This window comes from Sphingopyxis sp. Geo48 (assembly GCF_949769155.1).
In the GTDB taxonomy this organism is placed as follows: Bacteria; Pseudomonadota; Alphaproteobacteria; order Sphingomonadales; family Sphingomonadaceae; genus Sphingopyxis.
Window position 1 is genome coordinate 726,054 of sequence record NZ_CATKPA010000002.1, and the last position, 115,343, is coordinate 841,396.

Below are 115,343 nucleotides of genomic sequence, written 5' to 3' on the forward strand. Positions count from 1 at the left end.
GGCGGCGAGGTCGTTCGCGCGGTCGAACAGGGCGTCGCGCGCATAGAGGTCGAGCGTCGCAAGACCCGCTGCGCTGGCGAGCGGATGGCCCGAATAGGTGTAGCCGTGGAACAGCTCGATGCCGCCCGCGACGCTGTCCAGCACCGCGTCGTGCAACTCGCGCTTCACCGCCACCGCGCCCATCGGAACCGCCGCGTTGGTCAGCCCCTTCGCCATCGTGATGATATCGGGCGTGACGCCCCATGCCTCCGACGCTGTCGGTGCGCCGACGCGGCCGAAGGCGGTGATGACTTCGTCGAAGATCAGGATGATGCCGGTGCGGTCGCAAATCTCGCGCAGCCGCTGGAGATAGCCGACCGGCGGGATGAGCACCCCGGTCGAGCCCGCCATCGGCTCGACGATTACCGCCGCGATCGTCTCTGCGCCGTGCAGGTCGACGAGGCGCTGCAGATCGTCAGCCAGCTCGGCGCCATGTTGGGGGAAGCCGCGCGTGAAGGCGTTGCGTCCGAGATCGTGCGTATGACGCAGATGGTCGGCGCCGGGCAGCGTCGAAAAGACGCGCCGGTTGTTGACGAGCCCGCCCACCGTGACCCCGCCAAATCCGGTGCCGTGATAGCCGCGCTCGCGCCCGATCAGCCGGGTGCGCGTCCCCTGCCCCTTCGCGCGCTGGATCGCGAGCGCGATCTTGAGCGCGGTGTCGACCGACTCCGACCCGCTGTTGGTGAAGAAGATGCGGTCGAGACCGTCGGGCATCAGCGCCGCGACACGCTGGGCGAGTTCGAACGGCAACGGATGGCCGAGCTGGAAGGTCGGCGCGAAATCGAGCGTCGATGCGGCCTTCGCGATCGCCTCGGCAATCTCGGGCCGGCAATGACCTGCGTTGCTGCACCAGAGGCCGGCGGTGCCGTCGAGAATTTCGCGCCCGTCGCTCGACCGGTAATACATGCCGCTCGCGGATACGAGCTGGCGCGGGTTCGCCTTATACGCGCGGTTGGCCGTGAACGGCATCCAGAAAGACGCCAGCTGATCGTTGTCACCCCTCATCGATCGTCTCCATGCGGAGGCAGGACATTGGCTTGTCCGCCCCAAAGTTCACCAAAGTTCAGCCTTGTGCGACCAACTTTTGCCGTCCGCTCTCGACGCGAAACAAGAGGTGCGCCAGACAGCGCGATCACGGCGCAAGGGCAGGACACCGACATTGCGCGACGCTATCGCGCCCGAATGATGTAGGACAGAAAAAAATCGCGCGGCAGGATGGCGGCTCTGGGGTGGGGAGCTGCCGTTCTCTATTTCCGTTCGTGTCGAGCGAAGTCGAGACACCCGGCAGCCTTGCGCCTAGCCCGAGGGGCATCTCGACTTCGCTCGATGCGAACGGATTAGGTTGGGCGTCACGTCCACTTCCGGTCGTCTCCAGACAGTCGCCCACTGCATGGCCGCAGAAAAATGGCCGATACCGGCCCCTCTGGCGCTTCGCCGAACTTCGCGATAGGCTGGCCTTCCACAAACGGGCCGGCTCCTCGGCCCAATCGGGGGCACATGTCAGTCAATCTGGAACAATGGATCAGCGACCATAATATCGACGAAGTCGAATGTATCGTCCCCGACATCAACGGGGTCCAGCGCGGCAAGGTTCTGCCAGCCAAGAAGTTCCTCTCCTCGGTCAAGGACAAGTCGCTCCGTATTCCGGGCAGTGTCTTCATCTGCACGATCGACGGTCACTACCCTGAGGATATCGACGATATCTGGGACAAGGACCCCGACAAGATATTGATCGCCGACCCGACCACGATCTGCGTCGCGCCAGGTTTCACCTCGCCCACCGCCTTTGTGATCGCCGACGCCTTCAACGGCGACGGGACCGAAGTCGACATCGCGCCGCGCACGATCCTGAAAAAGGTTCTCGGCCTGTACGAGGACAAGGGCTGGAAGCCGATCATCGCGCCCGAGGTCGAATTCTATCTCGTCTCGCAGAACGCCGACCCCGATTTCCCGCTGACACCACCCGTCGGCCAGTCGGGCCGCAGCGAAACCGCGAGCCAGCCTTATGGGCTGGAGGCGATGAACGAATATGAGGAGATCATCGATCACATCTACGACGATTGCGAGCTTATGGGGCTCGATATCGACACGATGATCCACGAAATGGGCGCCGCGCAGCTCGAGGTGAACTTCATCCACGGCGACCCGCTGCGCCTCGCCGACGAGGTGTTTCTGTTCAAGCGCGCCGTGCGCAACGTCGCGAAGCAGCATAATGTCTATGCGACGTTCATGGCGAACCCGATGGCGGGCCAGCCGGGCAGCGCGATGCACATCCACCAGTCGGTCGTCGACGCCGACACCGGACGCAACCTGTTCTCGACCGCCAACGGCCGCGACAGCGCGGCCTTCCGTTCCTATGTCGCCGGCCTGATCCGCTTCATGCCGCAGATTTCGCCGATGTGGGCGCCGAACGTGAACAGTTTCCGGCGGATGCGACCCGACAGCGCGGCGCCCATCAACGTGCAATGGGGCGTCGACAACCGCTCGTGCGGCTTTCGCGTGCCGGTGTCGGACAAGAACAACCGCCGGGTCGAAAACCGCCTGCCGGGCGCCGACAGCAACCCCTATCTCGCGATCGCTTCGTCGCTGGTGTGCGGCTATATCGGGATGGTCGACCGCATGGTGCCACCCAAGCCGATCACCGGCAGCGCGTACAACCGCGCGCGCACCCTGCCGCGTACGCTGGAGGCGGCGCTCGACCGGTTCAGCTCGTGCAAGAAGGTGCGTAATCTGCTGGGCGACGATTTCTTCGAAATCTTCTTCGCGGTGAAGGATTACGAGCTGTTCAACTATCAGTCGGTGGTGTCGAGCTGGGAGCGCGAACATCTGCTGATGCGGGTCTGACCCCGACCCCGATCATGACAGACCCGCTGAACCATAGCTATTACGCCGCGACGGCGAATGCGTGGCGGCCGCGCGCGTTCGATGGCGCGGATTGCGGGTGCGACGTCGCCGTCATCGGCGGCGGTTTCACCGGTGTCAGCGCGGCGATCGCCTGCGCCGAGCGCGGCTTTTCGGTCATCCTGATCGAGCGCGAGCATATCGGTTTCGGGGCGTCTGGCCGCAATGGCGGGCAGCTGATCCCGGGGCTGCGCTGGACCGCATCCGAACTGGAGGCAGAGTTCGGACGCGACCGCGCCGATGCACTGTTCGACCTCTGCTGGCGTGATAATCGCGTGAAGGCGCGGATCGAAAAGCATGGCATCTCCTGCGACCTGAAAGCGGGCCATCTTGAAGCGGCGTGGACGCCGAAGGATTTCGATGCGATGCGGCGCGAGGCCGACCATCTCGCCAACCGCTTCGATTATCGGACCGGGATCGTCGCGAAGGCAGATATGGGCGCGCATATCGCGAGCCCGCTCTATCATGGCGGGGTCCATGACCCGCAGGGCGGGCATTTCCACCCGTTGAACTATGCGATCGGCCTCGCGCAGGCGGCCGAAGCGGCCGGCGTGCGGATCTGGGAGGGCGAGCGCGCCTATCGCATCACCGACAATCCGGAGGGGCCGGGCGTGATGACCGACCACGCGCATATCGCTGCGAGCTACGTCATCGACGCGACCGATAGCTGGATCGGCGAGGTCGAACCCGACCTCGGCCGGTACACGGTGCCGATCATGAACTACAACATCGCGACCGCACCGCTCGCCAACGCCGACGAATTGCTCCCAACCGATGCCGCGGTCGCCGACAGCCGCTTCGTGCTCAACTATTTCCGCCTCTCGGCCGACAAACGCCTGATCTTCGGCGGGGGCGAGCGCTATTCGCAGACGCCGCCGCACGACATCGCCGCATTCGTGCGACCGTTCATGGCCGAGGTCTTCCCCCAAATCGCCGACGCGACGATCGCCTATGGCTGGGGCGGTGCGGTCGCGGTGACGATGAACCGGCTGCCGCACATCGGGCGGCGCGGGAATGTGTTTTTCGCGCACGGCTTCTCGGGGCACGGCGCGCTGGTCACGACAACTGCCGGCGAGCTGATCGCCGAGGCGCTGGCAGGCACGGCCGAACGCTTCGATGTGCTCGCGAACCTCCCCGCGAAGCCCTTCCCCGGCGGCAAATGGTTGCGCCGGCCGCTCGCGACCTTGGGCCTGCTCTACTATGCGCTGAAGGACAGGCTCGGGTGATCGCCGACGCCGCCATCGCGCGCATCGCCGAACGCGAGGCCGAGCGGTTTCGGCGTGCCAACCCGCTTGCTTTCGCCCACCATGCTTCCGCAACCGGCTGGTTCCAGTCGGTGCCCTTTCACTGGATGAAGGACTGGCCTAGCCCGGTGCCGATCGTCGCCGCCTCGGCGAAGGACGCGATGCTGACCAGCATCGACGGCCAGACCTACGACGACTTCTGCCTCGGCGACACCGCGAGCCTGTTCGGCCATTCGCCCCCCGCTCTTGCCGCCGCGCTGGCGAGGCAGGTAGGCCAAGGGTTGAGCTATATGCTCCCGACGGACCGCGGCGCGGCCTTGTCCGAACGGCTCGCGGCGATGTTCGGCCTGCCGCAATGGCAGGTCACGACGACCGCCAGCGAGGCCAATCGCGCCGTGATCCGCTGGTGCCGCGGGATCAGCGGGCGGCGCAAGATCCTGATCTTCGACGGCGCTTATCACGGCGCGGTCGACGATGCCTTCGTCGACCTGAAAGGCGGCGCGCCGGCGATGCGCGCCAGCCTGGTCGGACAGGTCCACGATCTGCGCGGCACCACGGCGGTGGTCGAGTTCAACGACGAAGCAGCTCTCGCGGCTGCGCTGCGCGGCGGCGACATTGCCTGCGTCCTCGCCGAACCCGTCATGACCAATGTCGGCATGGTCCGCGATGCGCCGGGATTTCTGCAGACGCTGCGCGCGCTTTGCGACGAGACCGGGACGCTGCTGGTCTTTGACGAGACGCACACGATTTCGTCAGGCTATGGCGGCCACAGCCTCACGCACGGCCCGAAGCCCGATCTGATGGTGGTTGGCAAATCGATCGGCGGAGGCGTTCCCTGTGCCGTCTATGGTTTCAGCACCGAGGTTGCCGAACGCATGGCCGAGCTCAACCGGTCGCGCTCATCCGGCCATAGCGGGATCGGCACCACATTGTCGGCCAATGCGTTGGCGATCACGGCAATGGATATCATGCTCGGAGATGTCATCACCCCGGCCGCCTACGATGCCATGCTGCGCGGCGCTGCGCGCCTTGTCGCGGGTCTCGAAGCAGAGATCGCGGGCGCCGGGCTGGACTGGCACGTCACGCAGGTTGGCGCCCGCGTCGAATTCCTGACCTGCCCTACCCCGCCGCGTAATGGCGGCGAAGCCAAGGCGGCGATGCATCCCGAACTCGAGGCGGCGATCCACCTCTTCCTTGCCAATCGCGGGATTTTGCTGGCGCCGTTCCACAATATGATGTTGGTGAGCCCGGTCACGTCGGACGACCAGATCGACCGGCTCGTCGGCACCTTCGCCGACTGCATGAGAGCGTTGAAGGAGTAGAGGGGCGATGTCGAAATCATCGGGCGTGATCGCGCCGCGTTCGGAGGCCGAGGCGTTCTTCCAGGCCAATCCCGACGTCGATTCGATCGAGATGATCTACACCGACATGGGCGGCGTTCCGCGCGGCAAGCGCCTGCGCCAGCATGAAGTGATGGCGGTTTACGATAGCGGCCGCATGTTCCCCGGCTCGATCACCGTCGTCGACATCACCGGACAGGACACCGTCGAAACGGGCCTGGTATGGGAGGATGGCGACGCCGACCGCTCGATGAAGCCGATCCCCGGCACGCTTGTTCGCACCCCGTGGGGCGGTGACACGGCCGCACAGTTCCTCGTCGATTTCTACGAACTCGACGGCACGCCGCACGATCTCGACCCGCGGCACGTCCTTGGCCGTGTGATCGACCGCTTCGCCGACGATGGATTGACTCCGGTGCTGGCGGTCGAGCTCGAATTCTACCTGCTCGATCCGCGCCGCGCGCGCGACGGCAAAGTCCGCCCTGCCCGCCCCGCCTACAGCCGCGACACGCCGCGCAATGTCGAGGTCTATGGCCTGCGCGAGCTCGACGATTTCCGTCCCTTCTTCGACGCGCTTTACGCCGCGACCGATGTGCAGGGCCTGCCGCTCGAAAGCGCGATCTCCGAATTCGCGCCCGGCCAGTTCGAGCTCACATTGCGCCACAAGCCCGACGCGCTGCGCGCCTGCGACGATGCGATCATGTATAAACGCCTCGTCAAGGCGATCGCGCAGCAACACGGGCTCGAGGCGACCTTCATGGCCAAACCCTTCGCCGAGCAGGCGGGCAGCGGGATGCACATCCATGTATCGGTCAACGACGATACCGGCTGCAACATTTTCGCGAGCGACGAGCCGGAAGGCACCCCCGCGCTCCGCCACGCGATCGGCGGCATGATCGGGACCGTCGGCGATGCCTTTGCGCTCTTCGCGCCGCACGCAAACAGCTATCGCCGGTTCAAGGCGAACAGCTATGCTCCGGTCGCGCCAACGTGGGGCGTCAACAACCGCACCGTCTCGTTCCGCATCCCTGCCGGTCCGCCGCCCAGCCGCCATGTCGAGCATCGCGCGTGCGGCGCCGACGCCAACCCTTATCTGGCGGTCGCGGCCGTCCTTGCCGGGATGCATCATGGTATGACGACCCGTACCGATCCCGGCGCGGCGGTGGTCGGCAACGGCTATGACCGCGACAACAGCGGCGACGACAAGCCGCCCTCGAACTGGTTCGCCGCGGTCGACCGTTTCGAGGCGTCGAGCCTGATGCGCGATTATCTCGGGACACGGTTCGTCGAGATGTTCAGCATCGTGAAGCGCGTCGAACAGAACAATTATTTCAGCGTCGTTCCGACACTCGATTACGACTGGTACCTGCGCAACGCATGAATGTTCCAGAATTTGTTGGTGCAGCGCAAAAAAGCCTCTTCCCAAGGTGACATTATTGAGTCAGCTTGACGTCACAAACAGGGAGGCCGTCAATGGATTTGAACGAACTGCTCGCGCAGGGCCGCAACCGTCGCTCGCTGCTTCAGGCCATGGGGGTGGCCGCCATCGGGATCAGCTTTGGCGGCCTTGCGGCGTGCAGCAAGGGCGAAGGCAAAAAGCTCTCGAACGGCGAGGAAGCCAAGCTCAACTTCTATAACTGGGACACCTATATCGGCGAGACGACGCTCGACGATTTCAAGAAATCGACGGGTGTCGAGGTCACGATGGACCTCTTCGACAGCAACGATACGCTGTTCGCGAAGTTCAAGGCAGGTAACCCCGGATACGATGTGATCGTGCCTTCGAACGACTTCGTCGAGCGCATGGTCCGCGCCGACATGCTGCAGCCGCTCGATCACGCGCAGATTCCGAACATCAAGAATGTCGACCCGAGCTTCATCAATGTCGATTACGACCCCGGCCGCAAATTCTCGCTTCCCTATACCTGGCTTGTCCTCGGCATCGGCTATCGCAAATCGAAAGTGAAGGCGAAGCCCGACAGCTGGAAGGTGCTGTTCGACAGCCCCGAATATGCCGGCCGCATCGCTTGGCTGTCGGAAGCGGGCGACATGTTCCGCCTCTACGGCAAATATCTCGGCAAGTCGGTCAACGCGCTGACCCCCGCCGACATCGAAACAATCTCGGCGATGATGATCAAGCAGAAGCCCAATGTGAAGAAATTCCACGAAGACGACGGACAGGATCTGCTGCTCAAGGGCGACGTCGATGTCGTGCTCGAATATAATGGCGATATCGCGCAGGCGATGGTCGAGGACGACGACATCGACTTCGTCGTGCCCAAGGAGGGCAGCCAGCTCAATTCGGATACGCTCTGTATTCCCAAGGGCGCGCCGCATCCGAAGAACGCGCACGCCTTCATCAACTATATGCTCGATGCCGAGGTGGGCAAGAAGATCACCGAGACGATCCTCTATCCGACCCCGAACCTCGCGGCGAAGGCGCTGATGCCCGACACGTACAAGAACAACCCGGTCATCTTCCCGCCCACCGATATCCTCGCGAAATGCGAATATGCGAAGTTCAACGAAAAGCTTCAGCCGCTCTACGAGGAAGCGTTCACGAAGGTTCGCGCGTCGTAACATCCTGAAGGGGGGCATGGGGGATGGCGGAGCAGGACTGGAAAGCAAACAAGCGGGTCTTCGCGGCGGTTTCGTTGCCGACCCTGCTCTGGACCCTGCTCTTCTTCGTCATCCCGATGGCGATCGTCTGGTTCTACAGCTTCGGCGAGAACAAGGGACTGACCGAAATCGAATTTTCGGGAACGCTCGAAAATTACAAGCGCGCGACCGAATATCTCTATCTCAGTATCTTCGGAAAGAGTTTCGCGGTCGCGGCACTGGTCACGCTGATCTGCCTGATCATCGGCTTCCCGGTTGCAATGGCGATCACCTTCGCAAGCGAGAAATGGCGGCCGTGGCTGCTGCTCGGCATCATGCTGCCCTTCTGGACCAATTTGCTGATCCGCACCTATGCGCTGATGATGCTGCTCGGGAGCCAGGGCTTCGCGAATAAGGGGCTCGAGACGCTGTGGGGCGGGGCGAGCTGGTTCAGGACGCTCGTCGGGTTGCAGCCGCTGCCGACGTGGGAGCCGGTGCAGCTCCTCTTCAACAATTTCGCCGTCGTCTTCGGGCTCGTCTATGTCCACCTGCCCTTCATGGTCCTGCCGCTTTACGCGGCGCTCGACCGGCTCGACCGCAGCCTGATCGAGGCGAGCCTCGACCTCGGCGCCGGACATTTCCGCACGATCATGCGCATCGTCGTACCGCTGGCAGCCCCCGGGATCGTCGCCGGTGTCATGATCACGCTGATCCCCGCGCTCGGCGCCTATCTGACCCCCGACCTGATGGGCGGGACCGACAGCCAGATGATCGCCAACGTCATCGAGCGCCAGTTCAAGAAGGCGAATGACTGGCCCTTCGGCGCCGCGCTCTCCTTCATCCTCATCTACGCCATGTTCATCCTGATTGCGCTGCAGGCGATGCGCAAGAAAGTGCCGGAGGTTCGCTGATGGCCCTGTTCGCCCGCACCCCGCTCGCACCGCTCGAATATAGCCGCACGCTGTGGATGCGCACGTGGGTCGGGCTGGTGATGCTGTTCCTCTATGCGCCGCTGATCGTGCTGATGATCTTCAGCTTCAACGACAGCAAGCGCAACGTCGTGTGGCGCGGCTTCACGACGAAATATTACGAGAAGGCACTCGGCAACGACGTGCTGGTCGAGGCGCTGGTCAATTCGCTGACGATCGCGGCGCTTGCGACGATCGCCAGCCTGATCCTCGGCGCGGTCGCCGCGGTCATGCTCTGGCGCTTTCGCTTCCCGCTGAAGGGCGCCGTCGACGGAACGATCTCGCTGCCGATCATCGTTCCCGAAATCTGCATGGGGGTCGCCTTCCTGATCTTCTTCGCAAAGTGGCTCGAATGGCCGACCGACCTGATCTGGCCGTTCAACCTCGGCGCGATCATCATCGCGCACATCACCTTCTGTTTCCCCTTCGTGACGATGGTTGTGCGCTCGCGCCTCGCGAGCTTCAACCGCGAGCAGGAGGAGGCCGCGAAGGATCTCGGCGCGGGCGAATGGGCGGTGTTCCGCGACGTGCTGATCCCGCATATGAAGCCGGCACTCGTCGCGGGGGCGCTGCTGTCCTTCACCCTGAGCCTCGACGATTTCGTCATCACCTATTTCACCAGCGGGCCCGACACGATCACCTTCCCGGTGAAGGTCTATTCGATGGTGCGCTTCTCCGTGACGCCCGAGGTCAATGCCGCCTCGACCCTGCTCATCATCCTCACCATCGTCCTGACCGCCGTCGCGCTGAAGCTTCAGGGCGTGAAGGCCATCGCGGAAACCCACTGACCATGACCGACGCGCCCAAGAAACCGATCATCCAGATCCAGAATGTCACCAAGCGCTTCGGCCGGGTCGCCGCGGTCGACAATGTCAGCCTCGATATCCTGGCCGGCGAATTCTTTGTCCTCCTTGGCCCCTCGGGATGCGGCAAGACGACCTTGCTGCGCATGATCGCGGGATTCGAGCTGCCGACCGAAGGCACCATCCTGATCGACGGGCAGGATATGGCCGGCATCCCGCCGAACAAGCGGCCGGTGAACATGGTGTTCCAGAGCTATGCCGTGTTTCCGCACATGAGCGTCGCCGATAATGTCGCCTATGGCCTGAAAATAGCGGGAATGAAGGGCGGCGAGGTCAGGGATCGCGTCGCCGAAGCGCTCGACCTCGTCAAACTCGGCGGGTTCGAGGACCGGATGCCCGACCAGATGTCGGGCGGCCAGCGCCAGCGCGTCGCGCTCGCCCGCAGTCTGATCATGCGGCCCAAGGTCTTGCTGCTCGACGAGCCGCTGTCGGCGCTCGACGCCAAGCTGCGCGCGCAAATGCAGTTCGAGCTCGCGGAGTTGCAGGATCAGGTCGGCATCACCTTCGTCACGGTAACGCACGATCAGGACGAGGCGCTGTCGATGGCGAGCCGGATCGCCGTGATCAACAAGGGCGAGGTGTCGCAGCTCGCGGGGCCGTCCGACCTTTACGAATATCCCGCGAACCGTTTCGTCGCCGACTTCGTCGGATCGGTGAACATCTTCGAAGGCAAGCTGACATTGGACGAGCCCGATCGCGCGGCGGTCGATTGCCCGGGGCTCGGCAAGGTCTATTTGAACCACGGCGTCACCGGGCCGCACGGCGCCGACGTCTGGGTCGCGCTGCGCCCCGAGAAAATCTATCTTCACGTCCCCGGCGAAGGCAAAGCCGTTCGCGCTGCTGCGGAAGACGCCCCCGACGAGCATAATTTCGCGCGCGGCTGCATCAAGGGCATGTCGTACCTCGGCGACATCACCCTGTACGACATATTGCTCGAATCGGGCGCGCGCCTGCGTGTCTCGCGCCCCAACCTGTCGCGCCATGACCAGGAGGATTTCACCTGGGACGACAAGGTCTCGATGCACTGGCGGGCCGATAGCCCGGTCGTGCTGCTGGGTTAGACCTCCCGCCCCCTCCAAATCTTCGTCATCCCGGACTTGGTCCGGGTTCCATGACTTCGGTGCTGCTGTGGATCCGGGATCAAGTCCGGGATGAAGAGATTAATGAGCCGCCTTCTTGCCTGGAAGGAAGTGCAGCCCGCCGACGATCAGCCCGCCGAGCAATAAGCCGAACAAGCCCGCGCCGCCGGCGTTGATCAGCCACTCCCACAGCCCCGCGACCGGGAGACCGCCGCCGATCGCATGCGCCGTGTCGTGCAGCCAGTGACCGATCCCTCCGATATGATATTCGTCGAGGCCGTGGAGCACGATCTGCCCGCCGACCCAGAGCATCGCGGCGGTCCCGATCGTCGCCAACGTCGCGAGCAGCTTGGGCATCAGGGCCACGAGCCCGCGCCCGATCGCCTGCCGCGCTTTGTTGCCCTCCTTAGCCATATGGAGGCCGATGTCGTCCATCTTCACGATCAGTCCGACGACGCCATAGACCGCTACGGTAATCAGCACCGCGACAAGCGCCAGCGTCGCGCCGCGCATGACCAGATGCTCGTCGAGCACCTCGTTGAGCGCGATCACCATGATCTCGGCCGAGAGGATGAAATCGGTGCGCACCGCGCCCTTCACCATCGTCTCTTCATGATCCTTGTCGGCGACGATCTCGGCGTCTTCGGCCAGGCTCGTCTTGTCCTCCTGCAACGAGTGGAGCACCTTCTCGGCGCCCTCGAAGCAGAGATAGGCGCCGCCGATCATCAGCAGCGGCGTGATCGCCCAAGGCACGAAGGTCGACAGCAACAGCAGCGCGGGCAGGATCAGCACCAGCTTGTTGAAGATCGATCCCTTGGTGATCCGCCAGATGATCGGCAGTTCGCGGTCGGGGGTGAAGCCGGTGACATAGCGCGGCGTTACCGCGGTATCGTCGACCACGACCCCCGCCGCCTTGACCCCCGCCTTCGACGCCGCGGCGCCGACGTCGTCGATGCTCGCGGCCGCCACCTTTGCGATGGTGGCGACGTCGTCGAGCAGGGCAAATAGGCCGGAAGGCATGGGAGAGATTTCTTCCTTTGTTAAAGCGCGCGGAGCTTCGGCATCACCTCATCCAGAGATTTGCGGATGATAGCAACCATCTCGTCGATCTGTTCGGTGGTGATGATCAGCGGCGGGCACATGACCAGGCTGTCGCGGATGCCGCGCACCATGAGGCCATTGGCGATGCAGGCGTCGCGCGCCATCGGTCCCGCCGTCCCTTCCGCGCCGCCGAAGCGCCCACGGGTTTCCTTGTCCGCAACGATCTCGACTGCGCCGAGCAGGCCGACCGAGCGCGTCTCGCCGACAAGCGGGTGGTCGTTCAGCGTCGCGAGTGCCTTCGCCAGATGCGGCCCCGTGACGCTGCCGGTGCGCTCGACCAGGCCTTCGCGCTCGATGATCTCGATATTCTTGAGCGCGACCGCCGCTGCGACCGGGTGGCCCGAGTAGGTGAAGCCGTGAACGAAATCGCCGCCGGTCTTAAGGACATCGACAACATGGCTCGCGACCGCGGTCGCCGAGATCGGCAGGTAACCAGACGACAGCCCCTTCGCCATTGGCATCAGGTCGGGCGAGAAGCCCATCGTCTCATGCCCCCACATCTTGCCCGTGCGGCCGAAGCCGCAGATCACTTCGTCGGCGACGAGCAGCAAGCCATATTTGCGCACCACCGCCTCAACCTTCGGCCAATAACCCTTGGGCGGAATAATCACGCCGCCCGCGCCCTGCACCGGCTCGCCGATGAAGGCGGCGCAATTTTCGGGGCCGACCTCGAGGATCTTGTCCTCGATCGCCTGCACGCAGGCGTCGCAGAACTCTTCCTCGGTCATCCCTTGGCCTTCATTGAAAGCATAGGGTTGGCGAACATGCTCGACGCCGGGAATCGGCAGGTCGCCCTGCACATGCATCGCCTTCATGCCGCCGAGCGAGACGCCCGCGACGGTCGAGCCATGATAAGCGTTCCAGCGGCTAATGAAGACGGTGCGCTTGGGCTCGCCCTTGAGCTTCCAATAGTGGCGCACCATGCGAAACACGGTGTCGTTCGCCTCGCTGCCCGAGGCGTTGAAGAAGACATGCGGCAGGCGGTTCTGCGTCAGGCTGGCGATCTTTGCCGCCAGCGTCACCGTCGGCGGCGTCGCGGTCTTGAAGAAAGTGTTATAGAAGGGCAGCTCGCGCATTTGCGCCGCAGCCGCCTCGACCAGCTCCTCGCGGCCATAGCCGACGTTGACGCACCACAGGCCCGCCATGCCGTCGAGAATGCGGTGGCCGTCGCCGTCAGTAATATAACATCCCTCGGCATGGGTGATGATCCGGCTGCCGCCCAGCCGTTCGATTTCGGCCCAGTCGGCCTGCGCGGGAAGATGGTGCGCGACGTCGAGGCGGCGCAGTTCGGCGATGTCGTGATTGCGGGGCATCAATAAAACTCCTGATTGTCGGGAAACGGAAAGAAACCGGCTTCCGGAAAATCAGGGCGAAAAGCTGATCCGCGCGAGATAGCGATCATATCGGGTGACGCGGCGGTTCATAATTCGCCTCTTAACGCGCGCCCGAGCAGGTGGAAATAGGTCTGGCTCTGCCCGTTCGCATCGGTCCCCCATTCGGGATGCCATTGAACGGCGAGCAACGGGGCGCCGTTCGGCCGCGCGCTATACGCCTCGACCAGCCCGTCGGGCGCGCGCGCCTCGACCGTCAGGCCGTCGGCGAGCTCGCCGATACCCTGATAATGGACCGAATTGACGTCGAGCGACGGCGTGTCATAGGCGGCGGCGAGCAAGCCGCCCGCAACCAGATCGACCCTGTGATGATGGTCGAACATCGCATCGAACGCCGTGCCTTCGGGCGCATGATGCGCGAGCAGCGCCTCGCTCGCCGATGTGTCGCGCCGCAGCGTCCCGCCAAGCGCGACATTGATCTCCTGGAAGCCGCGGCAGATGCCGAAAAGTGGCCGCTGCGCCGCAATCACCGCGTCGACGAGGTCGAGCATCATCCGGTCGCGTTCGGGATCGAACGGCCCCTCCCCCTCGCGTTCGTCGCCATAGCGCGCCGGTTCGACGTTCGAGGGCGTACCGGTCAGCAGAACCCCGTCGAGCCGCCCGACAATCTCGTCCGCGCGCATAAATTCGGGCAGCGACGGAATGATCAGCGCCGCGCAATCGGCGTGGCGCATCGCTGCGATCGCATAGCGGTTCATCACCGCCTGCGCGATCTCGGTTCCGACCGTGCGGTTGCAGGCAATGATGCCGAGGACGGGGCGCGAGGACATGCCCCTTGCTGCCGATTTTAGCCGCCGTGCGCCAGCGAAATTTCACGCATACTGGCGCGCGAACGCCGCTGCCGCACCGAACAGGCCGGGCTGCGGATGCGTGATCAGCTTGACCGGAATCGCCGCCATGAAATTCTCGAACCGTCCCTTGGCGACGAAGCGTTCGGGGAAGCCCGAACGGAGAAGCTGGTCGCGTATGCGGAGACCGAGCCCGCCTGCTACCACGACCCCGCTCGCCCCCTGAGCCAGCGCGAGGTCGCCCGCGACGCTGCCGAGCGACAGGCAGAAACGGTCGATCGCCGCCGCAGCGAGGCTGTCTTCGCCAGCCATGCCGCGCGACCAGATTTCGCGATCGTCGAGCGGTGTGATCGCTCGCCCTTCCAGGCTCGCGAGCGTTTCGTAGATATCGACAATGCCCGGGCCGGACACGATACGCTCGGTCGACACACGGCGATGCCGCTTGCGCAGACGCGCGAGGATCGCATCCTCGATGCTGTCGAGCGGCGCGAAATCCAGATGCCCACCCTCGGTCGCCTGCACCCGGTAACTGCCGTTCCCACGCCAGATGTGGGCGACACCGAGCCCCGTGCCGGGGCCGATAACGCTGATCGTACCGTCATCCGGCAACGGCGCGTCGGGGCCCGTCAGATGGGCGAAATATTCGGGCCCGGCCTGCGCGACCGCATGGCCCACCGCCTCGAAGTCATTGACCAGCACATGGCGATCGACGTTCAGCTTCTCGCCGATCAGCGCCGGACGGATGATCCAGGGATTGTTGGTAAAACGGATGATCTCGCCGCGCGTCGGGCCGGCGATCGCAATCGCGACCGCGCGCGGCAGCGTTCCGCCCTGCCGGCGTTCGAAATCCTGCCAAGCCGTCTGGAAGCTCGCATGATCCTTCGTATGGAGCGTCGTTTCCGCGCCCAACGCGACGACGCGGCCATCCGCCACTTCGGCGATCGCAAATCGCGCGTGCGTGCCGCCGATATCGACCGTGACGATCTGTTCGCTCATGACTCTCCCTTGCCGGCGTGCGGGGGCCTGTTCGACGGCCCGAATGTCGCATAGGCGGGGCCGAAGCAACAGGGCATAGCTATGCGCAGCGTCCGGCGAACGGCGGCAACGCAGCAAATCGGGCGATGTTCGGGAAAATGGCGCACCCGGAACGATTCGAACGTCCGACCCTCAGATTCGTAGTCTGATGCTCTATCCAGCTGAGCTACGGGTGCGTGGTTGTTTTTCAACAACTTATGTCGTCAACTCGTGGGACGCTCCAGCCACTCTGATGCGGGGGTTCCAACGACTCAACGAGGGGCGCTCTAGACTTGCCACTCGTGATTCGCAACCCGCCGCGTCAGAAAATTTCAAAATCATGGCAGCGCGACTGGTTCAGCAGGTTTATCTTGCAGCACCGTCCAAGCCGGGTTCGGGCTAGGATCGCCGCGAAATTTGTGCGGGAGGATGATTGTGCCATATTTGCGCAATTGCCTGAAACCAGATGTTGGCAGGATGGCACGCGACAGGTAGCAAAGCCCCATGACAACGCCTGCGCATGGTACGGTGTGGCAAGGGCTTGTCCCGACCGGCACGACCTCGGCCAATCATTTCAACACAATTCGCCTTGCGATGGCGTTGCTGGTAGTTTGGTCGCACAGCTTCGCGATCTACTATGGAACCGAGGATTTCGAACCCGTCTCTCTTTTGCTCGACGGAAAATATAATGCGGGCAACATAGGCGTCCGCGTCTTCTTCGCCATCAGCGGTTTTCTGATCGTTCAAAGCTGGGAACGCACCTCATCGCCCCGCTCGTACTTCGAAAAGCGCGTGAAGCGAATATATCCCGGCTATCTTGTCGCCCTGGCAATCTGTTCTTTCGTGATCGTTCCTGCATATTCTTCGCAGGGATTTTCTATCATCACCCCGAACCTTATCGGCGAGTGGGCATGGAAGAATCTGCTGATGCGGAACTTCATCCCGGCGTCGGACGCATTTCCGGGCGATCCGCTTTTTGCAATCAACGGCTCGCTATGGAGCATCCCGTTTGAGTTCTGGTGCTACATTGCCGTTGCGGCGCTAGGCTTGACGCGGCTTATCGGCCGCGGCTGGTTCCCGCTCTTCGCGCTCATCGCGATAATTCTCGTCAAGGCATGGCTCGACGCCACGGGTCGCGAGATAGGCGGCCCGTTTGTGCATAAAATCTTCGGCTGGCCCTATCTGTGGTTTTCGATGGCTCCATCGTTTCTGGTCGGTGTCGTGACGCTCAAATTCGGCGGACACATCCCTCGATCGCGATGGATTCTGGTCGGGCTCGTCATGGCAACGATCGCCACCGCCCATCTATTCGCCAGCCGGGTGCCATTCGACTTACTGTTCATTCCGACAATGGGCTATGCGCTCTTCTATATGGCCTTCAGCCCGATAAAGGTGCCGGACGCCGCTCGCTACGGCGACATATCGTACGGCACCTACCTCTACGCATTTCCATGCCAACGGGTGCTTGTCACCTCCCTGCCTCTACCATTTCCGGCATATGTGGCGGCGTCGCTTGTCCTCGCAATGATAGCAGGCGCGCTAAGCTGGTCGCTTGTGGAGCGACATTTCGTTGGATCGAAGGCCGGCAGCGCCCCGCAGGGGACGCTCAAGCCGATTCGGCAATAGAGGATCGAGGGCGAGGACGCGCGAGCTGCGTCAGCTCGTCGTGGCGCCTTCCTACCCCCTCTTCAGCGCCGCCTGGGCGGCCGCAAGCCGTGCGATCGGCACACGGTAGGGCGAGGCGCTGACATAATCGAGGCCGGTCTTTTCGCAGAAATGGATGCTGGGCGCGTCGCCGCCGTGCTCACCGCAGATGCCGAGCTTGATACCGCTGCGCGTCGCGCGGCCGCGTTCGGCGGCGAGTTCGATCAGCTGACCGACGCCTTCGACATCAAGGCTGACGAACGGGTCGGTGACGAAGATGCCCTTGTCGACATATTGCGTCAGGAAGCGCCCTGCATCGTCACGGCTGATGCCGATCGTCGTCTGGGTGAGATCGTTGGTGCCAAACGAGAAGAATTCGGCGGTTTCGGCGATCTCGCCCGCCATCAGCGCGGCGCGCGGCAGTTCGATCATCGTGCCGACCAGATAGGCAATCTCGCGGCCCTTTTCGGCGAACACCGCCTTCGCCTGCGCATCGACGACCGCCTTCATCAGATCGAACTCGCGGCGCGTCGCGACCAGCGGGATCATCACCTCGGGGATCGGCGCGGCGCCGGTTTCGGCGGCGACGTCGCACGCCGCCTCGAAGATCGCGCGCGCCTGCATCTCGTAGATTTCGGGGTAAGTGACACCGAGGCGGCAGCCGCGATGGCCGAGCATCGGGTTGAATTCGTGCAGCTCGTTCGCGCGCGCCTTCAGCGCCTCGATCCCGACGCCCGCGGCCTCGGCGACGTCGGCGAAATCCTCCTCGCGTGTCGGCAGGAATTCATGCAGCGGCGGGTCGAGCAGGCGGATGGTGACCGGGAGGCCCGCCATCACGCGGAAGATCGCGGCAAAGTCGCCGCGCTGTTCGGGAAGCAGCTTGGCGAGCGCGGCGCGGCGGCCATCCTCGCTGTCGGCAAGGATCATCTCACGCACCGCGGTGATCCGCGCCGCGTCGAAGAACATATGCTCGGTGCGGCAAAGCCCGATGCCCTCGGCGCCGAAATCACGCGCAACCTGCGCATCCTGCGGGGTCTCGGCGTTGGTCCGCACCTTCATGCGGCGCACCTTGTCGGCCCAGCCCATCAGGGTACCGAAATCGCCGACGAGTTCGGGCAAAAGCGTCGGCACCTCGCCCGCCATGACTTCGCCGGTCGAGCCGTCGAGGGTCAGGATGTCGCCTTCGCGGAGTTCGCGGCCCGCAACGCGCAGCACGCGCGCCGCGCTGTCGATCGACAGCCCGCCCGCGCCCGAGACGCACGGGCGCCCCATGCCGCGCGCGACCACGGCGGCATGGCTGGTCATCCCGCCGCGCGCCGTCAAAATGCCCTTCGCGGCGTGCATGCCGTGGATGTCCTCCGGCGATGTCTCGACGCGCACGAGGATCACCGCCTCGCCCATGCCCGCGGCCTTCTCGGCACTGTCGGCGTCGAACATGATCTTGCCCGACGCGGCGCCGGGGCTCGCGGGGAGACCCTTGGTCAGCACGTCGCGCGGAGCCTTGGGGTCGAGCGTCGGGTGGAGCAGCTGGTCGAGCGCGCCGGGATCGACGCGACCGACGGCCTCCTCTTCCGAGATCAGCCCCTCGGCCGCCATGTCGACCGCGATGCGAAGCGCGGCCTTCGCGGTGCGCTTGCCCGAACGCGTCTGGAGCATCCACAGCGTCCCGCGTTCGACGGTGAACTCGATGTCTTGCATGTCGCGATAATGGGTTTCGAGCGTGTCGAAGACGCGGCCGAGCTCGGCGAAGGTCTCGGGCATCGCCTCTTCCATCGACAGCGGTTTGGCGCCAGCCTTTTCGCGCGCGGCGAGGGTCAGATATTGCGGCGTGCGGATGCCGGCGACGACATCTTCGCCTTGGGCATTGATCAGCCATTCGCCGTACCAGGCGCGCTCGCCGGTCGCGGGGTCACGGGTGAAGGCAACGCCGGTCGCCGAAGTGTCGCCCATATTGCCGAACACCATCGCCTGCACATTGACCGCGGTCCCCCATTCGCCGGGGATCGAGTTCAGGCGGCGATAGACTTTCGCGCGGTCGCTTTCCCAGCTCGCGAACACGGCGCCGACGGCGCCCCACAGCTGGTCGCTGGGTTCCTGCGGGAAGGGCGCGCCGGTCTCGCGCTCGACGATCGCCTGATACTCCTTGACCAGCGCCTGCCAGTCCTCGGCCGACATTTCGGTGTCGAGATAGAAGCCGCGGTCTTCCTTGGCGATTTCCAGCGCTTCCTCGAACTCGGCATGGTCGAGGCCCATGACGACGTCGGCGTACATCTGGACGAAGCGGCGATAGCTGTCCCATGCGAAGCGCGGATCGCCCGACGCTTGCGACAGGCCGACGACGGTGCGGTCGTTGAGCCCGAGATTGAGGACGGTGTCCATCATCCCCGGCATCGACACGCGCGCGCCCGAGCGCACCGAGACGAGCAGAGGATCGGCGGCGTCGCCGAACCTCTTGCCCGTGATCCCCTCGATATGCGCGATGCCCGCGGCGACTTCCGCGGCGAGACCCGCCGGGAATTGCTCGCCGTTCGCATAATATTGGGTGCAGACGTCGGTGGTGATCGTAAAGCCCGGGGGCACCGGCAGGCCGATCGAGGCCATTTCGGCGAGGTTCGACCCCTTGCCGCCCAGCAATTCCTTCGAGCGTTCGCGCGTGGTCGCGTCGCCGCCGAACAAATGCACCATCGTCGTCATCTTATGCTCCTGCTGCCCCGGGGAGGAGGTTGCGGCTGGGTAGGTATGCAATCGCACTTCGTCGATTCAGTTTTACTTCGTTCGTTATAAGCTGCGGCGCATAGCCCGCCGTCAGCCCTCGATCTTCGAGAAATCCGCGACGCCATGGACCGCGCCGGTAAAGCGCGACAGCAGGCCGAGGCGATAGGCGCGGACCGCTTCGTCGGGATCGTTGACCATCACGCCATCGAAGAAAGCGTCGATCGGCGCGCGGAGCGAGGCGAGCGCCGCCATCGCGTCGGTGAAGCGCTCGTCGACGACGGCGGCGGAAGCGGCGGGTTCGGCGGTGTCCAGCGCGGCGAGCAATGCCCGATCCACATCCGTCGCCCCCGCGAAGGCGGGGGCCGTCGTGTTAGGCGCACGATCCCCAGCGGCCCCCGCCTTCGCGGGGGCGACGGAGATATCCGCCTGCTTCAGGATATTCGCTGCGCGCTTATATCCCGCGAGCAGGTTGGTGCCGTCCTCGGCCGCCATGAACGCCTGCAACGCCTTCACGCGCGCGAGCAGCCGCACGAGATCATCCTCGCCGCCGAGCGCGAACACCGCGTCGATCAGGTCGTGGCGGACGCCGGCCTCGCGCTGCTGGACCTTGAGGCGGTCGGCGAAGAAGTCGAGCAAATCATGCGCCCTCGCGTCAAATTGCTCCGAATAGTTGCCAAATTTCTTGAGCCCTACACCGACGAGTCCGGTAGCAGCGGTCGAACTGATGCCATCAGCCGCGACAGCTTGCATTTTCCGAACGACGACTGCGTCCAGTGCGTTCTTCATCGCAACACCGCCCGCGCGAGTAACTTTGTCGAGGACCGAAATTAGCCCTAGTCTGAGTTCGTTTGTCAGAATGAGCGCTTGAACCGAGATGGCAGCCCTCCGCAGGGCGAACGGATCCTTTGAGCCCGTCGGCTTTTCGTCGATTGCCCAAAACGCACCCAGCGTATCCAGCTTATCCGCCAGCGCCACAGCCACCGTCACCGGCGCCGTCGGCACGTCATCGCCCTGCCCGACCGGCTTGTAATGGTCGCGGATCGCGTCGGCGACGGCATCGGGCAGGCCTTCGGCCCGGGCGTAATAGCCGCCCATCAGGCCCTGCAATTCGGGGAATTCGCCGACCATTTCGGTGACAAGGTCGGCCTTTGCCAGCCGCGCGGCGAGTTCGGCCTGGTCGGCCAATTCAGCCGTCGCCCCCGCGAAGGCGGGGGCCGCAAGAGACGCTTCTCCTTCGTCGCTGCGTAAACCGCCAGCGGCCCCCGCCTTCGCGGGGGCGACGATATTTTGCTCGACCAGCCAACGCGCCAGCTTCGCCACCCGCTCGACCTTGTCGGCGACGGTGCCCAGTTTTTCGTGGAAGGTGATGTTCGCGAGCTTTTCGGCGTGCTGCGCGAGGGTCTTCTTCTGGTCCTGCTCCCAGAAGAAGCGCGCATCCGAAAGTCGCGCCGCCAGCACCTTGCGGTTGCCCGCGACGATCTCGGCCCCGCCGTCCTTCGCGTCGATGTTCGCGGTGCAGACGAAGCCGTTGGCGAGCTTGCCGTCCGCCCCGTTCACGACGAAATATTTCTGGTTCACGCGCGCGGTGAGCTGGATGACCTCGGGCGGCACTTCGAGGAACGCTTCGTCGAAGCGGCCGAGCAAAGGCACCGGCCATTCGGTCAGCCCGGCATTCTCGATCACCAGCCCCTCGTCCTCGACGAGGCTCAGCCCGGCATCGGCCGCCGCCTTGGCGGCACCGTCGCGGATGATCGCCTGGCGTTCCTCATGGTCGACGATGACGTGGCACGCACGCAGCTTTTCGGCATAGTCGGCCGCCGAGCCGATCGTGATCTCGCCGGGGCAGTGAAAGCGATGGCCGCGCGTCGCGAAGCCGCTGGCGATGCCGCCGATTTCGCACGGCACCAGTTCGTCGCCGAAGATCGCGACGATACCCGACAGCGGGCGCACCCAGCGCAGGCTTTCGCTGCTCGCGCTTTCCTTGCCCCAGCGCATCGACTTGGGCCACGCAAAGCCGCGGACGATCGCGGGGATCGCCTCGGCCAGCACCTCGGCGGTCGCGCGGCCGGGCTTGTCGATCACGGCGAACCAGACGCCGTCGCGATCCTCGAGCTGGTCTTGGCGAAGGCCGGTCTTGCGGAGGAAGCCTTCGAGCGCCTGCGGCGGCGCGCTGCTGCGCGGCCCCTTGAGTTCTTCGCTCACCGCAGCGGTCGCTTCGGGCAGATCTTTCGCAATCAGCGCCAGACGCCGCGGCGTCGACCAGACGGTCAGCTCGCCCGTTTCGAGTCCCGCGGAGCTCAATTGCGCGCGGAACAATTTTTCCAGCTCGGCGCGCGCGCCGGCCTGCATCCGCGCCGGGATTTCCTCGCTGCGCAGTTCGAGAAGAAAATCGGTCACAACGTCCACCCCGGATAGTTTTGGGTCCAGCGTTCGGACTGGCTGTCGATCCACGCCTTGCAGCTGCCCTTTGCGAGGTCGCGCACGCGGGCCATGTAATTGGCGCGTTCCTGCACGCTGATCACGCCGCGCGCCTGCAAGAGGTTGAACAGATGGCTCGCTTCGATCGCCTGATCGTAGGCCGCGAGCGGCACGCCCGCCTCGATCGCGCGCTTGCACTCGTCCTCGGCGGCCTTGAAACCCGCGAACAGCGTGTCGGTGTCGGCAACCTCGAAATTCCATTTCGAGAATTGGCGTTCGTTTTCGAGAAACACGTCGCCGTAGCTGACCGCCGCGACGTCGCCGACCGCATCGGAAAAGCGCAGGTCGTACACATTGTCGACATTCTGGATATACATGGCGAGGCGTTCGAGCCCGTAGGTGAGCTCGCCCGCGACGGGCTTGCAGTCGAAGCCGCCCATTTGCTGGAAGTAAGTGAACTGGGTAACCTCCATCCCGTCGCACCAGACTTCCCAGCCCAATCCCCACGCGCCCAGTGTCGGCGATTCCCAATCGTCCTCGACGAAGCGGATGTCGTGGAGCAGCGGGTCGATGCCGATCGCGGCGAGGCTGCCCAGATATTGGTCCTGCAGGTCGGCGGGCGACGGCTTCAATATCACCTGATACTGGTAATAATGCTGGAGGCGGTTGGGGTTCTCGCCATAGCGGCCGTCGGTCGGCCGGCGGCTCGGCTGGACATAGGCGACGTTCCACGGCTCGGGACCGAGGCTGCGCAAGGTCGTCGCGGGGTGAAACGTCCCTGCCCCCACGCGCATGTCATAGGGTTGCAGGATCGCGCAGCCGCGGGCGCCCCAATAGGCGTGCAGCGTCAGGATCATGTCCTGAAAGCTCAGGACTTTCTTTTCCGCCCCTTCGGTCACCTTTTTTCCGTCTTTCGCAGGTGCAACAAGTGTCGTCGCCCTTGGCGCAGCGGGGGCGCACGGTCAAGGGACGGCGCGCCCATGATAGGGGCAATGTCACCCTCGCATTGCAGAATGTAAGGTGTTGTTGACACCGTCAGCGAATCATGTCATTTAGTCAACAACAGCTGACACAATGTCATGCTCGGATGACTAAAGGTGATGCATGGAGAACCGGCTCAAGGTGCTTCGGGCGATGCGTAACTGGAGCCAGGCCGAACTCGCCGACCGGCTCGACGTTTCGCGGCAGGCGGTCAACGCGATCGAAACGGGAAAATACGACCCGTCGCTGCCGCTCGCCTTCAAGCTCGCGCGGTTGTTCGAGATGCCGATCGAGGAGATTTTCGATGACGGTTTCAAGGGAGCGGAAAATGGCGAATGATCGCAAGCAGGGCGGAGCCCCGGGCATGGGAATCCCGATCGCCATCGGCATCGGCACCGCGATGCTCGCCGGAGCCTTCGCGGGATATAATGAATCGACCGTCGAGGCAGGCGGCAAGCCGCTCGCGACATGGATCGGCCCATTGGTCGCGCTCGCGATCGGGGCTGCGGCGATCGCCTATTATTTCCGGCGTCACGCCGATTGGCTGCGCAGCTGGTCGCCGCGCAAGCGCCTGTACTGGATCAGCCTGCTCCTGGCCGGGGCGCTCGGCTTTGTGACCGCGATCCTATTGCAGTCGACGGGCACGGGCGGACTTTTCAACGATGACGCCATCAGCCCCGCGGTCGCGATCCTCCTGTCGCTGCTGTGGACCGTCGGACTGATGGTCTCGCTGATAATCTATCACCGCAATGTCGACGACCATGAAATGCTGGCGTACCGTCGAGGCGGCCTGGCTGGATTTTATGCCTTCATTTTCCCCTGCCCCGTCTGGTGGGTGCTGGCGCGAGCCGATCTCGCGCCGCCGGTCGAGGCCATGCCGCTCTTCGCCCTGTCGCTCACCGCCAATGCGCTGGCCTATCTCTGGTTCAAATTTCGCTGATCTCGCCTCTCCCCTTCCCCAACTTCACCGGCCATAAGGCCCATCAAGAAAGGTGTTTTTCGATGAAGACCTGGTTCAAGACGCTTGCCGCGACCTGTGCGATCCTGCCCGTCGCCTTCTATGCCGCGCAGCCCGCAAGCATCGCGCTGGCCAAGGAGCCCGCCGCTGCCGAAACGACCGTCAAGGTCAAGCCCGCCCTGTGGGCGGTGAAGGATGCCGACACCACCGTCTATCTGTTCGGCACCGTCCACGTCCTGAAGCCAGGCCTCAGCTGGTTCGACGGTGCGGTGCAAAAGGCGTTCGACAAGTCCGACGAACTGGTGCTCGAACTCGTCCTGCCCGACGATCAGGCCGAGGTTGCCAAGGCGACCCTGCCGATGGCGATGGACCAGAGCGGCAAGCCGCTGCCGCAGAAGCTCGATCCCGAAACGCTCGCCGCCTATCAGGCGACGCTCACCGGGCTCGGCCTGCCTGCCAATGCCTTCGACGCCTTCGAACCCTGGTTCGCGGGGGTCACCCTGTCGGTGCTGCCGCTGACCAAGCACGGCTATGACCCCAATCAGGGCGTCGAAAAGCAGCTCACGGCAAAGGCCAAGGCGGGGGCCAAGCCGATTTCGGGGTTCGAGACGCTCACCGAACAGCTCGGCTTCTTCGATACGCTGCCCGAGGTCGAGCAGGTCAGCTTCCTGAAGTCGGTCGTCAAGGACATCGACAAGCTGGGGCCGCAACTCGACAAGATGGTCCTGCTCTGGGGCAAGGGCGATCCCGACGGGCTGGCCGTGACGATGAACGAGAGCATGGAGGCGACGCCCGAACTCGCCAAGACGCTGCTGTTCGATCGCAATGCGCGTTGGGCCGACCAGATCAAGACGCGGATGGACAAGCCGGGCACCGTGTTCGTCGCGGTCGGCGCGGGTCATCTCGCGGGCGAGAAGAGCGTGCAGGACTATCTGGCGGAGCGCGGGCTCAAGGCGCAGCGAATCCAGTGATGCGGGCCGGGGCCTTCCCCTTCCGGCACGGGGGTCGCCGCATCGCGGCGGCCCTTTTCCCGTTGCTGCTCGCAGCGTGCGGCAGCCAGCCGGCTGTCGAGGCGCGTCCGGCGATGTGGCTCGTCGAGGACGACGACACGCATATCTATATGCTCGGCACGATGCACGCGCTGCCCGCCGGGACCGACTGGGACGGCGGCAAGGTCGCAACGGCTGTCGCGGCGGCGGACGAGCTGGTGCTCGAACTCTCGCCGCGGCAACTTGCCGAGGCGGGGCGGGTTTTCCGCGAACTGGCGCCGCGCGAGAAGCCGCTCGCGATGGATGCGCGGCTGCCTCCCACCGCGCTCGCAGCTTACCGCAGGCTCGAAGCCGGAAGCGACTTCGGCGGCGACGCGCTCGACGACTGGGCCATCCTCGTCCTGATGGGGCAGCGCGTCGCCGACGAGGCCGCGCTCTCGCCCTCCGACGGCGTCGAGGCCGGCCTGACGGCGGCGTTTGACAACGCAGGGAAACCGATATCGGGCCTCGAAAGCGCCGAGAGCCAGCTGATGCTGTTCGAAACGCTCGATCCCGCCGCGCAGCGTGCGATGCTCGTCCGCGCGGCGGAACATGCGGGCGACGCCGTCCGCGATGTCAAGGCGATGGCGGCCGACTGGTCGCGCGGCGACGCCGATGCGCTGGCAAAGATCGTCAACGAGGACGTCGACAGCGTGCCTGCCGCGCGCAAGGCGATCCTCACCGACCGCAACCGGCGCTGGAGCGCTTGGGTCCAAAGGCGGATGGAGCGGCCGGGCACCGTGCTGATGGCGGTGGGCGCGGGGCATCTGGTCGGAAGCGACAGCGTTCCTGCAATGCTCGAAGCTGAGGGCTATAAGGTCAGCCGCGTGCAATAGCCGCCGCGGCGCTTGCATTTCCGCCGCTTCCCCGCTATGCGCCCGCGCTTCCGTCATGGTCATCCCTGGAGGCGTGGCGGAACTGTGTAACCGTACTCGGAGAAAAACTATGAGCGATCAGCTGACGCTGACGGCCGAGACGCGCGAACGCGGAGGCAAGGGAGCCTCGCGTGACCTGCGTCGCAACGGTCGTGTCCCCGCCGTCGTCTATGGCGGCAAGGAAGAACCCCTGATGATCCACGTCGAAGAAAAGCTGCTGATGAAGCAGCTGATGACGGGTCACTTCATGAACTCGGTCGTGATGATCGAAGTTGGCGGCAAGACCATTCGCACCCTGCCCAAGGACGTTGCGTTCCACCCGGTCAAGGATCGTCCGATCCACGCCGACTTCCTGCGCATCTCGAAGGACGCCAAGGTCCATGTCGAAGTGCCGGTCGTGTTCGCGAACGAGGAAGCCTCGCCCGGCCTGAAGCGCGGCGGCGTCCTGAACATCGTCCGTCACGAGCTGGAACTGGTCTGCGAGGCGGACAAGATCCCCGACGAAATCTCGATCGACGTTACCGGCTTCGACGTCGGCGATTCGATCCACATCAGCAACGTCACCCTGCCCAAGGGCGTCGAAAGCGCGATCACCGACCGCGATTTCACCATCGCGACCATCGTCGCCCCGTCGGCGCTCAAGTCGAGCGACGGCGACACGACGAAGGACGACGGCGAAGCGACGGCTGAAGCTTAAGCCCTTTTTGGGAGCGCCCTTCCCGATGGGAGGGGCGCTTCTTCTTTCCCCAGAAAGTCAGCGCCATGCAGCTCTGGGTCGGCCTCGGTAATCCCGGGCCCCAATATGCGATGCATCGTCACAATGTCGGCTTCATGGCCGTCGACGTCATCGCCGACATGCATGGCTTTCCGGCCCCGGCAAAGAAATTCCAGGGCTGGTTCCAAGACGGCCGCATCGGACGGCACCGCATCCTGCTCCTCAAACCGGGCACCTTCATGAACGAAAGCGGGCGCAGCGTGCGCGCCGCGATGGATTTCTACAAGCTGACGCCGCAGGACGTCACCGTCTTCTACGACGAACTCGACCTCGCGCCGATGAAGGTAAAGGTAAAGCAGGGCGGCGGCGCGGCGGGCCACAACGGCATACGCAGCCTGATCCAGCATATCGGCGACGATTTCCGCCGCGTGCGCATCGGCATCGGTCATCCGGGACACAAGGACCGCGTCACCGGCCATGTCCTCGGCAATTATCACAAGAGCGAAGTCGAGCCGCTGACCGATCTGCTCGGCGCGATTTCGGCCGAGGCGACGTGGCTCGCCGACGGCGACGACGTGCGCTTCCAGAGCGACCTTGCGCTGCGCCTGAACGGGTGAGACCTGCATGACCGCCGGGTTGCAACCGGCAGCGCGGCGGGTTCGCCGGTCCGCACCATTCTTGACCGACCTATTGTCAGAACCTTGTAATATAAATTCTTTCTTCGCGACACGGTGACGCAACACCCCTGACACCTCCCTCTGCAATCGGGAGCTACCTGGAAAAGGCTGGGACGCCGGGTCCCGGGGCTCAACCGAAAAAGGGGACTGCATGTCACATCTCACCGACGAAGCGCGCGCGCCCTATCGCCGCGACACCGACGACCTTCACGGACCGAACAGTCTGGAGGCGATCGTCGCCGAAAATCCGTCGCGCCGTTCGCTGCTTCGCAACGGGCTGTTCGGCCTGTCGGTGCTGCCCGTCGCCGCGCTTGCCGCCTGCGGCGACGATAACGGCACGCCGCCCGTCACGGTGAACCCGACCCCGACGCCGACCCCGACGCCGACCCCTACCCCGACCGCGAGCTACGCGATCAATTTCGCATCGGTTGCGGCGAACCAGAACGATGGCGTCACGGTGCCCGCCGGCTATACGGTCGACGTGCTGCTGAAAGCCGGCGATTCGGTCGAGGCCGGCGCAGCTTATACGGGCAGCTTCCCGACCCCCGCCGTCGCCGAGAAATGGGCCGGCGGCAATCACGACGGGATGGAATATTTCCGCCTGCCCGGCACCGATCCGAACCTTGGCGGGCTCCTCGCGCTCAATTTCGAATATCCCGACTTCAACATCCTGATGGCCGGAAGCTACAACGCGGCGACCGCGACCGCCGACCAGAAGGCGCTGGCGCTGTCGGCAGTCGGCATCGCGGTGGTCGAAATCGCCAAGGGCAGCGACGGCAAATGGGCGGTGCGCGCGGGATCGACCTACAATAAGCGCTATACCGGCAACAGCAGCTACCGCGCCGGTGGCCCCGCCGCGGGCCTGCTGTCGGCCCCGATCAAAGGCATGCTCAACAATTGCTCGAGCGGCCGCACGCCGTGGGACACCTATCTGACGTGCGAAGAGACGACCGACAATTACCTCGACCCGACGCAGCCTGCGACCAACTATGGCTGGGTGGTTGAAATCGACCCGCTGCGCGAGCTGTCGCCGCCGACCAAACGCACCGCGATGGGCCGTTTCAGCCACGAGAATGTCGCCTTCATGCAGAACAGCGACCGCCGCGTCGCTTTCTATATGGGTGACGATTCGACGCCGGGCTGCATCTACAAATTCGTCCCCGACCGCGCGTACAGCACGATCCGTTCGGCGAACGCCGACCTGCTCGACTATGGCACGCTCTACGTCGCGCGCTTCAATGCCGATGGCAGCGGCGAATGGCGCGCACTGGTCGCCGGCCAGAACGGCCTGACCGCGGGCGCGCAGGATCCGGGCAACGTCAGCCAGAGCACGACGCCGCCGACGCCGACCACGGTCAATTTCAACAACCAGGCCGACGTGCTGATCAACACCCAGTCGGCGGCGCGCGTCGCCGGCGGCACCGTGATGGACCGCCCCGAGTGGCTGACCGTCGCCCCCGACAACAAGTCAGTGTTCGTCACGCTTACCAACAACAGCGGCCGCCGCGTCACCGATCCGATGAACCCGCGCGTGACCAACCTGCACGGGCATATCCTGAAGTTCCGCGAGGAAGGCGACTCGCCGCTGGCGACCAGGTTCAGCTGGGAGATTTTCCTCCTCGCCGGCGATCCCTCGCTGTCGTCGGGCGGCGCCAACCTGGTCGGCAACATCAACGGCGACAGCTTCTCCAGTCCCGACGGCCTCCGCATCGACCCGCAGGGGCGCCTGTGGGTGCAGACCGATCATAGCGTGCCGGGCAACTCGGGCGTGTCGGGCCGCACGATCGACCAGGCGTTCGGCCACAACGCGATGTTCTACGTCGATCAGACCACCAAGCAGTCCAAACGCTTCCTCGTCGGCCCGGTCGGCTGCGAGATCACGGGCATCGCCTATACGCCGGATCTGACGACCTTCTTCGTCAACATCCAGCACCCGACCGGAAACTGGCCGGTCGCGGGCGAGCAACCGCGCTCGTCGACGATCGTCGTTCGCCGCACCGACAATCAGCCGGTCGGCAACTGATCAAAAAGGGGCGTCCCGGCGTCAGAGAAATTTGACGCCGGGATAGATCCATCCCCACGGCATTCCGGTTTCGCCGAGGATCGACCGCAGGATCATCGGCGACGCCGCCTCCGCCCGCGCGTCGTTCGACAGCAACAGCACGCAGCGCTGCCCGCGTTCGAGGCAGACGAGCATGTTGCGGGTGGAATCATTGTACCCGCCCTTGAAGAAACCCGGCCCCTGCGGCCCGGCAAAGGTCACGACACCAAGCGCCGCCGACAGACCCTCGATCTGTTCGGACGCCGGCGCGTCCTCCTGCAAGACAGGAAATTGCGTAGCCGACCGGATCGGCAATTGCGGCCGCACAAGTTCGGCGCGCGCGGCTTCACCCAGACCGGTTCCCGACACGAAGGCTGCAACAAAATTGGCGAGATCGGTGATCGTCGTATCCATCGACCCTGCGACGCGGATACGGCTGCGCTCGTCGTGCGGTTCGACGCTGCCGTCGAGCCGCCAGCCGTCGGCCAGATTATCGGCGAAATCGGGGCGCCATTTCAGGCTGGTCCTGGGCATGTCGAGCGGATCGAAGACGAGCCGCTGCAGTTCGTGGTCCATGTCGAGGCCAAGTCCCTGCTCGAGCGCGAACTGGAGCAGGATCATCCCCTCGCCCGAATAGCTGTAGCGGCTGCCGGGTGCAAAATGGATGCGCAGCATGCCATCGGGTTCGAGGAAGGAGAAATTGGCGAAGCCGGTGCTGTGCTGCAACATCATCCGCGGCGTGATCGCCCGCCAGCGATCGTCGCCCGCCAGATCGCCCCACGCGCCATAGGCGTCGAGATTGCCGTAGTCGGGAAGCGGCTTCGGCATCATCGCTGCGATCGGCCGGTCGAGATCGACCTTCCCTTCGTCGACCAGCCGCATCACGAAATAGCCGAAGAGCGCCTTGGTGATCGAGGCGCCGTACATGACGGTGTCAGGCGTCAACGGATCGCCCTTGGCGTTGCGCGCGCCGAAGCTCTGCACCGACACGACCTTCCCGCGATCGATCACCGCAATTGCCAGGCCCCGCGCTCCCGTCGCAGCCATCGCCTTTTGCGCGGTCGACGCAATCGCGGCCTTGTCGGGGAACGGCTTCGCTTCGGCTGGCATGGCCCCGACAAGCAGCGGCAGGATCAGGGCCATTTTCGCACGTCGGATCATGATCGCTCCTGTTTTCAGCGAGATCACCGCTATATTCTGGCAATACAGTTGACAAGGCGTCTATGGCGCCGATCGCTGCGGCGGCGGGGGTGCGGTGCCGTCGCGCGTCGGCGACATCAGGATCACGCACATCAGGCGATAATGTGGGTGCGACCCGCAGGCGACCCCGGCATAGCGCAGGTCGCTGCGCAGTAGGCTGAAGCGGTGCCCCCGCCCCGGCACGCCATCGTCGATCAGCAACTGGTGGATAACCCCCGGCGGCGTCTGGTGGCCATAGGTGATGACCTCGCTGACATAGGGACCGCCGCCGCGCGCGCGCATCCGGACGCCGGGATCGCTGTTGTTCGAATAATGACCGACGGCACCCGACCGCGATTGCACCGCGACATGGTCGGCGGCGGCGCGCTGAAGCATGTCGCTCCAGACGAAGGACGGTCGCGGCGCCTCCGACCGCAACGCACGGATCGCCTCATTGACCGCGGCGACGCCCTCGTTGGTCATGATGTCGATGTCCTCGCCCTCTTCGGCGATCAGCAGCTTGCCGTCGAAGCGATCGCGATAGCCGGTCAGGTCATCGGCATAGGCCGCGGGATCGTCGCGGAAATGGTTGAGATCCTTGAACACCGCCGCCTCGAAGCCCGAGGGCGCGGCGGAGGCGGCGGCGGACATCGCCGTCGCAGCCAGTCCCGCGATCAGGAATCGGTTTCGCATATGCGGGACGTAGCGCACCGCGTCTGAATGTCCCGCAACTTTCGCCCGGTCCCTTGTTCGATTCGGCGCACCCATGCGCCGCTGCACCGCGAACTCCGTCTTCGCCGGACCACCCGCATCGTCCTGCGGCGGGTCTGGCGCGCCATATGGCTGGCATCGGACGCGACTTGGCGCTAGGGGCGCGGGCAAGACATGGCGTTCCATCCAGCAGCGCGCCAAACCTCACGGAGTTTTTATGGGTTTCAAATGCGGGATCGTCGGCCTGCCCAACGTCGGCAAGTCCACCCTGTTCAACGCGCTGACCGAAACCGCGGCGGCGCAGGCGGCAAACTATCCCTTCTGCACGATCGAGCCGAACATCGGCAATGTCGCGGTGCCCGACGACCGGCTGGAAAAGCTGGCCGCCATCGCGAGCAGCAAGAAGATCATCGCGACGCAGCTCGCCTTCGTCGACATCGCCGGGCTGGTGCGCGGCGCGTCGAAAGGCGAAGGGCTGGGCAACCAGTTCCTCGGCAACATCCGCGAGGTCGATGCGATCGTCCATGTCCTGCGCTGTTTCGAAGATGACGACATCCAGCATGTCGAAAACCGCGTCGATCCCGTCGCCGACGCCGAGACGGTCGAGACCGAACTGCTGCTCGCCGACCTCGAAAGCCTCGAAAAGCGCGTTCCCGCCTTTGCCAAGAAGGCCGCACAGGGCGACAAGGAGGCGAAGATCGCCGCGTCGGTCCTCGGCCAGGCGCTCGACCTTTTGCGTGACGGCAAGCCCGCACGCCTCGTGGAACCCAAGGATGACGAGGAAGCTCGTGTGCTGCGGACCGCACAGCTGCTGACCTCGAAGCCCGTCCTATACGTCTGCAACGTCGACGAAGGCAGCGCGGCGAAGGGCAACGCCTTTTCGGAAAAGGTCTTCGCCAAGGCGGCGGCCGAGGGCGCGCAGGCCGTTGTCGTCTCGGCGGCGATCGAGAGCGAGCTGGTGACGATGGACATGGCCGACCGGCTCGAATTCCTCGAAGAGATGGGCCTGCACGAAACCGGCCTCGCGCGCGTCATCCGGGCCGGCTACGAGCTGCTTCACCTCATCACCTTCTTCACCGTCGGCCCGCAGGAAGCGCGCGCGTGGACCGTCCGCACCGGCGCGACCGCACCCGAGGCCGCGGGCGAAATCCACAGCGATTTCCAGAAGGGCTTCATCCGCGCCGAAACGATCGCCTATGACGATTATGTCACGCTCGGCGGCGAGGCGAAGGCGCGCGAAGCCGGCAAGCTGCGCGCCGAGGGCAAGGCCTATGTCGTCCACGACGGCGACGTCATGCACTTTCTGCATAGCTAGGCGGAGATGCGAAAACGGCTTTGCCGCCGCGTCTTTCCTCTTGCCCACTCGCCGTGCTAGGGGCGGCGCGATGTTGCGGCATTTGTTCCTCGCGCTGTTTCTGATCGGCTTGTCGCTGCCCGCGATGGCGCTGCCGACGCAGGGGCAGAGCGCGCCGGTCGATTGTCATGGCACGCAACCCACGCACAAGCCTGACGGCAATGCCGGCAAAGTGGGTCATTTCTGCATCGGCTGCGTCGCCAATCCGGCGCTGCCGGCCGCGGAAGCACCGCTGCCCCTTCCCCCTGCCGCGCCCGTTGCGCAGCCGATGACGGCGCTCGCGGGCGCCAACGCGCCGCCGAGTACCCCGCCCCCCCGCATCTGACGAAGACGGAAACCCCATTCCCGTTCTTTGTCAGGAAATTTTATGTCGAAACTGCCTTTTCTGGCGGGCGCCGTGGCGCTTGCCTTCTTTTCGCCGTCCGCAGCCGCGCAGGATCATGGAGGACATGACATGTCCGCCGGAACACCCTCAGGCGACGAACCGATGGATCATGCGCGGATGGATTATTCGGCGATGGACCATTCGGCGGTGGGCCACGGCGATCCGGCAAGCCCCGCCGAGGGGTCGGGAACCGCGCGCCTGCCCGCCAACGAAGGCGGCCATAGCGGCCTCCACATCGACGTCGGCGATGGCTGGATGGTCATGGCGCACGGCTTCGCCTGGGGCGTCTATTCGGACCAGTCGGGGCCGCGCGGCGACGACAAGGCCACTATCCAGTCGATGCTGATGCTGTCGGGCGAAAAGGACACCGGATGGGGCCGCATCCAGCTCAAAACGATGATGAGCCTCGAGCCGCTGATGTCGAACCGCGGCTACCCCAACCTGTTCGCGACCGGCGAGACCGCAGGCGGCGAGCCGCTTGTCGATCGCCAACATCCGCACGACCTATTCATGGAACTGGCGGCTCGGGTGGACATCAATGTCGGCGACAATGGCGAGCGCATCTTCCTCTATGGCGGTCCCGTCGGCGAGCCAGCCATCGGGCCGAGCGCCTTCATGCACCGCGGCAGCGCCCGCTATAATCCCGAGGCGCCGATCACCCACCACTGGTTCGATTCGACGCACATCACCTATGGCGTCGCGACGTTGGGTTATCAGACGCGGACGTTTCAACTAGAGGGCTCGCTCTTCACCGGCCGCGAGCCTGACGAGAAGCGCTGGAACATCGAAACGCCGCGCTTCGACAGTTGGGCAGTGCGTGGTACGTGGACCCCAACGCCCGAATGGGCGCTGCAGGTCAGCCATGCGCGCCTCAAGGAACCCGAGGCGCAGCATCCGGGCGAGAACGAGCATCGCACCACCGCGAGCCTCCAATATGCGAACGGCAAGGGTCTGTGCGCAAGCGCAGCGTTCAGTGCGAAGAACCGCGATCCCGGCGACACGCTGACGGCGTATCTCGCCGAGGTGAATTGGGACATCGACGATCATCACACGCTGTTCGGACGTATTGAGAATGTGAAAAATGACGAGCTGTTTTCGGACCATGACGACCCGCTTCACGATGTGCCGTTCCGCGTAACCAAATTCCAGGCGGGCTATGCCTATCGCATTCCGCTCACCGGGCCGCTGAACCTCGCGCTGGGCGGCAGCGTCGCGGCGTTCGACAAGCCGCGACTGCTCGATGCCGCCTATGGCAAGAACCCGATCGGCGCGACCGTGTTCGCTCGGCTGAGCATCGGTCGTTGATGTAACGCACGGCTGGGCTATCGAGGGGCAGTGATTCGCCTCCCCCCTTTTCCGCCCCACGGAGCCCGGCCATGCTGAACCGCCGCCATTTTCTTGCTACTGCGACGCTTGCCGGGCTCTCGGCGCCCGCGATTCTGCGCGCGGAGGCCGGCATCTTCCGCGATTTTCCGTTCGGGCTTGGCGTCGCCGCGGGCGATCCGGCGAGCGATGGCTTCGTCATCTGGACGCGCCTCGCGCCCGAGCCGATGGCGCCGCACGGCGGGATGCCGCCAGTCAACGTGCCTGTCGATTGGGAGGTCTCTCCCGACAGCGGCTTTCGCGAGGTCGTCGCCAAGGGAACCGAACTCGCCCGTCCGGAACTCGGCCACAGCGTTCATGTCGAGGTTGCCGGGCTCCAGCCGAACCGCCCCTATTATTACCGCTTCAACGCAGGCGGCGAGCGCAGCCTGCGCGGGCGGGCGAAGACGCTGCCCCCGGTCGGCGCCAACGTCGATGCGCTGACGTTCGGCGTCTGCGGCTGCCAGCATTATGAATCGGGCTTCTATGGCGCGTACCGTCATCTCGCCCGCGAGGACCTCGCCTTCGTCTACCACTACGGCGATTTCATCTATGAGTATCGGCAGGATTACCTGTTTCCCGACGGTCTGCCCGTCCGGCCGGTGCGCCAATATGCGTTACGCGGACTCCAGGATCTCGGCGACTTCCGCACCGCCTATTCGCAGACATTGTTCGACATCGACATGCAGGCGGCGCGCTCGCAGCACGCGTTCGTCTCCAGCTTCGACGATCACGAGATCCGCAACGACTGGGTCTCGGTTTACGACGACTGGAAGATGGACCTCGACGGCAACGACCCCGACGCGCCGCCGCCCGAAGTCTTCATGCTACGCCGCCAGGCGGCGTTCCAGGCGTGGTACGAGCATATGCCGGTGCGCAAGGCGCTGCTCCCGCGCGGCGGCTTCATCGCGGCGAACCGCGAGCTGCGCTACGGCAATCTGATGGCGATGCAGATACTCGATACGCGGCAGTATCGCAGCAATCAGCCGTGCGGCGACGGCTTCAAGCCGGCGTGCCCCGAAGTGTTTGCCAAGGATGCGCAGGTGCTCGGCAAGGCGCAGGAGGACTGGCTCGCGAAGAATCTCGGCGAAGGCGGCGCGACGTGGAACGGCATCGCGCAGCAGGTGACGATGATGTCGCTCGACCGCCGCCGCCGCGAGGACGAGCCGAAGAAGATCGTCAATCTCGACAGCTGGCCGGGTTACGACGCCCCGCGCGAGCGCATTTTATCGCGTTTCGCGGGGCTCAAAAATACCGTCGTGCTGACCGGCGACGAGCATCAGAATTTCTGCGGCGATCTGGTCCACAGGGCCAAGGTCGTCGGAGCCGAAGTCGTCGCGACCTCAATCTCGAGCGGCGGCGACGGCAGCGACCAGCGCAAGGGCACCGACGTGTTCCTGAAGCTGAACCCCGAGCTCAAATTCGCGAACGACCAGCGCGGCTATGTCGTGTGCGAGGTCGGCAAGGAAGCATGGCAATCGCACTTCATGGTCGTCGACAAGGTGACGACGCCGACCAACACGCTGTCGAAGCGCGCGACCGCGGTGGTCGAGCGCGACGTCGCCGGGATCAAGATGGCCTGAGCCCTTGTCGCGGCGCGGTCATATTTCGGGCATAGCGGCCCGCGCATGATACGCATTCTCCCGCTTCTTCTGCTGCTGTTCGCCGCCTGCCCCGCCCAGGCGCAGGAGGTGCGCAAGCCCGTCACCATCCTGATCTCGATCGACGGCTTTCGCGCCGACTATCGGGAGCGCGGCATCACGCCGACCCTGTCGAAGCTGGCGGCCGAGGGCGCGCACGGCGCGCTGCGCCCGTCGTTTCCGACCAAGACCTTCCCCAATCATTATGCGATCGTCACCGGGAATCGCCCCGACACCAACGGGATCACCGGCAACAACATGATCGACCCGCGGCGACCCGCGGTGAAGTTCAGCCTTGGCGACCCCAAGCAGTCGCTCGATCCCTTCTGGTGGGACGAGGCGGAGCCGGCCTGGGTGACCGCGAACAAGGCCGGCGTCCGCACCGCGACGATGTTCTGGCCGGGCAGCGAGGTCGCGATCCACGAGATACGTCCGCCCGACTGGCTCCGCTACGACGAGAATGTCGGCTATGCGCAGCGCGTCAACACGATCCTCGACTGGATGCGCCGTCCCGCCGACATCCGCCCGGCCTTCGTGACGCTCTATTTCGAGGCGGTCGACAGCGCGGGGCATGAGTTCGGTCCCGACAGCGCCGAAGTGAACGCCGCGATCGCGGAGGTGGATGCACGGATCGGCGATCTCGTCGCAGGGCTCGCTGCGATGGGCCAGCCGGCGCAGCTGCTCGTCGTCGCCGATCACGGGATGCGCGCGATCGACGAAAGCCGCGTGATCCAGCTGGCCGACCTGATCGACCTGCCCAGCATCATCGCGGTCGAGACGGGCCCCTATGCCGCGATCGAACCCGCCGCGGGGACCGACAACCGCGTCTATGACGCACTGCTCAAGCCGCACGACCATATGACGTGCAACCGGCGCGAGGAGCTGCCCGAGCGGTTGCACTATGGCAAGAATCCGCGCGTCGCGGCGATCATCTGCATCGCCGCGCCCGGCTGGTCGATCCTCGCCGGCCCGCCGCAATGGCCGGTCAAGGGCGGCGCCCACGGCTATGACAATCAGGATCCGCAGATGCTTGCGCTTTTCGTGGCAAGCGGCACGCCGCTGAAGGGTGACGTCGGCATCGTCGACAATATCGAAGTCTATCCGCTGCTCATGCGGCTGATCGGCGTCGCGCCGATCCCGGGCGACGCCAGCGGCGCGCTCGTCAAACGCCTGCCGCGCTGATCAGCGCACCACCGCCATCGCGCGGATGGAGGCGTTCGGCGCGTTGACGATCTGGAGCAGGTAGCGGCCTTCGGTCACGTCGAAGTCGACCGTCTTGCGGATTCCCGAGCAAGCGGGGCCGTGCCCGTGGCTGACCGACGTCACCGCCTTGCCGTCGCGCACCAGGTCGATCCACGCCCCCTCGTCGAGCGCGACGGTGAGGCGGCCGGGTTTCTTGACGATGATCGGCACCATGCCACCGAACTTGAACGGATCGGGCTCGCGCGCGGGCGCGATCCAGTAGCTGAGGCTTTCGTACCGGTGGAGCGCGAGCCCGGTGCGCGCGGCCGCCAGCGGCGGCCAGTCGGCAGCACGGGCGTCGCCATAGCCGTAGATGGTCTTGTTCGAACTGTTCCGCGCCCAGCCTGACAGCTCGGGCGGCAGGACGGGTTTGGCGGGGCAGGCGTCGGGCTTTTTGGCCGGGGCAGCCATCACGAAAGGCACCGGTACGGAAGATGCCGCCAATAGCAGTGCGATTGCGAAAGACCTCATCCTATTTCCTTCCGAACAGTTTCTCCACATCGTCCATTGCGAGTTTCACCCAGGTCGGGCGGCCGTGGTTGCACTGGCCCGAATGCGGTGTCACCTCCATCTGGCGGAGCAGCGCGTTCATTTCGGGTACGCTGAGGGTCCGTCCGGCTCGCACCGAGCCGTGGCACGCCATCGTCGCGGCAACGAGTTCGAGCTTTTCGGAGAGGCCGAGCGCGGCGTCATAGCCCGCGAGATCGTCGGCGATGTCGTTGACGAGTTTTTGCATGTCGATCGCCCCGAGCATCGCGGGCGTCGCGCGCACCATGACCGCCGCAGGACCAAAGCGTTCGAGCTCGACGCCGAGCGCGGCGAGCTGCGGCGCGGCGGCTTCGAGCCGGTCGCATGCGGGTTCGTCAAGTTCGACGACTTCGGGCAGCAGCAGCCCCTGCGACGGCACGGCGCGCCCCGCCATGCCGTGGCGGAGCTGTTCGAGCACGAGTCGTTCGTGGGCGGCGTGCTGGTCGACGATCACGAGCCCGTCCTCGGCCTCGGCGACGATATAGGTGTTGGCGATCTGGCCGCGCGCGATGCCGAGCGGGTGCTCGCCGGCCATCGGCGGGGGCGCGACGGCGACCTCGGCGCGCCCCGAGGGCGGCGCGGGCGCCGCCGACGCAAAGGGCACGAGCCGGTCATAGACGCGCGCGACATCCTCGCCCGCCGGCGTGATGTCGGCGCCGAACAGGTGGACGGCGGGCTCGGTGCGGCGGCCGAAGAGGAACCCGGTTGCGGGCTCGGGCGGCGGCACCGGCTCTTGCTGCCACGCCGACAGCGCCGCCTCGGCGGGACGCTGCACGCTACGGAACCCATGCTCGTCGAGCGCGCGGCGAAGCCCGCCGACGATCATCCCGCGAACGAGTTGCGGATCGCGGAACCGCACTTCGGTCTTCGCGGGATGGACGTTCACGTCGACCTCGCTGGTCGGAATATCGAGGAACAGCGCGACGACCGGATGGCGATCGCGCGCGAGCAGGTCGGCGTAGGCGCCGCGCAGCGCGCCGACGAGCAGCCGGTCCTTCACCGGGCGCCCGTTGACGAACAGATATTGATGGTCGGCGATGCCGCGATTGTAGGTCGGCAGGCTGATGACGCCGCCAAGCCGCGCCGCGCCGCGTTCCACATCGACCCCGATGCTGTTCGCCGCCAGCTCGCGCTGGGTGAGCGCGGCGACCCGCGACAGCTGATCCTGTCCGCCCTGCACGTCAAGGACGCGGCGCCCGTCATGTTCGACGACGAAAGCGATGTCGGGGCGCGCCATCGCCAGCCGCTTCACGACGTCGAGGCAGGCGGCATATTCGCTGCGAGGGCTGCGCAGGAACTTGCGCCGTGCCGGAACGCGCGCGAACAGATCCTCGACCAGAACGCGTGTCCCTTTCGCCAGCGCCGCCGGTCCTTCGGCGATCACGGCGCCATTGTCGACCACGCGTCGCCACCCGTCGCCACCGGCAACCCGGCTTTCGAGCGTCAGCCGCGCGACGCTCGCGATCGAGGGCAGCGCCTCGCCGCGGAAACCCATCGTCGTGACGTCCTCGATCGCATCGGTCGGCAGCTTCGAGGTCGCATGGCGTTCGAGGGCCAGCGCCATGTCGGCGGCGGTCATTCCGCAACCGTCGTCCTCGACCTCCAGCCGCGCCATCCCGCCCTCGGCGATTCGCACCGAAATGCGAGTCGCGCCGGCGTCGATGGCGTTTTCAACCAGCTCCTTGAGCGCCGCGGCCGGTCTTTCAACCACTTCACCGGCCGCGATCCGATTTACGAGCTTTTCCGGCAGGCGGCGTATTGACATGGAAGCTCTCCTAGCGCAGTCGGACGCAAATCGCGACCCATCCGCACAGCCTGATCATTTTCTCCAGCCATCCGTTCGGACAGGCCGGACTCTCCCCCTGATTGCTGCTGTTGACGGCGGGACATGCGGAGTCAAAATTCTACGGGGGCACGGTCCATCCTGGACCGGCGGCGCCGATGACAGGAAGCAGTATAGATGTCCTTCTTTTCTCGCTGGCTTAAATTCAATTCCCAAGACATGGCTATCGACCTCGGCACCGCGAACACCGTGGTCTATGTGCGCGGCAAGGGCATCGTGCTCAACGAGCCGTCGGTGGTGGCGGTCGAGACGCTGAACGGCATCAAGCGCGTGAAGGCGGTCGGCGACGATGCGAAGCTGATGATGGGCAAGACCCCCGACAGCATCGAGGCGATCCGTCCGCTGCGTGACGGCGTCATCGCCGACATCGACGTCGCCGAACAGATGATCAAGCACTTCATCACCAAGGTGCATGGCGGCAAGCCCAATGCGTTCCGCAGCCCCGAAATCGTGATCTGCGTCCCCTCGGGCTCGACCAGCGTCGAACGCCGCGCGATCCGTGACGCCGCGTCGAACGCGGGCGCCAGCGAAGTGTGGCTGATCGAGGAACCGATGGCCGCCGCGATCGGCGCCGACATGCCCGTCACCGAGCCGATCGGATCGATGGTCGTCGATATCGGCGGCGGCACCACCGAAGTCGCGGTGCTCTCGCTCCGCGGCCTTGCCTACACCACCTCGGTTCGCGCCGGCGGCGACAAGATGGACGAAGCGATCGTCTCCTATGTCCGCCGACACCATAACCTGCTGATCGGCGAAGCGACCGCGGAGCGGATCAAGAAGGATTTCGGCATCGCGCGCATCCCCGCCGACGGCGTCGGCATGACGATCCACATCAAGGGCCGCGACCTCGTCAACGGCGTGCCCAAGGAAATCTCGATCAACCAGGCGCAGATCGCCGAGGCGCTGTCCGAACCGATCGGCACGATTGTCGAGGGCGTCCGCATTGCGCTGGAGAACACCGCGCCCGAACTCGCGGCCGACATCGTCGACCAGGGAATCGTGCTGACCGGCGGCGGTGCGCTGATCGCCGAGCTCGACGAACTGCTCCGCGACGCGACCGGCCTGCCCGTCACGGTCGCCGAGGATCCGCTGACCTGCGTCGCGATCGGCACCGGCCGCGCGATGGAGGATCCGGCCTTCCGCGGCGTGTTGCAGCAAGCCTGATCGGGTAACGTCGCACCGTGGTCCGCCCGGCACATCGACGTCCGGGGCAATCCCGAAAGGCCCAGTACAGCCTGTTCGTTGCCTATGTCATTGCGGTGACAGGGGCAGTGGCGGGCTTGCTGCTGGCTGTGCTGTCGGTCGTCGATCCCGTCGGCTTCGCTGCGCTGCGCGTCGCGAGCCACGAGGTCACGGCCCCGATCGCGCGCGCCAGCCGGTCGGTCATCGGTTCGATCTCGGGCATCGATGATGCGGTCTCCGCCTATGTCGGTGCAGGATCGCAGAACCGCCGGCTCCGCAAGGAACTCGCCGCGACCCGCCGCCAGCTGGTCGCAACCAGCTCGCTGCAGGAAGAGAACCGGCAGCTCAAGACGCTGCTCAAACTGCAGGAGGCCGACAAGACCGCGATCGCCAACGGGTATCTGCTCACCTCGACCTCGACGAGCAGCAAGCGCATCGCGCTGCTCAGCATCGGGCGCAATCTGGGTGTCGCAGCGGGTCAACCGGTGCGCGGTGCCGACGGTCTGATCGGCCGCATCCTCGGCTCGGGGCCGTCGGTATCGCAGGTACTGCTGATCACCGATATCGACAATATCGTCCCCGTCCGCCGCGCGCGCGATGGCCTGCCCGCGCTTGCCTATGGCCGCGGCAACGGCGATCTCGACATCCGCACGCTCAATATCGCGAACAATCCGTTCAAACCCGGCGATATCCTCGTCACCTCAGGGACCGGCGGCCTCTATCCGCCGAACATCCCGGTCGCGATCGTCATCCGCCGCCAGGACGACGGCGCCCTCGCCCGCCCGCTCGCCGACCCCGCGAAGGTCGACGCGGTGTCGGTGCTTCGCCCCTATACGCCCGACAATGCCGAGGCGCTGCTGAAGCCCGACGCCGACGCGGTGCCGGAGGTTCCGAAGGCGCCATGAACCAGAAAGGGCCGCGTCTCGGCGAACCGGCATCGCTGTGGCGAATGCGCGCGGTGCCGGTCGCCACGGTGATGATCGCATCGGCGCTGCCGCTGATGCTGCCTTTGGTCGCGAGTTCGCCGGTGCTGCCGCCGCTCGGCCTGCTGTTCTTCCTCTGCTGGCAGCTGCTGCGGACGGAGATGTGGCCGGTGTGGATCGGCCTGCCCCTCGGCCTGTGGGACGACCTGTTCAGCGGCGCGCCGATCGGCACGGCCGTATTCCTGTGGACCGCGGCGAGCATCGCGATCGCCTATCTGTCGCAGCGCATCTATTGGCGCGGCTTTTTCCACGACTGGGCGATCGGCGCGCTCCTCGTCGCGCTCGTCCAGGCGATCGCCGCGCTGCTCACCCATCCGCACGCCGAGACCGGGCGCGTTTTGGGCCTGGTCGCGCCGCAAATCATCGTTTCGATCCTGCTCCTCCCGCTCTTCCTTCGCCTCACCGGCAAGTTTGACAATTTCCGCCTGAAACGTCGATAAAACCCCTTCATGTTTGGCAAAAAGAGTCCCCCGATCACCGAAGCCTGGCGCGGCTTCACCTTCACCCGCCGCGCGCTCGTCGTCGGCGGCGCGCAGGCGGCGGTCGGCGTGGCGCTCGCCGCGCGCATGGCCTATATTTCGGTGATCGACAACGAACGCTATGTGCTCGAAGCGGAAAGCAACCGCGTCAATCTGACGCTGGTTCCGCCGCGCCGCGGCTGGATCGTCGACCGGAACGGCAAGGCGCTTGCGAACAACCGCGTGTCCTTGCGCGTCGACATCATCCCCGACCGGCTGCACAACAAGGAGAATGTCCTCGGGCAGCTCCGGACGCTGCTCCGCCTCGACAATGACGCGATGGAACGAATCGAGCGCGACCTGAAGGCCGCATCGGGCTTTCAGCCCGTCGCGATCGCCGAGGATATGACCGAGCAGGAATATTCGTCGATCCTCGTTCACCTGCCGGAACTGCCCGGTGTCGCGCCGCAGCGCGGGTTCGCGCGCAACTATCCGACCGGCGCCGCCGTCGGCCACCTCATCGGCTATGTCGGCGCGCCGACCGCCGAGGAATATGAGAAGGTCAAGGACCCGCTCTACATCACCCCCGGCTACAAGACCGGCAAGGACGGGCTCGAGAAATATTTCCAGCAGATGCTGCGCGGCAAGCCCGGCGCCAAACGCGTCGAGGTCACCGCGCGTGGCAAGGTCGTGCGCGAACTGTCGACCCAGCCCGACGTGCAGGGCAAGACCGTTCACCTGACCATCGACGCCGACCTGCAGGACTATGTCGCGCGGCGCATGGGCCCCGAGTCCGGCGCGGCGGTCGTCATCGACACGCATACCGGCGACATCCTCGCCTTCGTCTCGATGCCGAGCTTCGATCCGAACAGCTTTTCGGACGGGATCAGCAATTCGGAATATAGCTGGCTGCGCGCCGACGATCACCAGCCGCTGATCAACAAGGCGACGCGCGGCCTCTATCCGCCGGGATCGACGCTGAAGCCGATGGCCGCGATCGCCGCGATCGAGCATGGCATCGACCCCAGCGAGCGCCACACCTGCATCGGCGGCTACCGTCTCGGCAGCCGCTTCTTCCGCTGCCTTGGCACGCATGGCAGCCTCGACATGCCGCACGCGATCATGAAAAGCTGCAACAGCTATTTCTACTGGGTTGCCCACCGGCTGGGCTATGATGCGATCGCGCCGACCGCGCGCCTGATGGGGCTTGGCGAGGAATTCCAGCTCGCGGGCAGCAACCAGCGTTTCGGGACGATCCCCGATAGCGCCTGGAAAATGAAGAAATATGACCAGCCATGGTCGGCATCGGACTCGCTGAACGCGGTCATCGGCCAGGGCTATGTCAGCGTGAACCCGCTCCAGCTCGCCGTCATGGCATCGCGCATCGCGTCGGGCCGCCGCCTCTATCCGCGCCTCGTCAACCGGCAATTCAAGAACGAGGCCCTCCCCTTCTCTGCCGAGGCGCTGGCCACAGCACGCGAAGGCATGAACCTCGTCGTCAATGGGCCGGGCGGCACCGCCGGGCGCAGCCGCCTGCCGCTCGATGGCATCGCGATGGCGGGCAAGACCGGCACCGCGCAGGTGCGAGGCCTCAACACCGGTAACGGCAAGGGGGGGACGTGGCGCTTTCGCGACCACGGCCTGTTCATCGGCTTCGCACCGGTCGACAATCCCCGCTACGCGATTTCGGTCATTATCGAGCATGGCATGGGCGGCAGCCGCGCCGCGGCGCCCGTCGCCAAGGACGTCTTAACCTTCATCTACGATCGCGAAAAGGGGATGGAGGCGCTCGAGACCTTCGAGGCCGGCTGGGGCGGCACGATCAAGGAACGCATGGACCGCAACTACGCCGCCTGGAAGGCCGGCATTGCGGCGCCCGATCCGGGCCTCGCCCAATGATCCCGGTTCCACCCGCGATCCAGCGCTTCCCCTGGAAGCTCATGGCGCTTTTGGCGGCTATCTGCGGCTTCGGCCTGCTCGTCCTCTATTCGGCGGCGGGCGGCAACTGGTCGCCTTGGGCGTGGCAGCAGGGTGTCCGCTTCCTCGTCTTTCTGGGCGCCGCGCTCGTGATCGGACGCCTCCCGCTCCGTCTCTTCGAGGATTTCGCCTATATCGGCTATATCGGGGTGCTCGCGCTGCTGATGGCGGTCGAACTGCTCGGCTTCGTCGGCGGCGGCAGCCAACGATGGCTGAACCTCGGCTTCATCAACCTCCAGCCATCCGAGCTGATGAAAGTCGCGATCGTGATCGCGCTTGCACGCTTCTATACGCAGCTACCCCCGGGCAACACGCGCACCTTCACCGCGCTCTGGCCCGCCCTCCTCGCGATCGGCTTTCCGGCGGCACTCGTCATGCTCCAGCCCGACCTCGGCACGGCGCTCGCGATTTCGATCGGCGGCGTCGTGGTGATGTTCGTCGCGGGCCTTCCCTTCTGGTGGTTCGGCAGCGCAGCGGGTGCCGGCGTCGCGGCATTGCCCATCCTCTTCTCGATGCTGCATGACTATCAGCAGAAGCGCGTCCTGATCTTCCTCGACCCCGAAAGCGACCCCCTGGGCGCAGGCTATCATATCAGCCAGTCGAAGATCGCGATCGGTTCGGGCGGGATCGGCGGCAAGGGTTTCCTTAACGGGTCGCAGAGCCATCTCGACTATCTCCCCGAAGGCCACACCGACTTCATCTTCGCAACGATGGCGGAAGAATGGGGACTGATCGGTGGCCTGGCGCTGCTCTTCGCCTTCTTCCTGCTGCTGCGCTGGGGCACGCGCGTCGCGCTCCGTGCCCGGACGCGCTTCGGCCAGCTCACCGCGGCGGGGCTCACGATGACGATCTTTTTCTACATCGCGATCAACCTGTCGATGGTGATGGGCATGGCGCCCGTCGTCGGCATCCCGCTGCCGCTCTTTTCCTACGGCGGTTCGTCGATGCTGACGATCATGACGTGCGTCGGCATCATCCTGGCGATCGAAAACGACAGCAAAACCGGGACACGCCGCTTTCATTGAAGAAAATCTGCAATTGGGCATTGCCAAGCCCGAAACACCATGATAGCGGCGCGCTCTCTTCGCGAGACAGGGAGTTTCCCGGCCCCGCCGAAGAATGCCGAAACCGGCATGTGGACGCATAGCTCAGTTGGTAGAGCAGCTGACTCTTAATCAGCGGGTCCTAGGTTCGAGCCCTAGTGCGTCCACCATTTCTTTCCTTTACTATTAAACGACTTAGGTCGGTGCCGGTCACGAGCCTGAGCCTTGGCGGCTCCGAACTGTCACCATTTTTGTGACCTCCGGGCGAAACCGCGAATGAAGGGCTTCTTCTGCTGCCCTCCATCCCGGAGGACCGGAACAGCGGCGACGCATTCGTGGCGCGGCGGCTTGGCAGCGGCCGCTCGTTGCCGGCTATTGCATCCCTATCCAGCATGGATACAGCCCCGCCTTCACGGCCCGACGGATCGTGACGGCGGGGGCACGGTGGCACAATTCGCCGCGGCAAGGTTGGAAGGCCGCACCCCCTCCCCGCCACCTCCCGCGAAATCGTGGTCAGTGCCGGCCGAGTTCGTCGCGGCCGACGACCATGTAATGGACCTCGTCGGGACCGTCGGCGAAGCGCAGATGGCGCACATCGGCATAAAGCTCGGCAAGCGGGGTCCAGTGCGAGATGCCCGTCGCGCCGTGGATCTGGATCGCCTGGTCGATGATCTGGCATGCGCGCTCGGGGATCATCGCCTTCGCCATGCTCACCCAGACCCGCGCCTCGCGGTTGCCGAGCAGGTCCATCGCCTTGGCGGCCTTGAGCACGATCAGGCGCATCGCTTCGATATCGCAGCGCGCTCGCGCGATGACTTCCAGATTCTTGCCGAGCTGCGACAGCGGCTTGCCGAAGGCAGTGCGCGAGTTGCCGCGCTTTACCATCAGGTCGAGCGCGACCTCGGCCTTGCCGATGGTACGCATGCAGTGATGGATACGGCCCGGCCCCAAGCGCATCTGCGAAATCTCGAACCCCCGGCCCTCGCCGAGCAGAATATTCTCGCGCGGCACGCGGACATTGTCGAACCGCATGTGCATATGTCCCTGCGGCGCATGGTCGGCGCCGAACACGCGCATCGGGCCGAGAACCTTCACCCCCGGCGTATCCATCGGCACCAGGATTTGCGAATGCTGGCCCTTCCGCGACGCCTCCGGATTGGTCTTGAGCATACAGATGAGGATTTTGCAGCGCGGATCGCCGGCGCCGCTGATGAAATATTTCTCGCCGTTGATCACCCATTCGTCGCCGTCGAGTACCGCGCTCGTTTCCAGATTGCTGGCATCCGACGAGGCGACGCCGGGCTCGGTCATCACATAGGCCGAGCGGATTTCTCCGTTGAGCAGCGGCTTCAGCCAGCGCTCCTTCTGGTCGGGCGTGCCGACCATTTCGAGCACTTCCATATTGCCGGTGTCAGGCGCCGAGCAGTTCAGCGATTCCGATGCGAGCGGCGACTTGCCGAGTTCGGCCGCGATATAGGCATAGTCGAGGTTGCTGAGCGGCGTTCCCGTGTCGCCGTGAGGGAGGAAGAAGTTCCAGAGGCCCGCGGCCTTTGCCTTGTTCTTCGCCTCTTCGAGCAGTTCGAGCTGGCCCGGCGCCCAGCTCCAGCGATCAGCGCGATTCTCGCCCAAACGGAAGAATTCTTCGGTAATCGGGTCGACATTCTCTGCGATATGACGTTTCACAGCGTCGAAGAGCGGCTGAGCATCCTTCGACATACGCAGGTCGTTGAGTTCGGCTTGAAGTTCGATTTCGGTCATGGACGGCTCTCCGCTGAAGCTGGCGCGATGCTAGTCGCGCTCAATCATCGATCAAAATGATAGGTCGGAATATATGGTATTCGTCTGACGAATAGTCAGTCGGGCTTGGCCATCTCGTCGATGATGATCCTGCGTAGCCATTCGAGCGCCGGGTCGGCCTGCGCCGCCTGATGCCAGTAGAGGTAGGTTCCGCCCCGATCGACCGGCAGCGGCAGGTCGAGAAGTTGCATCGGCCACACCGCGTCGAGCACCTCGGCATGCGAGCGCGGCAGCGAATAGAGCATGTCGGATCCGGCGATGATCTGCCACGCGGTAATCGCATGTTGGCAGCGCACGGCTACCCGGCGGCCAAGCCCCATCCGCTCCAGCGCCATATCCTCGATCCCCGGGCCGTGCGGACGCGCCGTCGCGACGACATGATCGAGCGCCAGATAGGTATCGAGGTCGATCGCGCCATCGACGCGCGGATGGCCCTTGCGTGCGACGACGACGAGCGGCTCCGTGCCGAGAAAGTGGCGGCACAGCCGCTCGTCGGTCGGAAGCGCAACATCGAGCGCGAGGTCTAGATCACCGTTCGCAAGCGCCGTCACCAGGTCGCGGCGGCGGAAGGTCACGCTGGCGAGCGCGACGTGCGGCGCATCATGCCGTACGCGGCCAACCAGCGACGAGAAGCGCGGCATTTCGCCCGACAATCGGACGCCGATGCGGAACTCGCGCGTCGACTGCACCGGATCGAAGGATGCCGCCGCATCGAGCGCCGCGTCGAGCCCGCGCAGCGCCTCGCGCACCGGCCCGGCGATCGCGCGCGCCGCGGGTGTCGGCACGAGCTTGTTACCCTGCCGTACGAACAGCGGGTCGTCGAAGGCGTCGCGCAGCTTCGCGAGCGCGTGGCTGATCGCGGGCTGTGACAGGTTGAGGTGGCGCGCGGCCGCCGATACGCCGCCTTTGGAATGGATCGCGTCGAATATCTGCAGCAGGTTAAGGTCGAAGCGTGCCAGCCGCCGCATTATTTCACCTGCCGTTTCTCGAGCTTCCGCGCCAATGTGCGACGATGCATCCCCAGCCGCCGCGCGGCCTCCGAAATGTTGAAATTTGCCTCGACCAGCGTCTGATGGATATGTTCCCACTCGACGGTCTTGATCGACGACGGCCTGGCATCGAGCGGCGCATCGACGTCGCCTTCCGCCCGGTCGAACGCCGCTTCGATATCGTCGGTGTTCGACGGCTTGGCGAGATAATAGGACGCCCCCAATTTGATCGCCTCGACCGCGGTCGCGATGCTGGCGAAGCCGGTCAGCACCACGATACGCATAGCGGGATCGACTGCGCGCAGCATCTGGACGCAGGCAAGCCCCGAAGCATTGCCGAGTTTCAGATCGACGACCGCAAAGCCCGGCTGCCAGTCGCCAAGCAACGCCTTCGTCTCCTCGGGACTCGACGCGACCCGCACCGCATAGTCGCGCTTTTCGAACGAACGCTTCAGCGTCCGCGCGAAGACATCGTCATCCTCGACGATCAGCAGTTGCCGCCGGCCACTCACACCGACTCTCCTTCGGCGGCGACCGCCGACAGCGGCAGGATCACGCGCACCACCGCGCCGCCGGCATCGCGGTTGGCGACGCTGGCGCTGCCGCCAAGCTTGCGCAGCACATTGACGAGCAGGAACAGTCCCAGCCCGCCGCCCGGCCGCCCTTTTGTCGAACTATAGGGTTGGCCGAAGCGCTCGATCATCTCGTCGTTGAATCCCGGCCCGCGATCCGAAATCTCGATCACCGCCATACCGCCGTCGCGCGACGCGGTGAGGGCGATCCATTCGGGCGAGACTTCGGAGGCATTGTCTAGCACATTACCGATCACCTGCCGCAACGCAGGGTCCGAGATGATCGCGAGGTCGGCACCGAACAGGTCGTTGAATTCGACCGTCCCCGGCATTCGCCCCGCCCGCGCCTCCTCGACCAGGGCGGTCAGAAAGGCGCGCATCGTCGTGACCTGCGGCGCCTCGCCGCGTGCCTCGCCCGCCGACATCAATATGCCGCTGACGATCGCCTTGCAGCGCCGCACCGCCGCATCCATGTCGGCCAGATCCTGTTGCAATTCGGTATCGCGGGCGATCGCCGGCGCCGTCTTCCAGTCACCGATCAGCACCGACAAGGTCGACAGCGGGGTGCCGAGTTCATGCGCCGCGCCCGAGGCGAGCAATCCCATGCGCACGATATGGTCCTCCTCCACCGCACGCTGGCGACTCGCGGCGAGCGCAGCGTCGCGCTCGCGCAAATTGCGGCTGATCCGCGTCACGAACGCGACGAGCAGCACCGCGATCAGCAGGAAGCAGACGAGGCTGCCCTTGAGGTAGAGCCCCATCGGATCGGCGGCATAGGAAGGGGGCAGCAGGAGCGGCGTCGGGTCGACCGCAAGCACCCCGATGGCCGCCAGTGCCGCGACCACAATCGCCCACGACGATGCCGGGGTCAGCAACATCGCGCCGATCACGACCTGCAACAGGAACAGCGAGGCGAAGGGATTGGCCAGACCGCCGCTGTGATGGAGTTGCCAGCCAAGCGCTGCGACGTCGAAGAGCAGCACGGCCGTCAGTTCGGCGTTCGTCACCGCGCGCCCGCGGCGGAGCAGGGTGAGACTGGCGAAATTGATCGCGATCAGGACAAGGACTGCAGCGAGCAGCGGCGCCCGCTGAAGCGAAATCCCCATCGGCCCGGTCACGATACCGATCGTCGCGAGTTGCCCGCCCACGGCGAGCCAGCGGAGCTGGATCAGCAGCGCCATGTTGCGGCGGCCGGCATTCGCTTCGGCGGGGGCCTCGGCCGCCACGGTCGGCAGGGTTGCGGTACTGGTCATCAATCCCGGATACGCCACAGCCGCCACGCAAAAAAGAGGCTGAGCGCGCAAAGCGTGAACCATGTCAGCGCATAGACCAGGTGATTGTCGGGAAAGCGGACGATGGTGAGCCCGCCCACCGGGTAGCCGCCACGGTTGGGCGCGCCATCGGCATCGACGAAATAGGGCGCGGTCTCCCCAAGCCCCCTCGCCTTCGCGATCGCTGCGACGTCGCGCGAATACCAGCGGTTCGCGGCGGGATCGTTCGTGCGCAGGAAGGCACCGCCCGGTTCGGTGACGCGGAGCAATCCGGTAACCTCGACCTCGCCGGGCGGATTGCCTGTCGCTCGCGCCGCGGTTGCTTTGCGGTCCTTCGGCACAAAGCCGCGATTGACGAGCAAGGTGAAGTCCGGCGTCTCCAGTGGCGTCAGCACCCAATAGCCCGCGCCGCGCTCCGTAACCGCCTGCACCAGGGTTTCGCGGTCGTGAAGGAAGCGCCCGGTTGCGCTCACGCGCCTATAGGCGTCGTCCTTCGCATTGATCGTCGGCCATCGACCTGGACCGGGCGCCGCAACCGGCGGTGCATGAATGCGCGCATCGACCGCCGCGACCAGTTCATGCTTCCACGCCCGCCGTTCGACCTGCCAGATACCGAGCGCCGCGAGGCACGCCGCCGCAACCAGCGCCGCGGCGGCGAAGGCCGCCCGGCGGGCGCGCGTCACGGCAATTGGCTCACATCGTGCGGCGGCATCATGTTGGTGTTGAGATGGTGCATCACCCACAGCGAGCCCGCGAGCATGATCACCACGACGATGATCGTGAAGGTCAGCGAAGTGATCGACCAGCCGCCCTCGGCCTTTGGCGACATGTGAAGGAAGAAAATCATGTGCACGACGATCTGCACCGCCGCGAACGCCATGATGATCGCCGCGGTTGCTCCCGCCGAGAACGGCCGCTCCATCACCAGCCAGAAGGGAATGGCGGTCAGGATCACCGACAGGACGAAGCCGATCACATAGTCGCGCATCGACGCGTGCGGCAGCTCGATCTCGTCATGACCGGCGGCGTGGGGATCGGCGCTCATCGCAGCACTCCCATCAGATAGACAATGGTGAAGACGCCGATCCAGACGACGTCGAGGAAATGCCAGAACATGCTGAGGCACATCACGCGGCGCTTGTTCGCGGCGATCAGACCATGCTTGCCGAGCTGGACCATCAGCACGACCAGCCAGACGATGCCGAAGGTGACGTGCAGCCCGTGCGTGCCGACCAAAGTGAAGAAGCTCGACAGGAAGGCGCTGCGCTGCGGCGTCGCGCCGATCTCGATCAGATGATGGAACTCGTAAAGCTCGATGCCAAGGAACGCGAGGCCGAACAGACCCGTGATCGCGAGCCAGAGCTGGACGCCCTTCACCTTGCCCTGCTGCATCTGCAGCACCGCAAAGCCGTAGGTGATCGACGAGAAGAGCAGCATCGCGGTGTTGAGCGCGACGAGCGGCAGGTCGAACAGATCCTTCGGCGCCGGGCCGGCGGCATAATTGCCGCCGAGCACCGCGAAGCAGGCGAACAGGATCGCGAAGATGAGGCAGTCGCTCATCAGGTAGATCCAGAAGCCCAGCATCGTGCTGTGCCCCTCGGGATGGGCGTGCTCGTCGAGGTCGTAGAACCGGACAGGATCGCCCGCAGTGACGGTGTTTGCGCTCATCGGATCAGGCTCCGGCCGCCAGCTGGCGGGTGCGCGCCTCTTCGACTGCGGCGACCGTGGCCGCCGGGATGTCGAAGTCGCGCTTGTAGTTGAAGGTGTGGAAGATCGCATAGGCGATGGTCGCGGCGAAGCTGGCGATCACCAGCCACCAGATATGCCAGACCAGCGCAAAGCCCATCGCCAGGCAGAAACCGGCAAGGATGATCCCCGTCCCCGTATTGCTCGGCATATGAATATCGCGGAAGCCGCCGACCGGGCGTTCGTGCCCGCGCGTCTTCATATCGTGCCACGCATCGAGATTGTGGATCACCGGCGTGAAGGCGAAATTATAGTCGGGCGGCGGCGAACTGGTCGCCCATTCGAGTGTGCGGCCGTGCCAGGGGTCGCCGCTGTTGTCGACCAGTTCCTGTCGCTTCCAGATGCTCACGCCGAACTGGATCAGCATCGCGGCGATTCCGCAGGCAATCACCCCCGCACCGATCGCGGCAATGACGAACCATATCTGGAGACTCGGGTCGTCGAATACGCGCATCCGCCGCGTCACGCCCATCAGGCCAAGAATATAGAGCGGCATGAAAGCAAGCCAGAAGCCGACCACCCAGCACCAGAAGCTGACCTTGCCCCAGAAGACGTTCAGCTTGAACCCGAAGGCCTTCGGCCACCAATAGTTGATCGCCGCGAAAAGCCCGAACAGCACGCCGCCGATAATCACGTTGTGGAAATGCGCGATGAGGAACAGCGAATTGTGCAGCACGAAGTCGGCGGGCGGGACAGCGAGCAGCACGCCGGTCATGCCGCCGACGACGAAGGTCAGCATGAAGGCGATCGTCCACATCATCGGCAGTTCGAAGCGGATGCGGCCGCGGTACATGGTGAAAAGCCAGTTGAAGAGCTTCGCGCCCGTCGGGATCGAGATCACCATCGTCGTGATGCCGAAGAAGCTGTTGACGCTGGCGCCCGAACCCATGGTGAAGAAATGGTGCAGCCAGACGAGGTAGGACAGGATGGTGATGCACACCGTCGCATAGACCATCGACGTGTAGCCGAAGAGCTTCTTGCCCGAGAAGGTCGAGGTGACTTCGCTGAACACGCCGAACAGCGGCAGGATCAGGATATAGACCTCGGGGTGTCCCCAGATCCAGATCAGGTTCACATACATCATCGGCGAGCCGCCGAGATCGTTGGTGAAGAAGTTCGTGCCCGCATAGCGGTCGAGGCTGAGCAGCGCGAGCGTCGCGGTCAGGATCGGGAAGCTCGCAACGATCAGAATGTTCGAACAGAGCGAGGTCCAGGTAAAGACCGGCATCTTCATCAGGCCCATGCCCGGCGCGCGCAGCTTCAGGATCGTCACGATCAGGTTGATGCCCGACAAGGTCGTGCCCACCCCCGCTATCTGAAGCCCCCAGATATAATAATCGACCCCCACATTGGGGCTGTAGGCGATCCCCGACAACGGCGGATAGGCAAGCCAGCCGGTCTGCGCATATTCGCCGACGAACAGCGAAATCATCGTCAGCGCGGCGCCCGCGGCAGTCATCCAGAAGCTGAAATTGTTGAGGAACGGAAAGCTGACGTCGCGCGCGCCGATCTGCAGCGGGACGATATAGTTCATCAGGCCGGTGATGAACGGCATCGCCACGAAGAAGATCATGATCACGCCGTGCGCGGTGAACACCTGGTCATAGTGGTGCGCGGGCAGATAGCCCTCGGACCCGCCGAACGCCATCGCCTGCTGCAGGCGCATCATGATCGCGTCGGCGAAACCGCGCAGGAACATGATGAGGCCAAGGATCATGTACATGATCCCGATGCGCTTGTGGTCGACGGTGGTGAACCACTCCTTCCACAAATAGCCCCACAGGCGATATCTGGTGATCAGGCCGAGCACGACGAGGCCGCCGACGGCGACGCCGAGGAAGGTGAAGATCAGGATCGGTTCGTGCAGCGGCAGCGCCGCGAGCGACAGCTTGCCGAAAATGGGGTCGGTTGCTGGAAGCGGGGTCGGGGTCATGACAATCTCGGCTGCCTTCAGGACATCGGTCGGGGGGTGGAGGTATTCAGCGCCGTGCGCTCGGCTTCGCCCGGACGCGAGAGCCCCTCGCCCTTCAGCGGCGCCGGGTTCACCGGCCTGGCGTCGGGGCGGTCGGCCGACTTCATCTGCTGGCTGCACAGCGCCGCGACATAACGCACGCTCCAGCCCGCGAGGCTGCCGGTGCCGCGCGCGGCGAACTTGTCATAGGCGACCGAGCGGACATTCTGGATGCCCGCAATGCCCGCGCCGCCCCGGGCGTCGATCGCCATCATGTCGTGCATGCACATCTTGCCGGGTTCGACGCACATGTTGACCACCGCGTCGAAAAGCTGCGGGTCGACGGTGGCGAAATGGCGCACCGGCTCCTTCTCGCTGGGCACTTCGAGCTTGAGATAGGTCGCGCGATCAAGGCCGCCATCGGTCGACGCCTTGGCATCGGCGACCCATTTGTCGAAATCGGCGGCCGGCAGGCTCTTCACCGCGAAGCGCATATGCGAGAAGCCGGCGCCCGAATAATTGGCGGAAAAGCCTTCATACTCGCCGGTCTTGTCGAAAATTCCGTGCAGCTTCGTTTCCATGCCCGGCATGGCATAGATCTGCCCCGCGAGCGCCGGGATGTAGAAGCTGTTCATCACCGACGAGGCCGAGATGCGGAAGCGCACCGGACGATTGACCGGCAGCGCCAATTCGTTGACCGTCGCAACACCCTGTTCGGGGTAGATGAACAGCCATTTCCAGTCGAGCGCGACGACATTGACGTCGAGCGGCTTGGCGTCGGCCGCGACGACCCGTTCGGGCGTCGTCGCAAGCGGGCGATAGGGATCGAGCAGGTGCGTCGCGACCCAGGTCAGTGCGCCGAGGCAGATGATGATCAGCAGCGGCGCCGACCAGATGACCAGCTCGAGCTGGGTCGAATGGTCCCAGTCGGGCTTGTAGGTCGCCTCCTTGTTGTTCGCCCGGTAGCGCCACGCAAAAAAGATCGTCAGCGCCATGACCGGAACGATGATCAGCAGCATCAGCACGGTCGAAATGACGATCAGATTGCCTTGCTGGCGCGCGATGTCGCCCGCGGGGTCAAGGACGACCAGACCGCAGCCCGAGAGCAGCGGCAGCGCGGCAAACGGCGCAAGCCGCCGGATCCGGGCGAAGGAACGAGGGAGATTGCTTGGCATGACGCGCGCCTAGGCCTCCTTTGTTGCACTGCACATAGGACATTTTGTCCAATCCCGCGAGCGCCGATCATCGCGCAGGGGCAATTTCATAACGGGCGCTTTTGCCCTATGATCGACTCGCGCCGCAAACCGGCGCCAGCAGCAGGACGCCAACTATGTCTGCCGAAACCGCGCCCTCGACGACCCCGGCCGAACGCGATGCCCGCGCGCTTCACACCGACGGCCATCCGATTTCTCCCGCCGAAATCGCCATCGGCGTCATCATAGGCCGGACGTCGGAATTTTTCGACTTTTTCGTTTACGCCATCGCGTCGGTTCTGGTGTTTCCCAAGCTGGTGTTCCCGCATCTCGATCCGTTGGAGGGCACGCTCTGGTCGTTCGCGATCTTCTCGCTCGCCTTCCTCGCGCGCCCGGTCGGCACCTTCATCTTTTCGTGGATCGACCGGACTTATGGCCGCGGCGCCAAGCTGACGATCGCGCTTTTCCTGCTCGGCGGCTCGACCGCGGCGATCGCGTTCGTGCCGAGCTATCATTCGGCAGGCATCGGCGCGGCGCTGCTGCTCGCGCTGTTCCGCATGGGCCAAGGCGTCGCGCTCGGCGGATCGTGGGACGGCCTCGCCTCGCTGCTCGCGGTCAACGCGCCCGAGGGCAAACGCGGCTGGTATGCGATGATCCCGCAATTGGGCGCACCGCTCGGCCTGATCGTCGCGAGCCTGCTGTTCATGTTCCTGATCGCCGCCCTGCCTGCCGAGGATTTCCTCGACTGGGGCTGGCGCTACCCCTTCTTCGTCGCCTTCGCGATCAACGTCGTCGCGCTGTTCGCGCGGCTGCGAATCGTCGTGACGCCCGAATATGCCGAACTCTTCGAGGATCGCGAACTCGAACCCGCGACGATCACCGACACGGTGAGGTCGGAATGGCGGGTCATCGCGATGGGCGCCTTCGCGCCGCTCGCGAGCTTCGCGATGTTCCATATGGTGACGGTGTTCCCGCTGTCGTGGGTCTTCCTGTTCACCGAGGAAACGCCGATCCGCTTCCTTATGATCGAGGCGATCGCGGCGGTGGTCGGCGTGCTGTCGATCATCGCCTCGGGGTATCTCGCCGACCGTATTGGCCGCCGCACGCTTCTGGGCGGCACGGCGGCGGCAATCGCGGCGTTCAGCGGGTTCGCACCGCAACTCCTGGCGGCGGGCGAGGCCGGCGAAGCGGCATTCATGATCCTCGGCTTCTTGATCCTCGGCCTGTCGTTCGGCCAGTCGTCGGGGGCGCTGTCGTCGAATTTCTCGCCGCGCCATCGCTATACGGGTTCGTCGCTGACCTCGGACCTCGCCTGGCTGTTCGGCGCGGGCTTCGCGCCGATGGTCGCGCTGTGGTTGTCGAGCGAGTTCGGTCTGCTTGCGGCAGGCGGCTATCTGCTCTCCGGCGCGATCGGCACGCTCGTCGCGCTGTGGCTCAACCGCGAACTGGCGCGCACGATTGACTGACGGGTCCAAGACACGAACCGCCGGCGTCGTCCTCGCCGGCGGCCGGTCGGAACGCTTCGGCAGCGACAAGGCGGCGGCGCTGTGGCGCGGGCGATCGCTCGTCGACTGGTCGGTCGCTGCGCTGGCGCAGCATTGCGACGTCATCTTCGTTTCGGGACGCGATCATCCCGCGCACGTCCGCGTGCCCGACCGGCCGGAACCCGGCCTCGGCCCGCTGGGCGGCCTTGCCGGAGCGTTGTTCGCGGCGCAGGAACAGGGCTGCGACCGCATCCTGTCGCTCCCCTGCGATACCCCTGACATTCCGCCGGATCTGCTCGACAGGCTCTGCGCGCAGGATAAAGCCGCATATGTCGATTCCTGCCCCGTGATCGGCATCTGGCCAGTCGCCGACGCGGCGCGGCTCGAAGGCTGGCTGGCGTCCGGGAAGCCGCGTGCAATGCGCGCCTGGACCGATGAAATCGGCGCCATCCCTGTCTCCGCAGGCGGTCGAATCGTCAACGTCAACCGCCCCGCCGATCTCGCGCATCTCGATCGCCGCTGACCGGTTGCCAAGCCTGCAGGCGCCCGATAGGGGCTGGTGCAGTGAACAGCAGCATCGAAATCGGAATCGACGAACGGGGGACCGCGGTTCACGTCAACGTGCAGGAACTGCTCGCGACGCGCCTGCTCGTGCAGGGCAATTCGGGGTCGGGCAAGTCGCACTTGCTGCGCCGCCTGCTCGAAGAGAGCGCGGGGCTGGTCCAGCAGGTCGTGATCGATCCCGAGGGCGATTTCGTGACCCTCGCAGACCACTACAGCCACATCGTCGTCAACGCGGGCGACTATAGCGAGCGCGAGATCGCGGCGATGGGCGCGCGCATCCGCGAGCATCGCGCATCGGTGATCCTCGCGCTCGATACCCTCGATATCGAGGCGCAGATGAGCTGCGCTGCGATCTTCCTGAACGCGCTGTTCGACGCCCCGCGCGAGCATTGGTTTCCGGCGCTGGTCGTCGTCGACGAAGCGCAGATGTTCGCCCCCAGCGCGTCAGGCGACGTCTCCGACACGGTCCGCCGCGCGAGCCTTGCCGCAATGACCAACCTGATGTGCCGCGGGCGCAAGCGCGGCCTCGCCGGCGCGATCGCGACGCAGCGGCTCGCCAAACTCGCGAAGAATGTCGCGGCCGAGGCAAGCAATTTCCTGATGGGCCGCACCTTCCTCGACATCGACATGGCGCGCGCCGCTGACCTGCTCGGCATGGAGCGGCGGCAGGCCGAGGCAATCCGCGACCTTGAGCGTGGCCATTTCCTCGGGCTCGGCCCGGCGATTTCGCGGCGGCCGGTCGCGGTCAAGATCGGATCAACCCAGACTTCGACGCGCGCCGGGACGCACGGCCTGCTCCCGCTCCCGAGCGCCGAGCCGCAGGATATGCGGACGATGCTATTCGCCGAGTTGGAGACGCAGCCTCTGCCGACCCCGGCTGTTGCGCCGCAACCCGTTGCGGCGCAGGACCTGATCCGCCAATTTGCCGAACAGGAGGCCGACGACGAAGCGCCCGTGGCCGCGCCCACATTGTTTCCCGAGGTCGAGGCGCTCGACGCCGAACCCGCGATCATCGCCGCGCTCGAGGAAATGCTCGCCGATCCCGACTGCGCCTTTCATCCCGAATCCTTTCTGTATCAGGACTTTTCGGTCCGTTGCCGGATGCAGCGGCTCGGGCGCGTGCCACTCGACCTGCCGCAATTCCGGCGGCGGTTCGCGCTCGCCAAGGGCGGCGTGTTCGATCCGGCCGACGCCAAGTGGCGCGAACTGCTCGAGGCCGCGAGCCGCCTGCCCGACGACATGCTCGCGCCCTTCGTCCAGATCGCGCGCGCCGCGATGGAGGGCAGTCCCTGCCCCGACGACGACGCGCTCGGCCGCGCCTATGGCACGCGCTCGCCGGGGCGCATCCGGCGGCTCGTCGAATATATGGAAAAGCAGGGCGCGATCGTCGTCCGCTCCGATTTCGGCGGTCGGCGTTCGATCGGCATCCCCGAACTGGGGCTGAGCACCGAGGCGGAGTAATCGAGACAGCGGGCCACCGCGAAGGGTCAGCCGATCCAGCCCGCCGTCTGCGCGAGCACCCAAAGGCCGATGACGAGAAACAGGGCCGCCGCCGCCATCCGGACCTTCGCGAGGTCGACGCGCTTCAGCAGCGCATTGCCCAGGAACACCGCCGGCACATTGGCGATCATCATCCCCAGCGTGGTGCCGGCGGTTACCAACGCCACATTGTGATACTGCGCGCCAAGCGCGACGGTCGCGATCTGCGTCTTGTCGCCCATCTCGACCAGAAAGAAGGCGACAAGCGTCGTCAGGAACGCCCCGAAACGCGGCTTTGGCGCGTCCTCATCCTCGAACTTATCGGGGATCAGCGTCCACGCCGCCATCGCCACGAACGACAGGCCGACCGCATAACGAAAAACCGGGCTATCGAGGAAAGCCGCCGCCTGTGCGCCCAGCAGCGCGGCAAGCGCATGATTGGCAAGCGTCGCGACCAATATGCCCAGGATGATCGGCAGCGGACGGTTGAACCGCGTCGCGAGCAGCATCGCGAGCAACTGCGTCTTGTCGCCGACTTCGGCGAGAGCGACGATCGCGGTCGAGGTGAACAGGGCTTCCATGAACAGACTCCGGGGCCGGGCGGCAGGCAATTCCAACGGACATCGTTCCCCGCCGCCCGGCCCGGACGGAAGGTTCGATGCCATTGGTCTCGCCCAAGCGGTGATCCGCTTCCTCCGCACCACGGCCTCTCGACCGAGTATGTTGACGCGGTGGCCCGTCCGATACCGGACGGCTGGCTACTCCCCAGATGACGGGCGCGCGTTAGACGGCTTTGCTGCCTCTGGCAAGGCTTGCGGTGTTTCGTCGGACGCGGCGGCCGCTCTGTCTGCCTCGGCGATATCGGCGTCCATCCGCTTCGCCCGCGCCTCGACCTCCTTCGCCGCCTTGTCATAGCGCTCGTCGAAGCTCGGCTCGTCATGGCACGCCGCCAGCAGGAGCATTGCCAGAAGGACGAGCCCCCGCATCAATAATCCTTCCGGTAGCGGATGCTGACGTTCGTCTGCCCCGACCCGCCTGCCTGGCTGAGCAGCGACAGCGCGCGCGTCAGGCTGATCTCGAGCTGCGTCGCGGTATAGCCGCGCGCGTCGGTGATCACCTCCAGATAGATGTCCTTGGTGATGTACTGCCCAGCGGCAAGCGCGGTCCCGCGCCCCGTCACATCGTCGGGACCGAGCACGCGCAACCGGTCGATTCCCGCCGCCGACTGCAGCGCACCGAGAGGGCTGAGGCCCCCGCCTCCGCTGCTCAGCGCGTTGAGCGATGCCGCGAGTTGAACCGCCTGCAGCGGCGACAGCGACGTGATCGAATCGCCGAACAGGATCCGCGACACGATCTCGTCCTGCGGCAGCCCCGGCACGCTGGAAAAAGCGACCTGCGGATTGCTCGCGCGGCCGGTGACCGCGACGGTCACGGTTACATTGTCGAAAGTGTCGCTCGCGAGCAGGCGCAGCGCGGGGTCGAAGGCGTCACCGGTGGGGAAGGTCACGCGCCCTTCCTCCAGCTCGAACGAGCGCCCTGCGAAATCGAGCGTCCCGCGCACCAGTTCGATCTCGCCGTTGACGCGCGGCGCGACCGTCGTGCCGCCGAGCTGGACGTCGGCCTGCCATTCGGATTCGAGCCCCATGCCCTTGACGTAGATCTGGTCCTTGGCGCGCATCCGGATATCGAGCCGGATCAGATCGAACAGGCTGCCCCCGACCGCCGCGAGCCCGTCGCCGCTGATCCGCCTGCGCCCGGTCGGCAGCTTCCGGCGCACGCCCGTCAGCACCGGCACGCTCGCCGCGCCTTCGCGCACGATGCGGTAGCGCGTCTCGGGAAGGCGCAGATCGCCCGAGAGCAGCGCGGCCTGTCCCGCGACCTTTTCGAGACGCAGCGTCCCCGTCGCGCGCGCGGCGATATTCTCGCTCTTCGCGAGCCGTGCATTGTCGAGCGTCGCGCTGATATCCATCGGGTAGCCGTCGGCCTGCGACAGGCTGACGAAGCCTTTCGCCTGCACCGTCCCGTCGCCTGCCTTCGCGCTCAGTTGCTCGATTTCCAGCCGGTTGCCGGTGAAACGGCCGTTCACGACCATGTCGGTCAGGCGCGTGCCATAGGCCTGGTTTTCATAGACCATCGCGTTGCCGCGCACGACGCCCTGCAAGCAGGGATCGCTGAGCTGGCAGCTGAAATCGGCGGCGACCGCGACCGGCCCCGATATGCCCTGGTTGGCCGGTCCGGCGAAGGAGTAGAGCGTATCGGCAGGGCCATTGTAGCGCAGCCCGCCGCTCAGCGGCGCGGCGCGCAGCCGCGTCAACCAGTCGCCAGCGCCGGGTCCGAGCGGACGCAGCGATGCCTGCAACCGTCCGATCACGCTGCCGCGCTTGCGCACGACCGCGCGCGCTTCGCCGCCGTCGCTCAGCAGCTTACCGGCGAAATTGATATCGACCGGCTGGCTGACCGAAGCGGCGGTTGTGCGTGTGAAGCCGGTGACGGTCAGCCGCGCATCGGCGCGCGGGAAAGCGTCGCTGTGCGCTTGTTCGAAATCGATGCTCCCCGTCGCGCGGCCGCCGAGCCCGAGGCCGGGATAGATGGCGTTGACGATCGCCATATTTGCGCGGTCGAGACGGCTCTGGATCATGATCCCCTCACCGAAGCGGCCGGCGATGCGCGCGCTGCTGCCGCGTTCGAGCGCGACCGTCGTCGGCAGCAGTTCGTAATAGTCGCGATGCGGAACGATGCGCGCGGGCGAGGTGGTGCGGAAATCGACGCCGGTCGCACGGCCGACGACCGACGCGCGCCACAATGCGGGCTGGAGGTCGGCGTTCGCGGCGATGCGGAACGGCACCCCGCTCTCCCCCTCCACCAGCGCCTGCGCTTGCCCGCGCCCGTCGCGATAGTCGATCTTCACGCGTCCGACGGCGATGTCATATTGGCGGATCTGCGTGTCGGCGACCTGGATGTCGGCAACGATATGCGGCCTGTCGTAGAGGACGATATCGGCGTCGACGACCGCCGAACCGACCGCGAGATTTGCGGCGCCCGGCAGGACGACGTTGTTCGCGCGAACATTGACCGCGGCCGCCTGATATCGCCCCTGCCCGCTCAGCCGGACAAGGCCGCCAAGCCCCTGTCCCGACGCGTCGAGCCGCCCGACGAACGGCCCCGCCGCGCTCTTTTCCAGCCGCCCGCTGAATCCGATCCCCGACAGATCGCCGCGCTCGATATCGATCGTCAGCGGCCCCGCTGCGGTGAGCAGCACGACGTCGGCCGAGAGCGGGCCATAGTCGGTCTCGCCCGTCGCGGCGAGACGATAGCCGTTGGGCGCGCCGGTGATCCGCGCGACCAGCTTCGCGAGCCCGATGCCCAGACCCGGCCGGTCCGCGGTCACGACCGCGCGCGGGTCGCTGACCGTCCCGGCAAGCTGGACCCCGACCGGTCCATAGTCGGTCGAATGCGCCCGCGCCGCGAGCTGGATATTGCCGCCCGGCGCATAGGTCCCCTGCCCCCCCGTCACGCGGAGCTTCGGCGCCGTCAGCCGCAAATTGGCGAAGCGGACGATCCCGTCGGTGCCATAGCGGACGTCGCCCGACGCAGTCGCATTGCCGCCTAGGAAATCGCGCACTCCGGAATTGAAGAGTTTGGTCGAACGCGCCCGGACGCGGCCGGCAATCTCGAACCCGCCGCGCGGCGCAGTCTTGAGGTCGGCGTCGGTATCGATGTCGAAGAGGCCGACGCTCTCGATCCGATAGTCGTTCACCCGCCCGTCGATCGCGCCGGTGTAGAACCCCTTGTTCAAATCGGCGATGACGATTGCCTTCGCGTCGATGCGCGGCGAGCGCAGGCGCAGATTGTCGCTGAGGATACGGCCGTCCTTATAGGCAAGGTCGCCGTCGAGCCGCACCTGCACCAACGTCCCGCCCGCGACGGTGTCGAGCCCGCGGATCCGTACCGCGCGCCCGGCCACGGGCACGAAAATCTGGTCGGCATCGACCCGCGCCTTGCCCGCCAGGCTCAGCGTTTCGACAACAATATCGTTGAACGCGAGACTGTTGGCATTCGCCTGATACGCCACCGTCGGTAGCGCGAAGGCGCCGTCAAGCGCAGCGGTCGCGCGTAGCCCGCTGCCACGCACCGATTTCGCGAGCGCATCGGGGCGCAAAATGTTGAGCGCGAGCCTCAGATCCTCGTACCGGTTGTTGCCCAGATCGACGCCCCCGCTGACGCCGAGCCGGACAGCGTTCGATGACAGCCGTCCGTCGATGTCGGCCTTTCGTTTGTCGAGCCGCGCGGTCAGGTCGATCGCGGTCTCGGGGCCCAGCAGCACCGCCGTCTGCCCCGCGAACAGCCGCGACGCCTGTGTCACACCTTTCATCGCCACCGTCCCGTCGCGCGCCGAGAGCGCGAGGTCGGCGAGCGGCCCGGCGCCGAGATGGGCGGTCAGCGCACCGTCCCAGCGCTTCCAGTCGCCGCGCCCGTCGAGCTTCGCGGTCAGCGTCTCCTTGAACCCGCCCATCGCCGCAAGCACGCCGCCCGCCGGAGCATGGAGGTCGAGCGTTATCGCCAGCCGGTTCTTGTCGGGCACGGCATCGAGAACGAGCGCGAGCTTGTCGCCCTTTGCCGTCCGGCCGATTGTCTCTGCGTTAGCCGTCACCTGCGCGCGGCGGTCGGCGATTGCGATCTTGCCATCGAGCGTCGCGACCTGCCGCTCGCCGGTGATCGCAGGCTCGAACACGAGCCGGTCGACGCGCACCTTCCGCACGTCGATATCCATGTCGGGCAGCAGGGGCTCGCCGGTGTCGGGGACCGGCTTGAACGCGGGCAATCGCTCGACCACCAGCGTCTGTGCGGTCGCCGAGCGGATGTCGATATGATTCTTCAGATATTTGAACGGCCGCCAGTCGATCCGCACTTCGGGCGAGCGGAGGAATATGCCCTTGGGATCGCCGAGGGTGAAGTCGCGGATGACCATCTCGCCGAACAGCGATCCGTCGAGCCGGCCGATGCCGATCTTCATCCCGTTCTCGAACCGATATTTCTCGACCTGGTTCGCGACGAAGCGCCGCCCCGCGTCGCTGTTCAGCCCGGCAAGGAACAGGCCGACGAGCGCGACCAGCCCGAGCAACGTCAGGCCGATCCATTTGGCGATCCACAGCGGCCAAGACCGGGTCGCCGTCTTGGGCGCCTCTTCCTCGGCCGCGATGATCGCGTCGTCGCCCATCAGAACGCCTGACCGATCGAGACATAGACGGTGATCCGCGCCTCGCCCGGACGCCGGTTGATCGGCGTCGCGAGGTCGAGCCGCATCGGCCCGAAATTGGTATAGAAGCGCCCGCCTATCCCGGCGCCGAAGCGCAGGTTGGAAAAGTCGGGGGTGGAGCCACGATAGACCTGTCCGGCGTCGAGGAAGCCGACGACGCCCCAATTGCCGAAGCGATAGCGCGCCTCGACCGCCGCCTCGTTCAGGCTGCGCCCGCCGATCGGATCGTCGTTGGGATCCTTGGGACCGAGCTGCAGATAGCCATAGCCGCGCACCGACCCGCCGCCGCCGGCATAGAAACGCCGCGAAGGCGCCAGCCGCTCGCGCGCCGCGCCGATGATCGACGCAACACGAACGCGGCCAGCCAGGACGATGCTGTCGGTCAACGGATAATAGGCGCTGCCATCGATTTGCGTTCGCGCATAAGGCGAGAAGCGGCCGGCGAGCGAGCCTTCGGGCTGGACGAGCGCGGTCAGGCGAAAGCCCTTCGTGGGATCGAGCAGGCTGTTGCTACGGTCGATGCCGACCTGTCCGCTTACCCCGAAGATCGTGTAGAAATCATTGTCGCGCACGCCCCGCGTAAAGTCATAATCATCTTCGCGCGTCGCGATCAGTTCGGCGCCGAGGGCATAGGTCAGCTTCTTCTGCCAGATCGGCGTCGAGTCATAGCTCATCCGCGCCGCAACGCGTCCGGTGATCGCGTTGAAGGCGTTATAGCGGCTGCGCGTCGCCTCGGTGATCAGCTCGAAGGTCCGGTCGCGCTTGCCCGCATTCGAGCGCCGCAACGTGACGCCGACGCCCTGTTCCTTCGTCCCGATCACCCCGCGCGCAATCAGCGCCCCTTCGGGCGGGAACAGGTTGCGGTGTGTCCAGCTGCCCTCGATCCGGATGCCCTCGCCGGTCCCGTAGCCCGCGGTCGCGGCGATTGTGCGCGGCGGCCCCTTTTCCTGCGTGACCAGCACCGTCACATATTCGGTGTCGTCCCCGGCGCTTTGACCGGTCGGCTGCGGTTCGACCGAAACCGCCGCGAACAGGCCGGTTGCGACGAGCGCTTGTCGCAAATCGTCAGCCATCCGGCTGTCGTAGATGTCCCCGCGCTTGAACCGCGCCAGCACGCCGACATGCTCGACGTCGAATGCGAGCTTGCCCGTCGTCTCGATGCCGCCGAAGCGGCCACGCGGCCCGATGTCGACCGGCAGCGTGTAGAGCCCCTTCCCCGTATCCCCGTCGAGAAGGACGTCCCGCTGCCCCACCTTGGCAAAGGGATAGCCTTCCTCGGGCAGCTTGAGGGCAAGCGCCGCCTCCGCGCCCTGCACGCGCTGCGCAACGATCGGCTCGCCGACAGCGAGCGGGAAATTGTCTTCGATCAGCTTTGGCGGCACCGTCGGCTTCGCATCGATGACGATGTCGGAAAAGCTGTACCGGACCCCCGGCTTGACGTCGATGAGCGCGGTGATCGGTTGGCTGCGCGCCGCCTCGACCGCCGCCGCATCGCTGCGGTCGGGGCGATCGCCGCGATCGATCCGCGTATTCACGACTGCATCATAATAGCCTTCTGACGCCAGGATGCGCGACATTAGCTCGGCGTCGGCGGACAATCGGGCGCGCAGCATCGCGATATTGTCGGCCTTTCCGTCGCCATCGTAGAGAGCGGACAGATCGCCGAACAGGTCGGCGAGATCGGCATCGGTGCTGTCATCGGGCGCCTCGAGCCCGGTGACCTTCACCGCATAGGCGATGCTGCGGTTCGCGTCGGCATCCTCGGGCGCGGCAAACTCGACCGGCGTGACGTCGAAGCTGTCGAGCGGTGGCAGCGGCGCCGCCAGTTCGGCATCGCTGATCGGCGCATCGCCAATCGCCTCGACGCTGTCGCCATCGGCGAGCGCGGGCACCGGCGTCCGGTCAACCCTGGGCACGTCCGCTTCGCTCGTCGAATCCTTTCGCGCATTTTCGCGCGCCTTCGCAGCCTCGGCCTGCCGCCGCTCGAATTCGGCGATCGATTCGAGCGGCTTGTCGAGTTCGGGATCGTCCTCGGCGCTGATCGGCGGGATCGAAGCCTTGAACTCCTCGTCCGAAATGATCGGCGCAACCTCTGGCAGCGCCACGTCGGCAGGAGGCGGGGTCGGCGCCGCAATGTCGGGAACCGAAGGTTTGTTCTCGACCTTTTCCGCAGCAGGCTGCGCCGCTGCGATCGTTTCCGCCTGCTGCGCATTCGCCGCATTCGCCACGGCGACGCAAAGCAGCGACGCCGACAGGATCAGAAGCCGCCGGGCCGCCACGGACGAAGATGCGCCATATTCGCGAGGGTTTTCAATCTGTGGCATCTGTTTCCGGCCGATGCCGACTTTTGGCTTGCGTGATGTGGCTGCGCAACCCAATTCTCCCCTTCTGCACAGCCAACGCTCCGCTTATGGGACAGTTCCGGCGAGGCCTCTCGCCTCACCGCAAATTGCTACAGGATTTCAGGCGTCTGCGCCGAAGAGGTCGCGGCTATAAACCTTGTCCTCCACATCCGCGAGGTCGCTCGTCACGCGGTTGGCGATGATCACGTCGGCCTCGGCCTTGAAGGCGTCGAGGTCGCGGACGACGCGCGAGTTGAACAGCCGGTCCTCCTCGATCAACGGCTCGTAGACGATGACCTCGATCCCCTTCGCCTTGACCCGCTTCATCACGCCCAGGATGCTGCTCGCACGAAAATTGTCCGACCCGGCCTTCATCGCGAGCCGGTGGATGCCGACGACGCGCGGTTGCCGCTTGATGATTTCCGATGCGATGAAATCCTTGCGTGTCGTGTTCGACGACACGATCGCCGCGATCAGGTTTTGCGGCACGTCCTTATAATTCGCCAGCATCTGTTTCGTGTCCTTGGGCAGGCAATAGCCGCCATAGCCGAAGGACGGGTTGTTGTAGAAGCTGCCGATACGCGGGTCGAGGCACACGCCCTCGATCACCTGCCGCGAATCGACGCCGTGCGTCGCGGCATAGGTGTCGAGTTCGTTGAAGAAGGCGACGCGCATCGCAAGATAGGTGTTGGCAAAGAGCTTGATCGCCTCGGCCTCGGTGTTGCCGGTCTGGAGGAGCGGTGTAGCGGGTTCGAGCGAGGCGTCGAGCAGCAGTCCGGCGAACTCGCCCGCGCGCGGATGCGTGTCGCCGACGATGATCCGCGACGGATGGAGATTGTCGTACAGCGCGCGACCTTCGCGCAGGAATTCAGGCGAGAAGACGATCGCATCGCTGCCGAGTTCCGCGCGCATCCGGTCGGTGAAACCGACCGGAATCGTCGACTTGATCACGATCAACGCCTGCGGCGCCAATTTCAACGCGTCGGCGATCACCGCCTCGACCGTGCTGGTGTTGAAATAATTGGTGTCGGGATCATAGTCGGTGGGGGTCGCGACAAGGACGAAATCGGCACCGGCATAGGCCTCTTCGCGATCAGTCGTCGCCACCAGGTCGAGCGGCCGGGTCGCCAGATACTCCTCGATCTCGGGGTCGGCGATCGGAGAGGTCTTTGCATTGATCATCGCGACCTTGCGCGCATCGATGTCGAGCGCGACGACGCGATTGCGCTGCGCCAGCAGCACGGCGTTGGAAATTCCGACATATCCCGTGCCGACGACGGTGATCTTCACTGATGCTGGGGGCAAGGCTTCGTCCTCTAGATGGTGCCGCGGCGTCCCTAGCAATTGCGATCCGGTCGCTCAACCGAACTCGCCGTCATCGGGTGCAATAGATGTCTCGGGCTCCAATTATGCCCGTTTCGTAGCAATCTGGGGCAGAAATGCTGGTGGCCAGACCCGACTTTTCAATTGGCCTGCCATTTTCCGGACGGTAAGGCCCCCATATGTTTCCTCTAAATGGCCGGTTTTCATCATGATTCCGCAATTGGTGACGCCCCGCCGTTTCGGCGACGACAGGGGATGGTTTTCGGAGACTTACCACGAGCAGCGCTTGCGCGACCTCGGGGTGACGGCAAAGTTCGTGCAGGACAACCACAGCTATTCGAAACAGGCGGGAACGATCCGCGGTATCCATTTCCAGCGCCCCCCACACGCGCAGGCGAAACTCGTTCGCTGCATCCGCGGGCAAATATTCGACGTCGCGGTCGATTTGCGCCGGGCCTCGCCGACCTTCGGCCGCTACGTCGCCGCCGAACTTTCAGCACAGAATGGGCGCCAGCTGTTCGTCCCGGTCGGATTCGGACACGCTTTCCTGACGCTCGAGGCGGATTGCGAGGTCATCTATAAGGTGGACGACTATTATGCTCCCGAAACCGAGGGCGGCATATGCTGGAACGATCCATCGATCGCGATCGCGTGGCCGGTGGTTGACGGCACGGAAACCTTTCCGATGTTATCCGCCAAGGATGCAGCCCTGCCTTTCCTGTCGGACGCCGATTTCGATTTCCCCTATGAGGGCACGCCGCTCGCACCATTGAACGAATAAGGAACACGCACGGGCATGACCGCTTCCAAGACCATATTGATCACCGGCGGCGCCGGATTCATCGGCTCGGCGCTCGCGCGGCATCTTATCGAGGAAAGCGAGCACCGGGTCGTCGTGCTCGATGCGCTGACTTATGCGGGCAACCTCTCGTCGCTCGCGCCGGTCAGCGGCAGCGACCGCTTCCGTTTCGTGCGCGGCGACATATGCGACCGCGCACTCGTCGAAAGTCTGATCGCGGACGTGCGACCCGACATCATCGCCCACCTCGCCGCCGAAAGCCATGTCGACCGGTCGATCGACGGCCCCGCCGCCTTCATCGAAACCAACATCGTCGGCACCTTCACCATGCTGTCGGCGGCAACCGATTACTGGCGCGCTCTTCCCGATCCAGACAAGGCCGGCTTCCGCTTCCACCACATCTCGACCGACGAAGTGTTCGGCGCGCTGGGTGACGAGGGCTTCTTCACCGAGACCTCGCCCTATGACCCGCGCTCGCCCTATTCGGCGTCGAAGGCGGGGTCGGACCATCTCGTCTCCGCGTGGCACCACACCTATGGCCTGCCGACGCTCGTCACCAATTGCTCGAACAATTACGGGCCCTATCATTTCCCCGAAAAGCTGATCCCGCTGATGATCATCAAATGCATCGCCGGCGAGCCGTTGCCGGTTTACGGGCGCGGCGACAATATCCGCGACTGGCTGTTCGTCGACGACCATGTCCGCGCGCTGCGCACCGTGTTCGAAAAGGGCGTCGCGGGCGAAAGCTATATGGTCGGCGGCAACAACGAACGCACCAATCTGCAGGTGGTCGAGGTCATCTGCGACACGCTCGACGGCATCGAACCGCGCGCCGACGGCCGCAGCTACCGGGAGCAGATCAGCTTCGTCGCCGACCGGCCGGGACATGATTTTCGCTATGCCATCGACGCGGGCAAGCTGCAGTCGGAGCTCGGCTGGGCGCCGCGCGAGAATTTCGAAAGCGGCATGGCGCGGACGATCCGCTGGTATCTCGACAATCGCGACTGGTGGCAGGACATATTGTCGGGCCGCTATCGGGGCGAGCGCCTGGGAATCGCGAAGTCCGCCTGATGCTGGACTTGCCGCTGCTGATCACCGGAGCCAATGGGCAGGTCGGAGGCGCGGTCGCGCGGTTGGCGCGCGACCGCGGTATCGCGTGCGAAACGCCGTCGCGCGCCGCGCTGGACCTGGCCGACGCGGCGTCGATCCACCGCCACATGGACGGCAGGCGCTGGCGCGCCATATTGAACTGCGCCGCCTACACCGCGGTCGATCGCGCCGAGAGCGAGCCCGTGCTCGCCCACGCCGTCAACGCGGTGGCCCCGGGGATTCTCGCCGACCACGCCGCCCGGCAGGACTGTCCGATCGTCCATGTCTCGACCGATTATGTCTTCGACGGCACCAAGGCCGAGCCCTATGTCGAAACCGACCCCGTCGCGCCGCTCGGCGTTTATGGCGCGTCAAAAGCAGCGGGTGAGATTGCGGTGCGCGCCGCCGCGCCCGTCACGCATGTCATCGTCCGCACCGCCTGGGTGTTGAGCGCCGGCGGCGCCAATTTCCTCAACACGATGCTGCGCCTGGGCGCCGAGCGCGACCAGCTGGGCGTCGTCGCCGACCAGCATGGCTGCCCGACCAACGCCGACGACCTCGCCGACGCGCTGCTCGCGATGCTGGACAGGGATCGCGCGCCCGGAACCTGGCACGCGGCCAACGGCGGCGAGACGACATGGCATGGCCTCGCCTGCCATATCTTCGGTCGCGCCGCTGCTGCGGGGCTCAAGGTGCCCGAGGTCCGCGCGATCGCGACCGCCGACTATCCGACGCCCGCGCGTCGGCCGGCGAACAGCCGGCTCGCGACCGGAAAATTGCACGATGATTTTGGCCTGACGCTGCGCCCATGGCAGGATGCGGTCGACGCGATCCTGGCCGAGCGGCTGGCACGATAGGGGGAAGACAAGATGCGCGGAATCATTCTGGCCGGCGGATCGGGAACGCGGCTCCACCCGGCGACGCTCGCGATCAACAAGCAGCTCCTGCCCGTCTATGACAAGCCGATGATCTATTACCCCCTGTCGACGCTGATGCTCGCCGGCATTCGCGAGATATTGATCATCTCGTCGCCCGAATATCTCGACAACTACCGCCGCCTGTTCGGGAACGGCAACGAACTCGGCCTCGCGATCGAATATGCGCTGCAACCGCGCCCCGAAGGGCTCGCGCAGGCGTTCCATATCGGGGCCGACTTCATCGGCGACCAGTCGGCGGCGCTCGTCCTCGGCGACAACATCTTCTTCGGTGCCGGTTTCCAGAAACTGCTCGCGAATGCCCGCGACCGGCAGCAGGCGGCCACAGTCTTCGCCTATCAGGTCGCCGACGCTCGCGCTTATGGCGTCGTCGAGCTCGACGACGACGGCCGCGCGCTCAGCATCGAAGAAAAGCCGGCGCAGCCGCGATCGAACTTTGCCGTCACCGGCCTCTATTTCTATGACAACCGCGTCGTCGACCTCGCGCGGCAGATCCGCCCCTCGGCACGCGGCGAACTTGAAATCACCGACCTCAACCGCCTCTATATGGAGGCAGGCGACCTCTATGTCGAACAGATGGGGCGCGGCTATGCCTGGCTCGACACCGGTACCCACGACAGCCTGGTCGAGGCATCCGAATTCGTTCGCGTCATCCAGAAGCGCACAGGCCAGATGATCGGCTGTCTCGAGGAAATCGCCTACAGGCAGGGCTTCATCGATCGCGACCAGCTGATCGAACGCGGCAAATTCTTCGCGAAAACAACCTACGGCCAGTATCTGCTAGAACTCTCGGAATAAGCCTCCGCCTCAAGTACCGCAAAAGGTCTTGTATGGGCCGAACTCGGCTGGCGCCGGCGCCTCGAACAGCGACCATTCGGGACGGCGCGCATAGGGGTGGCGCACCACTTCCAGCAATTCGGACCATGGCGCAAGATCGCCCGCCTCCGCCGCGCCGAGCGCCGCCTCGACCAGGTGATTGCGCGGAATATAGAGCGGGTTCTCGCGGTCCATCGCGTCGGCGCGGTCGAGCGGGCTGCCGCCACCCTCGATCCGCTCCCACCATTCGGCGATCCATGGCGCCATCGCATCGGAGGCCGGAAGAAGCCCCTCCAGCGCCCTGCCCTCGCCGCGCAGCAGCATCGCGAGCGCGCGAAAGAAGGAGGTGAAATCGATCCTGTGCTCCTCCAGCCGGTCGAACAGCGCGTCGATCAACGCGCCATCGTCGGCGGCGATGCCCTCCAGCCCCAGCTTCGCGCGCATCCGCGCGTGCCATTCGGCGCGAAAGCGCTCCGGGATTGCGTCGACCAGCTGTTTCGCGCGTTCGACATCGTCGGGGTCGACCGCGTGGATTGCGGGCAGCAGCGCCTCCGCGAAGCGCGCCATGTTCCAGTGCATGATCTGGGGCTGGCGGCCATAGGCATAGCGGCCGTTCGCGTCGATCGAACTGAACACGGTGTTGACCGAGAAACGGTCCATGAAGGCGCAGGGCCCGTAGTCGATCGTCTCGCCGCTGATCGCGACATTGTCGGTGTTCATCACCCCGTGGATGAAGCCGACGCCGAGCCAGCGCGCGACCAGATTGCATTGCAAGCCGATCACCCGGTCGAGCAGCGCGAGATGGGGGTTTGGCGCAGCGCCCAGGTCAGGAAAATGCCGCCGAACGCTGTAGTCGGAGAGTTGCACGACATGGTCGACACCGAAGTGCGCGGCGAAGAACTGGAAGGTGCCAACGCGGATATGACTGCTCGCGACGCGCGTCAGCACCGCACCCGGATGCGCCTGCTCGCGCTGCACGCGGTCCCCGGTTGCGACCGCGGCGAGCGACCGGGTGGTCGGGACGCCCATCGCGGCCATCGCCTCGGATATCAGGAATTCGCGCAGCACCGGTCCGACCGCGGCCTTGCCGTCGCCGTTGCGCGAAAAGGGCGTCGGTCCCGACCCCTTGAGCTGGATATCGAAGCGCGCGCCATCGGGCGCGACCAGCTCACCGAGCAACAGCGCGCGCCCGTCGCCGAGTTGCGGCGAGAAATGGCCGAACTGGTGCCCGGCATAAGCGAGCGCGAGCGGGTTGGCGCCGCCGGGCATCTCCTCGCCCGAAAAGAGCCGCGCGAGTTGATCGTCGCTCGCGTCGGCAACGTCGATACCGAGCCGGTCGGCGAGCGGCCGATTGAAGACCAGCAGCCGCGGCGCCGACGGCTTCGCGGCTTCGGCGGGGGCGTAGAAGCCCTCCATGGAATCGTGAAAACTATTGTCGAACGCAATATCCATGGCGCCTTGTCGAGCGTTGACGTCCCGAATGCAAGTGGCCGGGCGGCACCTCATGCAGCCCGGCCAGCCTGGGCGTCAGCCGTCGATATCGAGGCCGAGCGCGAGACGTCCCGCAAGCTCGAGCTGCGCAGGCTCCTGCAACGGATGGAAGCGCGCACCCTGGATGTCGCGGAAGGCACGCTCGATCGGCGACTTGCGATAGAAGGCGCCGCCGCCTCCAACTTCGAGCGCCAGCTCCACGGTGCGGATCGCGGCGCGACCCGCGACGGTCCGACCGGTCATCACGCGGCTCGTCGTCTCGGGGCCCGGCTGCGCGGTCGCGGCGGTCGCTATCATCGCGGTGAGCGCGGTCTCGGCGGTCCACACCGCATTCTGCATCTCGCCGGTCAGCGAGACCAATCCCGCATTCGCCGGTTTCTTCCGCGCCATCTCCAGCGCCGCGTCGCGAGCGCCTTCGGCAACGCCCAGATAGGCCGAATAGATCAGCGGAAAGGCGATCATGCTGATAATGTGGAATAGCGGATGCCATTTGCCTTGCGGGCGGCGGCCCGACACCGCCGCGTCGGTGACGAACACCGCCTTCAGCTCGACATCGTGCGATCCGGTGCCGCGCATCCCCATCGTGTCCCAGGTGTCGAGGATCGTTACCCCTTCGGCCGAAAAGGGAATGGCGAAATGCAGGACCGTAGCGCCCGCTTCGGGATCGTCATAGACCGCGCTCGTCATCAGCAGACTGCCGGCTTGGCACCCGCTCGAAAACACCTTGCGCGCGTCGATCCGGAAGCCGCCCTCGACCTTCGTCGCGGTCCCCGCCCCCTGCAGCCAGTCCGATCCGCCGCTCGACACGAGCACGAGATTCTCGGCCGCAACGCGCCGCAGCAGCCCATCGGTCGGCGCCTGCATATGCTGCCAGCGCCACGCCGCGACCGCGACCTGATGACAGTGCATCGAAAAGGCGAGCGCGGTCGATCCGCACGCCCGGCCGATCCGGCGCACCACGCAACACAGCGTCGCATGGTCCATCCCGTCGCCGCCAAGCTCGACGGGCACCGCCGCGCCGATCAGGCCCGATTCGCGGAGCAGGTCGTAATTCTCGGCGACAAAACTGCCATCGCGATCGTGTGCGGCCGCGGTCTCCCCGATCTTCGCGGCGATCCGGTCCGCGATGCCATACCAATATTCCGGGGTCTTTTCTTCAGTCGCTACCAACATGTTCGTCTCCATGAATGTCCCTTGATGGCGACGGGTAATGACGGCCCGCGGCGATCGGAGATAGTTCAGGAACTGAATCGACCCCGGTACAGAAACTGAACTCGCGCCGGACACGACTCCTGCGATATGATGCGCGCAGGAGGAGCATAGCATGGCGAATGCCAGTTACGGTCAATTCTGTCCGGTCGCGATGGCGGCCGAGATATTGTGCACGCGCTGGACGATCGTGCTGGTCCGCGAACTTGCCGCAGGTTCCACGCGTTTCAATGACTTGCGCCGCGGCGTCCCGCGCATGTCGCCCGCGCTGCTGTCGCAGCGGCTGAAGGATCTGGAGGCGGCGGGGATCGTCCACCGCACGCCGGTCCATGGGGAATCGGGTGTGTTCGAATATCGACTGACCCGCGCGGGACAGGAACTCGCGCCGGTGGTCGAGGCGTTCGGCATCTGGGGCAAGCGCTGGATCGACGGCGACCTCTCGCTCGAGAAGCTCGATGTGCAGCTTCTGATGTGGGACATGCGCCGCGGGCTCGTCCTCGACCCGATGCCCGACCGCAAGACGATCGTCCAGTTCCGCTACACCGACCTTCCCGCCGACCGCCGTTCATGGTGGCTCGTCGTCGAGCCCGGCGCCGAAACCGAGCTCTGCTCGGTCGATCCCGGCCACGACGTCGACCTTTACGCCGCGACCGACCTGCGCACGATGACCGCGATCTGGATGGGCTATGATTCGGTTGCAGCGGCCACGGCCGATCGGCGCCTCCTGCTCACTGGTGACGACGGACTGACTGCCAGCATCGAGGCATGGCTCGGCCTCAGCCCATTTGCCAAGACCCGTCCGGTTGAGGCCATCGCTGCGGGCTGACGCCGGCGATCTTCATCTTTTCGTGTGCTTTGAGCTATATGGGCGGCGCTCGAAGGATCGGCAGCAAAAACATGGACGCATCGAAAGGAACGTGAATGAAGGTGTTCGTAACCGGCGGGGCTGGCTATATCGGCAGCCACACGCTGGTCCAGTTGCTCGCCGCCGGGCACGACGTCTGCGTCTTCGACAATTATTGCAACAGTTCGCCGGTCGCCCTCGCGCGCGTCCGTCAGCTGACCAATCGCGACGTCGCCATGGTGGAGGGCGATATCCGCGACGCCGACGCCCTGACCGCCGCACTGGTCGATTTCGCGCCGGACGCCGTCATTCACTTCGCGGGGCTGAAGGCGGTCGGCGAATCGAACGAAAAGCCGCTTCTCTATTACCAGACCAACGTCACGGGTTCGACCAATCTGCTGGCGGCGATGGATGCCGCAAACTGTCGGCGCATCGTCTTCTCCTCGTCCGCCACCGTTTACGGCGAAGCGCAATATCTGCCCTTCGACGAAGAACACCCGATCGGTCCGACCAATCCTTATGGCCGCACCAAGGCGATGGTCGAGGGGATCATCAGCGACTGGGCCCGCGCGACGCCTGACGCCTCGGCGGTTCTGCTCCGCTACTTCAACCCCGTCGGCGCGCATGAATCGGGCAGGATCGGCGAGGATCCGCAGGGCATTCCCAACAATCTCATGCCGTTCGTGGCGCAGGTTGCCGTCGGTCGGCGCGCAAAACTCTCGATCTTCGGCGACGATTATGACACGCGCGACGGCACCGGCGAGCGCGACTATATCCATGTCGTCGACCTCGCCGACGCGCATCTGGCGGCGCTCGACTACACCGGCCGCGCGATGGGGTGCGAGGCGATCAACGTCGGCACCGGGCAAGGCGTAACGGTCAAGGAACTCGTCATCACCTATCGGCGAGCAAGCGGCCGGCCCATCCCGCTGGAGATCGTCCCCCGCCGTCCCGGCGACGTCGCCAGAAGCTACGCCGCGACCGCCAAAGCCGAAAAGCTGCTGCACTGGCGCGCGGCGCTCGACGTCGACGCGATGTGCGCCTCCTCATGGCGCTGGCAGTCGGACAATCCGCAGGGTTATCCCATGGCAGGCGAGGTCTGACCATGGCTATCCTGGTCACCGGTATCGCAGGATTCATCGGAATGCATGTCGCGGCAAGGCTGCTCGCGCGCGGAGAAACGATCGTAGGCATCGACAATTTCAACGATTATTACGCCGTTGCCCTGAAGAACGCCCGCATCGCGGAGTTGGAACGCTGCGGCGCCGACCGACTCACCGTCCACACCGCCGATATCGGCGACGAGGCGGCGCTGGCGTCGGCGCTCGGGACTGTGAATTTCGACCGGATCGTTCATCTCGCCGCGCAGGCGGGGGTACGTTATTCGATCGACAACCCCGCTGCCTATGTCCGTTCGAACCTTGCCGGGCATCTCAACATCCTCGAACTCGCGCGTCATCGCAGCGTGACGCACCTCGTCTATGCCTCCTCTTCCTCGGTCTATGGCGCCAACAAGAGCATGCCTTTCAGGGTCGAAGACCGTACCGACCATCCGATCTCGCTTTATGCCGCGACGAAGCGCGCCGACGAATTGATGAGTGAAACCTACGCACATCTGTTCCGCGTTCCGCAGACGGGCCTGCGTTTCTTCACCGTCTATGGCCCGTGGGGACGCCCCGACATGGCGCTGTGGAAATTCACGGCGAACATCCTCGAGGGCAAGCCGATCGACGTCTACAATCACGGCGATATGCAGCGCGACTTCACCTATATCGACGATATCGTCGACGGTGTGCTGCGCAGCCTCGATCATCCCCCAGCCGACGACGGTAAGGAGAAGGCGGGCGGCTTTACCACCCCGCACCGGCTCTACAATATCGGTAACAACAGGCCCGAGCCTCTGATGGATCTGATCGCCGCAGTCGAAGAAGCATGCGGACGAAAGGCAGAACTCAACCTGCTGCCGATGCAGGACGGCGACGTTCCCGCCACTTTTGCCGATATCGACGCGATCGGACGCGATCTCGGTTTCCGGCCGACCACGCCGATTGCCGTCGGAATACCGCAGTTCGTCAGATGGTATCGCGACATCTACCAGTCGCTAGGCGGGTCTACACCGGAGCGGACTATGCAACCCTGACGACGAGCAGCTTGAGTTCATTCACATCTACAGGATTATTGGCTGCGTCGAAGCAACGCAGACGAACCGAGTTGACCCCGGTCAAATCGCACCGCACATTGCCGGTGCCCTGGTTCGTCGTGGCGAACACCGAAAAGTCGTTCGCGGTCTGGGTGGATCGGGTCATCACGACGACATAGTCGCCGATACCCTTGCGTTGCACGGCGGCGACTCCGAATCCCTTCGTGATCCTGGGGGTTCGCGTGCCATCGATGTTCGCCGATGCGAGGATCGCTCCCTGCGCTGCCTCGGGCTCGTTCCGGATCGTCACGTCCGTATCGTAGGAAATCGTGCCGAGCCCGCCAGGACGATTGTCCTTCAGCAAGTTCACAGCCCCATTGCGACAGCAATTTCGCATCCGCAACGTTCCGGTGAAGCCGGGTGCGATTTCGACCAGGTTTGTAACGCCGCCTGCGGCATCAGCCCCGCTCAATCCTTCGATGAGATGGTCTCCGGCCCCGTCGATATAGACGCCCGTCACACAATTCTCGACGTGACTGGCATAAAGGCGCAGCGATCCGCTCAAGATATCGACCGCCCTGGGCATCGAGCGGTTATCCGCGCCGCCTCCGGCGACCGTGGTGGCAGAAATGACTAATTGAAACGCCTGCGCGGCGAGCATGTCGTGCAACCGGATGCCGGAGATGCAGCCGAGGGGCGAACCGAAGATCTCGCTGTCGGAAAAGCGGCAAAGCGCTGCGCCGCCGTCCATCCCGCGCAGTTGGACGCCGATTCCCCGGAATTTCTCTATCAGTACGCTCCGGAGGCCACCGCCTTCTTGCCACGCCTCGCTGTCCACACCGCCCAGCCCGGCGACATTGTTGCAATCGAGGGTGAGCTGCTCGATCGAATTATCGAACGAGCTGGCCTTGCCGTTCCTGACTGTCGTCATGAAAGGACCGGAATGGTCCGGCCCCGCCTTGATCTTCGATCCTCGCTTGTTCTGGCCGCGCAAAATTACCCTGTTTTCGAGATTGAATGGCGCCGACACAGTTAGCTGGCCACGGCCGAGCTGGATGCAGTGCCCCTGGACATCGCCGCGCCAGGCCGCTCCTTCGCCAATGGCCGCGACCAGCTGCTCACGATCGTCGCCCACAAACTGCGATGGCATGAGCGGCCCGCCAGCGATCCATTCTGACACGGTCTGGACGCGCAGGCCCGAACCAGCCTTGAGGCGGTTTCCAACCAGATCGCCGCCGTTGTTCCCCGATAACGACAGCAACGAAACCGGGCGATCATAGGGATCGTCGTCGAACACCACGCCCTGGCTGTTGGCGTTAACCACCTTGACGCGCAGGCCACCCGGATGGTCGTGATAGAAATGCGGTATCGGCGCACCGAATTGGACCGAGACGGGGTTCGCCAGTGCCTTGGTCAGCTCCGGGTCGGCGAACAGACGGACGAATGTCTCCGAACCCGCCTCGAACGCATGAATTTCCAGGTCACACGCCAGCCCCATGGCTTCCGCGATACGATGGGAAATATCCGAAACCTTGGCCAAATTCTTGCTCCGATCATCGGCTCGGACGGCCCGGACCTGCCCTTCTTACTACCGGATTTGCCCTGATCGGCAATTCCCCCTTCGAGACGACGCGGTGTCGGCACCACCGCGTCGTCCAGATAGGAAGGCGGCTTAGGTCACGACATCCAGCCGGATCGAGTCGAGCTGAAGCGTACCTTTCGCACGGCGGGCGGGGCGCGCCCGGGGGTTGATCTGTTGCGGGAACAGGACGACCAGGATCATCGACAAAAACGTCCCCTCCAGCGCGCGCCGGATCGGCGCCGTCGAATAAGTGTTGGTTCCGTCCGGGCCATTGCCACGCAATACGCTGGTCGCCAGCGGTTGCCAGAAGGCGTCGTCGGGGATGAAACGCACCGAGAAGTCGAACCATCCGCTATCGGCAACGGATGGCTTCAGATGCGGCCAGCTGATTCCGCTATCGGGACCGATGCCGAAGCCGGCCGCATCGCTGACCAGCCTGTCGACGCTGATATAATTCACCGCCTTCCCCGATCCGCCCGGCGAATCGTCGATGGTCTGAAAATGCCATGCCAGCACGGCGCCCGGTGGCAACTCGAAATCGACGAGCCGTAGCCGCGTGGTGAGAATGGCATTTTTGAGCGGCGTCGAACTGCTCAGCGCAGCGTGCCACGTCGGCTGCAGGACGAGCGGCAGTTGCAGGAAGCCGGGACCGGGCCAGACATGATTCGCGTCCCACCAAAGGCCGTCGTTCCCTGACAGATCCTTCTCGATGTAACCTTCGGCATTCCAGTCATACGCGATATACTCCTCGGTGAGCGCTTCTCCTCCAAGGCGGGCGCGATACATGCCGGCATCGACGTCGGTTGCGAAATCGTGGTCAAAGAGCGTGGTGCGCGGGATAGCATCGAACGCTGCGAGATTGTCGTCGCGCCAGCGTTCGCGAAGCGAGAGCGTCGCTTGCTCCGCGATTTGGGCCGCGACGAGCGCCTGCCGCTGGCCGACGTCTTCAGCCGGATCGAGGATGATCCAGTAGGGCGCACCGCCGGCGTCGTCGGGATCGCCAGCTTCGACATATTGCAGCGTGTAAAGCTGGCCGGCCTGAATGCGGCCAGCGACCGGCACCCCACCGTTTAGTTCATATACCGGGAGCGCAGGCGCGCTGTTTACCTGCAACGACAGGTGCGATGCCGTCTGGGTGCCGTTGAAGCGCGCCAGGTACAGCTGTTTGTTGTCGGGCAGATAATCGAGATTGCGGGTCCGCGTCACATAGGCATTGCCGCTGCTCGACTCCGTGTCGGTCAGGATGATCGGGGGCGACGTGTGCGCCTTAGCCGGCGAGACGACACTGAAGATCCCGCCGAACGCGGTGCGATATTGCAGCGTGACATAGTGCTGCGCCTTTAGCTGTTCGCGATCGATAAGCTGGCCGGCATGGTCATAGACGGGAACCGGCGCGCCGCCGTTGAGCGCTACCGTCGGAACGTTGACCGACGGACCGGGATAGGTCGAGTTCAGCTGGAACCGATACAGGCGATAGATATCAGGCGTCGTTTCCGTACCATAGGCCGTCTGAAGCGAGATCTGCGAACCGGTCGAGGCCGTAACCCCGCAATAGACGACCTCCTTCCTCTTCATATTGTCGAGTTTCGTTTCGATTGCGGCGAACTGGCCGTCGACCGCTTCGACGAGATCGTTGACCGCTGTCGACAGGGCGTTCGCAATCCACGGCGCTTCGATCCAGTCGGTCGCCGAGAGATCCCAGGCATAGAAGCCGTTGGCGGTATCATCGGGATCGTCGTTGTTGTTCCAGACATAGCTGAGCGTGCCGTTCGGCTGGGTCGTATCGGCGTCGCGCGCTCCGACGGTCTCATAGCGCTGGAATCCGAAGGCGGCTGACGAAATAAGCGCCAGAATGTCGTTCATATCGACCCGCGCAAAGCTGTCGGGCGATCCGGTTTTCACGGCCAGCAATTTGGCAAGCGCCAGATCGGCGGGGGAAAGAATAGGTGCAGTTGCGGCTTCACATGACATTCGATTCTCCTTGAGAAAGGACGAAGGATCATCGTCCCGAAACCGTCATGGAACCGTCACGGAAAGTAGGAAATAGGCCGACAATCCTATTTTAGCTGCCTATTGAACGCCGCAGCGGGTCAGATTGCATGGCCGCCGTATCAAATGGTTGTGCGCTGTCCGGGGAGCCCTTATGAGCGACGTCATCGCGTCCTCCTCCTCTCGATCGCCGCCCGACTGACCCCATGAAACGCCTGTTCGATGTCCTGCTCGGTCTGGCTCTGGCTCCCGTTGCCGTCATCGCGTGCCTCGCCGCCGCGATTCCCATCGCGATCGAAGCGAAAGCCTCGCCGCTGTTCTTCCAGACACGCCTCGGACTGCGCGAGCGTCCGTTCCGTTTGCTGAAGTTGCGGACCATGCACGTCGCCACGCCCAGCGTCGCATCGCATCAGGTTGGCGCCGCCAGCATCCTCGTTACGGGCCGCCTCTTGCGCCGCCTCAAGATCGACGAGCTGCCGCAAATCTGGAACGTTCTCAACGGGACCATGTCCTTCGTCGGCCCGCGACCGGGGCTTCCGAACCAGGTCGAATTGACCGAAGCGCGACGAACGCAGGGCGTATTCGACCTCGTTCCCGGCATCACCGGCGTCGCACAGATTCGCGGGATAGATATGTCGACCCCGGACAAGCTGGCGCTAATCGACAAAAGCTACGACGGTCCTTGGTCGCTCGCGCAGGATTTGCGGATCCTGTGGGCAACCGCGACAGGCGCCGGGTCGGGCGATGCCGCATCCGGGCCGCAAAGCCGATGACCCGCGACCGGTATCTGGTGGTCGGCGCCAATGGCGAGCTCGGGCAGGCACTGCTGCGCGAGCTGGGCCCCGAAAGAGCCATTGCCGCGACGCGGAAGGCGGACACGCCGCTGCCAGGCTTCGAACATGTCCGAATCGGCCAAGACGGCACTCCGCCTGCCGGGACTCTCGCGCGCTGCGCGGCTGTCATCAATGCTGCCGGCAGCGCAACGGGCGACAAACCGACGCTACAGTCGGCGAACATAGATCTTCCCCGGGCGATCGCGCACGCCGCGAAAGATGCCGGCGTTCCCCGGCTGGTTCAGGTCAGCAGCTTTTCCATTCTCGGCGCGGCCGAGCATATCGACGATCGGACTGTCGAGCGACCGATCAATGCATATGGCCGATCGAAGGCCGCGGCCGAGCATGTCCTGCTAGGAAATTCCGATGACGCATTTTCGGTCGAATGCGTACGATTGCCCTTTTTGTTTTCAGCGGCTAAGCCTAGCCTGCTGGCTCCGCTTTTATCGCTGGCAACCCGGCTGAGGCACCTGCCGGCCGCTTCGGGACACCCCGTTCGGCGCTCCATGATCACCTATGCCGACGCCGCGCGCCAATTGGCAAATGCCGCGCGGTCGGGGACAGGCGGAATATCTTTCGCAGCCGATCCCCGGCTTTTCGACTATGACCTTCTCGGCGTGGTGCTGGTTGAGGAGGCTCGTATGAGGCTTCGTATCGTCTCCCTACCGCGGATCGTCGTCGCCGGCGCCGACCGGCTCTTCCCCGCGATCGGGCGTCGGCTATTCCGATCGAGCGTCCTCGACCCGCGGGCAAATCGCGCCGGCAACCAGCCGTTGGGCCTTGAGGACGAACTGCGCAAACTGGTGCGATCCACATACGGCTCTTAGACGCCGCGGCTTGGCGACAGCTGCCTCGACAAGCCAAATCCTGTCGGATATGGGCGGCCCCCTGCAAAACCTTAAGGACGTTTATGACCCCGTTCCAGCTTGACGACGCTTCGATATTTCTCACGGGCGGCACCGGCTCCTTCGGCAAGGCTTTCGTTCGGCACGTCGTCCAGACCGCGAAGGCCCGGCGACTGGTAATTTTTTCGCGCGATGAACTTAAGCAGTTTGAAATGGCGCAGGAGTTTCCCGAATCGAAATATCCTTTCCTCCGCTATTTCATCGGCGATGTCCGTGATGTCGACCGCGTCCGCCGGGCAATGGAGGGCACCGATACGGTCATTCATGCCGCCGCGCTTAAACAGGTTCCAGCGGCGGAATATAATCCGTTCGAATGCATCAAGACCAATGTCATCGGCGCCCAGAACATCATTGAAGCCTGCCTCGACCTGGGCGTGAAGCGCGTCGTTGCGCTTTCGACCGACAAGGCGGCAGCACCGGTCAACCTCTATGGTGCGACGAAGCTCTGCTCGGACAAGCTGTTCATCGCCGCCAACAATATACGCGGTAGCCGCGACATCCGCTTCAGCGTGGTCCGCTACGGCAACGTCATGGGCAGCCGCGGTTCGGTCATTCCTTTCTTCCTCGGCCGCCGCGACCACGGCAGCCTGCCAATCACCGACCCGTCGATGACGCGTTTCAACATCTCGCTCGACGGCGGTGTTTCGCTGGTGATGTGGGCTCTAAATCATGCCGAGGGTGGTGAAATCTTCGTACCCAAGATTCCGTCCTATCGCGTCACCGATGTCGCAACCGCGGTCGCGCCGGCCGCGAAACAGGAAATCATCGGTATTCGTCCTGGTGAAAAGATCCACGAGGAAATGATCACCGCCAGCGACAGCCCCAACACTGTCGATCTCGGCAGCTATTTCGCCATCCTGCCGCCCGGCGACCCCGACGCGATCGACCGCTATTGCGACCGCGTGGGCGCCAAACTGGTTCCGGCGGGCTTCTCATACGACAGTGGCACGAACGAGGACTTCCTGTCGGTCGACGATATCCGCAGCCTAATCCAGCAGCATGTCGATTCCGCCTTTGCCGTTGACGGTCAGTAATGCGGCCTATCCCCTATAGCCGGCAGGAAATTAGCGACGCCGATATCGCGGCGGTTGTCAATACCCTCGGGTCGCCGTTTCTTACCCAAGGACCGGCGGTCGCGCGTTTCGAGGCCGACTTCGCGGCGCTCCACAGCGGCAACCACGCGGTCGCGGTGTGCAACGCGACTGCCGCGCTCCACCTCGCCTGCCTCGCGCTCGGCGTCGGCCCGGGCGATATCGTGTGGACGTCGCCGATCAGCTTCGTCGCATCGGCCAATTGCGCCCTCTATTGCGGCGCGGATGTCGATTTCGTCGACATCGACCCGGTGACCCGCAACATGTCGGTCGGCGCGCTCGCAGAACGGCTCTCCGCTGCCGAGCGCGACGGCCGGCTACCCAAGGTCGTGATCCCTGTCGATTTCTCCGGCCTGCCCTGCGACCTCAAGGAAATCCGGTCGCTCGCCGACCGCTATGGCTTCAGGATTGTTTCGGACAGCTCGCACGCCGTCGGCGCCACTTATCGCGGCGAACCGATCGGCCGCTATGCCGACATCAGCGTCTTCTCCTTTCATCCGGTGAAGATCGTGACGACCGGCGAAGGCGGACTGTGCCTGACCGACGACGCAGCACTCGCCAACCGCATACGGCTGTTGAGCAGCCACGGGATCACCCGCGACGCCGCGCAGATGCAAAGCGGTGGCGAGGGCGCCTGGTATTACGAGCAGATCGATCTCGGCTTCAACTATCGCATCACCGACATTCAGGCCGCGCTGGGCAGCTCGCAACTGACGAGCCTCGACGAGAAATTTCGTCGCCGGGACGATGCCGCGCGCCGCTACGACGACAAGCTCGCCGGGCTCCCTCTGAAGCTTCCGGTTCGACCGAACGATCGGCAATCGGCGCATCACCTATACGTCGTGGAAGTCGCCGACAGCACCTCGCGGGGCGACGTCTTCGCCGCACTGCGCGCCGACGGGATACTGGTGAACGTCCACTATATCCCGATCCACCTCCAGCCCTATTATCGGGCGCGCGGCTTCGCGCCCGGCGATTTTCCGGCCAGCGAGGCCTATTATGCCGGCGCGATCACGCTTCCGCTGTTTCCGTCGCTCGACCCGTCCGAACAGGATTATGTCGTCGATCGACTCAGCCGCGCGATCGGCGCCTGACGGCAAAATCCATGGAACTCGCGCTCGGTACGGTGCAGTTCGGCCTCGCCTATGGTTTTGCGGGTGGCAACCACCCTGTTTCGGAATCTGAAGCGCGGACCATATTGGCAGCGGCCTATGAAGGTGGCATCCGTCGCCTCGATACTGCGCCGGCCTATGGCGACATCGAAGAACGGCTCGGCGCGCTCTGCGGGCGGCTGGATTTCAGCATCGTCTCGAAGATTCCGGCAATGCCCGAAGGACTCGACAGCGCCGAGGCGGTGTCGTGGCTGCGCGCATCGGTCGACCTCAGTCGCCGGCGGCTAGGCGACCGGCTGTGCGGGATCATCTTCCACGACGCGTCACTGCCGATCGGGCCCCATGGCGCCGCGCTCCGCGAGGCCTTGGCCGACACGTTGGCAGGAAGCGGAATCCGCGTCGGGGCATCGCATTATTCAGCGGAAACGCTGCCCGGCGCAGCACTATGGCCGGACCATGTTATGGCTCAATTGCCCGGCAACGCCTACGATCAGCGCATCGACGGCCTCGCCGAAGCGCTTACGGACACCGAGGTTTCGATGCGCTCGGCGTTCCTGCAAGGCCTGCTCCTCGTTGACCGCGACCGGGCCGTCGCGCGCGTGCCCCAGGCGGCAGGCTGGCTCGCCCGCTGGGACCGATGGTGTGCGGAAGCCGGCCTATCGCGCCTCGCAGCTGCCTTGGCCGTTACGAAAAGCTTCGATACGGTCGATTATTGCCTCGTCGGCGTCGACAGCACGGCGCAGTTGCGCGATATCGTCACGGCGTGGAATGCGACATCGGCGATCGAGGCCCCCGAACTGGCGGGCGACGACCCGCACGTTCTTGATCCCCGGCAGTGGCGGAGCTGACATGTCCGATACCGTAGCGCTCATTCAGGCCCGCATGTCGAGCAGCCGCTTGCCTGGAAAGGTGCTCGCCGATCTCGGCGGCCTGCCGATGATCTGCTTCATGGCCGACCGCGTCCGTCGGGCTCGGGGAATCGACCTGGTCGCGGTGCTGACCAGCGACGACCCATCTGACGATCCGCTCGCGGCCGCAGCGGAGGCCCATGGCGTACCGGTAGTGCGCGGGCCGCTGAACGACGTTCTCGCACGCTATGTCGTCGGCGCCGACGTCTTTGACGCCAGGACCATTCTCCGGCTGACCGGCGATTGCCCGTTGATCGATCCGGCCCTGATCGCACAAGTGGTCGCGTTGCATCGGTCGGCCGGGGTCGACTATGCCAGCAATGTCGACCCGCCCGGCTTTGCCGACGGGATGGACACCGAATGCTTTACACGCGACCTGCTCGACCGCGCAGACCGGCTCGCCGTTTCGGGGCCCGAACGCGAACATGTGACGCTCTGGATGCGGGCGCCGGAAAGCGGTGCGTCGCGCGCAAACCTGACGGCCGCCGTCCCCGCTTCGCATCTGCGGCTGACCGTCGACTATCCCGACGATCTGGCGCTCGTTCGCCGGATCGTCGGGGCGCTGGGCGGCGAATGCGATTATTTCGACATTTTGCGGCTACTGCAACAGGATGCCGGCTTGCTGGAAGCCAACCCGCACGAACGGAACGAAGCCTTGAAAAGCTGATATCGGCTGTCTAGAGAACCGCCAACTGCCCTCCCCGCACCCCCATATTCCGGAGACTTTCCGATGCAACGCTGCAGCAAATGTGGCCTCCCCGAAACCCACGAAACCATCGCCTTCGACGACGAGGGCGTGTGCAACGTGTGCCGCCAGATCGAATTCAAGGAAAACCGGATCGATTGGGCCCAGAAGAAGGGCGAACTCGACGCCCTGATCGCCGAGCATCGCGGCAAATACGACTATGACTGCATCGTGCCCTTCAGCGGTGGCAAGGACAGCACCTGGACGCTCTACTATCTGGTGAAGGAATATGGGATCAAGCCGTTGGTCGTCCGCTTTGACCATGGCTTCTTCCGTCCCGGCCTCGAGGAAAACACCAAGAAGGTGTGTCGCGAGCTCGGCGTCGACATCATGACCTTCACCCCGAACTGGAAGGTCGTGCAGCAGCTGATGCTCCAGTCCTTCCTCGAAAAGGGCGATTTCTGCTGGCATTGCCACACCGGCATCTTTTCCTACCCCATGTGGGTTGCGCTGGAGAAGAAGGTTCCGCTGATCTTCTGGGGTGAGCCCTCGTCCGAATATACCGCCTATTTCAGCTACGAGCAGGAAGAGGAAGTCGACGAGAAGCGGTTCAACCGCTACGTCAATCTCGGCATCAGCGCCGACGACATGTTCGTGCGCCTCGGCGGCAAGGTCGACCCGCGCGATCTCAAATGCTTCTCATATCCGCCGCTCAAGGACCTGCGCGCGCTCAATTATCGGTCGGTCTGCCTCGGCTCGTACATTCCGTGGGATGTGCCGAAGCAGTCGAAGATCATCATGGACGAACTGGGTTGGCAGGGCGACGAGGTCGAGAACGTCCCTCCGCAATACCAGTATGAGAAGATCGAATGCCAGATGCAGGGCGTTCGCGATTACATCAAATATATCAAGCGCGGCTACACCCGCCCGTCGCATCTGGTGGCGATCGACGTTCGGCAGGGCAATATCACCCTGAACGAGGGGCAGCACCTGATCGACGAGTTCGAAAACCGCCGTCCGCCCAGCCTCGACAATTTTCTGAATTTCGTCGGCCTCAGCGAGGCGGAATTCAACCGCATCGCGATGGAGCACATGGTCTCGCCCTATCAGCACGATCCCGACGCGGTCCGCCCGGGCAAGAAGACCCACGATTTTGAACGCTGGTCGCGCGTCGGCGCGATGCCCAAGGGGGTGCGGGACGAAATGCTGGCGCGCTACGAAATGCGTACCGGCAAATCGTTCACCTTCGCCGACGACGAGGCCTGAGCGCCCTGATGACCGTTGTCGGCATCATCGATTATCGCGCAGGCAACATCCGGTCGATCCGAAACGCTTTCGAGCATATCGGTTGCGAGACGCGTCTCGTCACAGACGCGGCCGAGCTGGACGGCGTCAGCCATGTCATCCTGCCCGGCGTGGGCGCCTTCGCCTTCTGCATGCGACGGCTTTCCGAAAGCGGGATGCTGCCGGCGCTGGAACAATGGGCGCTTGTCGAACATCGCCCACTGCTCGGCATTTGCGTCGGAATGCAGTTGATGGCCCGCCGCGGGCTCGAGCTTGGCGATCATGAAGGACTGAACTGGATGGGCGGCAAGGTGCTGCCGCTGATCGCCAATGGCGCCCGGGTGCGCGTCCCGCACGTCGGCTGGAACGACGTGATGTTCGACGAGCCGTTCGGGGCCTTCGCTGCAGGCAGCAAGGCCGATTTCTATTTCGACCACAGCTTTGCCTTCTTCGATCCCGAGTTCGGCGAGACGATCGGCCGTTGCACCCATGGCCAGGATTTCGCCGCGGTCATCCGCCGCGGCAATGTCGTCGCGGCACAGTTCCACCCCGAAAAGAGCCAGGATGCCGGCATCCGGTTCCTCGAAGGCTTCCTCGCGCTGTAATCGCCATGCTGAAGAAACGCCTCATCCCCAAGCTACTGATCCAGCACCGCCAGATCGGTTCGATGGTTCGGCCGGTGCTCGTCACGACGCGCCAGTTCGATCAGTCCTTCGACGTCGGCGACCCCGTCTCGCAAGCGAAAATATATCAGGCGCAGATGGCCGACGAGCTCATCGTCCTGAACATCGACCGGACCCCGATCGGTTCCGACGAGCTTCTTCTCGGGATCATCGAACGGCTCGCCAGCGAAACCTTCATGCCGCTCGCCGTGGGCGGCGGCGTTAGCAGCGCCGAGGACTTCGGTCGGCTGCTCGACCACGGTGCCGACAAGGTGGTGATCAACACCGTCGCCGCGGAGAATCCGGACATCATCGACGCCGCGGCCGGGCAGTTCGGTGCGCAATGTGTCGTCGTCTCGATCGACTATCGCCGCGACGACGACGGCACCCCGCGCGTCCATACCGACCGGGCCTCGCGCCGCACCGAGCGCAGCGTCGTCGAATGGGCGCACGAAGCGGCGCAGCGCGGCGCGGGGGAGATCGTGCTGGTCGACGCCGACCGCGACGGCACGGGAAAAGGGCTCGATTGCGCGCTATGCGCTGAAGTCGCCTACAGCTTGCCCATTCCGGTCATCCTTTCGGGCGGCTGTGGCATCGCAAGCCATTTTTCGGACGGCGTATTGGACGGCGGTGCGGAGGCGATCTCCGCTGGCACCTTTTTCGCGTTTCGCGATCAGAACCCGATCCAGACCCGCTCGCACGTCCGCAACAGCGGCATCGACATCCGCATGGAAACCTGATGCGGATCGATTCGGCACCCCATTGGGAAAATGACGTCGTACGGCTCGCCGTTCTGACCCCCGAAGATGTCAGCGACTCCTATGTCGCCTGGCTCAACGACCCCGAAATCAATCGCTATCTCGAAAGCCGTTTCGTGGTCCATGATCACAACGGTGTTGCCGCCTATATCGAATCGATGCTGGCCAGCCCGGCATCGCTGTTCCTTGCGATCCATTCGAAGGCGCTCGGTCAGCATGTCGGCAATATCAAGATCGGACCGATCGACCGCCATCACGGACTGGGCGAGATCGGCCTGATGATCGGTGCGCGGGCCGCCTGGGGGCGCGGCATCGCGACTCATGCCATCGCGGCGGTCGCCGACATCGGCTTCCGCGACCTCGGGCTGCGCAAGCTCACCGCGGGCTGCTATGCCGACAACAAGGGCAGCCAGATCGCGTTCGAACGCGCCGGTTTCATGGTCGAGGCCATTCGCCGCGCGCATTTTGTTTCGGACGGACGCCTCGAGGATCTCGTGCTGCTTGCCCGCTTCGCCGACAATTGACGGGTCATCGGCCCGACCACGACAGGAGTATCGACAATGCGCCATTTCGACCGTTCGGAAGCCATGCTTGCCCGGGCGGAAAATGTCATCCCGCTGGGAAGCCAGACGTTCAGCAAAAGCCGAACGCAATTCCCGGTCGGCGTGTCGCCGCTCTACCTCGATCGAGGCAAGGGCAGCCACGTCTGGGATGTCGACGGAAACGAATATGTCGATTTCATCAGCAGTCTCTGCTCGGTAACGCTCGGCTACGCCGATCCTGACGTCGACGGCGCGGTTCGCGACCAGCTCGATCGCGGCGTCATCCTGTCGCTTCCAGCTTCGCTGGAGGCCGAAGTCGCCGAGCTGATCTGCGAGATGGTGCCGTGCGCGGAAAAGGTCCGGTTCGGCAAGAACGGCTCTGACGCGACCTCGGGCGCCATCCGGATCGCGCGCGCCTTCACCGGCCGCGACCATGTGGCCGTCTGCGGCTATCACGGCTGGCAGGACTGGTACATCGGCACGACGGCGCGCAATCGCGGTGTGCCGGCGGCGACCCGCGAGCTCTCGCACCCGTTCCTGTACAATGACCTCGCATCGCTTGAACGCGTCTTTGCCGAATGGCCGGACCATATCGCTGCGGTGATCCTCGAACCGATGAACATCGAATATCCGGCGCCCGGTTTCCTCGAAGGAGTGCGCGAGCTGGCGACGCGGCACGGCGCAATTCTCGTATTCGACGAGACGATCACGGGCTTCCGCTATGCCAACGGCGGGGCGCAGGAACTCTTCGGCGTCATGCCCGATCTCGCGACATTCGGCAAAGGGCTGGCGAACGGCTACCCGGTATCGGCCGTCGCCGGGCGCGCCGACGTGATGCAGATGATGGAAGAGGTCTTCTTTTCCTTCACCTTCGGCGGAGAACTCCTGTCGCTAGCCGCGGCGAAGGCAACGCTCGAAAAGCTGAAGCGCGAACCCGTCGTCACGCGGATCGGCGCGCTCGGCGAAGGATTGAAATCCGCGGTGCGTTCGATCATCGACGAAACGCAGATTGCGCATGTCCTCGACATCAAGGGCCATCCGAGCTGGTCGTTCCTGACCATCAGCGACCAGCCCGGCGCGAGCAGCTTCGCGATCAAGACCTGGCTGATGCAGGAATGGCATCAGCGCGGCATTCTGAGCTACGGCACGCACAACCTCAGTTTCGCGCATGGCGACACGGATCTCGCGGCGCTGCTCGACACCTATCGAGTATTGTTCCCGCGGCTCCGAGACCTGCTTGCCGCCGGCACGCTCCTCGAAGCGCTGCGCTGCCCGCCGCTCGAACCCCTCTTCAAGGTTCGCTGACCGGATCGGAGCAGGCCGTGCAGATCATCGTCCGTGCCGACGCATCTCCCCGTATCGGGATCGGCCATGTCCGCCGGTGCCTGACGCTCGCACGGGCGCTTCGAAAATTCGGCGCTGATGTCCGGTTCGCGGTCCAGGAATGGGGCGCTGACCTTGCGCCGCTTCTCGCCGAATTCGCCGACGGCGCACTGCGCCTCCCTTCGCCCCTCCCGGAACAGGATGCCGATCCGGTAAGCTGGCTCCCGCACGGGCAGGTCCATGATTTCCAGGAGTTGCTGGCAGCACTCGCTCGCGGGCGGCCGGACTGGATCATCGTCGATCATTACGCGCTGGATGCCGAATGGCACGATCTGGCCCGCTACGAACTCGGTTGCAGAATTCTGGTGATCGACGATCTCGCCGATCGTCCGCTCCGCGCCGACCTCGTCGTCGACCCCAACTGGGATCGCGATCACCGGACCAAATATCGCGATGTGGTCGGCGAGGCCGAGTTACTCGGCGGCCCGCACTATGCCCTGATCGATCCGCGCTACGGGACCGGCGAGCCTCACGAACAATCGAACGGCGTGGCATCGATAGGCCTGTTCATGGGCGGGACCGACCCGGCCCGCGCGACGGTCCCCGTTCTCGAAACGGTGCGAGCTGCAGGGTTCGGTGGCAAAATCGGTATCGTCACGTCGGGGATGAACCCCAACATTGCTTCGATTCAAGCTGCCGCCAGCACCGACGGTGACGTCGAAGTCGACGTAGACCTTCCCGATCTCACGGCCTTTTTTCGGCATCACGACCTCTTCATTCTGGCGGCGGGCGGCACCACGTGGGAACGCATGGCCAGCGCCGCTCCAGCCATCGCGGTCATCACCGCGGAGAACCAGCGCGAGATCGCCAACCAGCTTGCGGACGAGGGTCTCCAGTGGCTGGTACAGGCCGGCGACTGGGCGTCGCTGCGCGCAATGCTGCCTGCGATCCTCGCCGATCCGGACGGCCGACTGGAGCAGGCCCGGCGCTGCCGAAAACTCGTCGATGCCAGGGGCGCGGAGCGCGTGGCGGCGGCTTTGCTGACCCTCGACGATGCTTCTGTGACGACGCGGCGGGCGACACGCGACGATGCGGCGGCCATCCTCGCGTGGCGTAACGATCCCTATGTCCGTGCGGTATCGCGCGACGCTCGTATAATCGAATGGGAGGCGCATCGTGCATGGTTCGAACGCATCGCCGCGTCGCCGGACCATCTCCTGCTGATCGCGGAGAAAAACGGCGTTCCGATCGGGGTCGTCCGATTCGATCGCCTTGCCGATCGGCACTACGAAATTTCACTCTATCTCAACCCGATCGTCACCGGCCGGCGGCTCGGCCTTCCGATGATTAGGGCGGCACAGCAGGCGCTCAGCCGCAAGGAGGGGCGCGATCTCGTCATTCTGGCCGAGACATTGCCCGGAAACGCTGTTTCGCAGCGCCTGTTCCGCAATGCCGGCTATGCGCAGTCAGGCGATCGCTTCGAACTACAGCTTCTCTTCCGGCCCTGAGCGATGCTTGTCCCGCCGTTCGGAGCGGGATAGGGAGCGGTCACCCCCCGCGGCGACCGCGAGCGCGACGCCTCACCTTTTTGATATCTGGATAACAGGAATAGCGAGATGAAAATTGGCAACCGGGAGATTGGTGCGGGTCACCGCCCCTATTTGATCGCCGAAATGTCGGGCAACCATAACAACTCGCTCGACCGCGCGCTGGAAATCGTCGACGCTGCCGCCGCGTCGGGCGCCGATGCGATCAAGCTGCAGACCTATACCGCCGACACGATGACGCTAGACCTGCACACGGCGGATTTCATCATCGACGACCCCAAGAGCCTGTGGAACGGGCGCAATCTCTATGACCTTTATGATGAGGCGCATACGCCGTGGGACTGGCATGCGCCGATCATGGAGCGGGCAAAATCGCTCGGGATCGCGTGCTTCTCTTCGCCCTTCGACCATAGCGCCGTCGACTTCCTCGAAACGCTCGACGTGCCGGCCTACAAGATCGCTTCGTTCGAACTCGTCGACATTCCGCTGATTGAGCGCGTCGCAGCGACTGGAAAACCGATGATCATGTCGACCGGGATGGCAACCGTGGCCGAGATCGGCGAAGCCGTGCTCGCCGCGCGGCGCGCGGGCGCCCAGGACATCATCCTGCTCAAATGCACCAGCACCTATCCTGCCGAACCGATGAACACGAACCTCGCCACCATTCCGGCGATGCGGCAGACTTTCGGATGTGAGGTCGGCCTGTCGGATCACACCATGGGCACGGGCGTTTCGGTCGCTTCGGTCGCGCTCGGTGCGCCGTTGATCGAAAAGCACTTCACCTTGGCGCGCGCCGACGGCGGCGTCGACAGCGCCTTTTCGATGGAACCCTCGGAGTTTCTAGCCTTGCGCGTCGAATGCGACCGCGCTTGGCAGGCCATCGGTGGGATCGCCTTTGGCGGCACACCGGCCGAGGACGGCTCGCGCATCTTCCGTCGCTCGCTCTATATCGCGAAGGACATGCAAGCAGGTGATATGCTGACGGCCGAGAATCTCCGCGCGATACGGCCCGGCTACGGCTTGCCGCCGAAGTTTCTTGCGACTCTGATCGGCAAGCCGGTGGCGCGCGCAGTTTCGGCCGGCACGCCCGCCAGTTGGTCGCTGTTCATACCCATCGAAGATTGATCGCCGCGTCCGTCATCCGCGGCTGGCGGAAAAGCTACGGGCGACGAAGATCCGCACGATCAGGAACCACAGGCACGCCGACAGCGCCGACAGAACAGCGACACCGGGATCGTGCGGTCCGGCCATCCCGACCAGTGCAATAAAGCCGGTCACCGCAACGCTGTTTGCGATTGCTAGCGACGAGTAACGATTGGTAGCCTGGAGCATGATCGAATAGGGATTGAAGAAGAAGATCAACGCGAGGACGGTCACAGCCAATCCGGTCGAATATTCGGTGGCGATACCATAGATCAACATATTGAGCTGCACCGCCAGATACCCGCCCGCGGCGACCGTGAAGATTACGATCGGCACCGCAAACCGCTCATAATATTTCGCGCGGGCGAACAGGGCGGACCGATCGGCTTCCGACATGCGGACGACCATCCGATGGAAGTGAACGCCCAACAGGAACGCTCCCTGCGCCGCGATCATCTTGGGTAGCAGCAGTTTGGTCAGAATGCCGAGCTGCTCCAGCGTTAGCGCCGCTACGCCGAACAGGCGCTCTTGGTTGAAGAACAGCATGCCCGATGCGGCGGAAGCAATCGCGGTCAAGCCGAGCTTGAAATGCGCGGCGAAAACCGCCGGCACTTCGCGGGCGGTCGTCCAGCGCAGCTTCAATATCCCGACGTGCCAGGCATAGAAGAGCAGGATCGGCAGCGCGACCACCTCGCCCCATAGCGCCATCTTCGCAAGCGGCGGCGTGAAGAAGCCGAGGATCACGATGTCGAGGATGACGACAATCGACTTGATGAAATAAGCAATCGGATGCGTAAAGCTGCTGCGCGACGACCGGCACGCCGACAGCACCATCATGTTGGACGCGGCGCAAAACAGCGTCAGAAAGATCGAGACGAACGCGAACAGCGAAATTGCAGAGGCGATGGCCGCTACGGTCGCCGCGCTTGCGAGCAGCAGCCCCATGCCCGTAAGGAAGAACAGGCCGATCCTGCGACTTTGCCTCGACACGCGACCGGGATGGAAGAGCGGCTGGTTATAAATCAGCTGGGAAAAGCCCAGCGCGCCGAACTCGGTGAACAGGGTCGCGAGGAGCAAGATCGTCGAAACCGCGCCGAAGTCGGTATTGCCGAGCAGAAAGGACAGTATGATAATGCGAAGCGCGTGGATGACTGTGGCCATCGCAAGCAACAGGGTCGACGAGAAGAAATACTGCATCCCGCCTATCGATCGCCGTATTTGAGCAGCGCACGCGCCTTCTCTACCAAGGTCGGTCGCCGCTCGATCGGAGCGCCAACCGGCGCTTCGTTCTTTCCGGGGGACATCAGGGTGTCGAATTCGAGCTGGCGCACGATATCGCCGAAATCCCCGCCCTCGAACGCCTGTTGCTCGCCGGACGATACCGCCTTCAGGTGATTGACGAATGTCGGCGCGACCCGGTCCATGGCGTGGATGAACTTCACGATCTGACGACGGCGCGTCGCGTCATCAGGCAGATCGATTGGCTGGCCGGGGCCAAGTAACGTCGGGCAGACACCAGCAGTCTGATAGGTGCTGACCGCTAGCGATATCACCGGTTTGCCGCGCCACACGGCCTCCATGACCGAACTTCCGGCGTTCAGGACAACAAGGTCGGACGCTTCGATCAGCGTCGATGTGTGGATTGCGGAGGTCGGCTCGACGTAGCGAATTCCCCGCCGCGCGCAATAGTCGCGATAATGCTCGTCGGCCCGATTGCCAAAGCTTACACCGACTCGCTGCGCCCATATCGGATGGCCGCGGATCAGGAAATCCTCGAAGGGGACATCGAGCGCCGACTGCAGATAGTCGATCGCCTCGAAATTATCGACCCATTCGACCCGCCAGTCGCTGTGCCCCCAGATTTCGTAGTTGCTCGAGGGAAGAACCAGCACCTTCGGCGCTTTCCCGATCTGGCTTATGAGGTCCGAGTAATTTCCTTCGCCGCGCTTCTGGAAATCGCGCCACTCGTTGCTGCCGGTCCGGTGGACACGCCCCGCGATGATCCGCTCGGCGCGGACCCGATCCTCTTCGGCGAGTTCGGAATCGCCGACGATTCTACACATGTCATGAATATGACGTAGCCCCAGGCAGTTCTCGCGGGGCAGCAGCATCAGCCCGTCGCCAAACCACGACCGCTCGTAGGACATGAAGTCGACGCCGCAAGCCGTCGCCGCATCGACCACTCCCTTGAGTATGTCGATACGACCATTGAAGAGGAGGATCAGGTCGACGTTGCAGCTCTCGATCCATTTCACGGCCGAGTGATAGCCAGCCCGATACGCGTGCAGCAGGCCGCGTCCGCCGATATCCGGACTGACGTCGCTTGCCACCTCGGCTCGAACCAGCGCTGCGCGGTTGGAGATTATTGCCTGTTCTTCGCCTTCGACTGGAATGTCCTTGGTCGACCAGTCGATCGCGAATTGCCGGTGCGAACGCGCTTTCGCGCTGCGCCCCAATCGGCATTTGACACAATGGTCGACCGATCCGAAGCCGACCGTCTGATATTGCTTATCGTAGCATTTCTCCAGCGACCCGTTGCAGACGAGTTCGCTGGTTTCCGCGCCATTGTCGCTGGCCAGCGTCAACAAATAGTCGCGCTGGAAGGCGTGGGGGCGCCACGGATAGATTTGGACGACCCCGACATGCCGATACTGCCGTCTGTCCGAGGCTTTGTTCATCTTCCGGCCTCGCGGGCCGGGAGCTCTTTCAGGAAGACGAGTTCGAAACCCAGCGCCCGCGCGAAAATCGACGCGGCAGCAATGGCCGAGATGGCCATGATCGACAGGAGAAGCACCGGCAGATTGGCAGGACTGATCAAAACGCACAGCAGCAGCGCCGCAGCGATGTAGCAAAAGGCAACCCGGCCAAAGAACAAATTTCCCGCGCGCATCGCCCGCTGAAACAGCCCCAGCATGAAGCCCAGCAATGCAAATCCGATAGCCATGGCCAGATAACCGAAGTCGTAGACCACGCTTGCCGCGGCCGGGATGAAATATCCGTCATAGTCGGTCGCGGTGAGTTGATAGCCGAACCTGCTCAGGAACATGTCCTGAAAACCCGAAAAGGCGGTCGATACGCCCGGATTGACGTCGACAATGATGACGTTGCCCACCCACGCCACATGGAAGGCGTACAGAAGGACGGCGGTCCCGAAATTTGAAACATCGTCAACGCTTTCCAGTCCACTCGAATAGGGGATCGAATAGCATTGCGCCATGATCTCGATCGCTGGTTGCGCGAGGTGGATGCAGAGCTGGCTCAGATAGTCGCCAGCGCTCGCCGCGCCAAATGCTGTCGCGCGCAGCGCGAAGATCGCACCGAACAGAATCGCCACGACAATGCCGCCGACGATGAGCCGGGCTCTCGTCAGAAAGCTAGGCAGCCGCGGCAGACCGATCGCGCCTCGCCCAAGCATCGCCGCCGCAGCTACGGCGACCGCAATCAGCAGCGCAGTGCGCCCGCCCGTGATATAAGTCAGACCGAGCATTCCGGCGATCACGAGCCCAAGAACGATGAAGCGTTCCCGCCCCCATTTTTCCCAGTCGAATATCATATTGATGAGCGGAAGATACACGGCCGCCGAGAAAATATTCCCCGCGACGCTGATCAGGCCGCCACGTTCACCCACGCGGTTGAATTCGGCGCGGGCGGCCGCGATCCCCAAATTGACATAGTCGATACCGCGAATCTCGGTCCGGTCGTAAAACATGGCCCACAGGCCGAGCAGAGCAATCACAGCCACGATGATATTGAACAGAGCCGAGGTCGGCCGCCTGTTGGCCCTATCGACCGACCGCAGCGAGGCGACGGTATAGCCGCCCAGCGCTGCGTAGCTCGCACCGGTCAGCAGAAGGACAAAACCGATCGCCCAGAATTTGAACATCAGCCCGGTGTAGAGGGCCGCAATAAGCGCAAAGCCGATCGTAAACCAAACGATCGACAGCATCGGCGACCGCATCGCAGAGCCTCCCAGTACAGGTATGGCTTCGCGCCCCATAGTCACGCGCTCTGACGTTCGCTTACCAGCGACCGGAAATACTCGATCGTCTTGCCAAGCCCGTCCTCAAGCGCGATCGTCGGTCGCCAGTCGAGCAGCGAGATCGCCTTGCCGATATCGGGCTTGCGCTGCATCGGATCGTTGACGGGCAGATCCTTGAAGACCAGCTCAGCATCGGCGCCAACCATCTCGACGATCTTTTCGGCCAGCTGACGGATCGTGAATTCGCCCGGATTGCCGATGTTAATCGGCCCCGTAACATCGTCAGGCGAATTCATCAGGCGGATCATGCCTTCGATCAGGTCGTCGACATAGCAGAAGGAACGCGTCTGCGAACCGTCCCCATAGATGGTGATGGGCTGGCTGGTCAGCGCCTGCATGATGAAATTGGATACGACACGGCCATCCTCGGGATGCATTCGCGGACCATAGGTGTTGAAGATGCGCATGACCTTGATGCGAACGTTATTCTGTCGATGATAATCGAAGAACAGCGTCTCAGCGCAGCGCTTTCCTTCATCATAGCAGGATCGCGGGCCGATCGGGTTCACATTGCCCCAATATTCTTCGGTCTGCGGATGCTGTTCGGGATCGCCATAAACCTCCGACGTAGATGCCTGGAGAATCTTGGCTCCCGTCCGCTTCGCGAGGCCTAGCATGTTGATGGCGCCATGGACGCTGGTCTTCGTCGTTTGCACCGGATCATATTGATAATGCACGGGCGACGCCGGGCAGGCGAGGTTATAGATTTCGTCGACCTCGACGAAGAGGGGAAAGGTCACGTCGTGACGCATCATTTCGAAGTTCGGCTTGCCGAGAAGATGAGCGACGTTCGCCCGGCGGCCGGTAAAATAATTGTCGATGCCCAGCACCTCATGCCCCTGTGCGACCAGCCGCTCGCACAGGTGGCTGCCGAGGAATCCGGCGGCCCCGGTAATCAGTATCCTTTTGGAGTCGTAGGGGGTCGTCATTTCATATTCTCCATAGCGTCGACACTTCGCCGTCAAAGCTCGCGCCGGATCGCGCGCATCCAAGCCGAGGTGCCCACATACAAGACCCAGTGGATCGGACGCAGAATTTTGAAGAGCGCACCCTTCCCGCGCCGCTCATAATCGTCGCCGATCATGTTCAGCGCCTTGCGTATCATCATCGTCTTGCTCGCCGAGATCGATGTCGGAAGCTTCCGATAGTGCACGAGCGGCACGCCCACCCGCACGGCGCGCCCGCCGCTTTGGGTGATGCGAAGCCACATATCGAAGTCCTCGACCGCGATGTGCGTTCGCGCGGGGTTGAACGGACCGGCCGCCTCGAGCGCCGAGCGGCGTGCGACGACACTGGAAAGTGCAATCCAGTTCTTAAGCAACAAGCGCGCGTGAGAGATTTCCGAACGCGGGGCGGCGCCCGACGGCGGCGCGACGACAACGCGTTCCTCGCCGTCATGAAAATCCCGGACGACTGCCGATATGACGTCGGCCCTCGTCTCTTCAGCGACGGTCAACTGCGTTTCCAGCTTGTGGGCGACCCATATGTCGTCGGCGTCGCAGAACGCGACATATTCACCGGACGATTTCTCGATCCCCAAATTTCGCGGTCCTGCGGGCCCGCCGAAATTGCTTGGCGAGCGATGGTAGAAAAATCGGTCGTCCGCAGCGCAAAAGGCCTGCACGATCGCGGCGGAGCTGTCGGTCGAACAATCGTCGACGACGTGGACGTCGAAGTCGCTGAACGTCTGACCGCCGATCGACTGCAGCGTCTCGCCGATATATTCTTCGGCATTATACACTGGGACCACAACCGAAACGCGGGGCATGTACCATTCCATCTAGATACGGCCAACGGCCAACAAAACCCGGAAATTCGAAGCGATCAGCGCGACAGACCGATTTCGGACAGAACGACCCGCGTCGGATCGCGGCGCATCGCTCCGTCGACGATCATCTCGATCTGCGCCGCGCCACAGCCAGCGGGGAACGGAACGCGAAGGACGGTTCCGTTGGGCGTCTCGAGCAGGTTCCGGCTCTGGATCGAAGTCTTCGCCGCGCGCCCTAAGACACAGGTTACGCGCCAGAACGCCGCAGCTCCGTCGCCCCCGACACCTTCCTTCTTCCGGAATCGCAGCGCCTGCCCCTCGGATTTCAGGAACACCGCCTTACTTGCCGCAACGCCGCGCACGTCGGTCATCGCGAAGAACTCGGCCTCGTCGGGACCGAGCATCGCAGCCCCCCGATCCGATCGCGAACCGAAGTCCCAGATCACAGGCCGGTAACCCTTGGGGTCGACCGCCGAGCGAAGACTGACGTCGTAAAGATCTCCCACTCGCGCACCCGGCAACTTAACATAGACCTTGCGCATCAGGTCATATTGCTGCTCGCCCGCAAGGCGGTAAACGAGCGAGGCGTAGCTGCCCTCGAGCCGCTGGAGGCGAGGCGCTTCGCGCAATGAAGCCACCAGTTCGCCAAGCGGCGCCATGCTGGGCGATCGCTCCACCGCGACAGCGAAGAAACGCTCGATCCATGGTGTATCGGCGACGATCATCGGTTTGATCGCAGCGCGCGCTTCGGGAAGCGCCAGCGCCACGGCCAATCGTTCGAGCAGCGGCGTCGTCGCTTCCGGGCTCGTTCGCAGCAACACGTCGATATGACGCAGGGCGTCGCCGATCCTGCCCTGCCGTCCGCGCCGATCAGCAAGCCACAACTGCGTCGCGCCGTCACGCCGCGACAAGCGGTCTGCCATGACCATCTTGGCCTCCGCCCGGTCGATACGTCCGCCTGCGATGTCGGCAAACGCCAGCATCCGCAACGCGCGGGGGTTCAACGGTGATTGGCGCAGCGCGGCTTTTGCCACCCGCACCGCTGCCGCCTGATCTTTGAAACCCGGCGTGACCTGCTTTTTCTCGAACGTGGACAGTCGCGACCGCACCGGATCGAAACCCGCCCCCATCGTCGTATCGGGCATCAACCGAAGCCCGACGCCGACCCTTGCGTTCATAAACGCAAGCCAGGCAAGGCCCAGCGCAACGATGGCAGCCAACAACGCCAACGGCGTCAGGCCCTGGCGAATCGCAGCGAGCAACGGCGCGATGCCGTCCCCCTTATCCGACCGCTTGCGAAACGAATATCCCTTCCGCACCGATCAGTTTTCCTCGGTGTCGGCTTTGTCCCGTCCGTCGGAGCCGTAGCCGTAGCCGTAGCCGTAGCCGTAGCCGTAGCCCGCCTGGTTGACGCGATATTTGGTAAGCACGACGCCGAACACGCGAGCGTGCGCTTCGGCAAGTCGGCGCAGCGCCAGCGTCGCTCCGCGTGCGGGGGTCCGCTGCGATTCGACGACATAGACCACCCCTTCAACGGCATTCGCCACAAGCGGTGCGTCGGCAAAGCCGAGCATAGGCGGGCTGTCGACAATCACATGGTCGAAGCGCTTGCGGAGCTCGACGATCAACTGCTCCAGGCGTCGGCCGCCCAACAACTCGGCAGGATTCGGCGGCTGAGGGCCCGAAGCCATGAAGCTCAGATTGGGATGCTCGGTCGGCTGGATGAGGCCGTCGAGATTGTCGTCCCCGGCCAGATAGTTGCTCGTACCGAACTTGTTCTCCGCGTCGAAATATTTGTTGATTGTCGGCTTGCGCAAGTCGGCGTCGATCAGGATGACCTTCCGCCCGATGCGGCCGAGGATCGTCGCCAGCGCAAAACTCGTCGTCGACTTGCCCTCAGAGGGCGACGTACTCGTCGTCATGAGGGACTGCGGCACGCCATGATCGGTCGAGAAGCCAAGGTTTGTTCGAACGGTGAAATAGGCGTCCGATTGGGACGATTTCGGATTGGCCAGCAGGTCGCGAACATTGCCATCCTCGAACATCGGAACCGCGCCAAGGAGCGGGAGGCCGAGGCGCTGGCGAACCTGGTCGGGTTCGCGAAGTCCCTCATCGAGATTTTCGAGGACGAACACTGCCGCTGCAGCAAGGGCGATGCCAGCAGCCAACGCCATCAGGATATTGACGATGAGCCGCGGCGAGGACGGACGTTCGGGAACCGACGCGACGTCGACCACCGAGATATTGTTCGCGCCGACACCTGCTACGCCGATCTCCTTGTAGCGCTGCAGAAGACCATCATAGAGCTGGCGGTTGGTATCCGCCTCGCGCTGGTAGATATTGTACTGGATGCTATCGCGTTGCTCTTGGTTGAGCTGGCCGAGCAGCTTGTCGAGACGAGCTTTCAAGGCGCCTTCGCGCTTGGCGGCCGCCTCGTAGTTGGTGACATAGCTCTCAACCGCACGCCCTTCCTGGGCCGCGATGCTGCGCTTAAGCGAGTCCGCCTTTTCGCGCAGGGCTTTCGCTGCCGGATATTCGGGCTCGAACTGCACCAATGCGCGGGAATATTCGCTTTCGGCCTCCGCAAGCTGCTTCCGCAACTCGTTGAGTGCCGGGTTCTGGAGCGCGGCTTCGTTGGCGCGCCGCGCGCGCGCCGCGTCGAGCTTTCCTTCGGCATCGACGCGAGCGACCGTCGCCTGCGCGAGCGCGTTGCTGATCTGACGGACGTTGCTGCCCGCCAGTGTATCCATGTTACGGGTCGGCCCGTCGGACGACTCCTGCGGCAAACGAACGATCCCGCGACGCGAAGCGTAGTTCACCAAATCTCGCTCGGACTGTTCCACCCGCTGGCGAAGACCGTCCAGCCGCGTTTCGAGGAACCGCCGTGCGTCGGTGGTCGATTCGAACCGTCGGTCCATGCTCTGCGCGATGAACTGCTGCACCCACGCATTGGAAATCTGGGCCGAAAGCGAAGGCGACGCGCTCGAATAGCTGACGTCGACGAGCGCCGAGCTGCGGATCGGATTGACCGCGACATGCTCGAGCAGCGTTTCCACGACAAGATTCTGCCGCTCCGCCAGCGCAGCACTATCGAGCGGACGGTCGCCGCCGATATTCAACAAGGCGCCTCCCTCGGGTTCGATCCCGTGCGCAGCGAAAAAGGCTTCGTTCCGGGGCAGGTTGAGCTGGCGCGACACGCGTTCGGCCAAGGAGCGCGCCTCAAGCAACGAATATTGCGTGAAGTAGAACTCGAGGTCGCGGCCGGTTTCTTCCGATTCCACGCCCTGCACGTTGGTGATGCGCTGCTGCTGGCGCGAAATCTCGATGCGCGAGGTCGCCGAATATTGCGGCGTCGCGAGCAATGTCGCGAGAATCCCGACGACGATCGAACCGATAACGATGCTGAGCACGACCCAGCGATGGCGCAGCGCCATGCTCCAATATTGGAGCACCAGCGGCGGCTCGGCCGTTTCCGCACCGGAATTCGGCCCCGCAGTCTCGTTACCGGGCAATTCGAAGGGGATTCGATTCATTGACATGCTCATTCAGAAGGGGCCACGTTGCAATACGGGGCGGTATTACAAAGCATTGCTGCTAACCAGCGCGATGATCGGCGCGGTAATCAGCGAAGACGCCTCGATGATCCGCGTAAACAGCCTACGCCCCGGCGAATCGCCGACCACGACGACATCCTTCGCGTAAAGTTGCGGATCGCTATAGTAACCACGACGGATCGCGGCGAGATTATAGAGCGCGACCATCCGCTTGTCGTTCACAGTGCGAAAGACGACGACATCGTCCAGCTTCGCGAATTCGTCGGGCCCCTTGGCGGCTGCAACCGCGCGCATCAGCGTCATGTCGCCGACCAGCGGATAGTTTCCGGGCTCCGTCACCTGCCCTTCAACCGTAACATACTGGCTCGTCGACTGGAACAGGTTGACCGAGACTTGGGGGTTCCGGATATGACCTGCCTGCATCCGCGCCGTGATGTCCTGCGCAACCTGACCCGGCGTTCGGCCGGCGGCGCGTACCGATCCGGCAATCGGAAATGCGATATTGCCCGCCGCATCTACCTGAACCTCGCGCTTGGCCAATTCTTCGAAACCGAGCACATCGATCAGCAAGCGATCGAACACCCCGATTTGGTACCCGCCTTCCATACCGGCGGTTGCTGGCGGCGGAAGCTCCGCTGCGTCCACGACCTGGATGGACTGGTTCGACTGAAGCGGCGGAACCGAGGCACAGCCACTCGCCATGGCGAGAACAACAGCCGCGAAAATAGCACGCATCATGGTCAAATTTCTCCGGTATCACGATGCCGATTCGGCGCGGCCTGGCGGTCGCGCGAAGAAACGTCCGTGTCTATCTTGCGGACACCGCTGAGGATGGCCGCACACAATACTCCAAGCACAGCCAGCGAGGGTGTCCGCGCCGGATACTCGGCAATGCTGCCTATGGCAAGCAACAGCAATATGGCGGCCGCGCAGCGGGCCGAAATCAATATCCGGCGACGCGACCGTCCCCGCTCCTTCTGCTTCAGCACCGCGACGACTGCGATGATGAACAGGGTGATCGCCATCGCCGCAAGCAGGACCGCCGGCAGGCCGCCCGTCATCACGATCTCCAGCCAGTCGTTATGCGCGCGATTGAAATAATTGGGGGACAGCAACTGCCCAGGCTCGTAGCGCCGGTAAACCTCGTCGAAGCTCCCCATCCCGCTGCCCCAGGGGAAGGTATCCCGGGCGATTTCGACGACGGTCGGGAACGCCTTCAGGCGAAGATCCTGCGAGGCATCGAGATTGACGAGCCGCTGGAAGGCGACACCCCGCGCCGCAAAGATAGTCAACGACGACAGGCCCACGAGCACCGCGACGACCGCATAAGGCGCCCATCGGCGCCAGCGCATGGCCGTCGGCTTGGCGGCCAGCTTCTCCGCGCCCCTGCCATAGACCCATACCGCCAGCGCAAGTCCGATGGCGCCGAGGACAAGGCCGTTTCTCGATCCTGTGACAAGGATCATGGGCGTGATGAAAGCGGCGGCCGCAATCGCAATGGCGCGATGAAGTTGCAACCGTCCGCGCGAATTGTCAGCCAGCGAAGCGTACATCGCCAAAAGGGGGAAGAGGCTCGCCATAAGGACGGCCTGGTGGTTGCGATTGGCAAAAAGGCCAACGGCCGCGCCGACGTTGGTCACCTTATAGAGATAGAGCGGCCCGCGCGGTGGACCGAGCATCTGCATCAGCCCGATAAATCCGCTGACCAACCCGATTGCCATCACCCATTTGAGCGCTCGAAGTCGGTCTTCGGGGCTGGCCGCGAGAGCGAATATCAAAGCCGCGACGGGCAGCATGAGGCTGAACAGGGCGTTCCATGCACCGACGGGCGACATCGACAACGGCAGCCAGGGCAGCGGAATACCTGCAACTTCAAATGTCTGGACCACGACCTCCCGCCCCGGAAGCGCCGACCACACAGCGGGGGGCAACGGAACGACATGCGCGACGGCCAGCAGAACCACGCCCCCCGTCAACGCCATCAGCGATGGCGATTGGCGCCACGCCTCGGCGCCATAGCGATAGAGAGCATAAACCAGCAGCAACGCCGACAGGGGGCGTAGGATCAGCAGGGAAAGAATGTCGGCCCGCGAAGAACCTCCCAAAAGCATGGCGAGCAGAATCGTCGCTGGCAGAAGCCAGCGCAGCACATTGCGTTCGTCGTGCCGCGTGGGCGATGTCGTCTTCGCAATCAGCATGGAATTCCGTAAAATGCTTTCTCGATTATCTTTTGAAGATGACCGGCGGGGGAGCAGGGAGGGGAGCCCTTAGGATATAGTTTCAGGGCGCGCTAGCGTGTTTTTGAACCACTTTGACGGGCCCTGAAAACCCGCCTGCCTTACCCTGCGGCCTGTATCACCGAATGGTCGACCGGAGGAGCATATTCAGGTACCAGCGCGCGGAGGATCTGCAGCGCCTCGTCAGCCTCCCCGCGTGCCAGATGACCCGCCAAGCCATCGAGCGCGCGCGCAAGATCGTCCCAGTCTAACATCGTTTCGCTGGCGCGGATGATGCGCTCGTGCATCGTCGACTGCGGATCCTCGCCGATCAGCAGCTCTTCATACAACTTTTCGCCTGGCCGCATCCCGATTTCGCGAATCTCAATGTCGCCGTCGGGATGTGTGTCGTCGCGCACGGAAAGACCTGACAGCCGGATCATCGACGCAGCAAGGTCACGAATCCGAACCGGCTGCCCCATATCGAGCACGAAAACTTCGCCCCCTTTCGCCATCGCACCCGCCTGGATCACGAGTTGCGCCGCCTCGGGAATGGTCATGAAGTACCGCGTAACGTCCCGATGGGTGAGCGTAACTGGTCCTCCGGCACGAATTTGCGCCATAAAGCGCGGAACGACCGATCCGCTTGATCCCAGAACGTTACCGAACCGGACCATCGTGAACACCGTCGAGCGCCGCTTTGCCGAGCGTGCCTGCAGGATCAACTCGCAGACCCGCTTGGACGCCCCCATGATGTTCGTCGGTCGAACAGCCTTGTCGGTGCTGATCAGGATAAAGGTGGCGACCCCGACCTCCTCGGCCGCGAGGCAGCTGAACAGTGTGCCGAATATGTTGTTGCGCATCCCCGCGACCGGGTTGGTCTCGACAAGCGGGACGTGCTTGTATGCGGCGGCGTGGAAAACCGTGTCCGGCCTCCAGCGCGAATAAATGCGTGAAATCGAATCGCGATCGGCGACATTCCCCAGCTCGGGAACGATGGCTATCGCCGAACCGTCAATCTGCGCCGCCGCAGCCGTCAGTTCATCGTCGATGGCATAGAGCGCGTATTCGGACTGGTCGACCAGGATCAGGCGATGTGGCCGAAAGCTCAGGATCTGGCGGCACAACTCGCTACCGATCGACCCCCCGGCACCCGAGACGAGCACGGTCTTGCCGACGATATTGCGCCCCATCAACAGCGCATTGGGCGCAACCGGGTCACGCCCCAGCAAATCCTCGATCTGCACGGCCCGCAGGTCGTTGATCGAAACCTCGCCATCCATGATCCTGCTCAGGCTCGGCAACACGCGAACTTGCACCTGGAAATTCTGGAGTGCGTCGATGATCTCTCTGCGCCGGGCCCTCGAAATCCGCGGGAGGCCGATCAGTACCTCGTCGATCATCAGGGTCCGGATCGCCCAAGCGAGACGGTCGGACGAATAGATCGGAATGCCGTCGAGCCGCTGACCGTTGAGGCGGACATCGTCGTCGACATAGCCCAGAACCTGGACATGCGGTTCGTGACGAAGCGAAAGCGAAAGCTGCTGACCGGCCCTGCCGGCACCATAGATCAGCACGCGTCTCAGCTCGCGTCCGCCATTCGCCCGGTGCAGGATGTCGACAAGCGCAAAGCGGATCGTCAACCGACTGACCGACAGCAATGCAAGGAAAATGATCGGATGGAGCAGACCCATGGTGCGGGGAACCCCCGCGATGCCGACCACCATGAATATCAAAACCATCGGAATCGCGAATAGGGCCGACGCCACCGCTAAACCCATCATCGTCCGGCCGCCGGAAAAGCGGATGATCGACAGATAGATGCCCCACCGCAGCGCAATCGGGAACCAAAGGATGATGGCAACGGCCGACAGGATGAAGACTGGGCGTGTGAACAAATTCCACTCGCCGACGCGGAGCGACAGTGCGATCCAGACCGCAACCACGCACAGCACTGCGTCCATCATTATTGCCACTTGCTGGCGGCGCCGACGCGGCAGATCGGCGAGCCAAGCCAACCAATGCACGGCCTGAGCCATGGCGCGTTCGCGCAGCGCAAGTGCCTGACCGTCCCAAATATCCATTCTCAAACCTCTCGAGCGCGGCAGGTCGCGGCGCGAATGTTCAGCTTGCGCAGGCGGTTGATAGCGACAAGCTGCGACATTCCCAATAACAAACATGATGACGGAGACGGTTCGGCAAATCCGTAAACCTTTGCGACAACCGGACCTTTTCCGGTTTCGCTCGCGCCTAGTGGCCGAAAGGCCGGTTCTCAAGGGCGAGGAAACGGCAACGAGCCGGATCGATGGAATGCCGCGATGAAAACCCGCCCACCCCCGTCATTCACCGTCCGTTTTCAAATAGCGGCGCTCGGTCCCCTCCAGAACAATCGCCGTAAGGACGCCGGATTTATAGGCGCCGGTATCGATGCCGATGCGATTGGGCCACTCATCGACCTCATCGTAGATCGTGTGGCCATGCACGATTATCGCGCCGTGATCGCGCTCGTCATCGAGGAACTCTTCACGGATCCAGCGCAGATCGCCCAACGACTGCTTTCCGATCGGCACGCCGGGGCGAATGCCGGCATGAACGAATATATAGTCACCGATTTCGACGACATCCTCGCCACCGCCGAGGAATTGGACATGTTCGAACGGGACGATGGCCGGCAAACGCTCCGCGACCTCCTCGAAACTGGCTTCAACGAAGGTCGCTTCATCCTTCCAATAGCTTCGCACGGTCGCGTCGCCGCCGATGCGCATGAAATAGCGTAGCCGCCTGACGTCCCCCGTCAACGCGGCGAGGAAACATTCCTCGTGATTGCCGATCAACAGGCGCGTATCGGGAAATTCGTCCTTCAACCGGATCGCGCGCTCGACAACCTCTGCCGACTGTGGGCCTCGGTCGACAAGGTCGCCCAGCAGGATCAGCGTCACTTCGGCATGATCGCGCGCCGCATTGTCCGCGCGGATCAATCCAATCAGTTCGGCGAAAAGGTCGTCGCGCCCGTGAATGTCACCGATGGCATAGACACGCCGACCGTCGGGAATCGCAAAACTGTCGCGCATCGGAGGAGCAGACTTGCTCTTACGCTTCCAGAACATGAAAAGAACCCAATTCGAAAACACCGCTACCGCGGGGAGGACTCCGGACCGGCGGTCAAACGCCGTTCCCCTAGCCTCCCTCGCCTCGCGAAACAACAACGGCTTTTGCCGGGGAGCGTTGCATGACCGCGGTCAAAACCCGTTTCGGCCTGCGCTCCGAGACCTTAAGGGTGTTGCAAGCTTTGACGATTAATCGCGCATTAGGCACCGCACCGGCACGCGCCATGGACCGCGGACGCCGCTGGAGGACCAAAGCATGAAGGTAATGACCGTCTTCGGGACACGCCCCGAAGCGATCAAGATGTTTCCGGTCGTGCATGCGCTCCGTACCCGAGTCACGCTCGAGACACGCGTCTGCGTCACCGCCCAGCACCGAGAGATGCTCGACCAGGTTCTTGAAATCGGTCGGATCGTTCCCGACGTCGATCTCGACGTGATGACCCCGAATCAGTCGCTCGACGCCCTCCTCGCTCGGCTCGTCACCGGCCTCGGCGAAACCTTCGACCGCGAAAAGCCCGACCGGATTCTCGTCCACGGCGACACGCTCACGACGATGGCGGCGACGCTTGCGGCGTATTTCCGCAAGATCCCGGTCGGCCATGTCGAGGCGGGGCTGCGCAGCGGGAACATCTATCATCCCTGGCCCGAGGAAGTGAACCGGAAGGTTGCGGGCGCGGTCGCCGACCTGCATTTCGCGCCGACCGAAACCGCCGCTGCCGCGCTTCGCGCCGAAAATGTACCGATGGAGCGAATTCACATCACCGGCAACACGGTCATCGATGCCCTGCTCGCGACCAGAGCGCGGATCGAAGAGGAACCGTCGCTCGCCGCCGGTCTCGATCCGCTTGCCGCGCGGTTCGCGGGCAAGCGCATTGTCGCGGTCACCTCGCATCGGCGAGAAAATTTCGGCGACGGGATGCAGGCGATCGCCGAAGCGATTGCCGGAATCGCGGCGCGCGACGATGTCGCGGTCGTGTTTCCGGTCCATCCAAATCCCCATGTTCGCGGGGCGATGGAACCTCTGCTTGGAAACTTGCCGAATGTCGCATTGATCGATCCGCTCGATTATCCGCATTTCGTGCGCCTGCTCGGCCTTAGCGATCTCGTCCTCACCGACAGCGGCGGCGTCCAGGAGGAGGCACCCTCGTTCGGCAAGCCCGTGCTCGTGATGCGCGAGACGACCGAACGCCCCGAAGGCATCGAGGCGGGCACCGCGCGGCTCGTCGGCACCGACAAAAATCGCATCATTTCTGAAATTTTCAGTCTTTTGGACGATGAAGCCGCCTATAACGTCATGGCCCGCGCCCATAATCCCTTTGGCGACGGCAAGGCGGCGGACAGAATAGCGGAGATCGTAGCGCGTGCCCATTGACAGCGAACAGAAGGTCACCGTCCTCGGCCTCGGCTATATCGGCTTGCCGACCGCCGCGCTGATCGCGCGATCGGGCAGCCGCGTCACCGGCGTCGATGTCAGCCGCGAGGTGGTCGGCACCGTCAACAGCGGCAGGGTGCATATCGAGGAAGTCGATCTCGATGGCCTCGTGCAGGGCGTCGTGTCGCGCGGGACGTTGACGGCATCGACCGAGGTTGCGCCTGCGGGCGTGTTCGTGATCGCGGTGCCGACCCCACACGACGCGGAGCACCGTCCCGACATCAGCCACGTCCTGTCCGCCGCGCGCGCGATCGCGCCGCAGCTCGAAGCGGGCAATCTCGTCATCCTCGAATCGACTTCGCCCGTCGGTACGACCGAAAAGGTGGCCGCGCTGCTCGCCGAGCTTCGTCCCGACCTCAAGGTGCCGGGCGCCTGCGCCGGCGCCGCCGAGATTTTCGTCGCCTATTGCCCCGAGCGTGTGCTGCCCGGCCGCATCCTCGTCGAGCTGGTCGACAACGACCGCTGCATCGGCGGGATCACGCCTCGCTGCGCGCGTCGCGCGATGACTTTCTACCGTCAGTTCGTCCGCGGCGCGTGCGTCACCACGACCGCGCGCGCCGCCGAAATGGTGAAGCTGGTCGAGAACAGCTACCGCGACGTCAACATCGCCTTCGCCAATGAGCTGTCGATGATGGCCGAGGAGATGGGCGTCGACGTGTGGGAGGTTATCCGCCTCGCCAACCGGCACCCGCGCGTCAACATCCTGCAACCCGGCCCCGGCGTCGGCGGCCATTGCATTGCGGTCGATCCCTGGTTCCTCGTTCACGGCGCGCCCGATCACAGCCGCCTGATCCGCACCGCGCGCGAGGTCAATCTGGCCAAGACCGCGCATGTGATCGGCGCCGCCGAAATGCTGGTGTCGCAGCATCCCGAGGCGCGCGTCGCCTGCCTCGGCCTCGCCTTCAAGCCCAATATCGACGATTTCCGCGAAAGCCCCGCGGTCGAGGTCGCCGCGGCGCTCGCCCGCCGCTTCGGCAAGCAGATCCGCATCGTCGAGCCCTATGCGCGCGGCCTGCCGATGGACTTCGCGGGGACCGGCGCCGAGCTGATCGACCTCGACAGCGCGCTGGCGCAGTGCGACCTGCTCATCGTCCTCGTCGACCATGACCTCTTCAAGTCGATCCCGCTCGAAGAGCGCGGCGACAAGATCGTCTATGACACCCGCGGCCTCTGGCCCGACCAGCCGAACTCGGGTGGGGGCAACCGCCTCTACCGCGCCGCTTGACGCCGCTCCGGCAACCTCGCACCTTCGGTTCGATGCTGACCCGCCTTACCCCCGTTCCCGTCGAAAAGCCCTGGGGTCGCATCGATCTTCCGGCCGCGTTCGGCGCTTTCGACGGACGGCGGATCGGCGAGATCTGGTTCACCCTCCCCGCCGGCACCGACGCGCCGATCATGGTCAAATTCCTCTTCACCTCGGAACGGCTGTCGATCCAGGTCCACCCCGACGATACTGCCGCGCGCGCAGCAGGTTTCGCGTCGGGCAAGGAGGAATGCTGGCTGGTGCTCGACGCCGACCCGAACGCCGAACTCGGTGTGGGGCTGAAGGCCGCGGCGACGCCCGAGGCGCTGCGCGCGGCCGCGCTCGACGGATCGATCGTCGACAGGATCGACTGGCGCCCCGCCACCACCGACGACTTCGTCTATAACCGCGCGGGCACGATCCACGCGATCGGCGCGGGCCTGATCGTCGTCGAGGTGCAGCAGAATGTCGACTGTACCTACCGCCTCTACGACTATGGCCGCCCGCGCGACCTGCATCTCGACGCCGGGATCGCCGTCGCAGAAACGCGGCCGCGCCCCGATCCGCGCGACGGCCGCGTCGCCGCAAGCCAAAGCCGCCTTCTCGTCGACGGGCCCCATTTCCACCTGCTGCACCTCGCCGGACCGGACGTCACCGCCGATCTCCCGAGCGATGCCGAAGCCTATATCTTCGTGCCCCTGTCCGACGGCTGCAGCATCGAGGGGGAAGCCGTCACGCTCGGCGAATGCATCGCGACCGACCGCGCCGACACGATCGCGCTCGAATCCGGCGCCCGCGCGCTGCTGTGCTGGCCTACATGACGATCGTCCCCGTCATCCTGTCGGGCGGCACCGGCACGCGTCTGTGGCCCGTATCGACGAGCGAGGCGCCGAAACAGTTTCAGCCGCTGATCGGCGACGGCGATATGTTCCGGCAGACGCTCGCCCGCGTCGACGACCGCACCCGCTTCGCGCCGCCGCTCGTCGTCTGCGGACCAGCGCATGTCGCGCATGTCGAGGCCGATCTTTCGGCATCGGGCGTCGGCGACGCGGCGATCATCGTCGAGCCCGCGGCGCGCAACACCGCCCCCGCGATCGCGCTCGCCGCACTTGCCGGCAATCCCGCCGCGCTGATCCTCGTCATGCCCGCCGACCATCTGATGACCGATGTCGCGGCGTTCCTGCGCGCCGTCGACACCGCGCGACCGGCGGTCGAAGCGGGCGCGCTCGCGACCTTCGGCATCGCGCCCGCACATCCCGAAACCGGTTATGGCTATATCGCGGCGGGCGAAACCATCGCGCCCGGCGTCAACCGTGTTCGCCGCTTCGTTGAAAAGCCCGCGCGCGACAAGGCGGAGGCGATGCTGGCCGAGGGCGGGCATTACTGGAATGCCGGCATCTTCCTGATGCGCGCCGATCGCTTCCTGGCCGAGCTGGAACGGCAGCAGCCGCCCATCGCCCATGCCTGCGACGCCGCGATGGCGGCTTCGCGCACCGACGGCCACCTGATCCACCCCGATCCGCAGGCCTTCCTCGCCAGCCCGTCGCAGTCGATCGACTATGCGGTGATGGAAGGCGCCGAACAGCTCGTCGTCGTGCCTGTCGATCCCGGCTGGTCCGACGTCGGCGGCTGGGCGGCGCTTTACGACCTTGCCGACAAGGATGAGGACGGCAACGTGCGAATGGGCCATGTCGTCGCGCTCGACGCGCACGGCAATTACCTCCGCGCCGACGGCGGCAAGCGCCTCGCGGTAGTCGGCGTCTCGGACCTGATCGTGGTCACGCTCGGCGACGATGTGCTGGTCATCCCGAAAGACCGCGCGCAGGAGGTCAAGGCGATCGTCGAATATCTGGCCGCGAACCCGCCGCCGACGGCCTGACGTCACCTCCCGCAGGCGCGTCCCTTGCCCCTCCCCTTGCGGCGCACCGACCCATCGCCCATATCCGCCGCATGACCAATCCCCATGCGCAAAGTGCCGCACCCTGGCACGGAACCACCATCCTTTCCGCCCGCAGTGCCGACAAGGTCGTCGTGATCGGCGACGGCCAGGTCTCGATGGGCCAGACCGTGATGAAGCCGAACGCGAAGAAGGTCCGCCGCCTTCACGACGGCCGCGTCATCGGCGGCTTCGCGGGCGCGACCGCCGACGCCTTCACGCTCTTCGAACGGCTCGAGGCCAAGCTCGAACGTCACAACGGCCAGCTCCTCCGCGCCGCGGTCGAGCTCGCCAAGGACTGGCGCACCGACAAATATCTCCGCAATCTGGAGGCGATGATGATCGTCGCCGACAGGGAGGTAACGCTGGTCATCACCGGCAACGGCGACGTGCTCGAACCCAAGGGCGGGATCGCCGCGATCGGCTCGGGCGGCAACTTCGCCCTCTCCGCCGCGCGCGCGCTCGCCGACTATGAAAAAGACCCCGAGGTGCTGGCCCGGAAGGCGATGGAAGTCGCCGCCGACATCTGCGTCTATACCAACGACCAGTTCACCTCCGAAACCATCGAAATCCGGAAATAAATATGAACAAGGATCTGACTCCGAAGGCCATCGTGGCCGCCTTGGACACGCATATCATCGGCCAGGCCGCCGCCAAGCGAGCGGTTGCCGTCGCGCTTCGCAACCGCTGGCGCCGCCAGCAGCTCGCGCCTGACCTGCGCGACGAGGTGAGCCCCAAGAATATCCTGATGATCGGCCCCACGGGCTGCGGCAAGACCGAGATCTCGCGCCGCCTCGCGAAGCTCGCCGACGCGCCGTTCATCAAGGTCGAGGCGACCAAATTCACCGAGGTCGGCTATGTCGGCCGCGACGTCGAACAGATCGCCCGCGACCTCGTCGAGGAAGCCGTCCGGCTCGAAAAGGACCGCCGCCGCGAGGCCGTGCGCGCCGCCGCCGAGGAGGCCGCGATGGAGCGGCTGCTCGATGCCCTCACCGGCAAGGGCGCGAGCGAGGCGACGCGCGAAAGCTTCCGCCAGCGCTTCCGTGAAGGGCATCTCGAACAGAGCGACGTCGAGATCGAGGTCAGCGACACTCCGTCGATGCCGTTCGAACTCCCGGGGCAGCCGGGTCAGGTCGGCATGATCAACCTCTCCGACATGCTCGGCAAGGCGCTCGGCGGCGGGCCGAAGAAGCGCCGCCGCATGAAGGCGATGGAGGCGTGGAAACGGCTGCTCGAAGAGGAGCAGGACAAGCGTCTCGACCAGGATGATGTCGCGCGCGTCGCGCTCGCCGATGCCGAAGCGAACGGCATCGTCTTTCTCGACGAGATCGACAAGATCGCGGTCAGCGACGTGCGCGGCGGCTCGGTGAGCCGCGAGGGCGTCCAGCGCGACCTCTTGCCGCTGATCGAAGGCACGACCGTCGCGACCAAATATGGCCCGATGAAGACCGACCATATCCTCTTCATCGCCTCGGGCGCGTTCCATGTCGCGAAGCCGAGCGACCTGCTCCCCGAACTGCAGGGCCGCCTGCCGATCCGCGTCGAGCTCGGCGCGCTGACCGAGGAGGATTTCGTCCGCATCTTGAGCGAAACCAAGGCGGGCCTCCCCGAACAATATGCGGCGCTGCTCGGCACCGAGGGCGTAACGCTGAACTTCAAGCCCGAGGCGATCGCGCGCGTCGCCAGACTTGCCGCAGACGTGAACGAAAAGGTCGAGAATATCGGCGCGCGCCGCCTCCAGACGATCATGGAGCGGCTGGTCGAGGAAATCAGCTTCACCGCCGAGGACGCTCCCGGCACGACTCTCGACATCGACGCCGCCTATGTCGACAAACAGCTCGCCGATGTGGTCGGCGACACCGACCTCAGCAAATATGTGCTGTAACGTGGCGTGACCGGTTGCGGTCGGAAGTTGCCATAAGATCCTCCCCATCGACTTGCGATGGGGAGGGGGACCGCCGCGAAGCGGTGGTGGAGGGGCGGCGAGCGTTAGCGAGCGCTGCGCGCTCGGCCCCTCCGTCAGCCCTTCGGGCTGCCACCTCCCCATCGCAAGTCGATGGGGAGGACCATAACGTCCGCTCCCCACCCCATTTCGGCCGTTCGCTGCCGATCTGGGCCGAATGACCGGTATGGACCGATTGCGGACGCTGGCAGCTACGGGGAAGCGACTGTAAGCGGACTAAGTCGAAGCTAGTGGTTCAATACCGAGATCGATACCGAGGCGGGCCATGTCCATGAGCAAGTTCACGTCGAAAACCTCTCCTCTTTCACCCGGCGTCCACGTGATGAAAAAATTGAGTTTCCCGCCAGTCTGGCGAAGTTCGGCAATAAATGCAGCCGATGGATCAATCCGCGTCAGGGTCCGGCGTAGGAAATCAGCAAGTTCGCCGTCATCGCCCGCACCGATATCGAACGCGCAGTAGCTTTCTGTGTAGGCTCCCAGCAGCAATGTTCCCTCGGGCGTCGCACGCCGCTCCCCGGCTGCCCAAAAACGAACAGGCGGCAACCCTATGCACTTTATAATGCGCTGTGGATCAGCGTAAGGATGTTTGACTTGCAGCGAGACGCGATAACTAAACGACATTCCGTTGACCTAACGGACTCTAAGCCAGCTCGCTAGGGGCCCGCTTTCGCGGGGATGACGAAAATCGGGGATGGCAACTTCTCACCCCAAAGCCGACACCGCCTTCAAACAGGCCATTCCTACGTCATCCCGCTGTGCCAGCCTTCGTCCCGCTCTTTCATCCGATGGATAAAAGCGGTCGCGGCTCGGCTTGCATGACAGCCTTCTGCCCCGAAACATCCCCGCTCTCCGCCCTGCCGCGCCAGCGACCTCGCCGCCTTTTCCGCCAAACTCAAATCCGCGTCTTTTCAGCCGTTCGTTCGCCGAACTTCATTTGACTTTCGCGCATCGTCAATGCGATGAACGTTGCCACACGGTCGATACGGGTTGCAAACGACCGGCACGGAGACAGTAATGGCAGATGAAGAGGTCGCCGCGCAGGGCGAACTGGCGATCACGCGCACCGGCGACAAGCTCCGCCTGGCGCGCGAGAAGGCGGGCCTGTCGCTCGCCGACGTCGCGACGCGCACGCGCATCACGCAGCGCCATCTCGAAGCCATCGAAA

General features: G+C 64.4%; 98 protein-coding genes and 2 tRNA genes (2 of these 100 cut by a window edge). 57 read left to right on the plus strand and 43 right to left on the minus strand.

Annotation, left to right across the window (positions count from 1 at the left end):
• Positions 1–1,044, minus strand: the 5' portion of a protein-coding gene (aptA, locus tag QOL79_RS10290) for an omega-aminotransferase AptA (protein WP_283419539.1). The gene continues 270 nt to the left of window position 1, outside the view; the window shows 1,044 of its 1,314 coding nt (coding positions 1–1,044); its start codon is at positions 1,042–1,044; its stop codon lies beyond the left edge, outside the window.
• A 492-nt stretch (positions 1,045–1,536) separates the two neighbouring features.
• On the opposite strand from aptA, the gene QOL79_RS10295 reads away from it, so the two are divergent.
• The 8 genes from QOL79_RS10295 to QOL79_RS10330 all read left to right on the plus strand — a co-directional run bounded on the left by QOL79_RS10295 (position 1,537) and on the right by QOL79_RS10330 (position 11,014).
• A complete protein-coding gene (locus tag QOL79_RS10295; protein WP_204993016.1) occupies positions 1,537–2,883 on the plus strand; it encodes a glutamine synthetase family protein in 1,347 nt (448 codons plus the stop codon).
• 14 nt (positions 2,884–2,897) lie between these two features.
• Positions 2,898–4,166, plus strand: coding sequence for an NAD(P)/FAD-dependent oxidoreductase (locus QOL79_RS10300; RefSeq protein ID WP_283419540.1), 1,269 nt, complete (start codon positions 2,898–2,900; stop codon positions 4,164–4,166).
• The gene (locus tag QOL79_RS10305) at positions 4,163–5,506 is read left to right on the plus strand and encodes an aspartate aminotransferase family protein (RefSeq protein WP_283419541.1); all 1,344 of its coding nucleotides are present in this window, start codon (positions 4,163–4,165) and stop codon (positions 5,504–5,506) included. The genes QOL79_RS10300 and QOL79_RS10305 overlap by 4 nt, the downstream gene beginning before the upstream one ends.
• Before the next feature lie 7 nt (positions 5,507–5,513).
• On the plus strand, positions 5,514–6,905 hold the full coding sequence (locus QOL79_RS10310; RefSeq protein ID WP_283419542.1) for a glutamine synthetase family protein: 1,392 nt from the start codon (positions 5,514–5,516) through the stop codon (positions 6,903–6,905).
• Positions 6,906–6,997: 92 nt separating this feature from the next.
• On the plus strand, positions 6,998–8,104 hold the full coding sequence (locus tag QOL79_RS10315) for an ABC transporter substrate-binding protein (protein WP_283419543.1): 1,107 nt from the start codon (positions 6,998–7,000) through the stop codon (positions 8,102–8,104).
• 23 nt (positions 8,105–8,127) lie between these two features.
• On the plus strand, positions 8,128–9,033 hold the full coding sequence (locus QOL79_RS10320) for an ABC transporter permease (RefSeq protein ID WP_283419544.1): 906 nt from the start codon (positions 8,128–8,130) through the stop codon (positions 9,031–9,033).
• A complete protein-coding gene (locus QOL79_RS10325; RefSeq protein ID WP_283419545.1) occupies positions 9,033–9,878 on the plus strand; it encodes an ABC transporter permease in 846 nt (281 codons plus the stop codon). The genes QOL79_RS10320 and QOL79_RS10325 overlap by 1 nt, the downstream gene beginning before the upstream one ends.
• A gap of 2 nt (positions 9,879–9,880) precedes the next feature.
• Positions 9,881–11,014 (plus strand): ABC transporter ATP-binding protein, encoded by a 1,134-nt coding sequence (locus QOL79_RS10330; protein WP_283419546.1) that lies wholly within the window; start codon positions 9,881–9,883, stop codon positions 11,012–11,014.
• Between the two features lie 99 nt (positions 11,015–11,113).
• Here the strand turns inward: QOL79_RS10330 and QOL79_RS10335 are convergent, their stop codons facing one another.
• The 5 genes from QOL79_RS10335 to QOL79_RS10355 all read right to left on the minus strand — a co-directional run bounded on the left by QOL79_RS10335 (position 11,114) and on the right by QOL79_RS10355 (position 15,523).
• Complete coding sequence (locus QOL79_RS10335) at positions 11,114–12,052, minus strand: DUF808 domain-containing protein (RefSeq protein WP_058456626.1); 939 nt, start codon at positions 12,050–12,052, stop codon at positions 11,114–11,116.
• A 20-nt stretch (positions 12,053–12,072) separates the two neighbouring features.
• Positions 12,073–13,446, minus strand: a complete 1,374-nt coding sequence (locus QOL79_RS10340) for an aspartate aminotransferase family protein (protein WP_058456625.1) — start codon at positions 13,444–13,446, stop codon at positions 12,073–12,075.
• Positions 13,447–13,553: 107 nt separating this feature from the next.
• Positions 13,554–14,294 (minus strand): gamma-glutamyl-gamma-aminobutyrate hydrolase family protein, encoded by a 741-nt coding sequence (locus tag QOL79_RS10345; RefSeq protein ID WP_283419547.1) that lies wholly within the window; start codon positions 14,292–14,294, stop codon positions 13,554–13,556.
• Positions 14,295–14,336: 42 nt separating this feature from the next.
• A complete protein-coding gene (gene glk / locus QOL79_RS10350) occupies positions 14,337–15,308 on the minus strand; it encodes a glucokinase (protein WP_283419548.1) in 972 nt (323 codons plus the stop codon).
• Between the two features lie 138 nt (positions 15,309–15,446).
• A tRNA-Arg gene (locus QOL79_RS10355) sits at positions 15,447–15,523 on the minus strand.
• 307 nt (positions 15,524–15,830) lie between these two features.
• Between QOL79_RS10355 and QOL79_RS10360 the strand changes: the two genes are divergently transcribed.
• Positions 15,831–16,952 carry an acyltransferase family protein gene (locus QOL79_RS10360; RefSeq protein WP_283419549.1) on the plus strand — a complete coding sequence of 374 codons (1,122 nt, stop codon included), beginning with the start codon at positions 15,831–15,833 and terminating at the stop codon, positions 16,950–16,952.
• A gap of 51 nt (positions 16,953–17,003) precedes the next feature.
• On the opposite strand, the gene ppdK is transcribed toward QOL79_RS10360, so the two are convergent.
• The 3 genes from ppdK to QOL79_RS10375 all read right to left on the minus strand — a co-directional run bounded on the left by ppdK (position 17,004) and on the right by QOL79_RS10375 (position 22,960).
• Positions 17,004–19,664, minus strand: a complete 2,661-nt coding sequence (gene ppdK / locus QOL79_RS10365) for a pyruvate, phosphate dikinase (RefSeq protein ID WP_283419550.1) — start codon at positions 19,662–19,664, stop codon at positions 17,004–17,006.
• Between the two features lie 111 nt (positions 19,665–19,775).
• Complete coding sequence (gene glyS / locus QOL79_RS10370) at positions 19,776–22,082, minus strand: glycine--tRNA ligase subunit beta (RefSeq protein WP_283419551.1); 2,307 nt, start codon at positions 22,080–22,082, stop codon at positions 19,776–19,778.
• Entirely contained in the window at positions 22,079–22,960 is an 882-nt protein-coding gene (locus QOL79_RS10375; RefSeq protein ID WP_283419684.1) for a glycine--tRNA ligase subunit alpha, read from the minus strand. The genes glyS and QOL79_RS10375 overlap by 4 nt, the downstream gene beginning before the upstream one ends.
• Before the next feature lie 247 nt (positions 22,961–23,207).
• Here QOL79_RS10375 and QOL79_RS10380 point away from each other — a divergent pair, with 247 nt between their 5' ends.
• The 7 genes from QOL79_RS10380 to QOL79_RS10410 all read left to right on the plus strand — a co-directional run bounded on the left by QOL79_RS10380 (position 23,208) and on the right by QOL79_RS10410 (position 29,360).
• Positions 23,208–23,423, plus strand: coding sequence for a helix-turn-helix transcriptional regulator (locus QOL79_RS10380; RefSeq protein ID WP_058456620.1), 216 nt, complete (start codon positions 23,208–23,210; stop codon positions 23,421–23,423).
• Positions 23,413–24,024 (plus strand): hypothetical protein, encoded by a 612-nt coding sequence (locus QOL79_RS10385; RefSeq protein WP_283419552.1) that lies wholly within the window; start codon positions 23,413–23,415, stop codon positions 24,022–24,024. Before QOL79_RS10380 ends, QOL79_RS10385 begins: the two co-directional genes overlap by 11 nt.
• Before the next feature lie 62 nt (positions 24,025–24,086).
• Positions 24,087–25,013 carry a TraB/GumN family protein gene (locus QOL79_RS10390; RefSeq protein ID WP_204993031.1) on the plus strand — a complete coding sequence of 309 codons (927 nt, stop codon included), beginning with the start codon at positions 24,087–24,089 and terminating at the stop codon, positions 25,011–25,013.
• Positions 25,013–25,906, plus strand: coding sequence for a TraB/GumN family protein (locus tag QOL79_RS10395; protein ID WP_283419685.1), 894 nt, complete (start codon positions 25,013–25,015; stop codon positions 25,904–25,906). The genes QOL79_RS10390 and QOL79_RS10395 overlap by 1 nt, the downstream gene beginning before the upstream one ends.
• Positions 25,907–26,015: 109 nt before the next feature.
• Positions 26,016–26,642 carry a 50S ribosomal protein L25/general stress protein Ctc gene (locus QOL79_RS10400; protein WP_197410158.1) on the plus strand — a complete coding sequence of 209 codons (627 nt, stop codon included), beginning with the start codon at positions 26,016–26,018 and terminating at the stop codon, positions 26,640–26,642.
• 65 nt (positions 26,643–26,707) lie between these two features.
• On the plus strand, positions 26,708–27,277 hold the full coding sequence (gene pth / locus QOL79_RS10405) for an aminoacyl-tRNA hydrolase (protein ID WP_283419553.1): 570 nt from the start codon (positions 26,708–26,710) through the stop codon (positions 27,275–27,277).
• Positions 27,278–27,488: 211 nt separating this feature from the next.
• A complete protein-coding gene (locus QOL79_RS10410; RefSeq protein WP_283419554.1) occupies positions 27,489–29,360 on the plus strand; it encodes a PhoX family protein in 1,872 nt (623 codons plus the stop codon).
• Positions 29,361–29,381: 21 nt separating this feature from the next.
• Here the strand turns inward: QOL79_RS10410 and QOL79_RS10415 are convergent, their stop codons facing one another.
• Together QOL79_RS10415 and QOL79_RS10420 are read right to left on the minus strand one after the other, a co-directional pair.
• Positions 29,382–30,539 carry a serine hydrolase domain-containing protein gene (locus tag QOL79_RS10415; RefSeq protein WP_283419555.1) on the minus strand — a complete coding sequence of 386 codons (1,158 nt, stop codon included), beginning with the start codon at positions 30,537–30,539 and terminating at the stop codon, positions 29,382–29,384.
• A gap of 60 nt (positions 30,540–30,599) precedes the next feature.
• A complete protein-coding gene (locus tag QOL79_RS10420) occupies positions 30,600–31,250 on the minus strand; it encodes a CAP domain-containing protein (protein ID WP_283419556.1) in 651 nt (216 codons plus the stop codon).
• 235 nt (positions 31,251–31,485) lie between these two features.
• Here QOL79_RS10420 and ychF point away from each other — a divergent pair, with 235 nt between their 5' ends.
• The 5 genes from ychF (at position 31,486) to QOL79_RS10445 (ending at position 37,191) form a co-directional block, all read left to right on the plus strand.
• Positions 31,486–32,583 (plus strand): redox-regulated ATPase YchF, encoded by a 1,098-nt coding sequence (ychF, locus tag QOL79_RS10425; RefSeq protein WP_058456612.1) that lies wholly within the window; start codon positions 31,486–31,488, stop codon positions 32,581–32,583.
• A gap of 70 nt (positions 32,584–32,653) precedes the next feature.
• Positions 32,654–32,947, plus strand: a complete 294-nt coding sequence (locus QOL79_RS10430; RefSeq protein ID WP_283419557.1) for a hypothetical protein — start codon at positions 32,654–32,656, stop codon at positions 32,945–32,947.
• Positions 32,948–32,989: 42 nt separating this feature from the next.
• A complete protein-coding gene (locus tag QOL79_RS10435) occupies positions 32,990–34,312 on the plus strand; it encodes a hypothetical protein (protein WP_283419558.1) in 1,323 nt (440 codons plus the stop codon).
• 71 nt (positions 34,313–34,383) lie between these two features.
• Positions 34,384–35,952 (plus strand): alkaline phosphatase D family protein, encoded by a 1,569-nt coding sequence (locus tag QOL79_RS10440; protein WP_283419559.1) that lies wholly within the window; start codon positions 34,384–34,386, stop codon positions 35,950–35,952.
• A gap of 45 nt (positions 35,953–35,997) precedes the next feature.
• The gene (locus tag QOL79_RS10445) at positions 35,998–37,191 is read left to right on the plus strand and encodes an alkaline phosphatase family protein (RefSeq protein WP_283419560.1); all 1,194 of its coding nucleotides are present in this window, start codon (positions 35,998–36,000) and stop codon (positions 37,189–37,191) included.
• Here the strand turns inward: QOL79_RS10445 and QOL79_RS10450 are convergent, their stop codons facing one another.
• Together QOL79_RS10450 and mutL are read right to left on the minus strand one after the other, a co-directional pair.
• Entirely contained in the window at positions 37,192–37,722 is a 531-nt protein-coding gene (locus tag QOL79_RS10450; RefSeq protein ID WP_283419561.1) for a hypothetical protein, read from the minus strand.
• 1 nt (position 37,723) lies between these two features.
• On the minus strand, positions 37,724–39,544 hold the full coding sequence (mutL, locus tag QOL79_RS10455) for a DNA mismatch repair endonuclease MutL (RefSeq protein WP_283419562.1): 1,821 nt from the start codon (positions 39,542–39,544) through the stop codon (positions 37,724–37,726).
• 195 nt (positions 39,545–39,739) lie between these two features.
• Here mutL and QOL79_RS10460 point away from each other — a divergent pair, with 195 nt between their 5' ends.
• The 6 genes from QOL79_RS10460 to QOL79_RS10485 all read left to right on the plus strand — a co-directional run bounded on the left by QOL79_RS10460 (position 39,740) and on the right by QOL79_RS10485 (position 45,435).
• Entirely contained in the window at positions 39,740–40,786 is a 1,047-nt protein-coding gene (locus QOL79_RS10460; RefSeq protein ID WP_058456604.1) for a rod shape-determining protein, read from the plus strand.
• A gap of 17 nt (positions 40,787–40,803) precedes the next feature.
• Entirely contained in the window at positions 40,804–41,709 is a 906-nt protein-coding gene (gene mreC, locus QOL79_RS10465) for a rod shape-determining protein MreC (RefSeq protein ID WP_058456603.1), read from the plus strand.
• Entirely contained in the window at positions 41,706–42,227 is a 522-nt protein-coding gene (gene mreD, locus QOL79_RS10470; protein WP_204993042.1) for a rod shape-determining protein MreD, read from the plus strand. The genes mreC and mreD overlap by 4 nt, the downstream gene beginning before the upstream one ends.
• Before the next feature lie 9 nt (positions 42,228–42,236).
• Positions 42,237–44,144, plus strand: coding sequence for a penicillin-binding protein 2 (gene mrdA, locus QOL79_RS10475; RefSeq protein WP_058456601.1), 1,908 nt, complete (start codon positions 42,237–42,239; stop codon positions 44,142–44,144).
• The gene (gene rodA / locus QOL79_RS10480; RefSeq protein ID WP_058456600.1) at positions 44,141–45,247 is read left to right on the plus strand and encodes a rod shape-determining protein RodA; all 1,107 of its coding nucleotides are present in this window, start codon (positions 44,141–44,143) and stop codon (positions 45,245–45,247) included. The genes mrdA and rodA overlap by 4 nt, the downstream gene beginning before the upstream one ends.
• A gap of 112 nt (positions 45,248–45,359) precedes the next feature.
• Positions 45,360–45,435 (plus strand) — tRNA-Lys (locus QOL79_RS10485).
• Positions 45,436–45,778: 343 nt separating this feature from the next.
• On the opposite strand, the gene QOL79_RS10490 is transcribed toward QOL79_RS10485, so the two are convergent.
• The 9 genes from QOL79_RS10490 to cyoA form a co-directional block, all read right to left on the minus strand.
• Positions 45,779–47,023 (minus strand): acyl-CoA dehydrogenase family protein, encoded by a 1,245-nt coding sequence (locus QOL79_RS10490; RefSeq protein WP_283419563.1) that lies wholly within the window; start codon positions 47,021–47,023, stop codon positions 45,779–45,781.
• A 95-nt stretch (positions 47,024–47,118) separates the two neighbouring features.
• Positions 47,119–48,030: a LysR family transcriptional regulator gene (locus QOL79_RS10495; RefSeq protein ID WP_204994184.1), complete on the minus strand. Its 912-nt coding sequence runs from the start codon at positions 48,028–48,030 to the stop codon at positions 47,119–47,121.
• Positions 48,030–48,563: a response regulator transcription factor gene (locus QOL79_RS10500; protein ID WP_204994185.1), complete on the minus strand. Its 534-nt coding sequence runs from the start codon at positions 48,561–48,563 to the stop codon at positions 48,030–48,032. Before QOL79_RS10500 ends, QOL79_RS10495 begins: the two co-directional genes overlap by 1 nt.
• The gene (locus tag QOL79_RS10505; RefSeq protein ID WP_283419564.1) at positions 48,560–49,876 is read right to left on the minus strand and encodes an ATP-binding protein; all 1,317 of its coding nucleotides are present in this window, start codon (positions 49,874–49,876) and stop codon (positions 48,560–48,562) included. The genes QOL79_RS10500 and QOL79_RS10505 overlap by 4 nt, the downstream gene beginning before the upstream one ends.
• Positions 49,876–50,577, minus strand: coding sequence for an SURF1 family protein (locus tag QOL79_RS10510; RefSeq protein ID WP_283419565.1), 702 nt, complete (start codon positions 50,575–50,577; stop codon positions 49,876–49,878). Before QOL79_RS10510 ends, QOL79_RS10505 begins: the two co-directional genes overlap by 1 nt.
• Entirely contained in the window at positions 50,574–50,939 is a 366-nt protein-coding gene (cyoD, locus tag QOL79_RS10515; RefSeq protein ID WP_282947697.1) for a cytochrome o ubiquinol oxidase subunit IV, read from the minus strand. Before cyoD ends, QOL79_RS10510 begins: the two co-directional genes overlap by 4 nt.
• Complete coding sequence (gene cyoC / locus QOL79_RS10520; RefSeq protein WP_282947695.1) at positions 50,936–51,562, minus strand: cytochrome o ubiquinol oxidase subunit III; 627 nt, start codon at positions 51,560–51,562, stop codon at positions 50,936–50,938. Before cyoC ends, cyoD begins: the two co-directional genes overlap by 4 nt.
• Positions 51,563–51,566: 4 nt before the next feature.
• Positions 51,567–53,573 (minus strand): cytochrome o ubiquinol oxidase subunit I, encoded by a 2,007-nt coding sequence (gene cyoB, locus QOL79_RS10525; RefSeq protein ID WP_283419566.1) that lies wholly within the window; start codon positions 53,571–53,573, stop codon positions 51,567–51,569.
• Between the two features lie 17 nt (positions 53,574–53,590).
• Positions 53,591–54,766 (minus strand): ubiquinol oxidase subunit II, encoded by a 1,176-nt coding sequence (gene cyoA / locus QOL79_RS10530; RefSeq protein WP_283419567.1) that lies wholly within the window; start codon positions 54,764–54,766, stop codon positions 53,591–53,593.
• 155 nt (positions 54,767–54,921) lie between these two features.
• Here cyoA and QOL79_RS10535 point away from each other — a divergent pair, with 155 nt between their 5' ends.
• From QOL79_RS10535 to QOL79_RS10545, 3 genes are read left to right on the plus strand one after another with little or no spacing between them, the layout of a single operon-like run.
• Positions 54,922–56,250 (plus strand): MFS transporter, encoded by a 1,329-nt coding sequence (locus QOL79_RS10535; protein WP_283419568.1) that lies wholly within the window; start codon positions 54,922–54,924, stop codon positions 56,248–56,250.
• Positions 56,243–56,791 (plus strand): molybdenum cofactor guanylyltransferase, encoded by a 549-nt coding sequence (mobA, locus tag QOL79_RS10540; RefSeq protein ID WP_283419569.1) that lies wholly within the window; start codon positions 56,243–56,245, stop codon positions 56,789–56,791. The genes QOL79_RS10535 and mobA overlap by 8 nt, the downstream gene beginning before the upstream one ends.
• 41 nt (positions 56,792–56,832) lie before the next feature.
• Positions 56,833–58,293, plus strand: a complete 1,461-nt coding sequence (locus QOL79_RS10545; RefSeq protein ID WP_283419570.1) for a helicase HerA domain-containing protein — start codon at positions 56,833–56,835, stop codon at positions 58,291–58,293.
• A 26-nt stretch (positions 58,294–58,319) separates the two neighbouring features.
• Here the strand turns inward: QOL79_RS10545 and QOL79_RS10550 are convergent, their stop codons facing one another.
• From QOL79_RS10550 to QOL79_RS10570, 5 genes are all read right to left on the minus strand, one after another.
• Positions 58,320–58,892, minus strand: coding sequence for a TMEM165/GDT1 family protein (locus tag QOL79_RS10550; RefSeq protein WP_283419571.1), 573 nt, complete (start codon positions 58,890–58,892; stop codon positions 58,320–58,322).
• Between the two features lie 177 nt (positions 58,893–59,069).
• Positions 59,070–59,297: a hypothetical protein gene (locus tag QOL79_RS10555; RefSeq protein ID WP_283419572.1), complete on the minus strand. Its 228-nt coding sequence runs from the start codon at positions 59,295–59,297 to the stop codon at positions 59,070–59,072.
• Positions 59,297–63,529 (minus strand): translocation/assembly module TamB domain-containing protein, encoded by a 4,233-nt coding sequence (locus QOL79_RS10560; protein WP_283419573.1) that lies wholly within the window; start codon positions 63,527–63,529, stop codon positions 59,297–59,299. The genes QOL79_RS10555 and QOL79_RS10560 overlap by 1 nt, the downstream gene beginning before the upstream one ends.
• Entirely contained in the window at positions 63,529–65,892 is a 2,364-nt protein-coding gene (locus tag QOL79_RS10565; RefSeq protein WP_283419574.1) for an autotransporter assembly complex protein TamA, read from the minus strand. The genes QOL79_RS10560 and QOL79_RS10565 overlap by 1 nt, the downstream gene beginning before the upstream one ends.
• Before the next feature lie 138 nt (positions 65,893–66,030).
• Positions 66,031–67,200 carry a nucleotide sugar dehydrogenase gene (locus QOL79_RS10570; protein ID WP_282947676.1) on the minus strand — a complete coding sequence of 390 codons (1,170 nt, stop codon included), beginning with the start codon at positions 67,198–67,200 and terminating at the stop codon, positions 66,031–66,033.
• Positions 67,201–67,441: 241 nt separating this feature from the next.
• Here QOL79_RS10570 and rfbC point away from each other — a divergent pair, with 241 nt between their 5' ends.
• Genes rfbC through rfbA form a run of 4 tightly spaced genes read left to right on the plus strand, consistent with a single transcriptional unit; the run spans position 67,442 to position 70,854 of the window.
• On the plus strand, positions 67,442–68,014 hold the full coding sequence (gene rfbC / locus QOL79_RS10575) for a dTDP-4-dehydrorhamnose 3,5-epimerase (RefSeq protein WP_282947675.1): 573 nt from the start codon (positions 67,442–67,444) through the stop codon (positions 68,012–68,014).
• A 15-nt stretch (positions 68,015–68,029) separates the two neighbouring features.
• Positions 68,030–69,103 (plus strand): dTDP-glucose 4,6-dehydratase, encoded by a 1,074-nt coding sequence (rfbB, locus tag QOL79_RS10580; protein ID WP_282947674.1) that lies wholly within the window; start codon positions 68,030–68,032, stop codon positions 69,101–69,103.
• Positions 69,103–69,978 (plus strand): dTDP-4-dehydrorhamnose reductase, encoded by an 876-nt coding sequence (gene rfbD / locus QOL79_RS10585; protein ID WP_283419575.1) that lies wholly within the window; start codon positions 69,103–69,105, stop codon positions 69,976–69,978. Before rfbB ends, rfbD begins: the two co-directional genes overlap by 1 nt.
• 12 nt (positions 69,979–69,990) lie before the next feature.
• The gene (gene rfbA / locus QOL79_RS10590) at positions 69,991–70,854 is read left to right on the plus strand and encodes a glucose-1-phosphate thymidylyltransferase RfbA (RefSeq protein WP_282947672.1); all 864 of its coding nucleotides are present in this window, start codon (positions 69,991–69,993) and stop codon (positions 70,852–70,854) included.
• Positions 70,855–70,863: 9 nt separating this feature from the next.
• Here the strand turns inward: rfbA and QOL79_RS10595 are convergent, their stop codons facing one another.
• Positions 70,864–72,324: a protein adenylyltransferase SelO gene (locus tag QOL79_RS10595; protein WP_283419576.1), complete on the minus strand. Its 1,461-nt coding sequence runs from the start codon at positions 72,322–72,324 to the stop codon at positions 70,864–70,866.
• Between the two features lie 75 nt (positions 72,325–72,399).
• Entirely contained in the window at positions 72,400–73,536 is a 1,137-nt protein-coding gene (locus tag QOL79_RS10600) for an acyl-CoA dehydrogenase family protein (protein ID WP_283419577.1), read from the minus strand.
• A gap of 151 nt (positions 73,537–73,687) precedes the next feature.
• Between QOL79_RS10600 and QOL79_RS10605 the strand changes: the two genes are divergently transcribed.
• The 3 genes from QOL79_RS10605 (at position 73,688) to QOL79_RS10615 (ending at position 76,556) form a co-directional block, all read left to right on the plus strand.
• Positions 73,688–74,398 carry a winged helix-turn-helix transcriptional regulator gene (locus QOL79_RS10605; RefSeq protein WP_283419578.1) on the plus strand — a complete coding sequence of 237 codons (711 nt, stop codon included), beginning with the start codon at positions 73,688–73,690 and terminating at the stop codon, positions 74,396–74,398.
• A gap of 95 nt (positions 74,399–74,493) precedes the next feature.
• On the plus strand, positions 74,494–75,519 hold the full coding sequence (gene galE / locus QOL79_RS10610) for a UDP-glucose 4-epimerase GalE (protein WP_283419579.1): 1,026 nt from the start codon (positions 74,494–74,496) through the stop codon (positions 75,517–75,519).
• Between the two features lie 2 nt (positions 75,520–75,521).
• Positions 75,522–76,556 (plus strand): NAD-dependent epimerase/dehydratase family protein, encoded by a 1,035-nt coding sequence (locus QOL79_RS10615; RefSeq protein ID WP_283419580.1) that lies wholly within the window; start codon positions 75,522–75,524, stop codon positions 76,554–76,556.
• On the opposite strand, the gene QOL79_RS10620 is transcribed toward QOL79_RS10615, so the two are convergent.
• A complete protein-coding gene (locus tag QOL79_RS10620; protein WP_282947666.1) occupies positions 76,543–78,096 on the minus strand; it encodes a hypothetical protein in 1,554 nt (517 codons plus the stop codon). The genes QOL79_RS10615 and QOL79_RS10620 overlap by 14 nt on opposite strands.
• A gap of 132 nt (positions 78,097–78,228) precedes the next feature.
• A complete protein-coding gene (locus QOL79_RS10625; protein ID WP_283419581.1) occupies positions 78,229–80,040 on the minus strand; it encodes a hypothetical protein in 1,812 nt (603 codons plus the stop codon).
• 293 nt (positions 80,041–80,333) lie between these two features.
• On the opposite strand from QOL79_RS10625, the gene QOL79_RS10630 reads away from it, so the two are divergent.
• The 13 genes from QOL79_RS10630 (at position 80,334) to pseI (ending at position 92,902) form a co-directional block, all read left to right on the plus strand.
• Positions 80,334–80,900, plus strand: a complete 567-nt coding sequence (locus QOL79_RS10630; protein ID WP_282947664.1) for a sugar transferase — start codon at positions 80,334–80,336, stop codon at positions 80,898–80,900.
• Positions 80,897–81,787: an NAD-dependent epimerase/dehydratase family protein gene (locus tag QOL79_RS10635; protein ID WP_283419582.1), complete on the plus strand. Its 891-nt coding sequence runs from the start codon at positions 80,897–80,899 to the stop codon at positions 81,785–81,787. The genes QOL79_RS10630 and QOL79_RS10635 overlap by 4 nt, the downstream gene beginning before the upstream one ends.
• 83 nt (positions 81,788–81,870) lie before the next feature.
• Complete coding sequence (pseB, locus tag QOL79_RS10640; protein ID WP_282947662.1) at positions 81,871–82,899, plus strand: UDP-N-acetylglucosamine 4,6-dehydratase (inverting); 1,029 nt, start codon at positions 81,871–81,873, stop codon at positions 82,897–82,899.
• Complete coding sequence (gene pseC, locus QOL79_RS10645) at positions 82,899–84,050, plus strand: UDP-4-amino-4,6-dideoxy-N-acetyl-beta-L-altrosamine transaminase (RefSeq protein ID WP_282947661.1); 1,152 nt, start codon at positions 82,899–82,901, stop codon at positions 84,048–84,050. Before pseB ends, pseC begins: the two co-directional genes overlap by 1 nt.
• Before the next feature lie 11 nt (positions 84,051–84,061).
• Entirely contained in the window at positions 84,062–84,916 is an 855-nt protein-coding gene (locus tag QOL79_RS10650) for an aldo/keto reductase (protein WP_282947660.1), read from the plus strand.
• 1 nt (position 84,917) lies between these two features.
• Positions 84,918–85,643, plus strand: a complete 726-nt coding sequence (locus QOL79_RS10655) for a cytidylyltransferase domain-containing protein (protein WP_282947659.1) — start codon at positions 84,918–84,920, stop codon at positions 85,641–85,643.
• 63 nt (positions 85,644–85,706) lie between these two features.
• Positions 85,707–86,927, plus strand: coding sequence for an N-acetyl sugar amidotransferase (locus QOL79_RS10660; protein ID WP_282947658.1), 1,221 nt, complete (start codon positions 85,707–85,709; stop codon positions 86,925–86,927).
• Positions 86,928–86,935: 8 nt separating this feature from the next.
• The gene (gene hisH, locus QOL79_RS10665; protein ID WP_282947657.1) at positions 86,936–87,550 is read left to right on the plus strand and encodes an imidazole glycerol phosphate synthase subunit HisH; all 615 of its coding nucleotides are present in this window, start codon (positions 86,936–86,938) and stop codon (positions 87,548–87,550) included.
• A gap of 5 nt (positions 87,551–87,555) precedes the next feature.
• Positions 87,556–88,347, plus strand: a complete 792-nt coding sequence (gene hisF, locus QOL79_RS10670) for an imidazole glycerol phosphate synthase subunit HisF (RefSeq protein WP_282947656.1) — start codon at positions 87,556–87,558, stop codon at positions 88,345–88,347.
• Positions 88,347–88,889, plus strand: a complete 543-nt coding sequence (locus QOL79_RS10675; protein ID WP_282947655.1) for a GNAT family N-acetyltransferase — start codon at positions 88,347–88,349, stop codon at positions 88,887–88,889. The genes hisF and QOL79_RS10675 overlap by 1 nt, the downstream gene beginning before the upstream one ends.
• Positions 88,890–88,925: 36 nt before the next feature.
• The gene (locus QOL79_RS10680; RefSeq protein WP_282947654.1) at positions 88,926–90,212 is read left to right on the plus strand and encodes an aminotransferase class III-fold pyridoxal phosphate-dependent enzyme; all 1,287 of its coding nucleotides are present in this window, start codon (positions 88,926–88,928) and stop codon (positions 90,210–90,212) included.
• Between the two features lie 17 nt (positions 90,213–90,229).
• Complete coding sequence (gene pseG, locus QOL79_RS10685) at positions 90,230–91,738, plus strand: UDP-2,4-diacetamido-2,4,6-trideoxy-beta-L-altropyranose hydrolase (RefSeq protein ID WP_282947653.1); 1,509 nt, start codon at positions 90,230–90,232, stop codon at positions 91,736–91,738.
• Between the two features lie 108 nt (positions 91,739–91,846).
• On the plus strand, positions 91,847–92,902 hold the full coding sequence (gene pseI, locus QOL79_RS10690; protein ID WP_282947652.1) for a pseudaminic acid synthase: 1,056 nt from the start codon (positions 91,847–91,849) through the stop codon (positions 92,900–92,902).
• A gap of 12 nt (positions 92,903–92,914) precedes the next feature.
• On the opposite strand, the gene QOL79_RS10695 is transcribed toward pseI, so the two are convergent.
• The 11 genes from QOL79_RS10695 to QOL79_RS10745 all read right to left on the minus strand — a co-directional run bounded on the left by QOL79_RS10695 (position 92,915) and on the right by QOL79_RS10745 (position 107,700).
• Positions 92,915–94,117 (minus strand): hypothetical protein, encoded by a 1,203-nt coding sequence (locus tag QOL79_RS10695; RefSeq protein WP_283419583.1) that lies wholly within the window; start codon positions 94,115–94,117, stop codon positions 92,915–92,917.
• Positions 94,118–94,122: 5 nt separating this feature from the next.
• Positions 94,123–95,598 carry a hypothetical protein gene (locus QOL79_RS10700; RefSeq protein ID WP_283419584.1) on the minus strand — a complete coding sequence of 492 codons (1,476 nt, stop codon included), beginning with the start codon at positions 95,596–95,598 and terminating at the stop codon, positions 94,123–94,125.
• The gene (locus QOL79_RS10705; protein ID WP_283419585.1) at positions 95,595–96,866 is read right to left on the minus strand and encodes a hypothetical protein; all 1,272 of its coding nucleotides are present in this window, start codon (positions 96,864–96,866) and stop codon (positions 95,595–95,597) included. Before QOL79_RS10705 ends, QOL79_RS10700 begins: the two co-directional genes overlap by 4 nt.
• A gap of 53 nt (positions 96,867–96,919) precedes the next feature.
• Complete coding sequence (locus QOL79_RS10710) at positions 96,920–97,888, minus strand: UDP-glucuronic acid decarboxylase family protein (RefSeq protein WP_282947648.1); 969 nt, start codon at positions 97,886–97,888, stop codon at positions 96,920–96,922.
• A gap of 32 nt (positions 97,889–97,920) precedes the next feature.
• The gene (locus QOL79_RS10715; RefSeq protein ID WP_282947647.1) at positions 97,921–98,727 is read right to left on the minus strand and encodes a glycosyltransferase family 2 protein; all 807 of its coding nucleotides are present in this window, start codon (positions 98,725–98,727) and stop codon (positions 97,921–97,923) included.
• A gap of 56 nt (positions 98,728–98,783) precedes the next feature.
• Positions 98,784–99,905, minus strand: coding sequence for a tetratricopeptide repeat protein (locus QOL79_RS10720; protein ID WP_282947645.1), 1,122 nt, complete (start codon positions 99,903–99,905; stop codon positions 98,784–98,786).
• 144 nt (positions 99,906–100,049) lie between these two features.
• Entirely contained in the window at positions 100,050–102,260 is a 2,211-nt protein-coding gene (locus tag QOL79_RS10725; protein ID WP_282947643.1) for a GumC family protein, read from the minus strand.
• A gap of 45 nt (positions 102,261–102,305) precedes the next feature.
• Positions 102,306–103,019: a polysaccharide biosynthesis/export family protein gene (locus QOL79_RS10730; protein ID WP_283404281.1), complete on the minus strand. Its 714-nt coding sequence runs from the start codon at positions 103,017–103,019 to the stop codon at positions 102,306–102,308.
• Positions 103,020–103,021: 2 nt separating this feature from the next.
• Positions 103,022–104,479: an O-antigen ligase family protein gene (locus QOL79_RS10735; RefSeq protein ID WP_282947639.1), complete on the minus strand. Its 1,458-nt coding sequence runs from the start codon at positions 104,477–104,479 to the stop codon at positions 103,022–103,024.
• A gap of 140 nt (positions 104,480–104,619) precedes the next feature.
• The gene (locus QOL79_RS10740) at positions 104,620–106,581 is read right to left on the minus strand and encodes a polysaccharide biosynthesis protein (RefSeq protein ID WP_282947637.1); all 1,962 of its coding nucleotides are present in this window, start codon (positions 106,579–106,581) and stop codon (positions 104,620–104,622) included.
• Positions 106,582–106,836: 255 nt separating this feature from the next.
• Positions 106,837–107,700 (minus strand): metallophosphoesterase family protein, encoded by an 864-nt coding sequence (locus QOL79_RS10745; RefSeq protein WP_283419586.1) that lies wholly within the window; start codon positions 107,698–107,700, stop codon positions 106,837–106,839.
• Between the two features lie 160 nt (positions 107,701–107,860).
• On the opposite strand from QOL79_RS10745, the gene wecB reads away from it, so the two are divergent.
• The 6 genes from wecB (at position 107,861) to hslU (ending at position 114,100) form a co-directional block, all read left to right on the plus strand.
• Positions 107,861–108,976 (plus strand): non-hydrolyzing UDP-N-acetylglucosamine 2-epimerase, encoded by a 1,116-nt coding sequence (gene wecB, locus QOL79_RS10750; protein WP_282947635.1) that lies wholly within the window; start codon positions 107,861–107,863, stop codon positions 108,974–108,976.
• On the plus strand, positions 108,966–110,261 hold the full coding sequence (gene wecC, locus QOL79_RS10755; protein WP_282947633.1) for a UDP-N-acetyl-D-mannosamine dehydrogenase: 1,296 nt from the start codon (positions 108,966–108,968) through the stop codon (positions 110,259–110,261). Before wecB ends, wecC begins: the two co-directional genes overlap by 11 nt.
• 32 nt (positions 110,262–110,293) lie before the next feature.
• Positions 110,294–111,100 (plus strand): class I mannose-6-phosphate isomerase, encoded by an 807-nt coding sequence (locus QOL79_RS10760; protein ID WP_282947631.1) that lies wholly within the window; start codon positions 110,294–110,296, stop codon positions 111,098–111,100.
• On the plus strand, positions 111,097–112,158 hold the full coding sequence (locus tag QOL79_RS10765) for a mannose-1-phosphate guanylyltransferase/mannose-6-phosphate isomerase (RefSeq protein WP_282947629.1): 1,062 nt from the start codon (positions 111,097–111,099) through the stop codon (positions 112,156–112,158). Before QOL79_RS10760 ends, QOL79_RS10765 begins: the two co-directional genes overlap by 4 nt.
• A gap of 71 nt (positions 112,159–112,229) precedes the next feature.
• Positions 112,230–112,796 carry an ATP-dependent protease subunit HslV gene (gene hslV, locus QOL79_RS10770; RefSeq protein ID WP_282947627.1) on the plus strand — a complete coding sequence of 189 codons (567 nt, stop codon included), beginning with the start codon at positions 112,230–112,232 and terminating at the stop codon, positions 112,794–112,796.
• A 2-nt stretch (positions 112,797–112,798) separates the two neighbouring features.
• The gene (hslU, locus tag QOL79_RS10775) at positions 112,799–114,100 is read left to right on the plus strand and encodes an ATP-dependent protease ATPase subunit HslU (protein ID WP_283419587.1); all 1,302 of its coding nucleotides are present in this window, start codon (positions 112,799–112,801) and stop codon (positions 114,098–114,100) included.
• Between the two features lie 294 nt (positions 114,101–114,394).
• Here hslU and QOL79_RS10780 read toward each other — a convergent pair whose 3' ends face one another.
• Positions 114,395–114,799 carry a hypothetical protein gene (locus QOL79_RS10780; RefSeq protein ID WP_283419588.1) on the minus strand — a complete coding sequence of 135 codons (405 nt, stop codon included), beginning with the start codon at positions 114,797–114,799 and terminating at the stop codon, positions 114,395–114,397.
• Positions 114,800–115,192: 393 nt separating this feature from the next.
• On the opposite strand from QOL79_RS10780, the gene QOL79_RS10785 reads away from it, so the two are divergent.
• A protein-coding gene (locus QOL79_RS10785; protein ID WP_058453881.1) for a helix-turn-helix domain-containing protein crosses the window boundary here: on the plus strand, positions 115,193–115,343 show its 5' end (the start). It continues 692 nt past the right edge of the window; 151 of the gene's 843 nt are visible here — the first part of the coding sequence; the start codon lies at positions 115,193–115,195; its stop codon lies beyond the right edge, outside the window.

Bases quoted from the DNA above. Each gene is read 5' to 3' on its own strand.
- pseB (WP_282947662.1), top strand. From the start codon at position 81,871: ATGACCCCGTTCCAGCTTGACGACGCTTCGATATTTCTCACGGGCGGC.
- QOL79_RS10505 (WP_283419564.1), bottom strand. From the start codon at position 49,876: ATGACCAGTACCGCAACCCTGCCGACCGTGGCGGCCGAGGCCCCCGCC.
- QOL79_RS10415 (WP_283419555.1), bottom strand. From the start codon at position 30,539: ATGATCCGACGTGCGAAAATGGCCCTGATCCTGCCGCTGCTTGTCGGG.
- QOL79_RS10495 (WP_204994184.1), bottom strand. From the start codon at position 48,030: ATGCGGCGGCTGGCACGCTTCGACCTTAACCTGCTGCAGATATTCGAC.
- QOL79_RS10430 (WP_283419557.1), top strand. From the start codon at position 32,654: ATGTTGCGGCATTTGTTCCTCGCGCTGTTTCTGATCGGCTTGTCGCTG.
- rfbC (WP_282947675.1), top strand. From the start codon at position 67,442: ATGATTCCGCAATTGGTGACGCCCCGCCGTTTCGGCGACGACAGGGGA.
- QOL79_RS10535 (WP_283419568.1), top strand. From the start codon at position 54,922: ATGTCTGCCGAAACCGCGCCCTCGACGACCCCGGCCGAACGCGATGCC.
- QOL79_RS10695 (WP_283419583.1), bottom strand. From the start codon at position 94,117: ATGCAGTATTTCTTCTCGTCGACCCTGTTGCTTGCGATGGCCACAGTC.
- QOL79_RS10315 (WP_283419543.1), top strand. From the start codon at position 6,998: ATGGATTTGAACGAACTGCTCGCGCAGGGCCGCAACCGTCGCTCGCTG.
- mreD (WP_204993042.1), top strand. From the start codon at position 41,706: ATGAACCAGAAAGGGCCGCGTCTCGGCGAACCGGCATCGCTGTGGCGA.
- pth (WP_283419553.1), top strand. From the start codon at position 26,708: ATGCAGCTCTGGGTCGGCCTCGGTAATCCCGGGCCCCAATATGCGATG.
- QOL79_RS10325 (WP_283419545.1), top strand. From the start codon at position 9,033: ATGGCCCTGTTCGCCCGCACCCCGCTCGCACCGCTCGAATATAGCCGC.
- cyoC (WP_282947695.1), bottom strand. From the start codon at position 51,562: ATGAGCGCAAACACCGTCACTGCGGGCGATCCTGTCCGGTTCTACGAC.
- QOL79_RS10705 (WP_283419585.1), bottom strand. From the start codon at position 96,866: ATGCTGTCGATCGTTTGGTTTACGATCGGCTTTGCGCTTATTGCGGCC.
- ppdK (WP_283419550.1), bottom strand. From the start codon at position 19,664: ATGACGACGATGGTGCATTTGTTCGGCGGCGACGCGACCACGCGCGAA.
- QOL79_RS10490 (WP_283419563.1), bottom strand. From the start codon at position 47,023: ATGACCGAAATCGAACTTCAAGCCGAACTCAACGACCTGCGTATGTCG.
- QOL79_RS10735 (WP_282947639.1), bottom strand. From the start codon at position 104,479: ATGCTGATTGCGAAGACGACATCGCCCACGCGGCACGACGAACGCAAT.
- QOL79_RS10440 (WP_283419559.1), top strand. From the start codon at position 34,384: ATGCTGAACCGCCGCCATTTTCTTGCTACTGCGACGCTTGCCGGGCTC.
- cyoD (WP_282947697.1), bottom strand. From the start codon at position 50,939: ATGAGCGCCGATCCCCACGCCGCCGGTCATGACGAGATCGAGCTGCCG.
- QOL79_RS10385 (WP_283419552.1), top strand. From the start codon at position 23,413: ATGGCGAATGATCGCAAGCAGGGCGGAGCCCCGGGCATGGGAATCCCG.
- QOL79_RS10460 (WP_058456604.1), top strand. From the start codon at position 39,740: ATGTCCTTCTTTTCTCGCTGGCTTAAATTCAATTCCCAAGACATGGCT.
- QOL79_RS10740 (WP_282947637.1), bottom strand. From the start codon at position 106,581: ATGGATATTTGGGACGGTCAGGCACTTGCGCTGCGCGAACGCGCCATG.
- QOL79_RS10400 (WP_197410158.1), top strand. From the start codon at position 26,016: ATGAGCGATCAGCTGACGCTGACGGCCGAGACGCGCGAACGCGGAGGC.
- QOL79_RS10345 (WP_283419547.1), bottom strand. From the start codon at position 14,294: ATGTCCTCGCGCCCCGTCCTCGGCATCATTGCCTGCAACCGCACGGTC.
- pseC (WP_282947661.1), top strand. From the start codon at position 82,899: ATGCGGCCTATCCCCTATAGCCGGCAGGAAATTAGCGACGCCGATATC.
- cyoA (WP_283419567.1), bottom strand. From the start codon at position 54,766: ATGCCAAGCAATCTCCCTCGTTCCTTCGCCCGGATCCGGCGGCTTGCG.
- QOL79_RS10555 (WP_283419572.1), bottom strand. From the start codon at position 59,297: ATGCGGGGGCTCGTCCTTCTGGCAATGCTCCTGCTGGCGGCGTGCCAT.
- QOL79_RS10320 (WP_283419544.1), top strand. From the start codon at position 8,128: ATGGCGGAGCAGGACTGGAAAGCAAACAAGCGGGTCTTCGCGGCGGTT.
- QOL79_RS10445 (WP_283419560.1), top strand. From the start codon at position 35,998: ATGATACGCATTCTCCCGCTTCTTCTGCTGCTGTTCGCCGCCTGCCCC.
- QOL79_RS10360 (WP_283419549.1), top strand. From the start codon at position 15,831: ATGACAACGCCTGCGCATGGTACGGTGTGGCAAGGGCTTGTCCCGACC.
- wecB (WP_282947635.1), top strand. From the start codon at position 107,861: ATGAAGGTAATGACCGTCTTCGGGACACGCCCCGAAGCGATCAAGATG.
- QOL79_RS10630 (WP_282947664.1), top strand. From the start codon at position 80,334: ATGAAACGCCTGTTCGATGTCCTGCTCGGTCTGGCTCTGGCTCCCGTT.
- galE (WP_283419579.1), top strand. From the start codon at position 74,494: ATGAAGGTGTTCGTAACCGGCGGGGCTGGCTATATCGGCAGCCACACG.
- QOL79_RS10340 (WP_058456625.1), bottom strand. From the start codon at position 13,446: ATGCCCCGCAATCACGACATCGCCGAACTGCGCCGCCTCGACGTCGCG.
- mrdA (WP_058456601.1), top strand. From the start codon at position 42,237: ATGTTTGGCAAAAAGAGTCCCCCGATCACCGAAGCCTGGCGCGGCTTC.
- QOL79_RS10600 (WP_283419577.1), bottom strand. From the start codon at position 73,536: ATGTTGGTAGCGACTGAAGAAAAGACCCCGGAATATTGGTATGGCATC.
- hisF (WP_282947656.1), top strand. From the start codon at position 87,556: ATGCTGAAGAAACGCCTCATCCCCAAGCTACTGATCCAGCACCGCCAG.
- glk (WP_283419548.1), bottom strand. From the start codon at position 15,308: ATGAGCGAACAGATCGTCACGGTCGATATCGGCGGCACGCACGCGCGA.
- QOL79_RS10310 (WP_283419542.1), top strand. From the start codon at position 5,514: ATGTCGAAATCATCGGGCGTGATCGCGCCGCGTTCGGAGGCCGAGGCG.
- QOL79_RS10435 (WP_283419558.1), top strand. From the start codon at position 32,990: ATGTCGAAACTGCCTTTTCTGGCGGGCGCCGTGGCGCTTGCCTTCTTT.
- QOL79_RS10765 (WP_282947629.1), top strand. From the start codon at position 111,097: ATGACGATCGTCCCCGTCATCCTGTCGGGCGGCACCGGCACGCGTCTG.
- QOL79_RS10420 (WP_283419556.1), bottom strand. From the start codon at position 31,250: ATGCGAAACCGATTCCTGATCGCGGGACTGGCTGCGACGGCGATGTCC.
- QOL79_RS10330 (WP_283419546.1), top strand. From the start codon at position 9,881: ATGACCGACGCGCCCAAGAAACCGATCATCCAGATCCAGAATGTCACC.
- QOL79_RS10565 (WP_283419574.1), bottom strand. From the start codon at position 65,892: ATGCCACAGATTGAAAACCCTCGCGAATATGGCGCATCTTCGTCCGTG.
- rfbB (WP_282947674.1), top strand. From the start codon at position 68,030: ATGACCGCTTCCAAGACCATATTGATCACCGGCGGCGCCGGATTCATC.
- mutL (WP_283419562.1), bottom strand. From the start codon at position 39,544: ATGTCAATACGCCGCCTGCCGGAAAAGCTCGTAAATCGGATCGCGGCC.
- QOL79_RS10675 (WP_282947655.1), top strand. From the start codon at position 88,347: ATGCGGATCGATTCGGCACCCCATTGGGAAAATGACGTCGTACGGCTC.
- QOL79_RS10295 (WP_204993016.1), top strand. From the start codon at position 1,537: ATGTCAGTCAATCTGGAACAATGGATCAGCGACCATAATATCGACGAA.
- pseI (WP_282947652.1), top strand. From the start codon at position 91,847: ATGAAAATTGGCAACCGGGAGATTGGTGCGGGTCACCGCCCCTATTTG.
- QOL79_RS10595 (WP_283419576.1), bottom strand. From the start codon at position 72,324: ATGGATATTGCGTTCGACAATAGTTTTCACGATTCCATGGAGGGCTTC.
- QOL79_RS10375 (WP_283419684.1), bottom strand. From the start codon at position 22,960: ATGATCCTGACGCTGCACGCCTATTGGGGCGCCCGCGGCTGCGCGATC.
- QOL79_RS10410 (WP_283419554.1), top strand. From the start codon at position 27,489: ATGTCACATCTCACCGACGAAGCGCGCGCGCCCTATCGCCGCGACACC.
- QOL79_RS10660 (WP_282947658.1), top strand. From the start codon at position 85,707: ATGCAACGCTGCAGCAAATGTGGCCTCCCCGAAACCCACGAAACCATC.
- QOL79_RS10560 (WP_283419573.1), bottom strand. From the start codon at position 63,529: ATGGGCGACGACGCGATCATCGCGGCCGAGGAAGAGGCGCCCAAGACG.
- QOL79_RS10605 (WP_283419578.1), top strand. From the start codon at position 73,688: ATGGCGAATGCCAGTTACGGTCAATTCTGTCCGGTCGCGATGGCGGCC.
- QOL79_RS10720 (WP_282947645.1), bottom strand. From the start codon at position 99,905: ATGAACGCAAGGGTCGGCGTCGGGCTTCGGTTGATGCCCGATACGACG.
- QOL79_RS10780 (WP_283419588.1), bottom strand. From the start codon at position 114,799: ATGTCGTTTAGTTATCGCGTCTCGCTGCAAGTCAAACATCCTTACGCT.
- QOL79_RS10450 (WP_283419561.1), bottom strand. From the start codon at position 37,722: ATGAGGTCTTTCGCAATCGCACTGCTATTGGCGGCATCTTCCGTACCG.
- QOL79_RS10300 (WP_283419540.1), top strand. From the start codon at position 2,898: ATGACAGACCCGCTGAACCATAGCTATTACGCCGCGACGGCGAATGCG.
- ychF (WP_058456612.1), top strand. From the start codon at position 31,486: ATGGGTTTCAAATGCGGGATCGTCGGCCTGCCCAACGTCGGCAAGTCC.
- rfbD (WP_283419575.1), top strand. From the start codon at position 69,103: ATGCTGGACTTGCCGCTGCTGATCACCGGAGCCAATGGGCAGGTCGGA.
- QOL79_RS10760 (WP_282947631.1), top strand. From the start codon at position 110,294: ATGCTGACCCGCCTTACCCCCGTTCCCGTCGAAAAGCCCTGGGGTCGC.
- QOL79_RS10335 (WP_058456626.1), bottom strand. From the start codon at position 12,052: ATGCCTTCCGGCCTATTTGCCCTGCTCGACGACGTCGCCACCATCGCA.
- hslV (WP_282947627.1), top strand. From the start codon at position 112,230: ATGACCAATCCCCATGCGCAAAGTGCCGCACCCTGGCACGGAACCACC.
- QOL79_RS10380 (WP_058456620.1), top strand. From the start codon at position 23,208: ATGGAGAACCGGCTCAAGGTGCTTCGGGCGATGCGTAACTGGAGCCAG.
- QOL79_RS10395 (WP_283419685.1), top strand. From the start codon at position 25,013: ATGCGGGCCGGGGCCTTCCCCTTCCGGCACGGGGGTCGCCGCATCGCG.
- QOL79_RS10680 (WP_282947654.1), top strand. From the start codon at position 88,926: ATGCGCCATTTCGACCGTTCGGAAGCCATGCTTGCCCGGGCGGAAAAT.
- QOL79_RS10710 (WP_282947648.1), bottom strand. From the start codon at position 97,888: ATGACGACCCCCTACGACTCCAAAAGGATACTGATTACCGGGGCCGCC.
- hisH (WP_282947657.1), top strand. From the start codon at position 86,936: ATGACCGTTGTCGGCATCATCGATTATCGCGCAGGCAACATCCGGTCG.
- rodA (WP_058456600.1), top strand. From the start codon at position 44,141: ATGATCCCGGTTCCACCCGCGATCCAGCGCTTCCCCTGGAAGCTCATG.
- QOL79_RS10650 (WP_282947660.1), top strand. From the start codon at position 84,062: ATGGAACTCGCGCTCGGTACGGTGCAGTTCGGCCTCGCCTATGGTTTT.
- QOL79_RS10635 (WP_283419582.1), top strand. From the start codon at position 80,897: ATGACCCGCGACCGGTATCTGGTGGTCGGCGCCAATGGCGAGCTCGGG.
- QOL79_RS10715 (WP_282947647.1), bottom strand. From the start codon at position 98,727: ATGCCCCGCGTTTCGGTTGTGGTCCCAGTGTATAATGCCGAAGAATAT.
- rfbA (WP_282947672.1), top strand. From the start codon at position 69,991: ATGCGCGGAATCATTCTGGCCGGCGGATCGGGAACGCGGCTCCACCCG.
- QOL79_RS10615 (WP_283419580.1), top strand. From the start codon at position 75,522: ATGGCTATCCTGGTCACCGGTATCGCAGGATTCATCGGAATGCATGTC.
- QOL79_RS10725 (WP_282947643.1), bottom strand. From the start codon at position 102,260: ATGAATCGAATCCCCTTCGAATTGCCCGGTAACGAGACTGCGGGGCCG.
- QOL79_RS10550 (WP_283419571.1), bottom strand. From the start codon at position 58,892: ATGGAAGCCCTGTTCACCTCGACCGCGATCGTCGCTCTCGCCGAAGTC.
- QOL79_RS10730 (WP_283404281.1), bottom strand. From the start codon at position 103,019: ATGATGCGTGCTATTTTCGCGGCTGTTGTTCTCGCCATGGCGAGTGGC.
- cyoB (WP_283419566.1), bottom strand. From the start codon at position 53,573: ATGACCCCGACCCCGCTTCCAGCAACCGACCCCATTTTCGGCAAGCTG.
- QOL79_RS10655 (WP_282947659.1), top strand. From the start codon at position 84,918: ATGTCCGATACCGTAGCGCTCATTCAGGCCCGCATGTCGAGCAGCCGC.
- hslU (WP_283419587.1), top strand. From the start codon at position 112,799: ATGAACAAGGATCTGACTCCGAAGGCCATCGTGGCCGCCTTGGACACG.
- QOL79_RS10390 (WP_204993031.1), top strand. From the start codon at position 24,087: ATGAAGACCTGGTTCAAGACGCTTGCCGCGACCTGTGCGATCCTGCCC.
- QOL79_RS10700 (WP_283419584.1), bottom strand. From the start codon at position 95,598: ATGAACAAAGCCTCGGACAGACGGCAGTATCGGCATGTCGGGGTCGTC.